The 113,389-nt window shown below is 67.8% G+C and carries 111 protein-coding genes, 1 tRNA gene and 1 pseudogene (2 of these 113 only partly in view); 74 read left to right on the top strand and 39 right to left on the bottom strand.

Going from position 1 to position 113,389, the window contains the following annotated elements:
• Positions 1-216, bottom strand: partial view of a type II 3-dehydroquinate dehydratase gene (aroQ, locus tag Q0579_RS10875; protein WP_298812056.1) — the 5' end (the start) only. It extends 246 nt beyond the left edge of the window; 216 of the gene's 462 nt are visible here — the first part of the coding sequence; it begins with the start codon at positions 214-216; its stop codon lies off the left edge, out of view.
• Positions 217-396: 180 nt separating this feature from the next.
• Between aroQ and thiS the strand changes: the two genes are divergently transcribed.
• Both thiS and Q0579_RS10865 read left to right on the top strand, forming a co-directional pair.
• Positions 397-1,404 carry a sulfur carrier protein ThiS gene (gene thiS, locus Q0579_RS10870; RefSeq protein ID WP_298812055.1) on the top strand — a complete coding sequence of 336 codons (1,008 nt, stop codon included), beginning with the start codon at positions 397-399 and terminating at the stop codon, positions 1,402-1,404.
• 84 nt (positions 1,405-1,488) lie between these two features.
• Positions 1,489-1,671 carry a CsbD family protein gene (locus Q0579_RS10865; RefSeq protein ID WP_298812053.1) on the top strand — a complete coding sequence of 61 codons (183 nt, stop codon included), beginning with the start codon at positions 1,489-1,491 and terminating at the stop codon, positions 1,669-1,671.
• 53 nt (positions 1,672-1,724) lie between these two features.
• Here the strand turns inward: Q0579_RS10865 and Q0579_RS10860 are convergent, their stop codons facing one another.
• Both Q0579_RS10860 and Q0579_RS10855 read right to left on the bottom strand, forming a co-directional pair.
• Positions 1,725-2,315: an exopolysaccharide biosynthesis protein gene (locus Q0579_RS10860; RefSeq protein WP_298812051.1), complete on the bottom strand. Its 591-nt coding sequence runs from the start codon at positions 2,313-2,315 to the stop codon at positions 1,725-1,727.
• Between the two features lie 22 nt (positions 2,316-2,337).
• Positions 2,338-3,999, bottom strand: a complete 1,662-nt coding sequence (locus tag Q0579_RS10855; RefSeq protein WP_298812049.1) for a thiamine pyrophosphate-binding protein — start codon at positions 3,997-3,999, stop codon at positions 2,338-2,340.
• Positions 4,000-4,097: 98 nt separating this feature from the next.
• Here Q0579_RS10855 and Q0579_RS10850 point away from each other — a divergent pair, with 98 nt between their 5' ends.
• The 19 genes from Q0579_RS10850 to Q0579_RS10760 all read left to right on the top strand — a co-directional run bounded on the left by Q0579_RS10850 (position 4,098) and on the right by Q0579_RS10760 (position 18,761).
• A complete protein-coding gene (locus tag Q0579_RS10850; RefSeq protein WP_298812047.1) occupies positions 4,098-5,018 on the top strand; it encodes an SMP-30/gluconolactonase/LRE family protein in 921 nt (306 codons plus the stop codon).
• A 64-nt stretch (positions 5,019-5,082) separates the two neighbouring features.
• Entirely contained in the window at positions 5,083-5,733 is a 651-nt protein-coding gene (locus Q0579_RS10845; protein ID WP_298812045.1) for an HAD-IA family hydrolase, read from the top strand.
• A 59-nt stretch (positions 5,734-5,792) separates the two neighbouring features.
• A complete protein-coding gene (locus tag Q0579_RS10840) occupies positions 5,793-6,527 on the top strand; it encodes a CoA transferase subunit A (RefSeq protein WP_298812044.1) in 735 nt (244 codons plus the stop codon).
• A gap of 4 nt (positions 6,528-6,531) precedes the next feature.
• On the top strand, positions 6,532-7,497 hold the full coding sequence (locus tag Q0579_RS10835) for an HAD family acid phosphatase (protein WP_366522283.1): 966 nt from the start codon (positions 6,532-6,534) through the stop codon (positions 7,495-7,497).
• Positions 7,497-8,159, top strand: a complete 663-nt coding sequence (locus tag Q0579_RS10830; protein WP_298812043.1) for a 3-oxoacid CoA-transferase subunit B — start codon at positions 7,497-7,499, stop codon at positions 8,157-8,159. Before Q0579_RS10835 ends, Q0579_RS10830 begins: the two co-directional genes overlap by 1 nt.
• Positions 8,160-8,175: 16 nt before the next feature.
• The gene (locus Q0579_RS10825; protein ID WP_298812041.1) at positions 8,176-9,081 is read left to right on the top strand and encodes an alpha/beta hydrolase; all 906 of its coding nucleotides are present in this window, start codon (positions 8,176-8,178) and stop codon (positions 9,079-9,081) included.
• Between the two features lie 69 nt (positions 9,082-9,150).
• On the top strand, positions 9,151-10,578 hold the full coding sequence (leuC, locus tag Q0579_RS10820) for a 3-isopropylmalate dehydratase large subunit (protein ID WP_298812040.1): 1,428 nt from the start codon (positions 9,151-9,153) through the stop codon (positions 10,576-10,578).
• Positions 10,579-10,601: 23 nt separating this feature from the next.
• Entirely contained in the window at positions 10,602-10,724 is a 123-nt protein-coding gene (locus Q0579_RS10815) for a hypothetical protein (RefSeq protein WP_298812039.1), read from the top strand.
• 4 nt (positions 10,725-10,728) lie between these two features.
• Positions 10,729-11,358 carry a 3-isopropylmalate dehydratase small subunit gene (leuD, locus tag Q0579_RS10810; RefSeq protein WP_298812462.1) on the top strand — a complete coding sequence of 210 codons (630 nt, stop codon included), beginning with the start codon at positions 10,729-10,731 and terminating at the stop codon, positions 11,356-11,358.
• Positions 11,321-12,322 (top strand): NADPH:quinone oxidoreductase family protein, encoded by a 1,002-nt coding sequence (locus tag Q0579_RS10805; protein WP_298812038.1) that lies wholly within the window; start codon positions 11,321-11,323, stop codon positions 12,320-12,322. Before leuD ends, Q0579_RS10805 begins: the two co-directional genes overlap by 38 nt.
• An 81-nt stretch (positions 12,323-12,403) precedes the next feature.
• On the top strand, positions 12,404-12,727 hold the full coding sequence (locus Q0579_RS10800; RefSeq protein ID WP_174193613.1) for a DUF1476 domain-containing protein: 324 nt from the start codon (positions 12,404-12,406) through the stop codon (positions 12,725-12,727).
• A 5-nt stretch (positions 12,728-12,732) separates the two neighbouring features.
• A complete protein-coding gene (locus Q0579_RS10795) occupies positions 12,733-12,966 on the top strand; it encodes a BolA/IbaG family iron-sulfur metabolism protein (RefSeq protein ID WP_174193615.1) in 234 nt (77 codons plus the stop codon).
• 43 nt (positions 12,967-13,009) lie between these two features.
• Positions 13,010-13,336, top strand: a complete 327-nt coding sequence (gene grxD, locus Q0579_RS10790) for a Grx4 family monothiol glutaredoxin (protein WP_298812032.1) — start codon at positions 13,010-13,012, stop codon at positions 13,334-13,336.
• Between the two features lie 348 nt (positions 13,337-13,684).
• Complete coding sequence (locus Q0579_RS10785) at positions 13,685-14,053, top strand: BlaI/MecI/CopY family transcriptional regulator (protein ID WP_093006035.1); 369 nt, start codon at positions 13,685-13,687, stop codon at positions 14,051-14,053.
• Positions 14,050-15,726, top strand: a complete 1,677-nt coding sequence (locus tag Q0579_RS10780) for a M56 family metallopeptidase (protein ID WP_298812030.1) — start codon at positions 14,050-14,052, stop codon at positions 15,724-15,726. Before Q0579_RS10785 ends, Q0579_RS10780 begins: the two co-directional genes overlap by 4 nt.
• Before the next feature lie 57 nt (positions 15,727-15,783).
• On the top strand, positions 15,784-16,653 hold the full coding sequence (locus Q0579_RS10775; RefSeq protein ID WP_298812029.1) for an MBL fold metallo-hydrolase: 870 nt from the start codon (positions 15,784-15,786) through the stop codon (positions 16,651-16,653).
• Entirely contained in the window at positions 16,650-17,345 is a 696-nt protein-coding gene (locus Q0579_RS10770) for a DUF4230 domain-containing protein (RefSeq protein ID WP_298812027.1), read from the top strand. Before Q0579_RS10775 ends, Q0579_RS10770 begins: the two co-directional genes overlap by 4 nt.
• A 37-nt stretch (positions 17,346-17,382) precedes the next feature.
• Positions 17,383-18,381 (top strand): quinolinate synthase NadA, encoded by a 999-nt coding sequence (gene nadA, locus Q0579_RS10765; RefSeq protein ID WP_298812025.1) that lies wholly within the window; start codon positions 17,383-17,385, stop codon positions 18,379-18,381.
• 74 nt (positions 18,382-18,455) lie between these two features.
• Positions 18,456-18,761 carry an excalibur calcium-binding domain-containing protein gene (locus Q0579_RS10760; protein WP_298812024.1) on the top strand — a complete coding sequence of 102 codons (306 nt, stop codon included), beginning with the start codon at positions 18,456-18,458 and terminating at the stop codon, positions 18,759-18,761.
• A 19-nt stretch (positions 18,762-18,780) separates the two neighbouring features.
• Here the strand turns inward: Q0579_RS10760 and ppk2 are convergent, their stop codons facing one another.
• Positions 18,781-19,527 carry a polyphosphate kinase 2 gene (gene ppk2 / locus Q0579_RS10755; protein ID WP_298812023.1) on the bottom strand — a complete coding sequence of 249 codons (747 nt, stop codon included), beginning with the start codon at positions 19,525-19,527 and terminating at the stop codon, positions 18,781-18,783.
• Positions 19,528-19,608: 81 nt separating this feature from the next.
• On the opposite strand from ppk2, the gene Q0579_RS10750 reads away from it, so the two are divergent.
• Genes Q0579_RS10750 through Q0579_RS10740 form a run of 3 tightly spaced genes read left to right on the top strand, consistent with a single transcriptional unit; the run spans position 19,609 to position 22,865 of the window.
• Positions 19,609-21,690, top strand: a complete 2,082-nt coding sequence (locus tag Q0579_RS10750; RefSeq protein WP_298812021.1) for a prolyl oligopeptidase family serine peptidase — start codon at positions 19,609-19,611, stop codon at positions 21,688-21,690.
• A gap of 48 nt (positions 21,691-21,738) precedes the next feature.
• The gene (locus Q0579_RS10745; RefSeq protein ID WP_298812017.1) at positions 21,739-22,515 is read left to right on the top strand and encodes a metallophosphoesterase; all 777 of its coding nucleotides are present in this window, start codon (positions 21,739-21,741) and stop codon (positions 22,513-22,515) included.
• Positions 22,512-22,865 carry a hypothetical protein gene (locus Q0579_RS10740; protein WP_298812016.1) on the top strand — a complete coding sequence of 118 codons (354 nt, stop codon included), beginning with the start codon at positions 22,512-22,514 and terminating at the stop codon, positions 22,863-22,865. The genes Q0579_RS10745 and Q0579_RS10740 overlap by 4 nt, the downstream gene beginning before the upstream one ends.
• Positions 22,866-22,868: 3 nt before the next feature.
• Here Q0579_RS10740 and Q0579_RS10735 read toward each other — a convergent pair whose 3' ends face one another.
• The 3 genes from Q0579_RS10735 to rpoB form a co-directional block, all read right to left on the bottom strand.
• Positions 22,869-25,295 carry a TonB-dependent receptor gene (locus tag Q0579_RS10735; protein ID WP_298812015.1) on the bottom strand — a complete coding sequence of 809 codons (2,427 nt, stop codon included), beginning with the start codon at positions 25,293-25,295 and terminating at the stop codon, positions 22,869-22,871.
• A gap of 352 nt (positions 25,296-25,647) precedes the next feature.
• Positions 25,648-29,931 carry a DNA-directed RNA polymerase subunit beta' gene (gene rpoC / locus Q0579_RS10730; RefSeq protein WP_298812014.1) on the bottom strand — a complete coding sequence of 1,428 codons (4,284 nt, stop codon included), beginning with the start codon at positions 29,929-29,931 and terminating at the stop codon, positions 25,648-25,650.
• 87 nt (positions 29,932-30,018) lie between these two features.
• A complete protein-coding gene (rpoB, locus tag Q0579_RS10725) occupies positions 30,019-34,197 on the bottom strand; it encodes a DNA-directed RNA polymerase subunit beta (RefSeq protein WP_298812013.1) in 4,179 nt (1,392 codons plus the stop codon).
• 350 nt (positions 34,198-34,547) lie between these two features.
• Between rpoB and Q0579_RS10720 the strand changes: the two genes are divergently transcribed.
• Positions 34,548-35,762, top strand: coding sequence for a hypothetical protein (locus tag Q0579_RS10720; RefSeq protein ID WP_298812011.1), 1,215 nt, complete (start codon positions 34,548-34,550; stop codon positions 35,760-35,762).
• Positions 35,763-36,238: 476 nt separating this feature from the next.
• Here the strand turns inward: Q0579_RS10720 and rplL are convergent, their stop codons facing one another.
• Both rplL and rplJ read right to left on the bottom strand, forming a co-directional pair.
• On the bottom strand, positions 36,239-36,616 hold the full coding sequence (gene rplL, locus Q0579_RS10715) for a 50S ribosomal protein L7/L12 (protein WP_298812009.1): 378 nt from the start codon (positions 36,614-36,616) through the stop codon (positions 36,239-36,241).
• A gap of 67 nt (positions 36,617-36,683) precedes the next feature.
• Positions 36,684-37,199 carry a 50S ribosomal protein L10 gene (gene rplJ, locus Q0579_RS10710; protein ID WP_298812008.1) on the bottom strand — a complete coding sequence of 172 codons (516 nt, stop codon included), beginning with the start codon at positions 37,197-37,199 and terminating at the stop codon, positions 36,684-36,686.
• 429 nt (positions 37,200-37,628) lie between these two features.
• Between rplJ and Q0579_RS10705 the strand changes: the two genes are divergently transcribed.
• The gene (locus Q0579_RS10705) at positions 37,629-40,157 is read left to right on the top strand and encodes an alkaline phosphatase PhoX (protein ID WP_298812007.1); all 2,529 of its coding nucleotides are present in this window, start codon (positions 37,629-37,631) and stop codon (positions 40,155-40,157) included.
• Between the two features lie 178 nt (positions 40,158-40,335).
• Complete coding sequence (locus Q0579_RS10700; RefSeq protein ID WP_298812005.1) at positions 40,336-40,470, top strand: hypothetical protein; 135 nt, start codon at positions 40,336-40,338, stop codon at positions 40,468-40,470.
• Positions 40,471-40,515: 45 nt separating this feature from the next.
• Here Q0579_RS10700 and Q0579_RS10695 read toward each other — a convergent pair whose 3' ends face one another.
• Positions 40,516-41,226, bottom strand: coding sequence for an energy transducer TonB (locus Q0579_RS10695; protein ID WP_298812004.1), 711 nt, complete (start codon positions 41,224-41,226; stop codon positions 40,516-40,518).
• 92 nt (positions 41,227-41,318) lie between these two features.
• On the opposite strand from Q0579_RS10695, the gene Q0579_RS10690 reads away from it, so the two are divergent.
• A complete protein-coding gene (locus Q0579_RS10690) occupies positions 41,319-42,173 on the top strand; it encodes an oxidoreductase (protein WP_298812002.1) in 855 nt (284 codons plus the stop codon).
• 3 nt (positions 42,174-42,176) lie between these two features.
• On the opposite strand, the gene Q0579_RS10685 is transcribed toward Q0579_RS10690, so the two are convergent.
• The 6 genes from Q0579_RS10685 to secE form a co-directional block, all read right to left on the bottom strand.
• Positions 42,177-43,346: an alpha-hydroxy-acid oxidizing protein gene (locus tag Q0579_RS10685; protein ID WP_298812000.1), complete on the bottom strand. Its 1,170-nt coding sequence runs from the start codon at positions 43,344-43,346 to the stop codon at positions 42,177-42,179.
• Positions 43,347-43,471: 125 nt separating this feature from the next.
• A complete protein-coding gene (locus tag Q0579_RS10680) occupies positions 43,472-44,773 on the bottom strand; it encodes an outer membrane protein transport protein (RefSeq protein WP_298811999.1) in 1,302 nt (433 codons plus the stop codon).
• 410 nt (positions 44,774-45,183) lie between these two features.
• The gene (rplA, locus tag Q0579_RS10675; protein ID WP_298811998.1) at positions 45,184-45,876 is read right to left on the bottom strand and encodes a 50S ribosomal protein L1; all 693 of its coding nucleotides are present in this window, start codon (positions 45,874-45,876) and stop codon (positions 45,184-45,186) included.
• 4 nt (positions 45,877-45,880) lie between these two features.
• On the bottom strand, positions 45,881-46,312 hold the full coding sequence (gene rplK / locus Q0579_RS10670) for a 50S ribosomal protein L11 (protein ID WP_093005825.1): 432 nt from the start codon (positions 46,310-46,312) through the stop codon (positions 45,881-45,883).
• 218 nt (positions 46,313-46,530) lie between these two features.
• Positions 46,531-47,067, bottom strand: coding sequence for a transcription termination/antitermination protein NusG (gene nusG, locus Q0579_RS10665; protein WP_019516099.1), 537 nt, complete (start codon positions 47,065-47,067; stop codon positions 46,531-46,533).
• A gap of 20 nt (positions 47,068-47,087) precedes the next feature.
• Positions 47,088-47,285: a preprotein translocase subunit SecE gene (gene secE, locus Q0579_RS10660; protein ID WP_219768405.1), complete on the bottom strand. Its 198-nt coding sequence runs from the start codon at positions 47,283-47,285 to the stop codon at positions 47,088-47,090.
• Between the two features lie 222 nt (positions 47,286-47,507).
• Between secE and Q0579_RS10655 the strand changes: the two genes are divergently transcribed.
• Positions 47,508-47,918, top strand: coding sequence for a thioesterase family protein (locus tag Q0579_RS10655; RefSeq protein ID WP_298811993.1), 411 nt, complete (start codon positions 47,508-47,510; stop codon positions 47,916-47,918).
• Between the two features lie 76 nt (positions 47,919-47,994).
• On the top strand, positions 47,995-48,249 hold the full coding sequence (locus Q0579_RS10650) for a hypothetical protein (protein WP_298811991.1): 255 nt from the start codon (positions 47,995-47,997) through the stop codon (positions 48,247-48,249).
• A gap of 26 nt (positions 48,250-48,275) precedes the next feature.
• On the opposite strand, the gene Q0579_RS10645 is transcribed toward Q0579_RS10650, so the two are convergent.
• The 3 genes from Q0579_RS10645 to Q0579_RS10635 all read right to left on the bottom strand — a co-directional run bounded on the left by Q0579_RS10645 (position 48,276) and on the right by Q0579_RS10635 (position 52,580).
• A tRNA-Trp gene (locus tag Q0579_RS10645) sits at positions 48,276-48,352 on the bottom strand.
• A 57-nt stretch (positions 48,353-48,409) separates the two neighbouring features.
• A complete protein-coding gene (locus Q0579_RS10640; protein ID WP_298812459.1) occupies positions 48,410-50,728 on the bottom strand; it encodes a GGDEF and EAL domain-containing protein in 2,319 nt (772 codons plus the stop codon).
• A 112-nt stretch (positions 50,729-50,840) separates the two neighbouring features.
• Entirely contained in the window at positions 50,841-52,580 is a 1,740-nt protein-coding gene (locus tag Q0579_RS10635) for a fatty acyl-AMP ligase (RefSeq protein WP_298811989.1), read from the bottom strand.
• Positions 52,581-52,840: 260 nt separating this feature from the next.
• Here Q0579_RS10635 and Q0579_RS10630 point away from each other — a divergent pair, with 260 nt between their 5' ends.
• The 4 genes and pseudogenes from Q0579_RS10630 to Q0579_RS18295 all read left to right on the top strand — a co-directional run.
• Positions 52,841-53,308 carry a regulatory protein RecX gene (locus Q0579_RS10630; protein ID WP_298812456.1) on the top strand — a complete coding sequence of 156 codons (468 nt, stop codon included), beginning with the start codon at positions 52,841-52,843 and terminating at the stop codon, positions 53,306-53,308.
• Positions 53,309-53,384: 76 nt separating this feature from the next.
• Complete coding sequence (locus tag Q0579_RS10625; protein ID WP_298811987.1) at positions 53,385-53,960, top strand: cold shock protein; 576 nt, start codon at positions 53,385-53,387, stop codon at positions 53,958-53,960.
• Between the two features lie 41 nt (positions 53,961-54,001).
• Positions 54,002-54,397 (top strand): NADH:ubiquinone oxidoreductase subunit NDUFA12, encoded by a 396-nt coding sequence (locus Q0579_RS10620; protein WP_298811986.1) that lies wholly within the window; start codon positions 54,002-54,004, stop codon positions 54,395-54,397.
• A 92-nt stretch (positions 54,398-54,489) separates the two neighbouring features.
• A pseudogene (locus tag Q0579_RS18295) lies at positions 54,490-54,855 on the top strand (DUF2155 domain-containing protein); the annotation flags it as partial.
• Between the two features lie 35 nt (positions 54,856-54,890).
• Here Q0579_RS18295 and aat read toward each other — a convergent pair.
• The 3 genes from aat to Q0579_RS10600 are packed head-to-tail and all read right to left on the bottom strand — an operon-like array spanning position 54,891 to position 56,760.
• Positions 54,891-55,610 (bottom strand): leucyl/phenylalanyl-tRNA--protein transferase, encoded by a 720-nt coding sequence (gene aat / locus Q0579_RS10610; protein WP_298811985.1) that lies wholly within the window; start codon positions 55,608-55,610, stop codon positions 54,891-54,893.
• Positions 55,610-56,317 carry a ParA family protein gene (locus Q0579_RS10605; protein ID WP_298811984.1) on the bottom strand — a complete coding sequence of 236 codons (708 nt, stop codon included), beginning with the start codon at positions 56,315-56,317 and terminating at the stop codon, positions 55,610-55,612. Before Q0579_RS10605 ends, aat begins: the two co-directional genes overlap by 1 nt.
• Before the next feature lie 56 nt (positions 56,318-56,373).
• The gene (locus Q0579_RS10600) at positions 56,374-56,760 is read right to left on the bottom strand and encodes a hypothetical protein (RefSeq protein ID WP_298811983.1); all 387 of its coding nucleotides are present in this window, start codon (positions 56,758-56,760) and stop codon (positions 56,374-56,376) included.
• Between the two features lie 180 nt (positions 56,761-56,940).
• Between Q0579_RS10600 and Q0579_RS10595 the strand changes: the two genes are divergently transcribed.
• The 20 genes from Q0579_RS10595 (at position 56,941) to Q0579_RS10500 (ending at position 81,204) form a co-directional block, all read left to right on the top strand.
• Positions 56,941-57,918, top strand: coding sequence for a cysteine synthase A (locus tag Q0579_RS10595; protein WP_298811982.1), 978 nt, complete (start codon positions 56,941-56,943; stop codon positions 57,916-57,918).
• Between the two features lie 46 nt (positions 57,919-57,964).
• Complete coding sequence (locus Q0579_RS10590) at positions 57,965-58,252, top strand: hypothetical protein (RefSeq protein ID WP_298811981.1); 288 nt, start codon at positions 57,965-57,967, stop codon at positions 58,250-58,252.
• Between the two features lie 297 nt (positions 58,253-58,549).
• Positions 58,550-59,089 (top strand): division/cell wall cluster transcriptional repressor MraZ, encoded by a 540-nt coding sequence (locus Q0579_RS10585; RefSeq protein ID WP_298811980.1) that lies wholly within the window; start codon positions 58,550-58,552, stop codon positions 59,087-59,089.
• Positions 59,086-60,021 (top strand): 16S rRNA (cytosine(1402)-N(4))-methyltransferase RsmH, encoded by a 936-nt coding sequence (gene rsmH, locus Q0579_RS10580; RefSeq protein WP_298811978.1) that lies wholly within the window; start codon positions 59,086-59,088, stop codon positions 60,019-60,021. The genes Q0579_RS10585 and rsmH overlap by 4 nt, the downstream gene beginning before the upstream one ends.
• Before the next feature lies 1 nt (position 60,022).
• On the top strand, positions 60,023-60,727 hold the full coding sequence (locus Q0579_RS10575) for a hypothetical protein (RefSeq protein ID WP_298811977.1): 705 nt from the start codon (positions 60,023-60,025) through the stop codon (positions 60,725-60,727).
• On the top strand, positions 60,724-62,439 hold the full coding sequence (locus Q0579_RS10570) for a penicillin-binding protein 2 (protein ID WP_298811975.1): 1,716 nt from the start codon (positions 60,724-60,726) through the stop codon (positions 62,437-62,439). The genes Q0579_RS10575 and Q0579_RS10570 overlap by 4 nt, the downstream gene beginning before the upstream one ends.
• A 68-nt stretch (positions 62,440-62,507) precedes the next feature.
• Positions 62,508-63,935: a UDP-N-acetylmuramoyl-L-alanyl-D-glutamate--2,6-diaminopimelate ligase gene (locus tag Q0579_RS10565; protein ID WP_298811974.1), complete on the top strand. Its 1,428-nt coding sequence runs from the start codon at positions 62,508-62,510 to the stop codon at positions 63,933-63,935.
• Positions 63,932-65,302 carry a UDP-N-acetylmuramoyl-tripeptide--D-alanyl-D-alanine ligase gene (gene murF / locus Q0579_RS10560; protein ID WP_298811973.1) on the top strand — a complete coding sequence of 457 codons (1,371 nt, stop codon included), beginning with the start codon at positions 63,932-63,934 and terminating at the stop codon, positions 65,300-65,302. Before Q0579_RS10565 ends, murF begins: the two co-directional genes overlap by 4 nt.
• Complete coding sequence (gene mraY / locus Q0579_RS10555) at positions 65,303-66,373, top strand: phospho-N-acetylmuramoyl-pentapeptide-transferase (RefSeq protein ID WP_298811972.1); 1,071 nt, start codon at positions 65,303-65,305, stop codon at positions 66,371-66,373.
• A complete protein-coding gene (gene murD / locus Q0579_RS10550) occupies positions 66,370-67,644 on the top strand; it encodes a UDP-N-acetylmuramoyl-L-alanine--D-glutamate ligase (RefSeq protein WP_298811971.1) in 1,275 nt (424 codons plus the stop codon). The genes mraY and murD overlap by 4 nt, the downstream gene beginning before the upstream one ends.
• A gap of 40 nt (positions 67,645-67,684) precedes the next feature.
• Positions 67,685-68,899, top strand: a complete 1,215-nt coding sequence (locus Q0579_RS10545) for a putative peptidoglycan glycosyltransferase FtsW (RefSeq protein WP_298811970.1) — start codon at positions 67,685-67,687, stop codon at positions 68,897-68,899.
• Positions 68,896-70,041, top strand: coding sequence for an undecaprenyldiphospho-muramoylpentapeptide beta-N-acetylglucosaminyltransferase (gene murG / locus Q0579_RS10540; protein WP_298811968.1), 1,146 nt, complete (start codon positions 68,896-68,898; stop codon positions 70,039-70,041). The genes Q0579_RS10545 and murG overlap by 4 nt, the downstream gene beginning before the upstream one ends.
• On the top strand, positions 70,038-71,441 hold the full coding sequence (gene murC / locus Q0579_RS10535) for a UDP-N-acetylmuramate--L-alanine ligase (RefSeq protein ID WP_298811967.1): 1,404 nt from the start codon (positions 70,038-70,040) through the stop codon (positions 71,439-71,441). Before murG ends, murC begins: the two co-directional genes overlap by 4 nt.
• Positions 71,442-71,509: 68 nt before the next feature.
• A complete protein-coding gene (gene murB, locus Q0579_RS10530) occupies positions 71,510-72,478 on the top strand; it encodes a UDP-N-acetylmuramate dehydrogenase (protein WP_298811966.1) in 969 nt (322 codons plus the stop codon).
• Positions 72,475-73,455 carry a D-alanine--D-alanine ligase gene (locus Q0579_RS10525; RefSeq protein WP_298811964.1) on the top strand — a complete coding sequence of 327 codons (981 nt, stop codon included), beginning with the start codon at positions 72,475-72,477 and terminating at the stop codon, positions 73,453-73,455. Before murB ends, Q0579_RS10525 begins: the two co-directional genes overlap by 4 nt.
• Complete coding sequence (locus Q0579_RS10520; protein WP_298811962.1) at positions 73,452-74,381, top strand: cell division protein FtsQ/DivIB; 930 nt, start codon at positions 73,452-73,454, stop codon at positions 74,379-74,381. The genes Q0579_RS10525 and Q0579_RS10520 overlap by 4 nt, the downstream gene beginning before the upstream one ends.
• Before the next feature lie 26 nt (positions 74,382-74,407).
• Positions 74,408-75,667, top strand: a complete 1,260-nt coding sequence (gene ftsA / locus Q0579_RS10515; protein ID WP_298811960.1) for a cell division protein FtsA — start codon at positions 74,408-74,410, stop codon at positions 75,665-75,667.
• Between the two features lie 116 nt (positions 75,668-75,783).
• A complete protein-coding gene (gene ftsZ, locus Q0579_RS10510; RefSeq protein ID WP_298811959.1) occupies positions 75,784-77,385 on the top strand; it encodes a cell division protein FtsZ in 1,602 nt (533 codons plus the stop codon).
• A 152-nt stretch (positions 77,386-77,537) separates the two neighbouring features.
• On the top strand, positions 77,538-80,012 hold the full coding sequence (locus Q0579_RS10505; protein ID WP_298811958.1) for an SPOR domain-containing protein: 2,475 nt from the start codon (positions 77,538-77,540) through the stop codon (positions 80,010-80,012).
• Between the two features lie 25 nt (positions 80,013-80,037).
• The gene (locus Q0579_RS10500) at positions 80,038-81,204 is read left to right on the top strand and encodes a deoxyguanosinetriphosphate triphosphohydrolase (protein ID WP_298811957.1); all 1,167 of its coding nucleotides are present in this window, start codon (positions 80,038-80,040) and stop codon (positions 81,202-81,204) included.
• Positions 81,205-81,266: 62 nt separating this feature from the next.
• Here Q0579_RS10500 and Q0579_RS10495 read toward each other — a convergent pair whose 3' ends face one another.
• Complete coding sequence (locus Q0579_RS10495) at positions 81,267-81,557, bottom strand: hypothetical protein (protein ID WP_298811955.1); 291 nt, start codon at positions 81,555-81,557, stop codon at positions 81,267-81,269.
• Between the two features lie 190 nt (positions 81,558-81,747).
• Here Q0579_RS10495 and argS point away from each other — a divergent pair, with 190 nt between their 5' ends.
• The 8 genes from argS (at position 81,748) to tatC (ending at position 88,271) form a co-directional block, all read left to right on the top strand.
• Positions 81,748-83,475: an arginine--tRNA ligase gene (gene argS / locus Q0579_RS10490; RefSeq protein WP_298811954.1), complete on the top strand. Its 1,728-nt coding sequence runs from the start codon at positions 81,748-81,750 to the stop codon at positions 83,473-83,475.
• Complete coding sequence (locus tag Q0579_RS10485; protein ID WP_298811953.1) at positions 83,475-84,203, top strand: SPOR domain-containing protein; 729 nt, start codon at positions 83,475-83,477, stop codon at positions 84,201-84,203. The genes argS and Q0579_RS10485 overlap by 1 nt, the downstream gene beginning before the upstream one ends.
• 216 nt (positions 84,204-84,419) lie before the next feature.
• The gene (gene nagZ, locus Q0579_RS10480) at positions 84,420-85,421 is read left to right on the top strand and encodes a beta-N-acetylhexosaminidase (RefSeq protein WP_298811952.1); all 1,002 of its coding nucleotides are present in this window, start codon (positions 84,420-84,422) and stop codon (positions 85,419-85,421) included.
• A gap of 10 nt (positions 85,422-85,431) precedes the next feature.
• The gene (locus Q0579_RS10475; RefSeq protein WP_298811951.1) at positions 85,432-86,160 is read left to right on the top strand and encodes a ScpA family protein; all 729 of its coding nucleotides are present in this window, start codon (positions 85,432-85,434) and stop codon (positions 86,158-86,160) included.
• Positions 86,157-86,744 (top strand): SMC-Scp complex subunit ScpB, encoded by a 588-nt coding sequence (gene scpB, locus Q0579_RS10470; protein WP_298811950.1) that lies wholly within the window; start codon positions 86,157-86,159, stop codon positions 86,742-86,744. The genes Q0579_RS10475 and scpB overlap by 4 nt, the downstream gene beginning before the upstream one ends.
• 26 nt (positions 86,745-86,770) lie before the next feature.
• Positions 86,771-87,010, top strand: coding sequence for a twin-arginine translocase TatA/TatE family subunit (locus Q0579_RS10465; protein ID WP_298811949.1), 240 nt, complete (start codon positions 86,771-86,773; stop codon positions 87,008-87,010).
• A 29-nt stretch (positions 87,011-87,039) separates the two neighbouring features.
• Complete coding sequence (gene tatB / locus Q0579_RS10460; RefSeq protein WP_298811947.1) at positions 87,040-87,507, top strand: Sec-independent protein translocase protein TatB; 468 nt, start codon at positions 87,040-87,042, stop codon at positions 87,505-87,507.
• The gene (gene tatC / locus Q0579_RS10455; RefSeq protein ID WP_298811945.1) at positions 87,504-88,271 is read left to right on the top strand and encodes a twin-arginine translocase subunit TatC; all 768 of its coding nucleotides are present in this window, start codon (positions 87,504-87,506) and stop codon (positions 88,269-88,271) included. The genes tatB and tatC overlap by 4 nt, the downstream gene beginning before the upstream one ends.
• Positions 88,272-88,437: 166 nt before the next feature.
• On the opposite strand, the gene Q0579_RS10450 is transcribed toward tatC, so the two are convergent.
• The 3 genes from Q0579_RS10450 to Q0579_RS10440 all read right to left on the bottom strand — a co-directional run bounded on the left by Q0579_RS10450 (position 88,438) and on the right by Q0579_RS10440 (position 90,649).
• Positions 88,438-88,572 (bottom strand): entericidin A/B family lipoprotein, encoded by a 135-nt coding sequence (locus Q0579_RS10450; protein WP_298811944.1) that lies wholly within the window; start codon positions 88,570-88,572, stop codon positions 88,438-88,440.
• A 325-nt stretch (positions 88,573-88,897) separates the two neighbouring features.
• Positions 88,898-90,466, bottom strand: a complete 1,569-nt coding sequence (locus tag Q0579_RS10445) for a sensor histidine kinase (protein WP_366522282.1) — start codon at positions 90,464-90,466, stop codon at positions 88,898-88,900.
• A gap of 24 nt (positions 90,467-90,490) precedes the next feature.
• Positions 90,491-90,649 (bottom strand): NepR family anti-sigma factor, encoded by a 159-nt coding sequence (locus Q0579_RS10440; protein WP_298811940.1) that lies wholly within the window; start codon positions 90,647-90,649, stop codon positions 90,491-90,493.
• 232 nt (positions 90,650-90,881) lie between these two features.
• Here Q0579_RS10440 and Q0579_RS10435 point away from each other — a divergent pair, with 232 nt between their 5' ends.
• The 11 genes from Q0579_RS10435 to Q0579_RS10385 all read left to right on the top strand — a co-directional run bounded on the left by Q0579_RS10435 (position 90,882) and on the right by Q0579_RS10385 (position 100,116).
• Positions 90,882-91,676, top strand: coding sequence for a response regulator (locus Q0579_RS10435; RefSeq protein ID WP_298811939.1), 795 nt, complete (start codon positions 90,882-90,884; stop codon positions 91,674-91,676).
• 73 nt (positions 91,677-91,749) lie between these two features.
• Positions 91,750-91,887 (top strand): hypothetical protein, encoded by a 138-nt coding sequence (locus Q0579_RS10430; RefSeq protein ID WP_298811938.1) that lies wholly within the window; start codon positions 91,750-91,752, stop codon positions 91,885-91,887.
• Positions 91,888-91,993: 106 nt separating this feature from the next.
• Positions 91,994-92,635 carry a sigma-70 family RNA polymerase sigma factor gene (locus Q0579_RS10425; protein ID WP_298811936.1) on the top strand — a complete coding sequence of 214 codons (642 nt, stop codon included), beginning with the start codon at positions 91,994-91,996 and terminating at the stop codon, positions 92,633-92,635.
• Between the two features lie 343 nt (positions 92,636-92,978).
• Positions 92,979-95,612, top strand: a complete 2,634-nt coding sequence (glnE, locus tag Q0579_RS10420) for a bifunctional [glutamate--ammonia ligase]-adenylyl-L-tyrosine phosphorylase/[glutamate--ammonia-ligase] adenylyltransferase (RefSeq protein ID WP_298811935.1) — start codon at positions 92,979-92,981, stop codon at positions 95,610-95,612.
• Positions 95,605-96,051 carry a peroxiredoxin gene (locus tag Q0579_RS10415; RefSeq protein ID WP_298811934.1) on the top strand — a complete coding sequence of 149 codons (447 nt, stop codon included), beginning with the start codon at positions 95,605-95,607 and terminating at the stop codon, positions 96,049-96,051. The genes glnE and Q0579_RS10415 overlap by 8 nt, the downstream gene beginning before the upstream one ends.
• Entirely contained in the window at positions 96,048-96,857 is an 810-nt protein-coding gene (locus Q0579_RS10410) for a ferritin-like domain-containing protein (RefSeq protein ID WP_298811933.1), read from the top strand. Before Q0579_RS10415 ends, Q0579_RS10410 begins: the two co-directional genes overlap by 4 nt.
• Positions 96,858-96,981: 124 nt before the next feature.
• Complete coding sequence (locus Q0579_RS10405; protein ID WP_298811932.1) at positions 96,982-97,701, top strand: M23 family metallopeptidase; 720 nt, start codon at positions 96,982-96,984, stop codon at positions 97,699-97,701.
• Between the two features lie 89 nt (positions 97,702-97,790).
• On the top strand, positions 97,791-98,129 hold the full coding sequence (locus tag Q0579_RS10400; RefSeq protein WP_298811931.1) for an iron-sulfur cluster assembly accessory protein: 339 nt from the start codon (positions 97,791-97,793) through the stop codon (positions 98,127-98,129).
• A gap of 11 nt (positions 98,130-98,140) precedes the next feature.
• Positions 98,141-98,911, top strand: a complete 771-nt coding sequence (gene xth / locus Q0579_RS10395; RefSeq protein ID WP_298811930.1) for an exodeoxyribonuclease III — start codon at positions 98,141-98,143, stop codon at positions 98,909-98,911.
• On the top strand, positions 98,908-99,726 hold the full coding sequence (locus tag Q0579_RS10390) for a transporter (protein ID WP_298811928.1): 819 nt from the start codon (positions 98,908-98,910) through the stop codon (positions 99,724-99,726). The genes xth and Q0579_RS10390 overlap by 4 nt, the downstream gene beginning before the upstream one ends.
• A 144-nt stretch (positions 99,727-99,870) precedes the next feature.
• Positions 99,871-100,116, top strand: a complete 246-nt coding sequence (locus Q0579_RS10385) for a hypothetical protein (protein WP_298811927.1) — start codon at positions 99,871-99,873, stop codon at positions 100,114-100,116.
• A gap of 46 nt (positions 100,117-100,162) precedes the next feature.
• Here Q0579_RS10385 and Q0579_RS10380 read toward each other — a convergent pair whose 3' ends face one another.
• On the bottom strand, positions 100,163-101,347 hold the full coding sequence (locus Q0579_RS10380) for an N-acetyltransferase (protein ID WP_298811925.1): 1,185 nt from the start codon (positions 101,345-101,347) through the stop codon (positions 100,163-100,165).
• Between the two features lie 87 nt (positions 101,348-101,434).
• Between Q0579_RS10380 and Q0579_RS10375 the strand changes: the two genes are divergently transcribed.
• Complete coding sequence (locus Q0579_RS10375; RefSeq protein ID WP_298811924.1) at positions 101,435-102,514, top strand: fatty acid desaturase; 1,080 nt, start codon at positions 101,435-101,437, stop codon at positions 102,512-102,514.
• 57 nt (positions 102,515-102,571) lie between these two features.
• On the opposite strand, the gene lptG is transcribed toward Q0579_RS10375, so the two are convergent.
• The 12 genes from lptG to rplU all read right to left on the bottom strand — a co-directional run.
• Positions 102,572-103,666 (bottom strand): LPS export ABC transporter permease LptG, encoded by a 1,095-nt coding sequence (gene lptG, locus Q0579_RS10370; RefSeq protein ID WP_298811923.1) that lies wholly within the window; start codon positions 103,664-103,666, stop codon positions 102,572-102,574.
• Complete coding sequence (gene lptF / locus Q0579_RS10365) at positions 103,663-104,859, bottom strand: LPS export ABC transporter permease LptF (protein WP_298811922.1); 1,197 nt, start codon at positions 104,857-104,859, stop codon at positions 103,663-103,665. Before lptF ends, lptG begins: the two co-directional genes overlap by 4 nt.
• An 85-nt stretch (positions 104,860-104,944) precedes the next feature.
• Complete coding sequence (locus Q0579_RS10360; RefSeq protein ID WP_298812453.1) at positions 104,945-106,816, bottom strand: ATP-binding protein; 1,872 nt, start codon at positions 106,814-106,816, stop codon at positions 104,945-104,947.
• A gap of 120 nt (positions 106,817-106,936) precedes the next feature.
• Entirely contained in the window at positions 106,937-108,205 is a 1,269-nt protein-coding gene (locus Q0579_RS10355) for an aminotransferase class I/II-fold pyridoxal phosphate-dependent enzyme (protein WP_298811921.1), read from the bottom strand.
• 2 nt (positions 108,206-108,207) lie between these two features.
• Entirely contained in the window at positions 108,208-108,450 is a 243-nt protein-coding gene (locus Q0579_RS10350) for an acyl carrier protein (RefSeq protein WP_298811920.1), read from the bottom strand.
• 44 nt (positions 108,451-108,494) lie between these two features.
• Complete coding sequence (locus Q0579_RS10345) at positions 108,495-109,388, bottom strand: NAD(P)H-binding protein (RefSeq protein WP_298811919.1); 894 nt, start codon at positions 109,386-109,388, stop codon at positions 108,495-108,497.
• Entirely contained in the window at positions 109,385-110,503 is a 1,119-nt protein-coding gene (gene proB, locus Q0579_RS10340) for a glutamate 5-kinase (protein WP_298811918.1), read from the bottom strand. Before proB ends, Q0579_RS10345 begins: the two co-directional genes overlap by 4 nt.
• Before the next feature lie 97 nt (positions 110,504-110,600).
• Positions 110,601-111,647 carry a GTPase ObgE gene (gene obgE, locus Q0579_RS10335; protein ID WP_298811917.1) on the bottom strand — a complete coding sequence of 349 codons (1,047 nt, stop codon included), beginning with the start codon at positions 111,645-111,647 and terminating at the stop codon, positions 110,601-110,603.
• A 54-nt stretch (positions 111,648-111,701) separates the two neighbouring features.
• Positions 111,702-112,292 carry a TetR family transcriptional regulator gene (locus Q0579_RS10330; protein WP_298811915.1) on the bottom strand — a complete coding sequence of 197 codons (591 nt, stop codon included), beginning with the start codon at positions 112,290-112,292 and terminating at the stop codon, positions 111,702-111,704.
• Between the two features lie 47 nt (positions 112,293-112,339).
• The gene (locus Q0579_RS10325; RefSeq protein ID WP_298811913.1) at positions 112,340-112,879 is read right to left on the bottom strand and encodes a GNAT family N-acetyltransferase; all 540 of its coding nucleotides are present in this window, start codon (positions 112,877-112,879) and stop codon (positions 112,340-112,342) included.
• Positions 112,880-113,047: 168 nt separating this feature from the next.
• Positions 113,048-113,317 carry a 50S ribosomal protein L27 gene (gene rpmA / locus Q0579_RS10320; RefSeq protein ID WP_298811911.1) on the bottom strand — a complete coding sequence of 90 codons (270 nt, stop codon included), beginning with the start codon at positions 113,315-113,317 and terminating at the stop codon, positions 113,048-113,050.
• 30 nt (positions 113,318-113,347) lie between these two features.
• Positions 113,348-113,389, bottom strand: partial view of a 50S ribosomal protein L21 gene (rplU, locus tag Q0579_RS10315; RefSeq protein WP_298811910.1) — the 3' end only. Its footprint extends 258 nt past the window's final position; 42 of the gene's 300 nt are visible here — the last part of the coding sequence; the start codon falls outside the window, past its right edge — the gene reads right to left on this strand; the stop codon is at positions 113,348-113,350.

Raw genomic sequence — 113,389 nt, 5'->3', positions numbered from 1 at the left:
GTGCAGCCAGTCGACCAGATGCCCCTCGTGGTTCGACTGCCGCATGTCGATGCTGAGCCCCAGGTCGCGCGCGCGGTCCTCGAGCCGCCCGGCGATGTCGTCGAGCGTGTCATGGCCGTAGATCTCGGGCTCGCGCGTGCCGAGCAGATTGAGGTTGGGACCGTTCAAGACATAGACGGTGTTCGACGGGGAGGGGGCGTTATCGGGTGCGGGCATGAGCTGCTTTCTTGAACATAGGGCAGGCGGGGCTTAGGTGCCGGTGCGTCACCGCTCTAGCCCGCTCGCCCGCCGCTTGTCGAAGGGCCGCGCTTCGTTTCGCCGGGAAGGCGGAGCACGGGGCCAGCGATCATCCAGCCCGACAACGGACGGGGGCGCACACCCTCGATGCACAAAGCCATGCCCCATTCCGACGGAACCGTCTCGATTGTCGTCAACGGCGAGCACAAGCGCGTCAAGGCGGGGCTGACGATCGCCGCGCTGGCCGAGCAGCTGGGGCTGTTGCCCGAAAAGGTGGCGGTGGAGCGCAACCTGGAGATCGTGCCGCGCTCGACGCTGGGTGACGTCTACGTTGAGGACGGCGACGAGTTGGAGATCGTGCATTTTGTCGGCGGCGGCGACCATGCGCGCCCAATCGCCGACGACAGCTGGACCGTCGCGGGCAAGACGTTCCGATCGCGCCTGATCGTCGGCACCGGCAAGTACAAGGATTTCGCGCAGAACGCCGCCGCGTTCGAGGCGTCGGGCGCGGAGATCGTCACGGTTGCGGTGCGACGCGTCAACGTGTCCGATCCGAAGGCGCCGATGCTGACCGACTTCATCGATCCCAAGCGCGTGACCTACCTGCCGAACACCGCGGGCTGCTTCACCGCCGACGAGGCGATCCGCACGCTGAGGCTCGCGCGCGAGGCGGGCGGCTGGGACTTGGTCAAGCTGGAGGTGCTGGGCGAGGCGCGAACGCTCTACCCCGACATGCGCGAGACGCTGAAGGCGACCGAGGTGCTGGTGCGCGAGGGTTTCAAGCCGATGGTCTACTGCGTCGACGATCCGATCGCGGCGAAGCAGCTGGAGGAAGCGGGCGCGGTCGCGATCATGCCGCTCGGTGCGCCGATCGGGTCGGGATTGGGCATCCAGAACCGCGTCACGATCCGGTTGATCGTCGAGGGCGCCACGGTGCCGGTATTGGTCGACGCCGGGGTTGGCTGCGCGTCGGACGCGGCGGTGGCGATGGAGCTCGGCTGCGACGGCGTGCTGATGAACACCGCGATCGCGGAAGCCAAGGACCCGATCATGATGGCGGCGGCGATGAAGGCGGCGGTTGAGGCCGGGCGGATGAGCTACCGCGCGGGTCGCATGGGGCAGCGCCGTTACGCCGACCCGTCGAGCCCGCTCGCCGGCCTGATCTGAATCAGGTCGGACGCGGAACAACCCCCGCGCATCCTCGTTTCTCCAGCACCGGGTTCAACAGCCTTTGATGAAGGAGTAATCGCGATGGGTGAACTGACCGACAAGATCAAGGGCAACGTCAACGAGCTGGTTGGCAAGGCCAAGGAAGCGATCGGCGAGCACAACAACGACGCCAGCCTGGCCGCGGAAGGTGAAGCGCAGCAGGCGCAGGGCAAGGGCGAGCAGATGAAGGGCAGCGTCAAGGGCGCGCTCGGCGACGATATCTGATCCTTGCCAGACCGTAATTGAAAGGGCCGCTCCGAACATCGGAGCGGCCTTTTTCATTTGTTGAACAGCAGGCCGGTGCCGATTGCGACCGCGGCAATGGCCAGCGCGCTCGCCGCGATCATCAGTACGCCGTCGCGCACGGTCAGCGCGAGCCCGAATGCGGCGATCGCGAGCATCGGCGCGGTGGTCGCGAGCGGCAGGAGTTCGAGCGGCGGCACGCACATCGCCATGACGATGCATCCGACCGCCGCCGTGCGCACGAACTGCCCCCTGGTCAGCGCAGACAATCGACCGTGAAACCAGCGATCGAGGAAGCGCGCGAGGCCACGGACCTTCTTCGTAGCCTCCTTCACCTTGCCCGACGAGATCGCGCGGCGCTCGACGAAAGCGGGCAGCCACAGATGCTCGCGTCCGAGTACCATCTGGCCGGCGATCAGCACGATCACGATCGCCAGCGCGGTCGGCAGGCCCGGGATGCTGCCGATCGGTGAGATGTCGATCAGCGGGATGACGACCAGGAAGGGTCCGAAGCCGCGACTGCCGAGCGCTTCGACAACATCGCCAACAGCGACTTTGCCACTCTTGTCCGCGAGATCGTTGATCGCGTCGAGGATGTCGGAAACGCTGTGCGGATCATCGGCCATCGTTCCTCAACCACGTAGCACGTCAGCGGTTGCGGATCGCCTCGAGCGTGGTCGCGGCGGTGATGACCTCCACGTCGGTCTTGAGGTGGAGCAGCCGCACGCCGCCTTGCGCCACCGCGCGGTCGAGCGCGGGGGCGAAGTCGGCGGTCGCCTCCACCGTTTCCGACCAGCAGCCAAAGGCACGCGCGAGCGCGGCGAAGTCGGGGTTGATGAGCCGCGTGGCCGACACCCGCCGCGGGAACTCGCGCTCCTGGTGCATGCGGATCGTGCCGTAGGCGCCGTTGTCGACGACGATCACGAGAAGCGATGCGCCGTGCTGCACGGCGGTCGCGAGTTCCTGTCCGTTCATCAGGAAGTCGCCGTCGCCCGCCACCGCGACGACGGTGCGATCGGGCCGGCGCAGGCTCGCTGCCACGGCTGCCGGCACGCCATAGCCCATTGCGCCGCTGGTGGGGGCGAGTTGCGTGCCCGGCCCGGCATAGCGCCAGTAGCGGTGCCACCAGCCGGAGAAATTGCCCGCGCCGTTGCAGATGATCGTGTCGGCGGGCAGCCGCTCGCGCATCGTCGCGACGCAGGGACCGAGATCGAGCGCGACGCCGTCGCGGGGGGTGGGTGTGGTCCACGCCTCATAGTCGGCGCGTGCCTCGGGTGCAGTGGGGTGCGCGGAGCCATCGACCGCCAGCAGCGCCTCGGCGAACTCGGCCATGCCGGCGCAGATCGCGAAATCGGTGCGGTAGGTCATGCCGAGCTCGTTCGCGTCCGGGTGGACGTGGACCAATCGCTGACCCGGATGGTCGGGCGTGATCAGCGAGTAGCCGTCGGTCGTCGCCTCGCCGAGCCGCGGGCCGACCACCAGCAGCAGGTCGGCCGCCTTCACCCGCGCGACGAGCCTGGGGTTGGGGCCGTAGCCGAGATTGCCGGCATAAGCGGGGCAGTCGTTCGGCACCGCGTCCTGCCGCCGGAACGCGGCGACCAGCGGTACCCCGACGCGGTCGGCCCAGGCGGCGATGTCCTCCGCCGCGCGTTCGTCCCATCCGGCACCGCCGATGATCGCGACCGGCCGTTCGGCCGTGGCGAGGAGGTCGGCGAGCTGCGCCATCGCGTTCGCGTCGGGCGCTTGCGCGGCGCGCTCGACCCGCGGGCGGTCGGTCGCCTCGACGCGGTCGAGCAACATGTCCTCGGGCAGCGCCAGTACGACCGGGCCGGGACGTCCGTTCATCGCGACCGCATAGGCGCGCGCGACATATTCGGGGATGCGCCGCGCGTCGTCGATGCGCGCGACCCATTTGGCGACGGGCGCGAACATCGCCTCGAAATTGATCTCCTGAAACGCCTCCCGGTCTCGCGTGCCGCGGTCGACGTCGCCGACGAACAGAATCATCGGCTGCGAGTCCTGCCGCGCGACGTGGACGCCGATGCTGGCGTTGGTCGCACCCGGCCCGCGCGTGACGAAGGCGATGCCGGGACGGTGCGTCAGCGCGCCGTCGGCGCAGGCCATGAACGCGACCCCGCCCTCTTGCCGGCACACCACCGTCTGTATCGCCGGCACATCGTGCAGTGCGTCGAGCACGGCGAGGAAACTCTCACCCGGCACGGTGAAGATGCGCTCGCATTCTTGCGCGACGAGTTGGTCGACGAGGATGCGGCCGCCGGTCCGGCTCTGCTGAGTTTCGATGCTCTCCATGGCTGGTGCCTAGCCCGCGCGGCGTCGTGGCAGCAAGCGCTTGCGCTTCGCCGCGTCGTGCCCGATCCTCGCCGGCAAAAGAGCAAGAGGAGAGGATGATGGCGGCATTCGAGCTGGTGGCGGACGGGTTGCGTTTTCCCGAGGGCCCCGTTGTCATGCCCGACGGCAGCGTCATCCTGGTCGAGATCGAGCCCGGCCGGATCACGCGCGTGACGCCCGACGGGCGCAAGGAGGTGGTGGCGACACCCGGCGGCGGTCCCAACGGCCTCGCGCTAGGGCCCGACGGGATGCTGTATTGCTGCAACAACGGCGGCTTCCACTATGTCGAGAATAACGGAATGCTCGCGCCCCACGGTATCGCGGCGGATTATTCGGGCGGGCGGATCGAGCGGATCGACCCCGCGACTGGTCGCGTCGAAGTGCTGTACAAGTCCGGCGACCACGGGGTCAGCTTGCGCGGACCCAACGACATCGTGTTCGACGCGCATGGCGGGTTCTGGTTCACCGATCACGGCAAGGTGGATTACGCGACGCGCTGCCACGACGTGGTCGGGATCTTCTACGCGCGTGCGGACGGCAGCTTCATCGAGGAGGTGATCTTTCCGTCGATGAACCCCAACGGCATCGGCCTGTCGCCCGACGGCGCCACGCTCTACGCCGCGGAAACCTACACCTGCCGGCTGATGAAGTTCAACGTCACCGCACCCGGCAAGGTGGCGGCGGACGCGGGGCCGGGCGGACCGGGCATCCCGCTGTATCGCCCGGCGGGGTACAAGTTCTTCGACTCGCTCGGAATGGAAGCGTGGGGCAACATCTGCGTCGCGACGATCGGCGAGTGCGGGATCAGCGTCGTCTCGCCTGCCGGAGAGTTGGTCGAATTCGTCGCGACGGACGACATCTTCACCACCAATATCGCCTTTGGCGGCGCGGACATGATGGACGCGTATATCACGCTGTCGGGCACGGGACGGCTGGTCAAGACGCGCTGGGCGCGACCTGGATTGAAGCTGCAGCATTGAGCACGTGGACAAGCGTACGCCGAGCGACGATGAGCACCCGTTAACGGACAGGGGGAGCGAGCGGGTGCGCGATACGGTGATCTTCGACTTCGGCGGCGTGATCACGTCGTCGCCCTTCGAGGCGTTCGCGCGGATGGAGCGCGAGCGTGGGCTGCCGCACGATCTGATCCGCCGCATCAACGCGACCGACCCCGACACCAACGCCTGGGCGAGGTTCGAGCGCGCCGAGATCGATGCGGCGGGGTTCGATGCCGCCTTCGCCGAGGAAGCGCGCGCGTTGGGGCATGAGGTCCGCGGCGAGGATGTGCTGGCGCTGCTCTCGGGCGACATCCGCCCGCGCATGGTTCACGCGCTCGATTGGCTGAAACGGAACGGCTATCACCTCGGCTGCATCACCAATAACGTGCCCACAGGCGAGGGTGCGGGCATGTCGCGCTCGCCTGAGAAGGCCGCACTGGTCGCCGAGGTGCTGGAGCGGTTCGATCACGTGATCGAATCGAGCAAGGTGGGGGTGCGCAAGCCCGATCCGAAAATCTACCGCATGATGCTCGACACGCTCGGGAAGGCGGCGGACCAGTGTGTCTACCTCGACGATCTGGGCATCAACTGCAAACCGGCGGCCGCACTCGGCATGACCGCGATCAAGGTGGAGAGCGAGGGGCAGGCGCTCGACGATCTGGCGCGCGCGCTGGGGGTGATGCCGGGGTCCTTCTGACGTGTTGACCGGTTCGCCCGCGCGTCGCTAAGTGACCACGCGAGAGAGAGGCGGGTGCGATGAAGAAGCTTTACCCCGATGCGGCGGCGGCGCTGGACGGTCTGTTGTTCGACGGCATGACGATCTGCGCCGGCGGCTTCGGCCTGTGCGGCGTGCCCGAGCGGTTGATCGACGCGATCCGCGACGCAGGCACGCGTGACCTGACGATCGCGAGCAACAATGCCGGGATCGACGGCGAGGGGCTCGGCAAGCTCTTGCGCACGCGCCAGGTGAAAAAGATGATCTCGAGCTACGTCGGCGAGAACAAGGAGTTTGAGCGGCAATATTTAAGCGGAGAGCTGGAGGTCGAGTTCTGCCCGCAAGGGACGCTGGCCGAACGCTGCCGTGCGGGCGGCGCAGGCATCCCCGGTTTCTACACCAAGACGGGCGTCGGCACTCTGGTGGCCGAGGGCAAGGAAGTGAAGTCGTTCGATGGAGAAGACTATATCCTCGAACGCGGCATTCGCGCCGACATCTCGATCATCAAGGGTTGGAAGGCGGACGAGAGCGGAAACCTGATCTTTCGCAAGGCCGCGCGCAACTTCAACCAGCCGATGGCGACCGCGGGGCGCGTCTGCGTCGCCGAGGTGGAGGAAGTGGTGCCGGTCGGTACGCTCGACCCCGATCACATCCACCTGCCCGGCATCTACGTGAAGCGAATGATCGTCGGCGCGCCCTACGACAAGAAGATCGAGTTCCGCCTGACGCGTCCGCGGCCCGAAGCGAGCGCGGCGGCGGCAGGCAGCGAGGTCTGACGCGGTGCGCTCCGCGCTGATCGGCGTACTGGCGGCCGCGACTACGCTGGCGGGGTGCGCGACGGCTCCTGCGCCGCGTGCTGGTCCGATCGAGCACATGCCGATCATCGACACCGGCCCGCCGCCCGGCATGGCGTATCTCTACGGCTCGGCCGAGGCGGATGCGCTGAGCGAGCAGGCGTATAACGGCATGCTCGGCTACGTCCGCGCACTGCTCGACCGCGCGCGCGACGCGCGTGGGCGGCTGCCCCACCAGCGCGCGGGCGGGACGCTGCCGCGCTGGCCGGCGACCGCGTCGGCGGTGCTGGCGGCGGGGTCGACTGCCGCGATGCCGCAGCCGGTGTCGTGCGGCGCGCTGCCGCCCGCGGTGGTGCTCGACATGGACGAGACCACCGTCCTGAACCTCGGGTACGAATATAACGACGCGCAGACCGGCCAGCCGTATGATGCCAAGCGCTGGGACGCGTGGGAGCGTGGCGGGGCGGACAAGCTCGTCGCGGTGCCGGGCGCAGTGGCCGCGTTCCGGCAGTTGCGCGCCGCCGGCGTTACGGTGGTGATCAACACCAACCGTAGCGTGGCGAACGCCGCCGATACCGCGCGCGCGCTCGCCGATGCGGGCCTCGGCACGTTCGAGCACGGCACGACCTTGTGGCTGAAGGGCGACGTTGACGGCAAGTCGGGCAAGGACGGCCGGCGGCAGGCGATCGCCGCGCATTACTGTGTGCTGGCGCAGATGGGCGACCAGCTCGGCGATTTCGCCGATTTCTTCAACCCGCCCGGACCCGCGCCCGCCTCGGGCCGCCGCCTGCTGCCGAGCACCAGCCGCCTCGTCGCGCGCTGGGGTGCGGGGTGGTTCATCCTGCCCAATCCCGTCTACGGCACCGGGCTCGGCTCGGGCTGGGACGACACCTTTCCCGCGGCGCGCCGCTGGACCACCCAATCGGCTCCCGAGCCCCAAGGAGTGAAATGATGGCTGACCCGAAGAGGGCTGATGTGGCGGGCTGGGATCGCAACGGCATGGCCGCGCGCGCGGCGAAGGAGCTGCAGGACGGCTTCTACGTCAATCTGGGCATTGGTATCCCGACGCTCGTCGCCAACAACATTCCCGACGGCATGACCGTGACGCTCCAGTCGGAGAACGGGATGCTCGGCATCGGCCCCTTCCCGTACGAGGGCGAGGAGGATGCCGACCTGATCAACGCAGGGAAACAGACGATCAGCGAGCTGCCGCAATCGGCCTATTTCGGATCGGAGCAGAGCTTCGCGATGATCCGCGGCGGGCATATCGACCTGACCGTGCTGGGCGCGATGGAGGTGGCGGAGAACGGCGACATCGCCAACTGGATGATCCCGGGCAAGATGATCAAGGGCATGGGCGGCGCGATGGACCTCGTCGCGGGCGTCAAGAAGATCATCGTCGTGATGGAGCATACCTCCAAGGACGGCAGCCCCAAGTTCATTCCGGCGTGTTCGCTGCCGCTGACGGGGCGGAACGTGGTCGACATGATCGTGACCGATCTGGCGGTGTTCCAACGCCCCGACCACCAGTCGCCGTTCCGGCTGATCGAGCTGGCGCCCGGCATCAGCGCGGACGAGGTCGCGGCCAAGACGACGGCGCATTACGTCGCCTGACCCGAGGCGCGCGGCGGTGATCTGGCGCTGGCTGGTCGGGAGCGTTGCCGCGCTGACCCTAGCGGCGGCAGCGATCTACCTGTTCGTGCCCGCGCCGCGCGTGTTGAGCTGGCTCGACGCCGCGACGGGCGGCGGGCACGGGGTCGAGCTGGTCGGCGACGCGGTGCCGTTCGGGCGTGACAGGCAGACGCTCGACGTCTGGCGCCCGGCTGCGACGGCGTCGGGCAAGCGGCCGGTGGTCGTGTTCATCTACGGCGGCGGATGGGCGAACGGGGATCGGCGCAGCTACGCCTTTGCCGCCCGCGCGTTCGCGCGTGCCGGGTTCGTCGTCGTCGTGCCCGATTACCGCAAGGTGCCCATGGTGCGTTTCCCCGCCTTTGTTCAGGACGGCGCGGCGGCGGTGCACTGGGTACGCGACCACGTGGCCGATTACGGCGGCGATCCGGCTCGGGTCGCGCTCGCGGGGCATTCGGCGGGCGCGTACAATGCGGTGATGCTGGCGCTCGATCGCCGCTGGCTACGCGCGGAGGGGGTCGACCCGGCGATCGTCAAGGCAGCCGTGGGGCTGAGCGGACCGTACGATTTTTACCCGTTCGACAAGCCGCGTTCGCGCGCGGCGATGCTGGGGGTCACTGACCCAAGGGCGACGCAGCCGATCAGCTTCGCGCGCGCCGATGCGCCGCCGCTGTTGCTCGTCACCAGCAGCCGCGACACGCAGGTGCGGCCGTACAATGCTTATCACCTGTTCGAGCGCGTGAAGGCGGCGGGCGGGCGCGCCAAGCTGGTCGAGCACGACGGGCTCAGCCATGAGAATGTCGTCATGGCGCTATCGGTGCCGTTCCGACGACTGGCGCCGGTGCTGGAGGAGAGCGTCTCCTTTATCGATGCGGCGACGGGGCGGGGTGAGCCTACCGTGAAATAAAGAAACGAATACTGCTGCTTCGGCATTCTTTCCTTTCACCTGCCGGCGATCACGGTTAAGGCGCGCGCGATGTCACACCAACCGCGCACCTTGTACGAGAAGGTTTGGGACGCCCATGTCGTGGAGCGTCGCGACGACGGCTCCTGCCTGATCTACATCGACCGTCACCTCGTCCACGAAGTCACCAGCCCGCAGGCATTTGAGGGGCTGCGCAGCGCAGGGCGCCGCGTGCGTCGGCCCGACCTGACGCTGGCAGTGCCCGACCACAATCTGCCGACCACCGCGCGCGTTGATGCCGCCGGGCGCGAGCTGCCGATCGCGGATGTCGAGAGCGCGGAGCAGCTCGGCGCGCTGCGCGGCAACGTGGCCGAGTTCGGCGTGCCGTACATCGATGCGCTCGCCGCCGAGCAGGGGATCGTCCACGTTGTAGGGCCGGAACAGGGCTTCACGCTGCCCGGCACCACTGTCGTTTGCGGCGACAGTCATACTTCCGCCCATGGTGCGCTCGGCGCGCTTGCGTTTGGGATCGGTACGAGTGAGGTCGAGCATGTGCTCGCCACGCAGACACTGATCCTGTCGCCGTCGAAGACGATGGAGGTGCGCGTCGACGGCACACTCGGCTTCGGCGTGTCGGCGAAGGACGTCGTGCTCGCGATCATCGGGCGGATCGGCGCGGCGGGTGGCACCGGCTATGTGATCGAGTTCACCGGCGAGGTGATCCGCAGCCTGTCGGTCGAGGGACGGCTGACGATCGCCAACATGAGCATCGAGGGCGGTGCGCGCGCCGGCATGATCGCGCCGGACGAGACGACCTTCGCCTATCTGAAGGGCCGCGCGATGGCGCCGAAAGGGGACGACTGGGACCGCGCCGTCGAATGGTGGCGCACGCTGCCGAGCGATGCGGGCGCGCGCTACGATTGCACGGTGACGCTGTCCGCGAGCGACATCGCGCCCGCGCTCACCTGGGGCACCAGCCCGGAGGACGTGGTGCCGATCACCGGCGTCGTGCCCGCGCCTGAGAGCTTCGCCGATCCGTCGAAGCAGGCCGCGGCGCGCAAGTCGCTCGATTATATGGGGCTCGTGCCGGGCACGCGGATGCAGGATGTCGCGGTGCAGCACGTCTTTATCGGCAGTTGCACCAACAGCCGGATCGAGGATCTGCGCGCCGCAGCGCATGTCGCCACCGGCCGCCGCGTGGCGGACGGCGTGCGCGCGATGGTCGTGCCCGGATCGGGGCTGGTCAAGCGACAGGCGGAGGCCGAGGGGCTCGACCGGATCTTTACCGAGGCCGGGTTCGAATGGCGCGAGCCGGGATGTTCGATGTGCCTGGCGATGAACCCCGACAAGGTGCCGCCGGGCGAGCGCTGCGCGTCGACGTCGAATCGAAATTTCGTCGGGCGGCAGGGTCCCGGCGCGCGCACGCATCTGCTATCGCCGGCGATGGCAGCGGCGGCGGCGGTCAGCGGTCGGTTGACCGACGTGCGCGAGCTGATCTGAGAGAACACAAACGGGGTCTTTCCATGAAGATGGTTCTTGCATTCCTCGTCGCGGGTGCGGCGGTGAGCGGCGTTGCGGCCTATGCGGCGGTGGCGAAGACGCACGCGGGGCCTGCGCTTGCACGACCCGCGAAGCCCGCGCGCTGACACGATGGAGCCGGTGACGCGCGTTTCGGGGAGCGCTTATCCCTGGGGGCAGAAGAACGTCGACACTGACGTCATCATCCCCGCGCACTGGCTCAAGACGATCAAGCGGTCGGGGCTGGGGCGCGGCGCATTCGAGACCGTACGCGCGCAACCGAGCAACATCTTCGACGATCACCGCTATGCCGGTAGCCCGATCCTGATCGCGGGCGACAATTTCGGCTGCGGCTCCAGTCGCGAGCATGCCGCCTGGGCGCTTGCCGACATGGGCGTGCGCGCGGTGATCGCGCCGAGCTTTTCCGATATCTTCTCGGGCAACGCGTTCAAGAACGGGATCGTCGCGGTCGTGCTGCCGCAGGAGGCGATCGACCGTTTGCTCGTGGTGGCCGAGGATCAGCCGGTCACGGTCGATCTGGAGACGATGACGGTCACGACGCCGTTCCAGGATCGCTTCACCTTCGCGCTCGATCCCTTTCGCCGGCGCTGCCTGATGGAAGGGCTGGACGAGGTCGGGCTGACACTGGCAAAGGATACCGCGATTTCGAAATTCGAGGAGGCGATGCAGCAGCAGCGCCCCTGGATAGAGCAAAGGAGCGGAAATGCGGGCATTGCTGTCGAGGGCGCCGGGCGGACCTGAAACTCTGGAGATCGGCGAGCTGCCCGATCCGACGCCGGGCGCGGGCGAAGTCGTGATCGCGGTCAAGGCGTGCGCGATCAACTATCCCGACGTGCTGGTGATCGAGGACAAGTACCAGTTCAAGCCGCCGCGCCCGTTCGCGCCGGGCGGCGAGGTGTCGGGCGTGGTCGAGCAGGTCGGCGAGGGCGTGACACAGCTGAAGGTCGGTGACCGCGTCATGGGCAACACCGGCATGGGCGGGCTTTCGGAGCGGTTGTTGTTCAAGGAAGCCGCGCTCTACCCGATCCCTGAAGAGCGCAGTTTCGAGGAAGCCGCCGCGCTGCTGCTGACCTACGGCACGACGATCCACGCGCTGGTCGATCGCGGGCACATCAGGGAAGGCGACAACCTGCTGGTGCTGGGTGCTGCGGGCGGGGTCGGGCTGGCTGCGGTGGAGCTCGGAAAGGCGTTCGGCGCGCGCGTGGTCGGGGCGGTGTCGAGCGAGGAAAAGGCGCAGGCGGTGCGCGACGCGGGCGCCGACGAGGTCATCATCTACGGTCGCGGGCCGTTCGGAAAGGACGAGTCGAAGGCGCTCGCCGAACAGTTCAAGGACAAGGGCGGCAAGGCCGGATACCAGCTGATCTACGACGCGGTGGGCGGCGACTATGCCGAGCCGGCGCTGCGCTCGATCGGCTGGGAAGGGCGCTACCTCGTCATCGGTTTCCCCGCGGGCATCCCGAAGCTGCCGCTCAACCTGACGCTGCTCAAGAGCTGCGACGTGTGCGGCGTGTTCTGGGGTGCGTTCGCGGCGCGCGACCCTGAGGCCAACCGCGCCAACATCCAGCGCTTGTTCGACCTGTGGAAGGACGGGCGGATTGCACCGCGCGTGACCGAGGTCTTCCCGTTCGAGCGCGGCGGGGAGGCGATCGCGAAGATGGCGGCGCGCGCCGCGATCGGCAAACTGGTCGTGCGCGTCGCCGACTGAGCGATCGGCCAGGCGGGGTAGCCCCGTTGCTTGTGCGGGCGGCGCGTTCTATTTCCGCGGACACGAGCAACGGGAGCTGCCATGACCACCTTCGACGACCGCGAGCGCGGGTTCGAGAACCAGTTTTCGCGCGACGAGGAAATGGCCTTTCGCGTCACTGCGCGGCGCAACCGCTTGGTCGGGCAATGGGCCGCGGCGCTGATGAAGCTGACGCCCGAGGAGACGGACGCTTACGCCAAGTCGGTCGTGCAGGCTGATTTCGAGGAAGCGGGCGACGAGGACGTGGTGCGCAAGCTGCTGGGCGATCTGACCGCGGCGGGGGTCGAGATCGACGAGGCGGCGGTGCGCCAGGCACTGACGCAGGAAACGATCGAGGCGCGTCGTCAGCTCCTCAAGGCGGAGTAGGCGCGATGCCGATGGAAGGTGAGGAAATCGCGGCGCTGATCCGCGCCGGCATCCCCGATGCAGAGGTCGAGATGACCGATCTGGCGGGCGACAAGGATCACTGGTCGGCGCGCGTGACCAGCGCATCGTTCGCCGGCATGCCGCGCGTGCGCCAGCATCAGGCAGTCTATGCCGCGCTCGGCGGCCGGATGGGCGGCGTGCTCCACGCCTTGCAGCTAACCACGGCCGTACCGAAGTAAGCGGGATCGGGCCGATAGCCCTTTGAACAGGATCACAGAAACCATGACCGACGACACCAACGCCCGCATCGACGCCGTGGTGAAGAACAACCCCGTCGTGTTGTTCATGAAGGGCACGCCGCTGTTCCCTCAGTGCGGCTTTTCCAGCCGCGCGATCGCGATCCTGGAGCGGCTGGGCGTCGAGTTCGAGAGCGTCGACGTGCTGCAGGATCAGGGTATCCGCCAAGGCATCAAGGCCTATTCGGACTGGCCGACGATCCCGCAACTGTACGTGAATGGCGAGTTCGTCGGCGGCTCGGACATCATGATGGAAATGTACGAGAGCGGCGAGTTGGCCGAGCTGTTCGCGGGCAAGGCTGCCGCGCAATAAGATGATTGAACGGCGGGCGCTGCTGCGACGGCGCCCGTCCACCGACGCTCGGGTGCGCGCGTGCGACTCAGGGGCAAAATCGCGGGGAAGACCGGGTTGGACGGGCGCCGCGAGATCGAGAAAGCGGCGGCCCGCCCAGCTGAAGCGTCGATGCGCTCGGTAGCGCGACATAGCTCGCACCATGCGTGCCAAACTGTCCAAGCCGCGGTTTTCCTGACCCGAAATGGTTAAGCCACGTCGGCCGGGGCGGTCAGGTGTAAAGCCGGTCGACACTTTCCCCGCTCCGTTGACAACAATTGTAGTCAGTGCAACAAGACTACATCTGTAAGCGGAACAAGGATGGCGCCGATGGCCGAGCGGATCAGTGATGCCGAACACGCGGTGATGGAGGTGTTGTGGGATGAAAGCCCGCTCACCGCGCAGGACGTGACCGAGCGCGTCGATCCCAACCGCGCGTGGAGCGCCGCCACCGTCAAGACGTTGCTCGGGCGTTTGCTCGGCAAAGGCGCGGTGCAGCACGAGGTCGACGGGCGACGCTACCTCTACTCGCCCGCGGTCGCGCGCGAGGATTATGTCGCGGGCGAATCGCGCAAGCTGATCGACCGGCTGTTCGGCGGCAAGCTGACCCCGCTCGTCGCGCATCTGGCCGAGCGTGACGAACTGTCGCGCCAGGACATCGCCGAGATCGAGGCGTTGCTCAAGGCGTTGAAACAATGATCGCGCTGGCCGTGGAGGCGCTGGTCGCCTCGACCGCGCTGATGCTGCTGGTGCTGGCGCTGCGTGGACCGGTGCGGCGCGCCTTTGGTGCCGAGATGGCGTATCTGCTGTGGCTCCTGCCGGTGCTGCGGCTCCTGCTGCCGCCGCTGCCGACCGGGTGGAGCCCGATGACCGCCGCGCCGATCAGCGACGTGAGCGAGCGCGCTGCCGTGCTGATCACCCCGGTCGTACCGGTCGACGTCGCGGCGATCGCAACGCCGACCGCGCCGACGGGTGGCGCGATGCCGTGGGTGGCGCTGCTATGGGTCGCGGGTGCCGTCGCGATCCTGGGTTTCCAACTCGTGCAATATCTGCGCTTTCGCGCACGGGTGCTGCGCAGTGCCGAGGCGGTGACGCGGGTCGGCTCGGTCGAGGTGGTGGAAAGTGCGGGTGCGAGCGGGCCGCTCGCCTTCGGGTTGATCCGCCGCGTCGTCGCGTTCCCGCGCGACTTTGCCGAGCGGTACGACGCGCAGGAACGCGAACTCGCGCTGGCGCACGAGATCGGGCATCATCGCCGCGGTGACCTGTGGGCGAATTGGGTCGCGCTCGCGCTGCTGGCGCTGCACTGGTTCAATCCGGTCGCCTGGATCGCGTTCCGCGCCTTTCGCGCCGATCAGGAAATGGCGAACGACGCCGGCGTGCTCGCCCGCGCGGGTGCCGCGCAGCGCCATGCCTACGGTTGTGCGATCGTGAAGGCGGCGCATGGTCGCGCGCTGACCCCGGCGTGTCACCTGAACACGATCAACGACCTGAAAGGGCGGCTGCGGATGCTGGCGCGCGGGCGTGTATCGGGTCGGCGGGTGGCAGCGGGCGGCGCGGCGATCACGGCGCTCGCAGGCGCAGGGTTGGTGCTGACTGCGTCGGGGATGCCGGCGGCCGCGCGCGTGCGCGCCGGGGTCGAACAGGTGACGGGCGTGCCGCTCGACTCGTTCGATCGCACCTTTGCCGAGGTGATGGCGCCGATCACGCGCGTCCGCACAACGCACCGGGTGACGATCGTCGAGAATGGTCGCGCAACCGTGCTGAGCGGCGACGAGGCCGCGGCTTATGTGGCGGCGCATCCGGTGCCGGTCACGCCAGTGCCGCCGGTCCCCCCGGTGCCGCCGGTGCCGAGCGACGGCCGCGCACCGCCTGCCACACCCGCGCCGCCGGCGATCCCGGCGGCGGTAAGTGTCAGCCGCGGCGGCTGTGACGAGGGCGCGGCGATCGTCAGCCGCTCGGGCAATGCACGCGCGGTGGTAGTCTGTGATGGCGGAAGCGAGGGTTATGCCGCGAACGAGCGCCGCGAAGCGCTGAACGAGGCACGCGAGGCGCGGCGCGAGGCGATGCAGGCCGCGTTGGAAGCACGCCGCGAGGGTCTGCGCGCCAGCATGGAAGCGCAGCGCGAGGCCATGGAGGCGCAGAAGGAGGCGCAGCGCGAGGCGATGGAGGCCAAGCGTGAAGCGATGCGCGAGCAGCAGGAAGCGCAGCGCGAAAACCAGTCGGCACTGCGCTCAGCGATGGCTGATCTCGCAAGGACGCGCGCGAGCCTGGCAGAGGACCGGGGGCTGACCGGCAACATTCGCACAAAGGCGCTGCGTGAGGTCGACAAGGCACTCGCCAAGGTGCGCGCGCAGATGGCGGCGATCGACTAAGCGCGGGTCGGGCGCGGCGCTTGCGTCGCTGCGCCCGACCCGCCATTTCGTTGTGCAATGAACGACGCGCCACCGCCGCCGACCGGGCTCGCGATCGAGCTCGAGCCGCTCGTCACCCGTGTGCTGGCGCCCAATGCGTCGCCGTACACGTTCACGGGAACGCAGACGCATCTGGTCGGGGCGACCGACCTCGCGATCATCGATCCCGGGCCCGCGGACGAGCCGCATCACGCCGCGCTGCTACGGACGATCGCGGGCCGCCCGGTGCGCGCGATCGTCATCACGCATCATCACCGCGATCACAGTCCCGGCGCGCGGCGGCTGGCGCTGGAAACCGGAGCGCCGATCATGGGCGCGGCGCCGTTCGCGCACAGCGACGATGGTCCGCGCGCCGATGCGGCGTTCGATCCCGATTACGCACCCGACCGCGTGCTGGCCGAGGGTGAGCGGGTGAGCGGGGAGGGATGGACGCTGGAGGCGATCGCGACACCCGGGCATACGAGCAACCATCTCGCCTTCGCGCTTCCCGAGACGGGCGCGCTTTTCTCGGGCGATCACGTGATGGGGTGGGCGACCAGCGTGGTCTCGCCGCCCGACGGCGACATGGGCGACTATATGGCGAGCCTGGAGAAGCTGCTCGCACGCGGTGACCGCGTCTATTATCCCGGCCACGGGCTCGAGATCGAGCGGCCGCAGCGGCTGGTGCGCGGGCTGCTCGGGCATCGCAAGCAACGCGAGGGGCAGATCCTGCGGCTGTTGGGCGAGGGGGTCGGCACCGTGCCGCAAATGGTGGAGCGGATGTATGTGGGGCTTGACCGCCGCCTGCTGCCCGCGGCCGAGCAATCGGTGCTGGCGCATCTGATCGACCTCGATCGCCGCGCGCTGGTGCGGGCAGATGGTGAGGCGTGGAGAATGGTGTCGGCGTGAACAATCTGGTGAAGACCGCACTTGGGCTCGCGCTGGCGGTGGCGATCGTCGTCGTTTCGGTCGCGGGTTATCGGCGCTATACCGACAGCTACACCGTCGCGACCGATGAGAACGGGCTGGCGGTGGCGCGTGTCGTGACGGGCAAGCTCTACGGTAGCAGCGACCTTCGCGTCAGTCGCCTATCAGGCATCGTGCAGGCGACCGCGGCGACCAGCCGTTTGTGGGGATGGCTGAAGTCGACCCGCGTGGTGAAGGCGCCGTACGAGGTCGATTACTACGTCCAGCTGCGATCGCTGTCGCCGCGCGATTTCCGCTACGACGAGGCAAACCGCCGACTGCTGGTCGAGGTGCCCGACGTGGTGGTCGGGCGTCCCAACGTCGATGAAGCGAACGTGACGATCGATCAGACGAGCGGCGCGTTCGTCTCGCGCGACGCGATGGCCGAATTGCAGCGCCGCGTGTCGGGCACGGCGACGCGCGTGGTGGCGGCCAAGGCGCGCGAGCCGCAGAACATCCTCAAAGCGCGCGAGAACGGACGCGCCGCGCTCGAACGATTGTTCGGGGGGACGCTGGCGGCGGCGGGGCTGCCGGTCAGCGTGCAGGTGCGCTTTCAGGGTGAGCCGCGTGGAGGCGATGCGACGCAGTGGGACCTGACACGCAGCCTTGAGGAAGTGCTCGGCAACGGGCGCTGACTTGATCGCACGCGCGCGCTGGGCCACATCCGCGCGCATGGAACAGCCCACCAACCTTTCCGGCCTCGACCTGCGCGCCGAGATCGACCGCCTTCGCCGCGAGCGCAACGCGGTGATCCTCGCGCATTATTATCAGAAGCCCGAGATACAGGATCTGGCCGATTTCGTCGGCGACAGCCTCGACCTCAGCCGCAAGGCGGCGGAGACCGATGCCGACGTGATCGCATTCTGCGGTGTGCGCTTCATGGCCGAAACCGCGAAAATCCTGAGCCCGCAGAAGACGGTGGTGCTGCCCGACATGGACGCAGGCTGCAGCCTGGAGGACAGTTGCCCGCCCGAGCAGTTCGCGGCGTTCCGCGCGCAGCACCCGGACGCGATCGCGCTGACCTACATCAACTGTTCGGCCGAGGTTAAGGGACTGTCCGACGTCATCGTGACGAGCAGCTCGGCGGAGAAGATCCTGAGCCAGATCCCGGCGTCGCAGCCGATCATCTTCGGGCCGGACCGCAACCTGGGCGGGTATCTCGCGCGCAAGACCGGGCGCGACCTGATCCTGTGGCCGGGGGTGTGCATCGTCCACGAGGCGTTCAGCGAGACGGAGCTCCTGAAGCTCAAGGCGCAGTACCCGGGCGCGCCGGTGGCGGCGCATCCCGAATGCCCGGCGGTGATCCTCGATCACGCCGATTACGTTGGCTCGACACGCGGGATCCTGGATTACGCGATGGCGATGCCGGGCGACACGCTGATCGTCGCGACCGAGCCGCACATCATCCACCAGATGGAGAAGGCGTTACCCGACAAGACCTTCATCGGCGCGCCGGGCGCGGACGGCAACTGCAACTGCAACATCTGCCCGTACATGGCGCTCAACACGATGGAGAAGCTCTACGTCGCGCTGCGTGACCTGACGCCTAGGATCGAGATCGAGGAAGGGCTGCGGCTCCGCGCGAAGAAGAGTCTCGATGCGATGCTGGCGATGGCGAGCGGGTCGGTCGGGCAGGGTGACCTGGGCCCGGTGCGCGTCACCGGCGACTGACGCGCCCGCGTGGCGCCTTGTTGCTGATCCAGATCAGGCACGTGGCGTTTACTCATTTGGCCTAGCCCGAAACCATGCGGGATGGATCATCGGGCGCGCTGTTTACCTTGATCGGCGCAGGTTTTGTCGGAGCCGTGGCAGGCGTCGGGTCGGTCATAACGCCGTCGCACGGGCGAGCGGGCGCGGTTGCCACCATCGAACAGGTCGCGGCCGACACTCGCCTGAGCCGCCTCAGGCCGCCGCAGCAGGGCGACGAATGGGGCGGCTGCAACGACGCGCGGGCCGCGGGCACGGCACCGATCTATCGCGGTGAGCCGGGCTATCGTGCCAACATGGACGGCGACGGCGACGGGATCGCGTGCGAGCCGATCCCGAACTGACGCGCCGCTAACCTCCACCTTAACCGGCGAGTCGCCCGTCGTTTATCGCGTCGAGCGCGAACGGGAACAGCACGTCGGGATCGGGCTGCTTGATCTCGCGCGCGATGTCGTCGTCCGTGATTTCACGGAGCAGATGGCGGATCACCGCCTTGTGCGCGGCGGGCTTGTCGTCGGCGCGCACACAGGTCCACGGCGCCCAGACGCTGTGCGTCCGCTCCAGCATCGTGTCGCGCGCGGCCGAATAGTCGGCCCATTTGTCCTGCGCGACCGCGTCGAGCGCGGAAACCTTCAAGGCCTTCAATGGATCGGTGCGGCGCTTCTCCAGTCGACGCGCCTGCTCGTCCTTGTCGATGTCGAGCCACAGCTTGACCAGCTTGATCCCGTTCTCGACCAGCATGCGCTCGAAATCGGGCACGTCGCGCAGAAATTGTGCCTGCTGCGCCGGCGTGGAGAAGCCGTTCACCACCTCGACGCCAGCGCGATTGTACCAGCTGCGATTGAAGATCACGAGTTCGCCGGCGGCGGGCAGATGCGCGACGTAGCGTTGAAAATACCACTGGGTCGCCTCGCGGTCGCTCGGCTTCGGAAGCGCGACGACGCGGGTGTTGCGGACCGACAGATGCTGGGTGATCGCCTTGATCGTGCCGTCCTTGCCCGCGGCGTCGCGGCCTTCGAGCACGACGACCGCGCGTTCGCCGCTTTTCGCCATGGCGGCCTGCATCCGGACGAGCCCGAGTTGCAGGTGATGGTGCTTGGCTTTCCCCATTGGTCCTCCGTCACTTGGTCCCCCACATGCCGGCACGACAGGCCGGTTGAGCAGGGGCGACAGGAACGCTACGCATCGGCAATGAAATCGCTCCTTCCGCTCGTGTCACTGCTGGCAATCGCCGCTGCGCCCGCCGCCGATCCTTACGCTTGGCTGGAGGATATCGAGGGCGCCCGCGCACTCGGGCAGGTGAAGGCGTGGAACGCCGAAACGGAGCAAGTGCTGACGCGCGACCCGCGCTACGAGCAGGACCGCGCACGCGCCAAGGCGATCCTCGACGACGAGGCGCAGATCGCCGAGCCCGAAACCGTGATGGGCGAGCGCGTCACCAATCTGTGGCGCGACGCGGCGCATCCGCGCGGGCTGTGGCGGGTGGCGAGCCTTTCCAGCTACACGGCGGGCAAGCCCGAGTGGCGCACGCTGATCGACGTCGATGCGCTGGGTAAGCAGGAGGGCAAGAGCTGGGTCTGGCACGGTGCGCAGTGCCTGGAGCCCGATTACACCCGCTGCATGGTCGCGCTGAGCCCCGGCGGCACCGACGCGCAGGTGGTGCGCGAGTTTGACCTGACCACGGGCGCGTTCGTGCCCGACGGGTTCGTGCTGCCCGAGGCGAAGAGCCGTTATACGTGGATCGATCGCGATCACCTGCTGGTCGCGAGCGATTGGGGTGCGGGATCGCTGACCGTGTCGGGCTACCCGCGGATCGCGAAGGTGTGGACGCGCGGCACGCCGATCACTGCGGCGAAGATGGTGCACGAGGCACCGGCGTCGATCGTCGGGTTGGAGGTACGCGCCCCCGTCGACGCGACGCAGCGCTGGCCGATGATCGCCGTCAACACGACGTTCTTCCAGAGCGATTACATCGTGCGGATGCCCAACGGCCGCTTCGCGCCGCTGCCGCTGCCGCAAGGAGCGGACGTGCGCGACGTGATCGGTGGGCGCGCGATCGTGTCGTACAGCAAGCCCGCAAACGGATTCCAGGCCGGGGTGCTGGTCGCCTATTCGCTCGCCGATGTCGCCGCGGGGCGGCGCGCGGCCCCTGAACTGGTGATGGCGCCGAGCGCGAGCCAGGCGGTCGAGGAGGTGAGCGCCACCGACCACGTGTTGTGGGTCAAGGTGCTGGACGACGTGTCGGGCAAGCTGCTGGCGCTGCGCCGCGGTTCGGATGGCCGCTGGTCGCAGGCGGCAATGCCGCTCGCCGCCAACAGCACGATCCACATCGTCGGCAGCGCGGGCGCGCGCGACAGGGCGTTCGCGACCGTCGAGGGGATGCTTACCCCGCCGACGCTCTACGCGGTCGGTGCGGACGCGAAGGTCGCCGCGGTGCAGTCGCTGCCGGCCAAGTTCGACGCGCGGCAGTACGCGGTCGCGCAGCATTTCGCGACCTCGAAGGACGGCACGCGCGTGCCGTATTTCCTGGTGACCAAGAAGGGCGCGACCAGTCCTGCGCCCGCGCTGATCCACGCCTATGGCGGGTTCCGCAACGCGCAAACGCCGACCTATTTGACCGACCAGCCATATCGTGCCGGGCCGCTGGGGCTGTTCTGGGTCGAGCAGGGCAACGCCTTCGTGCTCGCCAATCTGCGCGGCGGCGGCGAGTACGGCCCGCGCTGGCACCAGGCGGGGCTGCGCGAGAAGCGGCAGAACGTGTTCGACGATCTTCACGCGGTCGCCGAGGATCTGGTCAAGACGGGGGTCAGCGCGCCCAAGAAAATCGCGGTCTCGGGCCGGTCGAACGGCGGATTGCTGGTCGGCGTGGCGATGCAGCAGCGGCCCGACTTGTACGGCGCGGTGATCGCTGGCTCGCCGCTCGAAGACATGCAGCGCTACTCGCACTTGTCCGCGGGTGCCTCGTGGATCGACGAGTACGGCGATCCTGACAAGCCCGGCGACTGGGCGTTCATCAGCCGCTACTCGCCGTACCAGAACGTGCGCAGCGGCGTGCGTTACCCGCCGGTGCTCTTCTACGGATCGACCAAGGACGATCGCGTTCATCCGGGCCACGCGAGAAAGCTCGCCGCGCTGCTCAAGGCGAACGGCAACACCGTCTATTTTCACGAATATCTCGAGGGCGGTCACGCGGTCGGCGCCGACCACGCCGAGGATGCGCGCCGCGCCGCGCTGCTCGACGCGTTCCTGCGCCGCGAGCTGATGGGGAAATAGGCACCCGGGCGGCCGCTCGCGCGTTAGGAGCGGTCAACGGGAGAAGACATGACCAAGCTGTTCCACGTCAGCGACGTGCATTTCGGCGCCGAGGACCCGGCGGCGATCGCCTGGTTCGGCGAGCGCGTGGCGGCGGAGAAGCCCGACGCGGTGATCATGACCGGCGACCTGACGATGCGCGCCAAGCCCAAGGAGTTCCAGCAGGGCGGCGACTGGCTGCGCTCGCTTGGCGTGCCGGTGACGCTGGAGGTCGGCAACCACGATATCCCCTATTACTGGGACCCGCTGCGGCGACTGTTCTCGCCTTACTCGCGCTACGCCGCGGTCGAGAAGATGATCGAGCGCCCGCTCGACATACACGGCATCGCGGTGATCCCGCTCAAGACCACCGCGCGCGCGCAGTGGCGCTGGAACTGGTCAAAGGGGCGGGTGAGCCCGGGCTCGCTCCGCCGCGCGCTGTCGCTGATCGCGGACGTGCCGAAGGACCACCTGATCATCGTCGCGGGGCACCACCCGCTGATCGAGGGGCCGACCAAGGGGACCGCCAGGACGAAATACGGCGACCGCGCGCTCGTCGCGCTGGCGAAGGCGGGGGCGGACGCGGTCCTGTCGGGTCACGTCCACGATCCATTCGACGTGCCGTTCGCGCATGGCGGGCGGACGGTGCGGCTGATCGGCGCGGGCACGCTGTCGAAGCGGGTGCGCCACTCGCCGCCGGCGTTCAACGAGTTGCGCGTCGAGGGCGGCACGATCACGACGATCGTGCGGACGATGGAAGGGGATCGCACGCTCGCACTCGGTGAGCCGGTGCAGGAGCCGGCGTGACACGCCTCGCGCTCGTGCTGCCGATCTTGCTCGTCGCAGCAGCCCCGGTACCCGCCGACAGGCCCGGGCCGTCGCGCGCCGACAAGCGTTTGAAAGCCGACGTGCTGCGCGGGCTGCAGCGCTACTCGGTCGCGGCCTATCGCTGCGCGCGACTGGGCCAGTTGCAGGCGCAGTCGCTGCCCAAGCGCTTTCGTGCGGGCTCGCCGGTGTACCGCCGCCGCGGGCATTGGGAGGCGTGGTCGGCGCGCGTGTGCGGCCAGCGGCGCACGTTCCTGGTCGCGATGTGGCCGAGCCGGCGCGGCGGCGTCGACTTCACGATCGAGCCGCAGGGAAGCTCTGCGCGTCGGTGATGCTCAGCGTCTCAGCCTCAGTGTCGCGCCGACCGTCCGCGGGTCGCTGGGCGTGGCCAGAATGAGGCCGCTGTTACCCGCCTGTACCGTCACGTTCTGCACGTAATCGGCGTCGAACAGGTTGCGTGCGAATAGCGCCAGCTCCAGCCCATCAGCGAAGCGGTAGCCGATGTTGGCATTGGTGAGATTGTAGCCGCGGATGTAGGTGAAGCGCGACAGGCTGGGGTCGCCGCTATAGCCGCTGCGCGACGCGGTATCGACGTGGAGGAACACCGCGCCGGTTCCGACCGGCTGCTCGATGTCGGCGCCCGCGGTGGCGGCGAGCCGTGGCAGCGAGGCGAGGCGGCGACCGGTCAGGCTGCACCGTGTCGTTGCGGCGGTCTGCTGCTCCAGCGGGCAGGGGCCGGCGGGATAGTCGCTGTATTCGCCGTCAGCGTAGGCGAGGCCGGCACGCAGCGAGACGCCGGGCAGGACGAGCGCGGACGCGTCGGCCTCGATCCCCTTCACGGTGACTTCGGGAATGTTCGACAGATAGCCGCGCAACTGCGCGGTCTGCGTGACCGAATTCTCGACCACCGTCGCCTGGAAGTCGCGTACCTTGGTGTAGAAGCCGTCGATGTTGAACACGAGCCGGCGGTCGAACGCCTGCGTCTTCAGCCCGACCTCGTAGGTCTCGTTGCGTTCCGGGCGCACGACGGCGGTGGCGAGCACGGGGCGGTTGTTGCCGTCGAGCGGCAGCCCCGACATGTTGATCCCGCCTGATTTGAACCCGCGCGCGTAGCTGGCGTAGCCGAGCACGCCCGGCGCGAGATCGACCGCGACGTTACCGCGCCCCGACAGGCTGCCGTCGCGGTCACGCGCCGCATAGGATTGCGGGCGCAGGATATTCAGCCTGGCATTGGTGAGCGCGGGGACCGCGGCCGCCGGGCCGCCGGACACGGTCGTGTCGTACGAACCGTCCTTGTTCTCGTGCGTGTAGCGCAGACCCGCGGTCAGCGTGACGCGGTCGATGACGCGCCAGTTCGCCTCGCCGAACGCGGCGTAGCTGGTGCTGTGGAAGCGGGTGCGGCCGTCCTGTCCGTAGCCGTCGAGCAGGTTGGACGGAACCGCGACCGGGGTCGCGTTGGTTGCACTGGTCGGCACGCTCTGCCCGATCAGCCAGCCGGCAGCGGCGGGGCCGTAGATGCTGATCGGACCACCGGTGATCGTCTGCGAGAAGGCGTAGAGGCCGACCACATAGCCCAGCCGATGCTCGCCGTTTGAGGCGAGGCGCAGTTCCTGGCTCCACTGATCCTGCCGCGAGGGAATATGCTGGCTGAGCTGGATCGGCAGACCGATGTAATCGCGGTCGTTCTCCGCGTCCCAGTTCCAGAAGCGCCACGCGGTGACCGAGGTGATCGTGGCGGGGCCGACGTTCCAGTCGGTGATCGCCGACACACCACCCTCGTTGGTGTCGGTGCCGAGCGGACCGTCAATGTCGGTCACGCGTTCGCGGTAGTTTAGCGAAGGCAGGGTGTAGCCGAACTGGCGCGCGAGCGCGGGAAACTGGCGGTTCGCGGCGCGCAGGCTCTGACCGACCGTGTAGGGCACTTGGGTGCAGCAATATGCCTGGAAATTGGTGAAGTCGGCCGACACGCGCAGCCGGAGGCGCTCGTCGGGCTGGAACAGCAATTGTCCGCGCACGGCCTGCGTGCCGAGCGTGTTGGCGTCGCGGCCGGTGCGCACGTTGGTGATGACGCCGTCACGTCGCGTCGACACGCCCGAGAGACGATAAGCGACGGTGTCGCTGATCGGGCCAGATACCCAGCCTTTCGCCTGGACGAAGTCAAAGCTGCCATAGGACAGTTCGGCGAAACCCTCCGGCATGAAGCTCGGCGCGCGTGTGGTGATGTTGATCGCGCCCGCGGTCGTGTTCTTGCCGAACAACGTGCCCTGCGGTCCGCGCAGTTCCTCGACCTGCGCCACGTCTGCGAAGTCGAACGCCGAGGTGGCGGGGCGAGCGTGATAGACCTGATCGACGTAGAAGCCGACCCCCGACTCCAGTCCATCGTTCGCCTGACTGACCGCGACGACGCTGGAGCCCAGACCGCGGATCGTGAAGGCGGTGTTGCGCGGGTTGGCCGAGGAATAATTGAGGCTGGGGATCAGCGTGGTCAGCGCCTGCGTGTTCACCGCATATGCCTGATCCAGAAGCGTGCCACCGACGACCGACAATGACGTCGGGATGCGCTGCGCATCCTCGGCACGACGGCGCGCGGTGACGATGACGGCGGGTAGGCCGTCGGCGCCGTTGGCGGTGCTCGCTTCGCCGGCGGCGGGCGTAGAGGCGGCGTTGCTGGTTGGCGTGATGATCGTGTCGGCGGTTTGCGCTTCCGCGGGTAGCGCGAGCGTCGCGAGCGCGAGCGAGGTCAGCGATGATGTGAGCTTCATGATCGTGACCCCTGTGGCGTCCAGCCGCGGTTCTGCGCTGACCGGCTCGGGCGGTTCATGAAGCTATGTTCGTCGGAATACAACAGCGATATCCATGTGGATATGGCTCCGCGTGATTATCCGGTTATTTCCGGCGACGCTTGTCACCTCGGACTCGGTCTCGGTTCGGGGTGGGGTGGGAAGAAGCGGGATCCCGGCCCAAGGCCGGGATGACGAGAGGGGAGGAGGCAACGTCAGCTCCCCCAGTGTCGCCAAGGGGCCCCGACCCGATGCCCAATCGGCTCACAAACGGAAACCGCCGCCCGGTTGCCCGGACGGCGGTTCCTGCTTCACGTCGTGATTAGCCGAACGGTCAGTCGTTCAGATACTCGCCCGCATCGGCGTCGGTGCCGGTTCCCGAGGGCACGACCTCGGCGAGCGGATCGCTGCCGGTGCCGGTGTCGTCGCGCGGGCTGCGCGCGTCCTCGGCGGCCTTGACCTGCGTTGCCGTACCTGCCGCGATCATCGCTTCCTGCAACTTGCGCTGCTGGACGCGGAGCGCTGCGTCACGCGACGAGGCAGCGACGCGCAGGCGGTTCATGCCCGCGCCCGTGCCTGCCGGGATCAGGCGGCCGACGATCACGTTCTCCTTCAAGCCCATCAGCGTGTCCTGCTTGCCCTGGACCGCCGCCTCGGTGAGGACGCGGGTAGTCTCCTGGAACGACGCGGCCGAGATGAACGAGCGCGTCTGCAAGCTCGCCTTGGTGATACCGAGCAGCACGGGCTTGCCCTGTGCCGGCGCCTGACCCTTCTCCAGCTTGGCGTTGATCGCGTCCATTTCCTCGCGATCGACCTGCTCGCCCGCGAGCAGCGTGGTGTCGCCGCCCTCGGTGATCTCGACCTTCTGCAGCATCTGACGAACGATCGTCTCGATGTGCTTGTCGTTGATCTTCACGCCCTGCAGTCGATAGACCTCCTGGATCTCCGACACGAGATATTCCGCGAGTGGCTCGATGCCGAGCACCTCGAGAATGTCGTGCGGATCGGGCGAACCGCCGATCAGATTGTCGCCGCGCTTGACGTAGTCGCCTTCCTGAACGTCGATCACCTTCGACTTTGGGATCAGATACTCCACGACCTCGCCGCCGTCCTCGGGCTGGATCCCGATCTTGCGCTTGGCCTTGTAATCCTTGCCGAACACGACACGGCCGGAGACCTTCGCGATGATCGCGTTCTCCTTCGGCTTGCGCGCCTCGAACAGCTCGGCGACGCGCGGCAGACCGCCGGTGATGTCGCGGGTCTTGGCGGACTCGCGGGCGACACGGGCGAGCACGTCGCCCGCCTGCACCGTCGCATTGTCCTCGACCGACAGCACCGCGCCGGGCGCGAGCATGTAGCGTGCCGCTTCACCCGAACCCTCGTCGAGCAAGGTCATGCGCGGACGCAGATCCTCCTTCGACTTGGTGGTGGCGCGGTGCTCGGTCACGACGCGCTGGGCGATGCCCGTCGCTTCGTCGACCTGCTCGGTCAGCGTCTTGCCCTCGACCAGATCCTGGAACTTCACCGTGCCGCCGGTCTCGGTGATCACCGGCATGGTGAACGGATCCCACTCGGCCATGCGGTCGCCCTTGGACACGATGTGACCGTCGTCGAACATGACGTACGCACCGTAGGGGATGCGGTCGACCGACAGCTCGCGGCCATCCATGTCCTTGATCACGATCTCGCCCGAACGGCTCAGCACCACGCGGCGGCCGCGTTGGTCGACGATCACGCGCAGGTCGCGGTATTCCGCGGTGCCGTCTGCGTGCGCCTCCAGGTTGGACGTCTCGTTGAGCTGCGCCGCACCGCCGATGTGGAAGGTGCGCATGGTCAGCTGCGTGCCCGGCTCACCGATCGACTGCGCGGCGATGACGCCGACCGCCTCACCGATGTTGACCGGCGTACCGCGCGCGAGATCGCGGCCGTAGCACTTGCCGCACACGCCGATCTTGCTTTCGCAAACCAGCGGCGAGCGGATCTTCATGCCCTGCACGCCCATCGCTTCGATCTGCGCGACCATCGGCTCGTCGAGCAGCGTGCCGACCGGGATGACGACCTTGCCATCCTTGTCGACCACGTCCTCGGCCGTGGTGCGGCCGAGAATACGCTCGCCAAGCGACGCGATGGTGCTGCCGCCTTGGACGATTGCCTTCATCTCCAGCGCGCGCTCGGTGCCGCAATCCTCCTCGATGATGACGCAGTCCTGCGACACGTCGACGAGGCGGCGGGTGAGATAGCCCGAGTTTGCGGTCTTCAACGCCGTGTCCGCGAGGCCCTTGCGCGCGCCGTGGGTGGAGTTGAAGTATTCGAGGACGGTCAGACCTTCCTTGAAGTTCGAGATGATCGGCGTCTCGATGATCTCGCCCGAGGGCTTCGCCATCAGGCCGCGCATGCCCGCGAGCTGCTTGATCTGCGCCTGCGAACCACGCGCACCCGAGTGCGCCATCATGTAGATCGAGTTGATCGGCTTCTCGCGGCCGGCGTGCTCGCCGTCCTCGTAGTGGCGGACCGCCTTGATCTCGTTCATCATCGAATTCGCGACCTGATCACCGCAGCGCGACCAGGCGTCGATCACCTTGTTGTACTTCTCCTGCTGCGTGATCAGGCCGTCCTGATACTGCTGCTCGAAGTCCTTCACCTGATCGCGCGTCTCGTCGACCAGCGCGTCCTTGTCGGGCGCGATGATCATGTCGTCCTTGCCGAACGAGATGCCGGCCTTGAACGCGTGACGGAAACCGAGCGCCATGATCGCATCGGCGAACAGCACCGTCTCCTTCTGACCGGTGTGGCGATACACCTCGTCGATGACGTCGCCGACATCCTTCTTGGTCAGCAGGCGGTTGACGGTGTCGAACGGCACCTTGTGGCTCTTCGGCAGCGTCTCGCCCAGCAGCATGCGGCCCGGCGTCGTCTCGAAGCGCTTGAGGTACTGCTTGCCGTTCTCGTCGGTCTGCGGAACGCGGCTGATGACCTTGGTGTGGAGCGTCACGGCGCCCGAGTCGAGCGCCTGGTGCACTTCCGCCATGTCGGACAGCAGCATGCCTTCGCCCGGCTCCTTCTCCTTCATCATGGAGAGATAGTAGAGGCCCAGCACCATGTCCTGCGACGGCACGATGATCGGCTTGCCGTTCGCAGGCGACAGGATGTTGTTGGTCGACATCATCAGCACGCGCGCTTCCAGCTGCGCCTCAAGGCTCAGCGGCACGTGGACGGCCATCTGGTCACCGTCGAAGTCGGCGTTGAACGCCGAGCAGACCAGCGGGTGAAGCTGGATCGCCTTGCCCTCGATCAGCACCGGCTCGAACGCCTGGATGCCGAGGCGGTGGAGCGTCGGTGCGCGGTTGAGCATGACCGGGTGCTCGCGGATCACCTCGTCCAGGATGTCCCAGACTTCCTTGCGCTCCTTCTCGACCCACTTCTTCGCCTGCTTGAGCGTCATGCTCAGGCCCTTGGCGTCGAGGCGCGCGTAGATGAACGGCTTGAACAGCTCGAGCGCCATCTTCTTCGGCAAGCCGCACTGGTGCAGCTTCAGCTCCGGCCCGGTCACGATGACCGAACGGCCCGAATAGTCGACGCGCTTGCCGAGCAGGTTCTGGCGGAAGCGCCCCTGCTTGCCCTTGAGCATATCGGACAGTGACTTGAGCGGACGCTTGTTCGCACCGGTGATCGTGCGACCGCGACGGCCGTTGTCGAATAAGGCGTCGACCGCCTCCTGCAGCATGCGCTTCTCGTTGCGGACGATGATGTCCGGCGCGCGCAGCTCCATCAGGCGCTTCAGACGATTGTTGCGGTTGATCACGCGACGATACAGGTCGTTCAGGTCCGAGGTCGCGAAGCGACCGCCGTCGAGCGGCACCAGCGGGCGCAGCTCGGGCGGGATGACCGGCACGACCTCGAGGATCATCCACTCGGGACGGTTGCCCGACTCCAGGAAGCTCTCGACGACCTTCAGCCGCTTGATGATCTTCTTGGGCTTGAGCTCCGACTTGGTAGTGGCGAGCTCTTCGAGCAGCGCGACCTTCTCGCCCTCGAGATCGAGGTTCTCGAGCATGTTGCGCACGGCCTCGGCGCCGATCCCGGCGGAGAAGGCGTCCTCGCCATATTCGTCCTGCGCCTCGAGCAGCTCATCCTCGGTGAGCAGCTGATACTTCTCGAGCGGGGTCAGGCCCGGCTCGATCACGATATACGCTTCGAAATAGAGCACGCGCTCGAGCTGCTTCAACTGCATGTCGAGCAGCAGGCCGATGCGGCTCGGCAGCGACTTCAGGAACCAGATGTGCGCGACCGGGGCGGCGAGCTCGATGTGGCCCATCCGCTCGCGGCGAACCTTCGATACGGTGACTTCGACACCGCACTTCTCACACACGATGCCCTTGTACTTCATGCGCTTGTACTTGCCGCACAGGCATTCATAGTCCTTGATCGGACCAAAGATGCGCGCGCAGAACAGGCCGTCACGCTCGGGCTTGAACGTGCGATAGTTGATCGTTTCCGGCTTCTTGATCTCGCCGAACGACCACGAGCGGATGCGATCGGGCGATGCGATGCCGATCTGGATCTGGTCGAAGGTCTCCGGCTTCGCGAGCGGATTGGCGAAATTGGTCAGTTCGTTCATGATTTCGTCCCTCTAGGGGTAAGCTGTCCAGGCGGGAGCGGAGAGGACGGGCGACGGTTTGGTAAACCGTCGCCCGCACAGCCCTTTTTACTCCGCGGCCTCGGCCATGCCGTCGTCCTCGGCCTCTTCCATCGACTTGAGATCGACGTTGAGACCCAGCGAGCGCATTTCCTTGACCAGCACGTTGAAGCTCTCGGGGATGCCGGCCTCGAACGTGTCGTCGCCCTTGACGATCGCCTCGTAGACCTTGGTGCGGCCGACCACGTCGTCCGACTTCACCGTCAGCATCTCCTGCAGCGTGTAAGCGGCGCCGTAAGCCTGGAGCGCCCAGACCTCCATCTCGCCGAAACGCTGCCCGCCGAACTGCGCCTTGCCGCCCAGCGGCTGCTGGGTGACGAGGCTGTACGGCCCGATTGAACGCGCGTGGATCTTGTCGTCAACCAGGTGGTGGAGCTTGAGCATGTAGATGATGCCCACGGTCACCTTGCGGTCGAACTTGTCGCCGGTGCGCCCGTCGAACAGGTCCGACTGACCCGAGGGGTCGAGCCCCGCGAGCGCCAGCATGTCCGACACGTCCTTCTCGACCGCGCCGTCGAACACGGGCGTGCCCATCGGAACGCCGCCGCGCAGGTTCTGCGCCAGCTCGACGATCTCGTCGCCCGAGCGGGCCTGGATGTCGTCGAGATAATGCTCGCCGTAGACTTCCTCCAGCCGCGCCTTGACCGCGTCGGGCATCGCGCCCGCCGAAGCGTCAGGATTGGCCTCGCGCCACTCGTCGAGCTGCTGTGCGATCTGTTGACCCAGACCACGCGCCGCCCAGCCGAGGTGCGTCTCGAAGATCTGCCCGACGTTCATGCGCGACGGCACGCCCAGCGGGTTGAGCACGAGGTCGACCGGCGTTCCGTCGGCGAGGAACGGCATGTCCTCCGCCGGCAGGATGCGGCTGATGACGCCCTTGTTGCCGTGACGGCCGGCCATCTTGTCGCCTGGCTGCAGCTTGCGCTTCACCGCGACGAAGACCTTCACCATCTTGAGCACGCCCGGCGGCAGCTCGTCGCCGCGCTCCAGCTTCTCGCGGCGATCCTCGAACTTGTCGCGGATACGCTTGGCCGCCTCGTCGTACTGGCCCTTCACGGCTTCCAGGTTCGCCTGCACGGCATCGTCCTGCACCGCGAACTTCCACCACTCGTGGCGGTCGACCGAGTCGAGCAGGTCCATGTCGATGGTCGAGCCCTTCTTGACGCCCTTCGGCGCCGCGGTCGCGACCTGACCCAGCAGCATCTCGCGCAGACGGCTCCACGTCGCGCGATTGAGGATCGTGCGCTCGTCGTCCGAATCCTTCTTCAGGCGCTCGATCTCCTCGCGCTCGATCGCCATCGCGCGCTCGTCCTTGTCGATGCCGTGACGATTGAAGACGCGCACGTCGACGATCGTGCCGGCAACGCCCGGCGGCAGGCGCAGCGACGTGTCGCGCACGTCCGACGCCTTTTCACCGAAGATCGCGCGGAGCAGCTTCTCTTCCGGCGTCATCGGCGACTCGCCCTTGGGCGTGATCTTGCCGACCAAGATGTCGCCCGGCTCGACCTCGGCACCCACGTAGACGATGCCCGCCTCGTCGAGGTTGCGCAGTGCTTCCTCGCCGACGTTGGGGATGTCGCGCGTGATGTCCTCCGGCCCGAGCTTCGTGTCGCGGGCCATCACCTCGAACTCGTCGATGTGGATCGACGTGAACACGTCATCCTTCACGATCCGCTCGGAGATGAGGATCGAGTCCTCATAGTTGTACCCGTTCCACGGCATGAACGCGACCAGCGCGTTCCGGCCGAGCGCCAGCTCGCCGAACTCGGTCGAGGGACCATCGGCCAGCACGTCGCCCGCCTTCACCACGTCGCCCACCTTCACCAGCGGACGCTGGTTGATGCAGGTCGACTGGTTCGAGCGCTGGAACTTCATCAGCGTGTAGATGTCAACGCCGCTCTCGTTCGCATCGACCTCACCGGTCGCGCGAATGACGATGCGGGCCGCATCGACCTGATCGACGATGCCGGCGCGCTTGGCCGAGATTGCGGCGCCCGAGTCGCGCGCCACCGTCTCTTCCATGCCGGTGCCGACGAACGGTGCCTCGGCCTTGACCAGCGGCACCGCCTGGCGCTGCATGTTCGAGCCCATCAGCGCGCGGTTCGCGTCGTCGTTCTCCAGGAACGGAATGAGCGAGGCCGCGACCGACACGAGCTGCTTGGGCGACACGTCCATCAGCGTCACCGTCTCGGGCAGCGCCATCAGGAACTCGCCCGCCTGACGCGCGGACACCAGCTCCTCGGCGAACGAACCGTCCTCGTTGAGCTCGGCCGACGCCTGCGCGACGGTGTGCTTCTGCTCCTCCATCGCGGAGAGATAGACGACCTCGTTAGTCACCCGGCCATCGACGATCTTACGGTACGGCGTCTCGATGAAGCCGTACTTGTTGACGCGCGCGAAGGTCGACAGCGAGTTGATCAGACCGATGTTCGGGCCTTCCGGCGTCTCGATCGGGCAGATGCGGCCGTAGTGCGTGGGGTGAACGTCGCGAACCTCGAAGCCCGCGCGCTCACGCGTCAGACCGCCCGGCCCAAGCGCCGAGACGCGACGCTTGTGCGTCACTTCGGACAAGGGGTTGGTCTGGTCCATGAACTGCGACAGCTGCGACGAACCGAAGAACTCGCGCACCGCGGCGACCGCGGGCTTCGCGTTGATCAGGTCATTCGGCATCACGGTCGAGACGTCCACCGAGGACATGCGCTCCTTGACCGCGCGCTCCATGCGCAGCAGGCCGACGCGATACTGGTTCTCCAGCAGCTCGCCGACCGAACGCACTCGGCGGTTGCCGAGGTTGTCGATGTCGTCGATCTCGCCCTTGCCGTCCTTCAGGTCGACCAGCGTCTTGACGACCGCGAGAATATCCTCGGTGCGCAGCGTCGTCACCGTGTCCTCGGCGTAGAGGTCGAGGCGCATGTTGAGCTTCACGCGGCCGACTGCCGACAGATCGTAGCGGTCGGGGTCGAAGAACAGGCCGGCGAACAGCGACTCCGCGGTTTCCAGCGTCGGCGGCTCGCCGGGGCGCATCACGCGGTAGATGTCCGACAGCGCCTGCTCGCGCTCCTCGGCCTTGTCGGCCTTGAGCGTGTTGCGGATCCACGGACCCGTCGTGACATGGTCAATGTCGAGCAGTTCGACGCGGTCGAGCCCGGCCTTGTCGAGCTTTTCCATGCTGTCGGGACCGATTTCGTCACCGGCCTCGACGTAGATCTCGCCCGTCTGCTCGTTGATGAGGTCATAGGCCGAGTAGCGGCCGTAGATTTCCTCGGTCGGGATCAGCAGCGTCTCCAGACCGTCCTTCGCAGCCTTGTTGGCGGCGCGCGGGGTGATCTTGGTGCCGGCAGCGAAGATCACCTCGCCCGACTTCGCGTCGACGATGTCGAACGACGGCTTCACGCCGCGCCAGTTCTCGGCCGCGAACGGGATCTGCCAGCCGCCCTGACCGCGCACAAAGGTGACGCGGTTGTAGAACTGGTTGAGAATCTCTTCGGAATTGAGGCCGAGCGCGTAGAGCAGCGCCGTCACCGGCAGCTTGCGCTTGCGGTCGATGCGGACGTTGACGATGTCCTTGGCGTCGAACTCAAAATCGAGCCACGAACCGCGATACGGGATCACGCGCGCCGCGAACAGGAACTTGCCCGACGCGTGCGTCTTGCCGCGGTCATGGTCGAACAGGACGCCCGGCGAGCGGTGCATCTGGCTGACGATCACGCGCTCGGTGCCGTTGATGAAGAACGTGCCGTTCTCCGTCATCAGCGGCATGTCGCCCATGTAAACGTCCTGCTCCTTGATATCGAGCACCGAGCGGGTTTCCGTATCGGGATCCACCTCGAACACGATCAGGCGCAGCGTGACGCGCATCGGGGCGGCATAGGTGATGCCGCGCTGACGGCATTCCTCGACGTCGAACTTCGGCGGCTCGAGCTCGTAATTGACGAAATCGAGTTCGGCGGTGCCGGCGAAATCCCGGATCGGGAACACGCTGCGCAGCGTCTTTTCAAGACCCGAGACGTAGCCGATCGAGGGATCGGAGCGCAGGAACTGTTCGTAGCTCTCGCGCTGCACCTCGATCAGGTTCGGCATCTGCACCACTTCGTGGATGTTGCCGAAAACCTTGCGGATGCGGCGCTTGCGCGTCCCGCCGGTGGTGTCGCGCCGGCCGGTGCCCGCGTCGATCGCCTTGGTTGCCATGTGGACTATTGCCTCGTCAGCCGAAGAAAATCACGAAGCGCAAAGAACGGCAAAAGGCCGCACGTCTGATCCCGTGATGGGAGACGGCAGCCTCTAGCGTCCTGTTTCCCGCGCTCCTATCCGTACGAGGCACTGCGCGACGGCACCCCATGTCCCGGAACTGCGGAAGAGTGTCGGATATAGGCGCGCGTACCGGGATCGTCAATCACCGGCAGCCGCGCACAACGTTGCGCGCGGAAGAACGATCCCGGCGTGTCGCAGGCTCGGGTCGGCGCACGCGATGATAGTGCTGCTCCGCCGCCGCGCCTAAACGGTTGACCTCCACCGCGTTCCCATTAGCGCGTCGGGTCATGATCGTTTCGCGTTGTGTCCGCGCTCCACTGGCGCGTGTTCCCTTTGCCGTGCTGCTCCTGACCTGCGCACCCGCCGCGCTCGCGCAGACCAATGCGCCGGCGGCGACCCCGACACTGTCGTTGCCGCCGATCACCTTCTCGTTGCCGGCGGGTAATCCGACCCCGGCTGCCACGGCCGAGCCCACGCCAGCGCCGACGCCGCGCGCGAGCGAGACGCCACGTTCGGCGCCATCACCACGTGCGACGCCAACACCGCGCGCCACCCCCATTGCTCGCGAAACGCCGCTCGCGCGCGCGACCCCTACGCCGGCTGCATCGGCCAGCCCCGCGGCGACCGCCACGACGGCGACGGCGTCTGCCACGCCGACGCCGGTAGCTGCGCCGAGCGTGGCCGCCTCACCGACCTCGCCCGCGCCGGTTGCGCCAGCAGCCTCGATGGCGACGCGCGAGGATGATAACGGAGGCTTCAACTGGTTGTGGCTGGTCGGGGCGGCGCTGCTGGCGGGGGCGGGATGGTGGTGGTGGCAGCGGCGCAGCGCTGTCGCGCCGGTCGAGGCGATGGTCGAGCCGGCCGAGTCGCCGGCAGTCGCGCCCGAGGCTCTACCCGCCGAGGCCGCAGCGGCAGCGATCGCCACACCGGCGCCGCGTATGCTGTCACGACGTCCGGCGGTGGCGGCGCCGGAGCCGGTCGCCGTGGCGCAGCCGCGCGCGTGGATCGAACTGGAACTGCGCGCGCGGCGTGCCGGCGTCAATCTCGTCACCGCTACCGCCGATGTCGAAGTGCTGGTGCGTAATCGCGGCGACGCGGAGGCGCGCAGCGTCCGTCTCGACGTGCGGCTCACCAGTGCGCGCGGCGACCAGGATGCGGAACTCGGGCAGATTTTCGCGGAGGTCGCGGCGCGCGGGGCCGTGCCGCCGTTCACGCTTGCACCCGGTGTGGAGCGAAGCGTTCGCGCGCTGGTGACGCTGCCGCGCGGCGACATCAACGTCCTGACCGCGGCCGAGCGGCCGATGTTCGTGCCGGTGGTGACACTCAATGCCCGCTATGCGCGCGGTGTTGAAGGCGCAGGGGAAGGGCAGACGGCGCAGGCGTTTGCGCTCGGGATCGAGCGCCCGGGCGCGATCAAGCTGGCGCCATTCTGGCTGGACGGACCCGCGCGGATGTTCGAGACGGTCGCGGCACGACCGCATGCGCTGGCGATCTCGAGCTGACGGACTCGTGAGGGCGTAGCGCCCGCGTCAGCGTTCCTGCGGGCTGCTGATATCCAAAAGACCCGCTGAAAAAACGCCGTTTCAGAAGAACGCGCGCGCGGCCTCGATGATCGCGGCCCATAGCATCAGCGACGTCACCACCATGGCGAGCAGTGACCAGGCCCGCCGGGCCTCGACGTGGTTCGACGCGTGATACAGCATCCGACCTCTCCCAATTTTGTGTCACGATAATGCATGTCGTAACATCGAAAAAGCCATAAACTTTGATCAACGCGATCGTCGCATTCGCTGAGTGGAAGGTCGATTACCCCTTGGGGTGAGCAGGCGTCTGCCGAGGCGGCCGTGCAGTTGCGCAACGAAAAGGGCGGCGCCGCCGAAGCGAAGCCGCCCTTTTCTGATTCTGGCCGTCGCGGGAACAGGTCACGCGACAGCCGGCCTCGCGGGGTATCGACCTGCTGGCCGATACCCGCTGCGGCTTACTTGAGCTCGACGGTCGCGCCAGCTTCTTCCAGCTGCTTCTTGACCTTCTCGGCCTCGTCCTTCGACACGCCTTCCTTGACGGCCTTCGGCGCGCCCTCGACGAGTGCCTTCGCCTCAGTAAGGCCGAGACCGGTGATCGCGCGGACTTCCTTGATGACGTTGATCTTCTTGCCACCGTCGCCGGTCAGGATCACGTCGAACTCGGTCTTCTCTTCAGCGGCGGGCGCACCAGCGCCACCGCCGGCTGCCGGCGCTGCTGCAACCGCTGCTGCGGCCGAGACGCCCCACTTCTCTTCGAGCATCTTCGAGAGTTCAGCGGCCTCGAGGACGGTCAGTTCGCTCAGCTGGTCAACCAGCGCGTTCAGGTCTGCCATGTTACTTTTCCCAGTTTATCGGGGACCCAGGGTCCCGTTCGTCAACAAAATGAACTCGCCCGAAAACTCAGGCGGCTTCCTTCTCGGCATAGGCCGACAGGACGCGCGCGATCTGAGCCGCGGGTGCCTGCGCGATCGTCGCCAGCTTCGTGGCGGGTGCCACGACGAGGCCGATGATCTTGGCGCGCAGCTCGTCGAGCGAGGGCAGCGTCGCCAGTGCCTGTACGCCGGCCAGGTCGAGCGCGGTTGCGCCCATTGCGCCGCCGACGATCTCGAACTTGTCGGTCGTCTTGGCGAAATCGACCGCGACCTTCGCCGCCGCGACCGGATCGATCGAGGTGGCCAAGCCGACCGGGCCGGTCAGCATGTCGCCGATCGAGCCATAGTCGGTGCCGTCGAGCGCGATCCTGGCAAGCTTGTTCTTCGAGACCTTGTATACCGCGCCGGCATCCCGCATCCGGTTGCGCAAGTCGGTTGACTGCGCGACCGTCATGCCGAGGTTGCGGGTGACAACCACCACGCCGACCTCGGAGAAGGTGCTGTTCAGCTCGGCAACGGCTGCGCTTTTCTGCGCACGATCCATGCCATTCTCCACGTTCATGAGCGTACCGCCGAAGCCGCACGCCCGGTTGCTTGTCCCGCCCGCGCCGAACGGCGCAAACGGTGTGTCCGACGATGGGGAAGGGGATGCCCGCTGGGAGCGGCATCACGGGCGGCGCGTGGGCCGATCCGGATGCGTTCAAATCCTGTTTCCCCGTCTCGGCGGGAGATTAAGCCGCGGCAGATCCGCGGCACCCACTGTCTTGGACGGATGAGCCGGACAGGGCGAGCCCACGCCGGTTCGAGCGCGCCTTTAGCAGAAATCGTCCCGCGCACAAGAGGCTTGCCGCATGTCGCGCAACTGCAACACGCCCGTCACCGATCCATCACCGAACTGCCACCGCCCTGTCGCGCGAAGCCGCCAAAGCGGCCGGGTAGCGCCGTGGGAGTGGCGCGATCCGGGGGAATGCACATGACCGAGCTCAGCCTCACCGCCATCGGCTACGACGATGGCGATATCGATACCAACGCCAGCCGCAACCCGCACCTGAACGAGATCGTCCACCAGCGCTACTCGCGGCGCCAGACGCTGCTCGGCGGCCTGTCGGCGATGACCACCGCGGCGTTCGGCTCGGTGCTGCTGTCGGCGTGCGGCGGCGACGAGCTCGACGATCCGGGCGTGGTGGTGAGCGCGGGCGGGTCGATCACCACCTCGGCGGGCAAGACGGTGACGCTGAACGGCACCGCGGGCAATAACGCGACCTCGTCGGGCTTCACGCAGGTCAGCGGGCCGGCGGTGACGCTCAGCACCGCGGGCGGCGTCACGACCTTTGTCGCGCCGGCCGTGTCGGCCGCCACCACGCTGGTGTTCCGCTTCTCGGCGACCGGCAAGAACGGCCAGACGAGCAGCAGCGACACGACCGTCACCGTCAACCCGGCGTCCCTCGCCTTTACCGCGGTGTCGAAGAACCTGAACGACGTGGTGACGGTGCCCGAGGGTTATTCGGTCGCGGTCCTCTACCGCCTGGGTGATCCGATTGCGTCCGGCGTCGGCGTCTTCGCCAATGACGGGCAGGACACCAATTTCGCACAGCGCGCGGGCGACCACCATGACGGAATGAGCTTCTTCGGGCTGGGCGCCACCGCCAGCACGCCCGATGCCGCCAACAACACGCGCGGCATGCTGGTGCTCAATCACGAGAACATCACGCAAGCCTATCTCCATCCCGCCGGCCCGACGACGGTCGGCGGCCGCCGCCCCGAGGCGGAAGCGATCAAGGAGATCGAGGCGCACGGCGTGTCCGCGATCGAGGTGACGCGCGCGAGCGGTGGCGCGTGGAGCTACGTCCAGGCGTCCGCGCTCAACCGCCGCGTGACGCCCAACACGCCGACCGTCATCAACGGGCCGGTGCGCGGCAACGCGCAGCTGCGCACGCTCTACTCGGCGGACGCGACCGCGGGACGCGGCACGATCAACAATTGCGCCAACGGCCAGATGCCGTGGAACACCTACCTGACCAACGAGGAGAATTGGGCGGGTTACTTCCGCCGTACCGCGGGCGATGCGGCCGTCCGCACCGCCGCGGGACTCGCCAAGCAGAACGTCTCGCTCGCGCGCTACGGCGTGCGCGAGGGGGCGACCGGCAATTACGGCTGGTCGACCGTGCAACCCGCGACCGCGGGCGACACGCGCTTCGCCAAGTGGAACGCGACCGCGACGGCGGGCCTGGCGGCGGACGGCAGCGCCGATTTCCGCAATGAGCCGTTCCAATACGGCTGGGTGGTCGAGATCGACCCGTTCAACCCCGCCGCGCCCCCGCGCAAGCGCACCGCGCTCGGCCGCATGAACCACGAAGGCTGCTGGCCGGGCCGCACGGTCGCGGGCACGCGTCCAGCCTTCTACATGGGTGACGACGCGCAGAACGAATATATCTACAAGTTCGTGTCCAACACCGCCTGGGCCGAGGCGGACGCGAGCAACGCCGACCGGCTGGCGATCGGCGACAAGTATCTCGACACCGGCACGCTCTACGTCGCGCGCTTCAACGCGGATGGCTCGGGCCAGTGGCTGCCGCTCGTGTTCGGGCAGAACGGGCTGACCGCGGCGAACACCACCTATCCGTTCGCCGACCAGGCCGACGTGCTGATCAACACCCGCCTCGCCGCCGACGTGCTGGGCGCGACCAAGATGGACCGGCCCGAGTGGACCGCGGTCAACCCGGTCAACGGCGAGATGTATTGCACGCTGACCAACAACTCGTCGCGCACGCCCGTGACCACCGACGCGCCCAACCCACGCGCCTATACCGACCCCAAGCTGCCGCAGGGCGACACCGTCAACGCCGATCCGCCCACCTCGTCGCAGGCAACGCGCGGCAACGCCAACGGCCACGTCATCCGCGTGCGCGAGAACGGCGACACGACGGAGGCGACCGCCTTCACCTGGGACGTCTACGCCTTCGGCTCGGGCGCGGACCTCGACCGCACCAACATCAACCTGTCGGGGCTCGACGCGTCGAACGACTTCTCGTCGCCCGACGGCCTGTGGTTCGGGCGCAACACCAACGTGACCGGCCAGGTCGCGCCGGTGCTGTGGATCCAGACCGACGACGGCGCCTATACCGACGTCACCAACTGCATGATGCTCGCCGCGCTGCCCGGTCGGGTCGGCGATGGCGGCACGCGCACGGTCAACAACACGCTGACGACCGCCGCGGGCGTGACCACCACCAGCATGACGACGACGCGGATCGGTGCCGCGCCGGGCGCGAACCTCAAGCGCTTTCTAGTCGGGCCCAAGGAGTGCGAGATTACGGGCATAACCTCGACGCCCGACGGACGCTCGCTGTTCGTCAACATCCAGCACCCTGGCGAGAACGGCAGCGCGAGCAACATCACGTCGAGCTGGCCCGCGTCGCAATCGGGCCAAGCGGGCACCAGCCGTCCGCGCTCGGCGACGATCGTCATCACCAAGAACGACGGCGGGATCGTCGGTATCTGATCGCGTTATGGGAGGGCGTCTTTGCAGCGTCCTCCCACCCTTGTTTGTGGCAAATCCATGACGAGAACGGCCGGGTCGGTCGTGCTCTGGACTCGGCCGTTCATGTGGCGTACAACATCGCCACGGACCGGGAGACCCCGGACAGGTGGCTCCGGCTCCGTTTTGGAGAGGACGCCACATGACTACCATCAAGCAAGTCGGACATACGGGTGGCATCGCCGCTGCCGCACTCGGCCTGTCCGCCGCCGCCATCATCTTCGCGCAGGCAACCGCCTCCGCGATGGTGTCGCTGGGTGAATTGCTGATCCGATGAAGCAGGCCGGCCGGGGTACGCGTCGCCGCGTCCACCCGGCCCACCTCAGTTCTGCTCGATCCACCAGCGCTGCTGCCAGCCACGCCGTTCGCTGATCGCGGTACCGTTCGGGTCGCGCGCGGGTGCGTAGCGGAAGCGCGCCTCGATCAGGCGGCAGGTGGTGGCGTCTAGGGCCGCGTTCCCGCTCGATCGTGCCACGAAGCAGCCGTGCACGCTACCATCCGCGTCTACGACGAAACTGGCCGTTACGCTGCCGCTGATGCCTGCCTTTCGCTCTTCCTTCGGATAGTCGCGCGGGCTGATCGCGCCCGACACGAGCCGCGCCCGCGTACCGCCGCCGCCACCGCTACCGTTTCCGCGCGACCCCCTACCTGAGCCCGTGCCGGTCGAACCGGCTCCCGTACCGGCGCCGAGCGCCGCGGTTCCGCCAGCGAGCGCCGCGCCGTCGTCGGCGATCAGCGGAGCGACCGTGACGGGCAGCGGCGGCGCGATGACCGGCAGCGGTGCGACCACGGCGCTGCGCGTCGCGGTCACACCCGCCCGCCCGCTGGCGGCCGCCGGACGTGGGTCGCGCTGCTTGGGCGGGGACGGGAGCGGTGCTGGCGAGGGTGGCACGACGTCAAACGTGGTCAGCGACGCGCTCGGCACGGGAAGCGCGCACGGAGGGCGCGCGTGCAGCACCAGCAACAGGATCGCGGCATGAAGCGCGATCACGCCGCCGGCACTGATCGCTCGTTCACGCCCGCTCGCCGCCATGACGCTCCATAACGCAGGCGGACGCCGGAACGTAGCCGGCCGCGTGCCGTTGGCGCTCGCATCTCCACGTTTGCCGAACCCGAGGATTTCCCATGCCGCTCCCCGCCGACCCCGTCTGGCTGATCACCGGCTGCTCCACCGGCTTCGGGCGCGCGCTGGCCAAACGCGTGCTCGCGCGCGGCTGGCGCGTCATAGCCACGGCACGCGGCAAGGATCGGATCGCTGACCTGATCGCGCTCGCACCCGAGCGTGCGCTCGCGATCGATCTCGACGTGACCGACGCGGCGCAGGTGCGCGCGGCCGTGGCCTCCGCGACCGAACGGTTCGCGCGCGTCGACGTGCTCGTCAACAATGCGGGCTACGGTTACCAGTCGAGCGTCGAGGAGGGCGATGAGGCAGAGATCCGCGCGCAGTTCGACGCCAACGTGTTCGGCCTGTTCGCGATGACGCGCGCGATGCTGCCGGGCATGCGCGCGCGGCGCAGCGGCGCGATCGTCAACGTCACCTCGGTGGCGGGGCTCGTCGGCTTCCCGGCATCCGGCTATTATGCCGCGTCGAAGCATGCGGTGGAGGGTTTTTCCGACGCGCTCGCCGCCGAAGTCGCGCCGCTCGGCATCTCGGTCACCTGCATCGAGCCGGGGCCGTTCCGCACCGACTGGGCGGGGCGCTCGCTCAAGCAGACCGCGAGCCGGATCGCCGATTACGGCGACACGGCTGCCGCACGGATGGCGCAGACCAGCGGTTATTCGGGGCAGCAGCCCGGTGACCCGGTCCGCGCCGCCGAGGCGATGATCGACGCGGTCGCGCGCGACCACCCGCCGCGCCACTTCGTGCTCGGCAAGTTCGGCATCGACGCGGTCACCGGTCGGCTGCGCGCGCGGCTGGACGAGATCGAGGCGCAGCGCGCGGCGAGCCTCGCGACCGACTTCCCCGCAGGCGAGGGCTGAGCCCTAACGATCGGTCCGCGTCGCCCCGGCGGCGCGAACCGCCTCGATCGACGGCCACCCGTTGACCGCCATAAGCAGGTCTGCTTCCGCCAGGATCGACCGCAGCACGTGCGCGCAACCGTCCGCACCGCCCAGCGCGAGGCCATAGCTGTACGGCCGCCCGACACCGACCAGATCGGCGCCGAGCGCGACCGCCTTGATCACGTCGGTGCCCGAACGGATGCCGCTGTCGAACAGCACGGGTACGCGCCCTGCCACCGCCTCCGCGACCGGCGCGAGCATGTCGATCGCCGCGATCCCGCCGTTCGCCTGCCGCCCGCCGTGATTCGACACGTAGATGCCCTCCGCGCCCATATCGATCGCGCGGCGCGCGTCGTCGGGGTGGCAGATGCCCTTCAGCACGATCGGCAGCGCGGTGAGCGACTTCAGCCACGCCATGTCGTCCCACGTCAGCACCTTGCCGAAGGTCGCACCCCAAGTCCCGATCGCGGTGCGCAGGTCCTCCTCAGGCGGTTTGGCGAGCAGGCGGCGGAAGGCGGGATCGCTGAAGTAATTCTGCAGCACATGGCCGCGCAGTTGCGGGAAGTTCGACACGTTCAGGTCGCGCGGGCGCCAGCCGGTCACCCAGGTATCGAGCGTGACGACGATCGCCTTGTACCCCGCGGCCTCCGCGCGTGAGACGAGGCTGGCGGCCACGTCCTTGTCGCGCGGGGTGTAGAGCTGGAACATCGCCGGCGTCTGGCCGCACGCGGCGTTGACGTCCTCCAGCGTGTCGTTCGACAGCGTGGAGGCGGTCAGCGGCACGCCGGTCGCCGCACTCGCGTGGCCCGCGGCGAGGTCGCCGTGCCCGTCCTGCGTGCAGATGCCGGTCACCCCGATCGGCGCCATGAACACGGGCGAGGCGAGCCGCATCCCGAACGCCTCCACCGACAGGTCGCGCTGCGTGCAGTCGACCATCATGCGCGGCACCATGCCCCAGTGGCGGAACGCGCGCGCATTCTCGTCCTGCGTCCACTCGTCGCCGCAGCCGCCCTGCACGTAGTTGAGGACGGACGGCGGCATCGCCGCCTCCGCGCGCGCCTTCAGCGTCGCATAATCGACCGGCCAGGTCGGCTGCACGCCCGACAGGCCGGCATAGTAGATCGCGTTCTGGAAATCGCCGAAATGCGCCATGCGCGCCTCTCCCATCATGTCGGGCGAGCATGACGGGCGCGGGATGGCTTGTCGAGGCGCCAGGGCAGGGCGCCGATCGGGCGAGCAGGAGGCAGGCATTGGCGCCCGCCTCCCGCCCGATTGCGTCAGAAGGTGAAACGCCCGCCGAGCGACAGGACGACCGCGTGCGCGTCCTCCAGGCGGCCGTTGGTCACGATCGGCGTCTGCGCCGCGGTGCCGGCATAAGCGGCGGTGACGCGGTCGATCGTCTCGTCCTTGAAGTCGACGTAATTGGCCGCGGCGTCGATGCCGAAGCGGGGGGATAGCTGGAAGGACAGGCCGCCGCCGTAGTTCCAGCGGTTCGCGTCGGGCACCCGCGGGTCGCGCTCGCCGTCGCGCGTCGGCGTGATCGCACGCTGGACGCCCGCGCGCAGCGTCAGCTTGGGCGACACGGCATAGTCGAGGCCACCGGCGTAGCTCCAGCTGTTGCGGTAGTTCTCGGGGATGGCGGTGTTGAGCGGAGCGCCCAGCCGAATCGCGTCGAACTTGTTCCAGGTGTAGCGCACCACCTGCGCGTTGAGCGTCAGCGCCGATCCGGCACGCTGGCGCAGGCCCAGGATGATCTGCGCCGGCGTGTAGAAGCGCGCCTTGACCCCCGAGAGATCGGCATTCGCGCCCGCGAGCGGCCCGACCAGCCCGCTGATCGTCAGGTTGCCCTTCAACGTATGCTTGATCGCCGACTTGTAGCTGAAGCCGACCGTGGTGTGCTCGTTATGCATCTGGAACCCGGCGCTCCAGCCGAGGTCCCAGCCATCGCCTTCCAGCTTCTGGCTGCCGTCGGGCAGCGAGGCGAGCACGTTGGGCAGCGCGTTGCTGAGGCTCGCGTCGGTATATTCGACGTTGGCCGCGCCGCCGATGCGCAGCCAGTCGGTCACCGCGACCGCGATGCCGGGCTGGATGTCGATCGTCAGCAGGTGGGTGCGGTCGGCGCCGTAACGTGCCCAGCTCTCCGTCTCGTAATTGGTGGTGAAGCTGTACGGCGAGGTGACCGCGAGGCCGAGCGCGACGCGGTCGTTCAGCGGCAAGGCGAACGCACCCGAGGGTAGTACGCCGTTGTTGATCGGATCGCGCGACACCGCGTTGCCGCCGACGGGCGCGAACGGCTGGCCGGGACGGCGGATCACGGTGCCGTTGTCGACCACCTTGCCCTTGGGCAGGATCGCCGCCGCGCTGACCGCTGCCTCCGCGTCCGTGCTGCCGGCGATCGCCGCCGGGTTCCACCACAAGGAGGCGGCGTCGGTATCGGCGACCTCACCGGAGAAAGCACGCCCGGCGCCGCGCGCCGACTGCTCCTGAAGATAGAAGGCCTGCGCGTGCGCGGCACTTGCGAAGCCGGCGGACAGGGCGAGCGCCGTTACGGCGGCGGAAACACGATAACGCGAGAACATGCGCGCTGACACTCCAAGGATGTGCGGCGCGACCGCGTCGCTGCCGGGGCGCGTCGGCTAGCGAAGAAAGGTCAGTGTTACAAACCCTTTCCGCGTGCGAGCGTGGCGCTTGAGGTCTGTCGTCGTACGATCGTCGGCGCATTGTGGCGCGCGGACCACAGGGGGGGGCTTTCGATGTGTATTGTCGTCACCCCTGACTTGATCCGGGGTCCCGCTTCTTCGCGTGCGCGGAAAGCTAGCGGGATCCCGGCTCAAGGCCGGGGTGACGGGGAGTGGAGGAAGGCCGCGTGAGGGGTGAGCCGCCGCTGCTATAGTCAGTCCGAGCGCCGTGCCGGCATACACACCTACGAAAAAGGGGCCGGAAGCATGTGCCTCCGACCCCTCGGTCCGTTCAGCGATGCCACCGGCGCTTACGCGCCCGCGATCTCCGCCACGTCGACCTTGATCCCCGGACCCATCGACGAGCTCACGGCGACCTTCTTGACGTACTTGCCCTTTGCGCCCGACGGCTTCGCGCGCACGACCGCCTCGACCAGCGCGTCGAAGTTGCGGCGCAGGTCTTCCTGCGCGAACGACGCCTTGCCGATACCCGAGTGGATGATGCCGGCCTTTTCGACGCGGTACTCGACCTGACCGCCCTTGGCTGCCTTGACGGCTTCCGCGACGTTCATGGTGACGGTGCCCAGCTTCGGGTTCGGCATCAGACCCTTGGGACCCAGCACCTTACCCAGGCGACCGACGATGCCCATCATGTCGGGAGTCGCGATGCAGCGATCGAACTCGATCTTGCCGCCCTGGATCTCTTCCATCAGGTCCTCGGCACCGACGACATCCGCACCAGCGGCGCGTGCCTCGTCGGCCTTGGGACCGCGCGCGAACACGCCGACGCGCACCGTCTTGCCGGTGCCGGCGGGCAGGGTCACGACGCCGCGAACCATCTGATCGGCGTGACGCGGGTCGACGCCGAGGTTCAGCGCGACCTCGATCGTCTCGTCAAACTTCGAGGTGGCGTTGGTCTTCGCCAGACCGATCGCCTCATCAACGCCGTGCAGCTTCTCCGCGTCGATCGTCCAGGTCTTCTGCTTCTTGGTCAGCTTGCTCACGTGCTCAGCCCTCCACCACTTCGAGGCCCATCGCGCGGGCCGAGCCTTCGATGATCTTCGTCGCCGCCTCGATGTCGTTGGCGTTCAGATCCTTCATCTTGGTCTGCGCGACCTCGACCAGCGCCGAGCGCTTGATCTTTCCGGCCGACACCTTGCCCGGCTCCTTCGAGCCCGACTTGAGGTTCGCCGCCTTCTTGATCAGGAAGGTCGCTGGCGGCGTCTTCGTGACGAACGAGAACGAGCGGTCGGCGTAGACGGTGATGACGGTGGGGAGGGGCGAGCCCTTCTCCATGTCGCCGGTCTGCGCGTTGAACGCCTTGCAGAATTCCATGATATTAACGCCGCGCTGACCCAGCGCCGGACCGATCGGCGGCGACGGGTTCGCGGAGCCCGCGGGCACCTGCAGCTTGATATAACCTGTGATCTTTTTCGCCATGTCACTCTCTTCAGTTTAGCGGTGCTAGCGGCGCCTGAAAGGTGCCTCCCGCGGCTTGTCACTGGCCGGCTGGGCCGACCGGGTGATTTCTTTTTGGCCTCCCAGATGTGGGAAGCCGACACGGGAGTAAATCCCGTGTCGTCAGTCCTCGGCGGCGCCGAGGCTGGCCGGCGCTGGTCGTCTCGCGATTAGCTGCGCTACTCGCGTGCGACCGACGCTTACTTGCTGCGCTCGACCTGATCGAACTCCAGCTCGACCGGCGTGGATCGACCAAAGATCGACACCGACACCTTGACGCGGCTGCGGTCGAAATCGAGTTCCTCGACCGTGCCGTTGAAGCTCGCGAACGGGCCTTCCAGCACCTTGACCGCGTCGCCGATCTCGTAGTCGACCTTGACCTTCTGCTTCGGCGCGGCGGCTGCTTCCTCCTTGGAGTTGAGCATGCGCGCGGCCTCTGCCTCGGAAATCGCCTGCGGCTTGCCCGACGAACCCAGGAAACCGGTCACCTTGGGCGTGTTGCGCACCAGGTGGTAGACGTCGTCGGTCATCGCCAGCTTGGCGAGCACGTAGCCCGGCATGAACTTGCGCTCCACCGCGATCTTCTTGCCGCGGCGCGCCTCGGTCACGGTCTCGGTCGGGACCTCGATCTGCTCGACGAGTTGCTCCAGGCCGAGGCGCTGCGCCTCCGCCATGATCGAATCGCGTACCTTGCCCTCGAAACCCGAGTAAGCGTGGATGATGTACCAGCGTGACATCGTGTTGTGTGTTCCGCCCTTTACTTGGCCAGGCTCAGCAGCGCTTTGACGATCGCGTTGAACACTGAATCGACCGCGAGGAAGAACAGCGCCAGCACCGTTGTCATGATGACGACCATCACGCCGGTCATCACCGTCTCGCGACCAGTCGGCCACACCACCTTCGCGGTTTCGGCGCGAACCTGGTTGATGAATTCGATCGGGGTCGTCTTCGCCACGCGTGTTGAACCTTCGATATCGCCCGGCATGAGCTTTCCACCGCTGCCTTGCTGGAAGGTAGCGGTGGAGGCCGTCCGTGCTGTCGGATGTGTGCGGGACTTAGCGAGAAGGCAGGGCAAACACAAGGGTGAGCATCATGGCGCGTCGCCCAAGAAAGCCTGTGGCGTGCGCAACCGGGTTTGCGTTGGCCATCGCCTGCGGCGCGGCGTATACCGGTTCCCGTGACCAGCGCGGCCCTTCATCGCTTCCCCATCGGCGTCGATCCTACCGACATCGACTTCATGGGCCACGTCAACAATGCCAGCTACCTGAAATGGGTGCAGGACGCGGTGATCGACCATTGGCGCGCGCTCGCGCCGGCCGAGGCGGTGGCGCAGCACCTGTGGGTCGCGCTGAAACACGAGATCACCTATCGCAAGCCGACCTTCCTCGGCGACGACGTGGTCGCGACCGTGCTGCTGGAAAAGGTGCAGGGCGCGCGCGCCTTCTACGAGACGGTGATCCGCCGCGGTGAGGACGTGCTCGCCGAAGTGAAGTCGAGCTGGTGCTGCCTCGACGCCGAAACGCTGCGCCCCGCGCGGCTGGCGCGCGAGATCGTCCAGCACTTCTTCCCCTCCGACACCAAGGGCTGAGCTGCGGGGATCGGGCACGTTCGCGCGCGACGAACGTTTCGGCCGCAGATCGATCACGATCCGCAGGAGCCCGCTTATGCACATCATCCGCTTGCCCGCCGGCGAACTCGCGCCGCGTGAGGCCGATTGCATCACGATCGAGCAACGTGACGACGGCCGGTTCGTCCTGAACGGGACCGCGCTGATGGCGTGCGGCGATACCGAGGAAGCGGAGTCGATCTCGATGATCGGCAGCGAACCCTATGCCAGCTACGACGATGCCGAGGCCGCCGGGCTCGCCTGGGCGTCCGATCACTGCGCGGGCGAGGTCTACGTCAGCTCGCTTGGCTGACCGGCGCGCATGAATGTCGTGAAGGATGGCAGGGGAGCTCGGACTCGAACCGAGGGCCTTCGGTTTTGGAGACCGACGCTCTAACCAACTGAGCTACACCCCTGTGCGGCTGCGGCTATTGTCGCAACCGGCGGGTTGCGTCAACCACCTTGTCGCGTGATCAGGCGGCGCGCGCGTTGCCCAGCACGCGGGCGATCAAGGCGCGTGTTTCCTCGACCGGCAGCGGTCGTCCGAAGTAATAACCTTGGATGTTGGTACAGCCGAGTTCGCGCACCAGCGCCAGTTCCGTCTCGGTTTCGACGCCTTCCGCCGTTGTCATCATCCCCAGGCTGCGCGCGAGCGCGACCACCGCGCGGATGATCGCGAGCGGTTCGGGCACGCCTTGCGCCGCGGACACCACAAAGCCGCGGTCGATCTTGATCGACGAGAAACGCGTGCGGCTGAGATAGCCGAGCGACGAATAGCCCGTGCCGAAATCATCGAGGCTCAGGCGGACGCCGAGGTCGAGCACCTGTTCGAGCACGCGGGTCGCGCCCGTCCCCTCGCGCATGAAGACGCCTTCGGTTACCTCCAGCTCCAGCCGCTGCGCGGGCAGACGGCTCTGCGCCAGGGCGGAGGCGATCACCGTAACAAAATTGGGATTGGTCAATTGCTCGGGCGAGACGTTGACCGCGACGCGCAGGTCACCGGGCCAGCGCGCCGCCTCCTCACACGCGGTTCGCGCGACCCACTCGCCGATCGGCGCGATCAGCCGCGTTTCCCCGGCGATTCCGACGAACTTGTTCGGTCCGATCGGCCCCAAGCGTGGATGGTTCCAGCGCAGCAGGGCCTCGAACCCGCGCAGGTTGCCGCTGCTCGCATCAACCACGGGCTGATAATGGAGCGCCAATTGCCCGCTCTCCAGCGCCTGGCGCAGCTCCAGCTCAAGCACGCGCCGCTCCTCCGCGTCGGCGTGGAGCTGCGGCTCGTAAGCGTGGAAGACGCCGCCGCCGCGGTCCTTGGATCGGTAAAGGGCGAGATCGGCCGAGCGGATCAGCGTCTCCGCGGTACGCCCGTCGCGCGGACTGGTCGCCACGCCGACCGAAGCGCCGATCAGCAGCGTGTGCTGGTCGACCTCGTAGGGGCGCGACAGGGTATCGATGATCGTGCGCGCCAGCCGCTCGACGCGCTGCGGGTCGGACGCGTCACGCACCACCACCGCGAATTCGTCGCCGCCCAACCGCCCGATCAGTTCGTTGTCGCTCATCAACTGGCTCAGCCGCTCCGATACGCGGCCGAGCAGCCGGTCGCCGATCGGGTGGCCGAGCGTGTCGTTGACCGCCTTGAAGCGATCCAGGTCGATCATCATGAACGCGCAGCGCGAGCGCCAGCGTTCCGCGTCGGTCAGAGCGCGTGACAAGGCTTCATTGACGTGCAGCCGGTTAGGCAGCCCGGTCAACGTGTCGAACCGCGCCATGCGGTTGATCTTGTCGGCGGAGGCCCGCTGCTCCGTCACGTCGGAGGCGACGCCGCGAAAACCGATGAACGCGCCGTTCGCGTCGAAGCGCGGGCGTGCCGCGATTTCCCACCAGCGCTCCTCGCCGCCCAGTATGATGGGCAAGGCGAGATCACGAAAACTCTCGCGCTGCTTGAGCTTCTCGGCGAGCTGGCGCAGTCCCGCGGAGAAATTGCCCGCTTCCCACGTCGGTCCGGCCAGGACCTGGAGGAACGGCAGCCCGGTCATCGCCGCCGCGTCGAGGCGGCAGGCATCGGCGAACCGCTCGCTCGCACGGACGATCCGGCGCGCGGCGTCAATCTCCCACAGCCAGTCGGCGCCGGTCTCACCGAACTCACGCAGCAACAGGCTGACGGTTTCGTCGCGCTCGTCGAGCGCCGCGTCGGTGAGGTGACGCGCAACCAGCGCGCGCGCGAGCACGAACGTCAGCCAGCAGAGCAGCCCGCCCAGAATCGATGCGGAGAACGCGGCGACATGGACCTGCGCGGCGACAAGCGCGGCGACGATCGCCGCCACGACCACCACGACGAAGACGAGGGCCGCCAGCAGCACGGGCGCGAGCGTCAATGCCGTCGCCAGCAACAGCGCCGACAGCGTGATCCACAGCCCCGGCGAGGGCGGGGGCATGTGCTCGACCGCGAAAAGAACGAGCGGTGCGGACCAGGCGAGCGCCAAGCCGAGGCTGTCCCACGTCGCATTCAGGATTTGGCGGCGAGTCGCTCCGACGCTCGACGGATCCACGACGCGCAGCCTGCGGATGGTCGCGGTCACTGCCGCCACGACGACCGCGCCAGTCCAGAGGTCGATCTGCCAGCGTCCCGCGGTCGAGACGAGCGACGGTAACGCGAGTGCCACCGCGATGAGCTGCGCCGCCAGAAGGAGCAAGGCACGCTGCCGCACCACGATGAGCTGCGCGGCGCGGATCTGCGCCCATGTCTGATGATCGCCGTCGTCCCTGGTCCCGAGCAGGGCGCCGAGCGAAATCGACGGCAGAGGGGAGGGCAGGCGGGGCGTCACCCCGTCGGGTTACGCGGTTCGGGTTGATTAAAGGTTTAGGGGCCGCGCCTTTGTCACGCCGCGTCCCCTTCGGCTCGGGTCAGGCGGCGATGTCGTAGGGCTTGATCTCGCCGGCGAGATACAGGTTGCGCGCCTTGGCACGGCTGAGCTTGCCCGAGCTGGTACGCGGCAGCGTACGCGGCGGGATCAGCTCGACGACGCAGTTCATGCCGGTCACCGAACGCACGCGGTCGCGGATCTCGTCGCGGAGCCGCGTCCGCTCGCTGTCGTCCGAGCTGCGGCATTGCACCAGCACCGCGGGCGTTTCCTCGCCACCCGGCGTGGTGATCGCAAAGGCGGCGATGTCGCCGGCCTTGAACCCGGGCAGCTGTTCCACCGCCCATTCAATGTCTTGCGGCCAATGGTTGCGACCATTGATGATGATCATGTCCTTGGCGCGGCCGACGATGTAGATGTAGCCGTCCGACATGTACGCCATGTCGCCGGTGTCGAGCCAACCGTCCACCAGGCAGGCATCGGTCGCCGGCTGATCGCGGAAATAGCCGACCATCACCGATGGGCCGCGGCACCACAATTTGCCGATCGCGCCATCGGGCAGCGGTGTTCCGTCCTCCTCGCGGACCGCGACCTCCATGTCGCGCACCGGCTTGCCGCAATTGACGATCGCGCGGTAGCGTTGCGGCCGGTCCTCGCCGTGGCTCATGCCCGACAGCTCGGTTTCCTCGACCAGCTCGACGCGAATGCCCTCGCCCGGCGGCATCAGCGACACCGCCAGCGTCGCCTCGGCCAGACCGTAGCTCGGCAAAAAGGCACTAGCCTTGAACCCGGCGCTGGCGAACGCGTCGACGAACGCCTGCATCACGTCGGGGCGAATCATGTCGGCGCCGTTGCCCGCGACCCGCCAGCGCGACAGATCGAAGCGATCTGACGCCTTGGTCTGGCTCGAGATGCGGCGCGCGCAGATGTCGTAGCCGAACGTCGGCGAATAAGACAGCGTCGTACCCTCGTTGCGGCTGATCAGGTCGAGCCACGACAGCGGCCGACGCGCGAAATCCTCGGTCTTCAGGTAATCGGTCGACACCTGGTTGGCGATCGGCGACAGGAAACAGCCGACCAGTCCCATGTCGTGATACCACGGCAGCCACGACACGCAGCGATCGGTGTCGCCGATCTCCATCCCGTGCGCGTGCGCGGCCAGATTGCTCAGCAGCGCGCGGTGCGTGATCGCGACGCCGTGCGGGAACCGCGTCGAGCCGCTCGAATATTGCAGGTAGCAGATATCGTCCGCCTGCGCGGTCGGCAGTGCGACCGCGTCGGCGGGACGCGCGAGCAGCTCGCTCCAGTCGACGCCCACCACACCCTCGGCTTCCGCCGCCGCGCCCGCCATCTGGTCGAGCTCGCCCGGGTAGATCAGCATGCGTGGATCGCAGCTCGATAGCTGGTTGCGCAATTGGTCGATGTACGAGTCGCGGCCGCCGAACGAGGTCGGCAGCGGCAGCGGCACCGGCCACGCGCCCGCGAGCACCGCACCGAAGAACAATTGCGCGAACTCCGCGCTGGTCTCGGCGACCATCGCGACGCGGTCGCCCGGTACGATGCCGGCGGCGATCAACCGGTGGGCCGCCGCCTGCGCGTCGTCGCGCAATTGCGCATAAGGATAGACCCGCACCAAGCTGGCGCGCGCGTCGTGGAAGTTCAGCCCGCGCGTGCCTTGCGCCGCATAATCGAGCGCTTCGCCCAGCGTACCGAAATCGGAGAACCGGCGCGGCAACGCGTCAACGGTCGAAGTCGGCTGAAGCGGGGCGGAGTCACTGGTCATTCACGTCGGTCCTGTCGCGGCGCGGTGCGCACGTGCATGGATCATGGGCGGCATCAAACGGGCGGCAAAACCCGAACGTTCAAAATCCACCTGCACTGTGGCACAATCAAGGCGTGACCGGTTCATGGAAGCCACGATCGCCCAAGGGGGCAAGCTCCGGCCGCGCCGACGCGGGCGAGGGGCGAGCCCGCTCGACGGAGCGGCGCGAGCGGCGCGAGCGGCGCGCGCCGCCGCCGCTCGATGCCGGATCGCTCGAGGCACTGGCGCTCCGCTACGTCGAACGGTTCGCGACCACGCGCGGGAAACTGTCGGATTATCTCAACCGCAAGATCCGCGAGCGCGGCTGGACGGGCGAACCGGCCGACATCGCGGCGCTGGCGGAGCGGTTCGCCGAGCGCGGCTACGTCGATGATCGCGGCTATGCCGAGATGAAGACCAACGCGCTCGCCCGGCGCGGCTACGGCGAGCGGCGGATCGCCGCCGCGTTGCATGCCGCGCGCGTCAGCGACGCGGATGCGCAGAGTGCGGTCGAGCAGGTGCGCGACGGCGCGTTCGAGCAGGCGATGGCGTTTGCACGGCGCAAGCGGATCGGCCCGTTCGCCCGCGCGCCGGTCGACGACGATCAGCGTCGAAAGCATCTCGCGGCGATGCTGCGCGCGGGCCATGCTTTCGCGATGGCGGCGAAAATTGTACGCATGCAGGAGGTGTGCGACGGTAACGACGATTGACGTGCGCGTTAATTGGCCAAAAGATTGTGCGGCGCATGATGGTTGCTGCGCGTGCGAACGGGAGCTTGGATCAACGGTGCCGGAAGACGCGGCCTTGGCCGACGGCAGGGATGAGCACGCACGCGTTCTCGGCGAGGTGGTCGAGGCGGTGACGGTGTCCGGCACGTTGAAATGGTTCGATGCGACCCGCGGCTTCGGCTTCCTGATCGCCGATCGCGACGGCGTGGGCGACGTGTTGATCCATTTCTCCGTGTTGCAGGAACACGGACGCCGCACGCTGCCCGAGGGTACGCGGATGGAGGTGTCCGCGGTGCGTCGTGCGCGCGGTTACCAGGCGATCGCGGTTCACACGATCGACATCGCGGCCGCCGGCACGATCGTGCGTGACCGCGACCGCGACCGGATCGACCCCGATGCGATGGCGGAGGACGCGGGCGACTGGCAGGACGTGGCGGTCAAATGGTTCAATCGCCTGAAAGGCTACGGCTTCCTCGTCCGCCGCGACGCGCCGGGCGACATCTTCGTCCACATGGAGACGTTGCGGCGCGCGGGTGTGGCGGAGGTCGAACCCGAGCAGCCGCTGCGTGCGCGCATCGTTGACGGGCGCAAGGGTCCGCTCGCCGTCGCAGTTGCCGCGCCCGAGCGCGATTAGCCGGTTTACCCCAAGGGTAGGCGGCGGTAAGCGGGACGGCGATGGGCATCAATCTCAATCCGTTCACCTGGTGGAATGGCGCAACGATCGGCACCATGATCTACGGCCTGCGCGGCAAGCGGCAGGTCGGCGAGGATGGTCTGGGCAACACCTACTGGGAAGGCGGCACCACGCCGCAGGGCACCACGCGCCGCTGGGTGATCTACAAGGGTGCGAATGATACCAGCCGTGTGCCGCCCGACTGGTTCAGCTGGCTGCATCACCAGATCGCCGACGTGCCCGATCAGTCGCTGCCCGCCCCGCGTCAGTGGCAGAAGCCCGCGGTGCCTAACATGACCGGCACGGCGCTCGCTTATCGTCCGTCGGGTGCGCTGGAGAAGGGCGGCAACCGCGCCTCCGCGACCGGCGACTATGAGGCGTGGAGCCCGGACGCGTGAAGCGTGCGGCCGCGATCGGCGGCCTGGTGGTGCTCGCGGCTGGCGCAGGGGCGACCTGGTACGTCGTTGATCGTGCCGGATCGGGCGAGGCGATGCCGCAGCAGGCGCGGGTCAGCCGCGCGGTACCGGCCTCGGCGTCGCGCACGGCCGAGGAGAACGCCGGCGGTGCAACGAACGTGATCGAGGCCGATGCCGCCGCCCCGGTCGATGCGGGCACGACCCCGATGGCGCAGCGCGTCGCGGTGATCGGGCTGCTCAACAAACGCAATGGCGTCAGCCGCGACCTGACGCTCAGGCCTGGGCAGGCGGTACGCGTCGGTGACGTCGTGGTGCGGCTGTCGGCGTGCGAGCAGACCGCGCCATGGGAGCAGCAGACACTGACCGGTGCGTTCGTGCAATTGGACGTGCAGAACATTGACCGGCGGTGGCAGCGCGTCTTCTCGGGCTGGCTCTACAAGGAGCGTCCGCAGCTGAATGTCGTGCTGCACCCGATCTACGATGTCTGGACCAAGAGCTGCGCGATGAGCTTTCCGGGCACCGCCCCCGCTGCACCGGCCGCGTCACCGTCGCCCGCCAGGCGGTCGAGCGCGGCGAAATCGCCGTCCGCGGACACCTCGGACGACGAACCCGCCGATGAACCGATCGCGGCGGCCAGCAACGCCATATAGTCGCGCCGGCTGATCTCGGTCGCGCCGAGTGACGCAAGATGCCTCGTCATGAACTGGCAATCGAGCAGGGTGTAGCCGCCCACGCGCAGTCGCGCGACGAGCGTCGCGATCGCGACCTTCGACGCGTTGGCGACGCGACTGACCATGCTTTCACCGAAAAAGGCCCGGCCGATCGCCAGTCCGTAGAGGCCGCCAACCAGTCGGTCTTCCGCCCAGCACTCGACCGAGTGCGCGTGGCCCATGTCGTGCAGCCGCTGGAAGCATTGTTCGATCGAGCGGTTGATCCATGTCTCGGGGCGGTCGTCGGCACTCTGCGCGCACAGCCTCACGACCTCGCCGAACGCCTGGTCGGCGGTGACGCGGAAGCGGTCGGCGACCACCACCTTCCGCAGCGAGCGGGAGAGATGAAAGCGGTCGAGCGGCATGATCGCGCGGCGGCGCGGCTCGACCCAATAGACGGTCGCCGCATCGCGGCTGTCCGCCATCGGGAACACTCCGACCGAATAGGCGCCGAGCACCAATGCGGGGTCCAGCGGCTCGAACATCAAGCGAGACGTTTCTCGATCCTCTTCCATAAATCGGCAAAGGCGAGTGCCGCGGGCGAGCGCGGCGCGATCTCGCCCAGGCAGCGGCGGTTGGTGGCTGCGCTTTCCACCGCGCTCGCCATCGGGATAACTGGCCAATCGGGATGCCGCGCCAGCGCGTCGCCGTGCAGCGCGCGGCGGCGATCGACCATGACGTGGACCGGCAGCGTCGCGGTGCGTCCGCCCAGGTGCCGGTCGACCTCGCCCCAGGCGCGCTCCGACAGCGCGGAGGGCACGACGGGCACGACGATCAGGTCGGCCGCGCGCGCGACCTGATCGGCAGTTTCGGTCAAGCCCGGCGGACAATCGAGCACCACCCGGTCATGCTCGCCCAGGTCGCCGAGCAAGCGTGCGAGCCGCCGTTTCTTCGCCAGCACGCGGAACAGATGGTTGAGGTCGCGCAGCGACGCGTCCGCGGGCAGCAGGTCCAGCCGGTCGACCGCGGTGACGCGGATCAGTCGCGATGGCGGAACGTGGCGTGAAAAGACAGCGTGCGCGCGCTCGCCGCCGCCGTTCTCGCCCAGCATCCAACTCGACGCCGCCTGCGGATCAAGGTCCCACAACAAGGTGCGCCGCGACGAGAGAGTCGCGGCGCACCAGGCGAGGTTGACGGCAAGCGTCGACTTACCGACGCCGCCTTTAAGGCTGTAGATCGCGATCGTCGCCATCGATGCAAGAGGCTAAGCCCGGCACCGCGCGATGGCAAGCAATCGCCGAGACGCCGTCAGGCGTGGCAGGACAGGGCCGACTTGCCCGGCTGGGTCAACGTCACTTCGGTGGTGTCGCCCGTCATCGACCAGCCGCCGTCCGCAGTCAGCGGCTTGCCCGCTTCGGCGGTCTTCAGCGTCGTCGGCTGACCGTCCTTCTTGGTGCGGACCACCGCCTGCTTGTCGCCCTGGAAGAAGGTGACGTAAACCAGGCTGCCGTCCTTGCAGCGCATCGTCTTGTCCGCCTTGATCGCGGGCGGCAGCTCGACCGGCGCTGCCTTGGCGAGGTTGGCGGCCATCGGATCGGGGTTGGAGTCGACCACTTCGGGGGTTGACTGCGAATTGCATGCCGCAAGCGCGAACAGCGAAGCGACGGCGGCGAGGGGGAGGAAGCGGGTTTTCATAGCGCGGCGGCGCTTCGCGCATGCGGCAAAATAGGTCAAGCTTCGTGCCGCGCCGCGACATAATAAGTCGCACGTTGCGGCTCGTGCGCACGCGATCGCTGCCCGGCGCGAGACGGTGCTTGGACCGCGGCAAGTCACGCTTGCTTGCAGGCGAGGTAACGCAGCACCTATGTGGTTGCGATGGAAACGACCCGCGACACGCTCGCCCTGATCGGCAACACTCCGCTCGTCCGCCTCGCCGGGCCGAGTGAGGCGACCGGCTGCGACATCTTCGGCAAGTGCGAGTTCACCAATCCCGGCGCCAGCGTCAAGGATCGCGCCGCGCTGTCGATCGTCGAGGATGCGGAAGAGCGCGGTCTGCTCGCGCCCGGCGGCACGATCGTTGAAGGAACGGCGGGCAACACCGGCATCGGGCTCGCGCTGGTCGCGAACGCCAAGGGCTACCGCACGATCATCGTCATGCCCGACACGCAGTCTAAGGAGAAGATGGACACGCTGCGTGCGCTCGGCGCCGAGCTGGTCACGGTCCCCGCCGCACCTTACTCATCACCCTGTCATTTCGTACATACTTCGCGTCGGATCGCCGAGGAGACGCCGGGCGCCGTCTGGGCCAACCAGTTCGACAACATCGCCAACCGCCGCGCGCACATCACCGGCACCGCGGAGGAAATCTGGGCGCAAATGGACGGGCGCGTCGATGGCTTCACCTGTGCGGCGGGCACCGGCGGCACGATCGCGGGCGTCGGTCTGGGGCTGAAGGCCAAGGACGAGCGCGTGTGCATCGCGCTCAGCGATCCGCATGGCGCCGCGCTGTACGAATATTACGCCCACGGCGAGCTGCGGTCGGAGGGTTCGTCAGTGGCGGAAGGGATCGGGCAGGGGCGGATCACCGCCAATCTGGAAGGCGCGCCGATCGACACGCAGTTCCGCATCTCGGATCAGGAGGGACTCGACTGGGTCGACCGGCTGCTGCGCGAGGAGGGGTTGTGCCTCGGGCTGTCGTCGGGGATCAACGTTGCAGGCGCAGTCCGGCTGGCGCGTCACCTGGGCCCGGGCAAGCGGATCGCCACGATCCTGTGCGACACCGGATTCCGTTATCTTTCCACGCTCTACGACCCGGCCTGGCTTGCGGCAAAGGGGTTGCGCCGCGCAGCGTGACACGGTTCGACACCTGCGCGATGATCCGTTATCATCGCGCGGTCGCATGAAGCAGCAATCCAATCCCCGTTACGTCGCGGAGCAGGCGCGGCAACGCGTCAAGGTCGGCATGATCGGGCTTGCCGCAGTGGTGCTGCTGATCGGGCTTGCCAGTGCGATATTCTCGACGGTCACGCGCGATCGTCCGGCCTCGCCTGCATCGGTGGCACGGGGTGAAATGGTGGCGCGTGCGGGCGCGGCCGGCGCATCGACGACCGCGGGGAACGAGCCGCTCGCCGAACTCGGCGTGGCGCCCAGTATCGCCAACAATGCGGCACCCGCCGACGACCGTTAGGTTAGGCGCGCCCGCCGGTGGGTAAACGCTGTCCGACCGCGTGAAATGGGTGTGATTTCTGACCTAAATAACCAGCAAACAACGTAAGTTAGCGGCCGTAATTCGGAACAAAAAAGGAACTGTAAAGAAGCTGTTGCACGACGATCACATTAAACCAATCGGTTACGCGATTTCCCCGGAATTCCCCGGAAATCCCTTCCGCTCCCAGAAGCTTTGCGCTACATCAGCTTCGACATTGGGGGCAGCACCAACGTTGTAAACAGGCAGGCTTGAGCGTGGGGCGACGATGGTCGTTCGATGGGCAGCGCGGTCTTGTACCCCGAGTGCGAGGTGGGCGTGGCCGAACGGGTGGACTATCAGGGAAAGGGGCTCGGTCTTGTCGATGACAAGGGCCGTGTTGCTATTCCCAACACCCTGCGCGCCGCCTTGGCGAAGAACAGCCCGCGCGACGATGGCAAGGACGGCGGCACCGTGATCATCGCCGCGCATCCGCACTACCGCTGCCTGATCGCCTATGATCCCGGTTTCGTGCCGATTCACAAGGCAAAGCTCGAGGCGCGCGAGGCCGCGGACGAGTTAAAGGAAGGTCGCACCGACTGGAACATCCTTGATCGCGCCGGCGCGGCCGAGCCGCTGCCGTTCGACGGCTCGGGCCGCTTCATCATGCCCGCGTTCGAACGCCGCTACGCGCGGATCGCCGGCGCGGCGGTGTTCCTGGGTTCGTTCAACTGGATCACGATCTGGTCGCCCGCGCTGCTGCTCGACACGTCGGACGTCGACCCGTTCATCCGCGAGTTCGTGGAATTCACCTGCGAGGAAAAGGGGATCGCGCTGTGAGCCAATCCCCGCATATCCCCGTACTGCTCGACGAGGTGATCGCCGCGCTCGCGCCCGCGCCCGGCGAGCGTCATGTCGACGCGACCTTTGGCGCCGGCGGTTACACGCGCGCGCTGCTCGCAGCGGGGGCGGAAGTGATCGCGTTTGACCGCGACCCCGACGCGATTGCGGCCGGCCGCGCGCTCGAGGCGGCGGAGCCGCGACTGACATTGGTCGCCGGCGACTTCTCGACGATGGAGCAGGCGCTGGCGGACCGCGGCAAGCTGCCAGTCGACGGCGTGACGATGGACATCGGTGTTTCCTCCATGCAGCTCGACCAGGCCGAGCGTGGCTTCTCGTTCCAGGCTGACGGTCCGCTCGACATGCGGATGAGCCAGGACGGGCCGAGCGCGGCCGATTTCCTCAACACCGCCGATGAGCAAGAGATCGCCGACGTGCTCTACCGTTACGGCGACGAGCCCAAATCGCGGCGTGTCGCGCGTTTCGTGGTCGCGGCGCGTCCGCTGACGACCACGGCGCAATTCGCGAGCGTCGTACGCCGCGCGCTGGGGCATCGCCCGCACGAGAAGAAGGATCCCGCGACGCGCGCGTTTCAGGCGGTGCGAATCCACGTCAACCGCGAGCTCGACGAACTGGCGGACGGGCTCGCCGCGGCCGAGCGCGTGCTGGCACCGGGCGGGCGCTTGGCGGTGGTCACCTTCCACAGTCTGGAGGATCGCATGGTGAAGCGTTTCCTGCGCGAGCGCGGCGGCGCCGCGCCTTCGGGATCGCGCCACCTGCCCGTGGCCGCGGCGGCAGCGCCGGCGGCGTTCGAGAATCTGTCCCGCGCGATCCGCGCGGGTGAGGCGGAGCTGGCGGCGAACCCGCGCGCGCGCTCCGCGACCCTTCGTGCCGCACGGCGTAGCGCGGCATCTGTTCCTGTGGAGGCGTAACGTGGTGGCATTGTACCGATTGAAAGGGCTCGGCTGGCTGTCGAGCTGCGCGCTGGTCGCGATCGGTTTCTATCTCGTCTCCTCGCAGGTCGCTGCCGAGCGAAAGCGGTTGCAGATGGTCGACGTCAAAATCGCGAGCGCCGAGCGCGACATACGCGCGCTCGAGACCGAGTTCGACGTTCGCTCCAACCTCGCGCAGCTCGAACGCTGGAACGGTAACACGCTGGCGTTGACCGTTCCCACGACCCAGCAGTTCGTGCGCGACGAGACCGCGCTCGCCGGGCTTTCGCCGCGCGACATGGTCCCGCTCCAGCCTGGGGGCGAGGGCGCGGTGCAGACCGCCTCGCTGATCGTGCCGTCCTCGCCGATGACCGTCGCGCCGCCTGCCACCACGCCCGCCGCGGCACCGGTGATCGTCAAGGCGGTCGTGACCAAGCCGGTGACGGCACCGCGCTACGACGCGGTTCGCGTCGCGCATGTCGTCGCAGCGACGCCGGCGCCGGCGGCGCGGCCCGCGTCGTTGCCTGCGCCCGCGGTCGCGACGGCGCGCGTGCTGATCCGCCAGGCGATCGCGCATGCGAGTGATCGTCCCCACGCCGACCGCAACGTCCGCTCGGTCGCGATGATCGACAATTCGCTGCTCAGCGCCGGCACGCTCGGCGATCTGGCAAGCGGCGCGCGCGCGGAACGGAGCCGCCTGCGGTGACCACGCTGGTCGCGCGTCCTATTCGCCAGACCCGGAACGTCGATCAGCGCCACGCCTTGGTTGCGACGCAGCACATGCGTCTGATGGTGCTGATGCTGCTGTTCGCGGCGGGTGTGTTGGCGATCATCGCGCGGCTCGCGCTGCTCGGAATATTGTCGGGCGGCGAGGAGGCCCTGTCCAACCGTCTGACCGCGCCGCGCGGCGACATCGTCGATCGCAACGGGCAACCGCTCGCACGCACGATCGACGCGTGGACGATAGCGGTGCACCCGCGCAAGTTGATCGGCGACCCGACCGAGATTGCGCAGCGGCTAGCCGACCTGATGCCCGATCGCGGCAATCAGGCATGGTTCTACCAGCAGATCACCAAGTCATCGAGCTTCGTCTACCTGAACCGTCGCGCCAGCCCCGCGCTGGTCGAGGCGGTGAATGCGATCGGTGAACCCGGCATCGTGTTCGAGCGCGAGACGCAGCGACTGTACCCGCAGAGCTCGCTCGCGGCGCACGTGCTGGGCTTCATCAGCAACGGCACCGGCATGAGCGGGATCGAGCGCGCGCTGAACGACCGGCTGACCAATCCGGCGACCGAAGCGAAGCCTGTGCAATTGTCGATCGACAGCCGCGCGCAGGCGGCGATGGAGAGCGAGCTCGGCCGCGCGATGACGACCTTCTCGGCGCGCGGCGGCGGCGGCATCGTGCTCGACGTCGCGACCGGCGAGGTGATCGCGATGGTGTCGCTGCCGACGTTCAACCCCAACCGCGTCGGCCGCGCGGGGCTCGACGAGTTGCGCAACGTGACGACGCAGAGCGTGTTCGAGCTCGGCTCCACCTTCAAGCCGATCACCATGGCGACCGCGATCGACAACGGCGTCGTCACTTCGATGCAGCGCCGCTTCGATGCGACCCACCCGCTGCAGGTCGGCCGGTTCACGATCCACGACGAGCGTGGCGATCCGAAGCGCTGGCTCAACATGGCGGAAACGCTGATCTATTCCTCGAATGTCGCGACCGCGCGCGTCGCGGACGAGGTCGGACCGGCGCGCATGCAGGCGATGTTCAAGAAGCTCGGCTTCGACACCCCGCCCGACATCGAATTGCGCGAGAAGGGCCGCCCGCTGCTGCCGAGCTACTGGGCACGCACCACGACGATGACAACCGCCTACGGCCACGGCATTGCGGTGACCCCGCTCCATCTCGCCAGCGCCTATGCGGCACTCGTCAACGGCGGTACGTGGCGGCCGGCGACGCTGTTGAAGGTCGCGCCGGGGCATCAGGTCGCGGGGCGCCGCGTGATCAGCGAACAGACCAGCGCGCGGATGCGACAGATGCTGCGCCTCGTCGTGCTGCGTGGCACCGGGCGCAAGGGTGACGCACCCGGCTACCGCGTCGGCGGCAAGACGGGTACCGCCGAGGCCGCGGTCGCGGGCGGCTACGACCGGTCGCGCAACGTCGCGACGTTCGCCGCCGCCTTCCCGATGGACGCGCCGCGCTACGTCGTCGTCGCGATGCTCGACTCGCCGCTCGGCACCAAGGACACCTACGGCTGGAAGACCGCGGCGTGGAACGCGGCGCCCGTTGTCGGACGCACGATCGCGCGGATCGGCGCGATGCTGGGCGTGACGCCCGACGATCGCCGCGACGTTGACGTGTCTGACATTCTGCCGACATTGTGGCAGGACCCCTCGCGCGCGCCGACCAGCGGCGGGCAGTGAGCAGGAAAGTCTCGGGAGGACGGGAGCCTCGCCTTGAACGGAGTTGAACGAGTGAAAGGGCAGGGCGAATGAGGTTGTCGGCCCTGACCGATACCAGCGGCGGCGCAGACGAGGCGATCGTCACCGGCTTCGCGATTGATCACCGCAAGGTTGCGCCGGGAACGATCTTCGGCGCGTTCGAGGGCGCGCGCGTCAACGGCGAGGACTTCATCCCCGCCGCGATTGAGGCTGGCGCGGTCGCGGTGGTGGCGCGTCCCGAGGCGCGGGTCGAGGGCGCCCTCCACATCGCCGACTATTCCCCGCGCGAGCGTTTCGCCAAGCTCGCGGCGCGCTTCTTCGCGCCGTTCCCCGCCAAGACGGTCGCGGTCACGGGCACCAACGGCAAGACTTCGACCGTCGAGATGACGCGCCAATTGTGGCGGATGGCAGGGCATCACGCCGCCTCGATCGGCACGCTGGGGGTCACCACCGCCGACGAGCGCGTCGTGACCGGCCTGACCACGCCCGACGTCGTCACCTTTCTGTCGAACGTCGCGGGGCTGGCGCGCGAGGGCGTGACGCATCTGGCGTTCGAGGCGTCCAGCCACGGGCTCAGCCAATACCGCACTGAGGGGCTGCGCGTGGCGGCGGCGGCGTTCACCAATCTCAGCCGCGACCACCTCGACTATCACGGTGACATGGCGGCCTATTTCACCGCCAAGCTGCGGCTGTTCTCCGAAGTCCTCGCCGACGATGGCACGGCGGTCGTCTGGGCCGACGATCCGCAATCCGAACGCGTCATCGATCTCGCGCGCGAGCGTGGCAATCGGGTGCTGACGGTGGGCGAACACGGCGACGACCTGCGGCTCGTCTCGCGCGCGCCGACCTTGCTTGGGCAGGGGTTGGTGGTCGCCACGTCGGACGGGACCGAGCACCGCGTCAACCTGCCGCTGATCGGCGGTTATCAGGCGGCGAACGCGCTGCTGTCGGCCGCGCTTGTCATTGCGACGGGAGGCGAGTCCGGCGCGACACTCGCCGGGCTCGCGCGGTTGCAGCCGGTGCGCGGGCGGCTGGAGCGCGCGGCGATCGCCACGTCGGGCGCGCCGATCTACGTCGATTACGCGCATACCCCCGACGCGCTGGAGGCGGCGGTCGCCGCACTGCGTCCCCACGTCGCCGGACGACTGATTCTCGTCTTCGGTGCGGGCGGTGACCGTGACCAGGGTAAGCGCGCGCCGATGGGGAAGGTGGCAGCCAATCAGGCAGACGTCGTGATCGTCACCGACGACAATCCGCGCGGCGAGGATGCGGCGGCGATCCGGCGCGACGTGCTGGAGGGCGCGCCGGGCGCGACCGAGATCGGCGACCGTCGCGCCGCGATCGCGCACGCGGTCGAGATCGCGCGCGCCGACGACATCGTGCTCGTCGCGGGTAAGGGGCATGAACAGGGACAGATCGTCGGCGACATGGTGCTCCCGTTCGACGATGTCGCGGTTGCGCGCGAGGTGGCGGCATGAGCCTTTGGACCGCCGCCGAGATCGCCGCCGCGACGCAGGGACGCACGAGCGCCGACTTCGCGGTCGAGGGCGTCGCATTCGACTCGCGCGAGGTGGGGCCGGGCGACCTGTTCGTCGCGTTGACCGGTGAGACGACCGACGGTCACCGCTTTCTCGATCAGGCATTCACGCAGGGCGCGGCCGGCGCGCTCGTCTCGCGCGTGATCAACCACCCCACGGTAGAAGTCGCCGACACGTTCGCGGCGCTGGAAGACCTCGGTCGCGCCGCGCGCGCGCGGGTTAAAGGCAAGGTGATCGGCGTCACGGGGTCGGTCGGCAAGACATCGACCAAGGAGGCCCTGTTCGCCGCGCTCGATCGCTCGCCGTCGGTCAGCGCGCATCGATCGGTGAAGAGCTACAACAATCACACCGGCGTGCCCTTGAGCCTCGCGCGCATGCCGCAGGGCAGCGATTTTGCGGTGCTCGAAATGGGAATGAACCATCCCGGCGAGCTCGCGCACCTGACCACGCTGGTGCGCCCGCACGTCGCGCTGATCACCGCGATCGCGCCCGCGCACACCGAATTTTTCCCGCACGAGGCCGCGATTGCCGACGCGAAGGGTGAGATTTTCCGCGGGCTGGAGCCGGGCGGGGTTGCGATCGTGCCGCACGACAGCCCGCACCGCGACCGCCTGATCGCCGCGGCCGAGCCTTATGCGGCCCGCATCGTCACCTTCGGGCTCGACCGCGCGGCGGACGTGCACGCGATCGAGATGGCGCGCGCGAGCCACGGCGGCACCTTCGTCACCGCGCGCGTCGGCGAGCACGAACTAAGCCTGACCGTCGCACAAGCCGGCGCGCACTGGGTGTCGAACGCGCTGGCGGTGCTCGCGGCGGTCGACGCGGTCGGGGGCGATCTGGCGCTCGCCGGGCTCGCGCTGGCCGAACTCGGCGGGCTCGCCGGGCGCGGCGCGCGCAGCGAGATCGCGGTGGGTGACGGACACGCGCTGCTGATCGACGAGAGCTACAACGCCAACCCCGCCTCGGTCGCGGCGACGCTCGCGGTTCTCGCCGAACAGCCGGGGCGCCACGTCGCCGTGCTGGGCGAAATGCGCGAGCTCGGTGACAAAAGCGCCGACTATCACGCCGGTCTCGCGCCAGCCGTCATCGCCGCACGCGTCGAGCTGGCCGTGCTCGTCGGTGAAGCGATGGGCGCGCTCGCGCAAGCGCTTGAGGGGCGGGTCGATTTCGTTCATGTGCCCGACGCCGCCGCCGCGCTGGACCACGTGACACGTGTGATCGCGCCGGGCGATGCGGTGCTCGTAAAGGGGTCGAACGGGGTGGGGCTGGCGCGGGTCGTCGCTGGCCTGCCGGGCGGGAACAGGTAAGTGCTTTATTGGATCGCGCAGCATCTCGGCTTCCCGAGCGTGCTCAATCTCATCCGTTACCAGTCGTTCCGCACCGGCGCGGCGGTCGCGACCGCGCTGCTAATCGGGCTGATCATCGGACCACGTTTTATCGGCTGGCTGCGTGTACGCCAGGGCAAGGGTCAGCCGATCCGCGCCGACGGTCCGCAGACGCATCTCGCCAAACGCGGCACGCCGACGATGGGCGGGTTGATGATCCTGACCAGCGTGTCGCTGGCGATGTTGTTGTGGATGGATCTGCGCAACCCCTTCGTCTGGGCGTGCGCGTTCGTGACGCTCGGCTTCGGCGCGATCGGCTTCCTCGACGATTACGACAAGGTGCGAAAGGCGAGCACCGCGGGCGTGCCGGGTCGGGTGCGCCTGTTGCTCGAATTCGCCATCGCCGGGATCGCGGCGTGGATCATCATGCAGGAAAACGGCTCCGGGCTCTTCCTGCCGTTCACCAACCGCTATTACATCGATCTGGGCTATTTTTACCCGATCTTCGCCGCGTTCGTGATCGTCTCGTTCGGCAATGCGGTGAACCTGACCGACGGCCTAGACGGGCTGGCGACCATGCCGGTGATTATCGCCTCGGTCGCATTCATGGTGATCGTGTATCTGGCGGGCAACGTGAAGTTCGCCGACTATCTCGGTATCCCGCACGTGCCCCGCGCGGGTGAACTCGCCATCTTCTGCGGCGCGGTGGTGGGCGCAGGGCTCGCCTTCCTGTGGTACAATGCGCCGCCCGCTGCCGTCTTCATGGGCGACACCGGCAGCCTCGCGCTCGGCGGCGCGCTCGGCACGATGGCGGTGGTCGCGCACCACGAGATCGTGCTCGGTATCATCGGCGGGCTGTTCGTGGTCGAGGCGCTCTCCGTCATCATTCAGGTGTTCGTGTACAAGCGGACGGGCAAGCGCGTGTTCCGCATGGCGCCGATCCACCACCACTTCGAGCAGCTCGGCTGGAGCGAGCCGACGGTGGTGATCCGTTTCTGGATCATCAGCCTCGTGCTGGCGCTCGCCGGTCTTTCGACGCTGAAGCTCAGATGATTGTCGCGCGCGCCTGGGCGGGGAAGCGCTACGCGGTGTTGGGGCTCGCGCGCTCGGGCGCGGCGACGGTCGCTGCGCTGGTGGCGGCGGGCGCCGAGGTGGTGGCGTGGGACAGCGATCCGGCGCGGCGGGACGGCGTGACGGGTGCGCAGATTGCCGACCTCGACACGCTCGACCTCGCGAGCTTCGACGCGCTGGTCGTCTCGCCCGGCGTGCCGCTCAACACGCACCCGCTCGCCGCCCGCGCGCGTGCGGCTGGCGTGCCGATCATCGGCGACATCGAATTATTCGCGCAAGCCCGGGCCGAGCTGCCGCCGCACAAGGTCGTCGGCATCACCGGCACCAACGGCAAGTCGACCACCACCGCGCTCACCCGTCACATCTGCGCGGTAGCAGAGCTGCCGGTGTTGATGGGCGGCAACATCGGGCTGCCGATCCTGGGCCAGGAGCCGTTGGCCGAAGGCGGTGTCTACGTGCTCGAATTGTCGAGCTACCAGATCGACCTGACGCAGACGCTCGACTGCGACGTGGCGGTGCTGCTCAACATCACGCCCGACCACCTCGACCGCTATGACGGGTTCGATGCCTATGCCGCGTCAAAGGCGCGGCTGTTCGCGATGCAGTCGGCAGCGCATGACGCGATCATCGGGACGGGTGACGCGGCCTCTGCACGCGTCGCGGCCGAGGTCGGTGATCGCGCCACTCGCCTCGCCGAGGGGCCGGATTTCGATCAGGCGCGCTGGCCAGCCCTACAGGGACCGCACAACGCGCAGAATGCCGCCGCCGCGATTGCCGTCGCGCGCGCGCTCGGCATCGCCGACGATGTGATTGAGCAGGCGCTCGCGAGCTTCACCGGCCTGCCGCACCGGATGGAGCGTGTCGCGACGCTCGGCGGGGTCACCTGGTACGACGACAGCAAGGCGACCAACCCGGAAAGCACCGCGCCCGCGCTCGCGGCCTTTCCGCGCGTCCACTGGATCGTCGGCGGGCGCGCCAAGGGTGACGACCTCGACGCCTGTCTGCCGCATCTGGGCCACGTCGCGCGTGCATACACGATCGGCGAGGCGGGGCCCCGTTTCGCCGAGGTGCTGCGCCCGCACGTTCCCGTGGCCGAGGTCGAGACGCTGGAGCGTGCGGTGAAGCTCGCCGCGCAGGAGGCCGCGCGCGGCGAGGTGGTGCTGCTGTCACCCGCCGCCGCTTCGTTCGACCAGTTCCGCGACTACGAACATCGCGGGCGCGCTTTCCGCGAGGCGGTCGAGGCGCTGGCATGACGGCGCGCGGCGAGACTGTGTACGGCGTAGGGGTACAGCCATGAACGACATGCAGGCGATCCGTCGCGGGCGGTTGCAGGGACGCGGCGGGCGCGGCGATCCGTCGCCGCTCGGCACGTGGTTCTGGGACATTGACCGCGTGCTGCTGCTGCTCGCCTTGTTCCTGATCGCGATCGGGCTGATCGCGGTGGCGGCCGGCTCTCCGGCGACCGCGGTGCGCTACTCGGGCGAGCACGTGAAGTTCACGCCGCTGCATTATTTCTGGCGACAGGTGATGTGGGTCGCGGTCGCGCTGCCCGTGCTGTTCGGTGTCTCGATGCTGCCGGTCACGCTTGCCCGGCGCATGTCGCTGGTCGGGGCAGGGGTGTGCGTCGCGTTGCTGGCAATCACGCCGGTCCTTGGCGTCACCGTCAACGGCGCGCGGCGCTGGATCGGGTTCGGCTTCGCGCAATTCCAGCCGTCGGAGTTCCTCAAACCCTTCTTCGTCGTCACCGTCGCCTATTTGCTTTCGTTGAAGGCGCGCGACGAGGAATTGCCCGCGACCGTCATCACCGCGGCGATGACCGCGATGGTCGCGGTCCTGCTGATGCTCCAACCCGATTTCGGTCAGACGATCATCTTCTGCTCGATCTGGCTCGCGCTGATCGTGATCGCGGGCACGCCGACGCGCACGATCTTGGGGTTGCTCGCGATGGTGCCGGTCGGACTGGTCGCAGCCTATGTGTTCTACGGCACTGCGCGTGCGCGCATCGACGCGTTCTTGTTCCCCGGCATAGAGGGGGAGGGCGCGAGCGACCATTTCCAGACCAACGCCGCACATAACACGCTGACCGCGGGCGGCTGGTTCGGCACCGGTCCCGGTGGCGGCAGCGCGAAGTTCGGCCTGCCCGAGGCGCATACCGATTATATCTTCTCGGTGATCGGTGAGGAATTCGGGCTGATCGCGTGCATGATCGTCGCGCTGGTCTTTCTGGCGATCGTCGTGCGTGTGTTCGTCAAGCTGCTCGACGAGCAGGACAGCTTCAAGCTGCTCGCGGCATCCGGGCTGGCGGTGCAGTTCGGCGCGCAAGCGCTCGTCTCGATGGCGGTCAACACCGGGCTCGCCCCGTCGAAGGGCATGACGCTGCCGTTCATCAGCTACGGCGGATCGTCGATGGTGGCGTTGTCGATCGGGATGGGGTTGCTCCTGGCGTTCACCCGGCGCAACCCGTTCCTGATGCGTAGTCCTTATATCAACCGCTGGAACGCTGCATGACGCGTGCGCGCTCGTTCGTCCTCGCTGCCGGGGGTACCGGCGGTCACATGGTTCCCGCCGCGGCGCTCGGCGCCGAGCTGATGCGGCGCGGGCACCGCGTCGCGCTGGTCAGCGACGCGCGCGGTGTGCGCTTCCCCGGGTTGTTCGACGGCGTCGAGACGCACGTCATTCCCGCCGGACGCTTCGCCGGCGGGCCGCTCGGCTGGGCAAAGGCCGCGCGGCAGATGGTCGAGGGTCGCCGCGTCGCGCGCGAGCTCTACCGCTCGCTCAAGCCCGCCGCCGTGATCGGCTTCGGCGGTTATCCGGCGTTCCCGGCACTCTCCGCCGCTTTCGCAGCCGGCATTCCGACCGCGGTGCACGAGCAGAACGCCGTGCTCGGCCGCGTCAACCGCCTGGTCGCGCGCCGCGTCGACGCGATCGCGACCAGCTATCCCAACACCGAGCGATTGAAGCCGGCCTACGCGAACAAGGTCCACCTCGTCGGCAATCCGGTGCGCGAGGCGGTGCTGAACTTGCGCAGTCGCCCTTATCCGTTGCTGGAGGAGGACGGCATCTTTCGCGTGCTCGTCACCGGCGGTAGCCAGGGTGCGAGTGTGCTTAGCCAGGTCGTGCCCGACGGTCTCGCGATGCTGCCGGTCGCGTTTCGCCGCCGGTTGCAGGTGACGCACCAGGCGCGCATCGAGGACATCGACGCCGCGCGCGAGAAATATGCGAGCCTGGAGATCGCCGCCGACCTCGCCACCTATCTGCCCGACATTCCCGAGCAGCTGGCCTGGGCGCACCTCGTCATCGCGCGCGCGGGCGCGTCGACGATCGCCGAACTGACCGCCGCCGGGCGCCCCGCGATCCTCGTGCCGCTGCCCGGCGCGACCGACGACCACCAGACCGCGAATGCGCGCGCGATCACCGCTGCGGGCGGCGCGCGCACGATCCCGCAGCCGCAATTTACCCCGACCGAGCTCGCCAAGCAGATGCAGAAGCTCGGGCTCGATCCTGCCGCGCTGGAGAATGCCGCCGGCCGCGCGCGCGCCTGCGGGATGCCCGACGCGGTCAGCGACCTCGCCGATCTGGTCGAGAGCCTCGACGCGCCGCGCGCGCCGGTCCACGTCGCGCGGGTGCAGCAGAAGGAAGCATTTGCGTGAAGGGCGTCGCGACCGACATCGGCACGATCCACTTCGTCGGGATTGGCGGCATCGGCATGTCTGGCATCGCCGAGGTCATGCATAACCTCGGCTATTCGGTGCAGGGCAGCGACGTGGCGGAAGGATACGTGGTCGAGGGACTGCGCGCGCGCGGGATCCCGGTGACGATCGGCCACTCGGCGGCGAATGTCGCGGACGCGGCGGTGGTCGTCACCTCGACCGCGGTGAAGCGCGGCAACCCGGAAGTGGAGGCCGCGCTCGACCGCCGCGTGCCCGTGGTGCGCCGCGCGGAAATGCTCGCCGAGCTGATGCGGCTCAAATCCACCGTTGCGGTCGCGGGCACGCACGGCAAGACGACGACGACCTCGATGGTCGCCGCGCTGCTCGACGCGGGCGGGGTTGACCCGACCGTGATCAACGGCGGGATCATCAACAGCTACGGCTCGAACGCGCGGCTGGGCGCGTCGGACTGGATGGTGGTCGAGGCGGACGAGAGCGACGGTAGCTTCCTGCGGCTGGACGGCACGATCGCGGTCGTCACCAACATCGATCCCGAGCACCTCGACCATTACGGCAGCTTCGAGCGCGCCAAGGACGCGTACGTCGAGTTCGTCGAGAACGTGCCCTTCTACGGCGCGGCGCTGCTCTGCCTAGATCATCCGGAGGTGCAGGCGCTGATCCCGCGCGTGCGCGATCGCCGCATCGTCACCTACGGTTTCGCGGCCTCGGCCGACGTGCGCGGCGTCAACGTGTCGCCTTATCCCGGCGGCAATCGCTTCGAGGCGCTGATCCGCTCACGCGACGGCGCGACCCGCTCGATCGAGGGGATCGACCTGCCGATGCCCGGCCGCCACAACGTCCAGAACGCGCTCGCCGCGATCGGCGTCGCGCTCGAACTCGGCATCGACGACGCGACGATTGGGCGCGGGTTCGAGAAGTTCGGCGGGGTCAAGCGGCGCTTCACCAAGGTTGGCGAAGTCGCCGGCGCCACTATTATCGACGATTACGGCCACCACCCGGTCGAGATCCGCGCCGTGCTCGCGGCCGCGCGCGAATCGGCACAGGGACGCGTCATCGCGGTGGTGCAACCGCACCGCTACTCGCGGCTCGGCAATCTGATGGACGACTTCCAGGGCGCGTTCAACGACGCCGACGCGGTGTACGTGACGCCGGTCTATGCCGCGGGCGAGGTACCGGTCGAGGGCGTCGACGCCGAGGCGCTGGTCGCCGGACTGCGCCGACGCGGGCACCGCGACGTGCACACGGTCAGGGACGCCGATGCGCTGGCGGACGCGCTGGCGAGCGAGGTGCGCGGCGGCGATCAGGTGATCTGCCTGGGCGCGGGCGACATCACGAAGTGGGCCGCGGGACTCGCGCCGGCGATCGAGGCACGCCGGTGATGGCAGCCGACGATATCCTTCCCGGCGTAGGGAGGGGGACCAGCGAAGCTGATGGAGGGGGATCGCCTGTGGGGGCATCGCCCGCGGCAGTCCCCCTCCACCACCAGCCTGCGGCTGGCGGTCCCCCTCCCCAAAATGGGGAGGATAGCGAAGTCCGCGGTCGCCTGACCCCGAACGCCCCGCTCGCGCCGCTCGTCTGGTTCAAGGCCGGCGGCGCGGCGGAGTGGTTGTTCGAACCCGCCGACGCCGACGACCTCGCCGCGTTCCTGCGCGACCTCGACCCCGCGGTGCCGGTGATGGCGCTCGGGCTCGGCAGCAACCTGATCGTGCGCGACGGCGGGGTGCCCGGCGTCGTCATCCGGCTCGGCAAGCCGTTCGCTCGCGTCGAGGCGGTGGACGCGACGACGCTTCGCTGCGGCGGCGGGGCGAGCGGCATTCTCGTGTCCTCGACCGCGCGCGACGCGGGAATCGCGGGCGTCGAGTTCCTGCGCTCGATCCCCGGCACCGTCGGCGGCTTCGTGCGGATGAACGGCGGCGCCTATGGGCGCGAGGTCAAGGACGTGCTGGTCGAGGCCGAGGTGGTGCTGCGCTCGGGTGAGCGGCGGACGCTGTCGCTGGATGAGCTCGGTTACACCTACCGGCATTCCGAATTGCCCGACGGAGCGGTGGTGATCGCCGCGACCTTCCGCGGCACGCGCGGCGAGCCGGCCGCGATCCAAGCGGAGATGGACCGCATCGCCGCCGCGCGCGAGGCATCGCAGCCGCTGCGTTCGAAGACCGGCGGCTCTACCTTCAAGAACCCCGATGGGCACAAGGCCTGGGCGCTGGTCGATCAGGCCGGCTGTCGCGGCAAGCGCCTGGGCGATGCGCAGGTCAGCGACAAGCATACCAACTTCCTCCTCAACGTCGGGCAGGCGACCAGCGCCGATATCGAGGCGCTGGGCGAGGAGGTGCGCGCGGCGGTGAAGGCGACGAGCGGCGTGACGCTCGAATGGGAGATACAGAGAGTGGGCGTGGGAGTGGGCGTGCAGGCATGAACGGGGCGTTGCACATCGCGGTGCTGATGGGCGGCTGGTCGGCGGAGCGCGAGGTGTCGCTATCGTCGGGGGCGGGCGTCGCGGAGGCGCTCGAATCGCTCGGCCACCGTGTCACCCGCATCGACATGGGGCGCGACATCGCGGCGCGGCTGGCGGAGGCGAATGCCGATCTCGTCTTCAACGCGCTCCACGGCACCCCCGGCGAGGACGGCAGCGTCCAGGGGCTGATGGACTTGATGGGCCTGACCTACACGCATAGCGGCATGGCCACCTCGGTGATCGCGATCGACAAGGTGCTGACGAAGCAGGCGCTCGTGCCGCACGGCATCCCGATGCCGGGTGGGCGGATCGTCAAGTCGGCCGACGTGTTCGAGGCCGATCCGCTCGCGCGGCCCTATGTGCTCAAACCCGTCAATGAAGGCTCGTCGGTCGGCGTCGCGATCGTCACCGATCAGGGAAATTACGGCAACCCGATCGCGCGCGATGCCAAGGGTCCGTGGGCCGAGTTCGAGGAGCTGCTCGCCGAACCGTACGTGCGCGGGCGCGAGCTGACGACGGCGGTGCTGGGCGGCGCGGATGGCCCGCGCGCGCTGGGCGTCACCGAGCTGCGCCCGAAGTCGGGCTGGTACGATTACGACGCCAAATACACCGACGGCATGACCGAGCACCTGTTCCCCGCGCCGATCCCCGACGAGATCACGCAGGCCTGCATGGCGTTGGCGGTCGACGCGCACCGCCTGCTCGGTTGCCGCGGGGCGAGCCGGTCCGATTTCCGCTGGGATGACGAGCGCGGCGTCGATGGGCTGTTCCTGCTCGAGGTTAACACCCAGCCCGGCATGACGCCCTTGAGCCTCGTGCCCGAACAGGCGCGCCACACCGGCATGAGCTACCCCGAACTCGTCCAGGCGATCGTCGACGAGGCGCTGCGCGATGCCGCCGAGCGAGTGGCCGGGCGATCGGGCAAGCGCGCGCCATGACGCGCACGATCCGTCGCGAGCCCGCCAGCGCGCCGCGCCGCACCGTTAATCGCCGCAAACCCGCGCCGAAGAAGACGTTTGGGCAACGCGTCATGGCGAAATTGCCGATCAGTGAGGCATTCGTGCGTCGCGCGGTCACCTGGTCGCTGCTCGGCGCGGGCGGGGCGGCGGCAATCGCGGTCGCGACGTGGATCGGTATCCCCTCCGCGATCGGCATCGGCATCGCCGAGACCGCGGCGAACGCGGGGCTGCGCGTCGAGCAGGTCGATATTACCGGATTGAAGCGGATGGACCGAGAGACGGTCTACGCGGTGGCGCTCGAACAGCCCTCGCGCGCGATGCTGCGACTCGATCTGAAGGCGGTACGCCAGCGGCTGCTCGCTTATGGCTGGATCGAGGATGCGTACGTCTCGCGCCGGCTGCCCGACCGACTGCTCATCCACGTCACCGAGCGCGAGCCCGCCGCGGTGTGGCAGGATAACGGGCAATTGACGCTGATCGATGCCGGGGGACGCCTGCTCGCGCCGGTCGACCGTGCCAACATGCCCAATCTGCCGCTGGTGATCGGCCCCGGCGCCGACCGGCAGGAGCCCGCCTATCAGGCGCTGCTCGCCGCGACGCCGGGCTTGCGCCGCCGGATCAAGGCCGCCGCCTGGGTTGGCAATCGCCGCTGGGACCTGACCTTCGATACCGGCGAGACGCTGGCGCTGCCGCAGGACGGCGCGCGCGAGGCGCTGGTCAAGTTCGCGTCGATGGAACGCGCCAGCCCGCTGCTCGGTAAGGGCTGGCTGCGGTTCGACATGCGCGATCCGGCGAAGCTCGTCGCGCGCAAGCCGGGGCAGGAGGCGCAGGGGAGCGCGCCGAGCGACACGCCCGAGACGTCCGAAGCACGCGCGGTACGCCCGCTCGGCGCCGGCGACGTCTGAGGCGGGGGCAACAGGGGGCAGGGCAGATGGCGAAACCGGCACCGGAAGGATTGATCACCGCGCTCGACATCGGGTCGTCGAAGGTGTCCGCAATGATCGCGCAGAAGGGAGATGGCGGCGAACTGGTCGTGCTCGGCACCGGCCAGCGCGAGAGTCGGGGTGTCAAACGCGGCTATATTGCGGACATGCAGGCGACCGAAGTGGCGGTGCGCGAGGCGGTTGAGCAGGCGGAGCGGATCGCGGGGGTCGCGATCGAGAACGTTTGGGCGGGTTTCTCGGCCGGCGGCCTCGTCAGCGACGAAGCGTTCATCGAGGCCGAACTCGGCGGCACGCGGATCGAGCAGGCCGATATCGACGCCTTGTTGCAGGAGGGCCGCCAGGCGATCGACCCGCAAGGGCGCATGGTGCTCCACGCGCAGCCCGCGCTCTACACGCTCGATGGGTTGAACGGCGTCAAGAAGCCGCTCGGGCTCCACGCCGATCGGCTGGGCGTCCACATCCACGTCATCGCCGCCGACGGTTCGCCGGTCCGCAACCTCGATTTGTGCGTCCGCTCGGCGCATCTGGAGGTCAAGTCGATCATCGCCGCGCCGGTCGCGACCGGCCTTGCCTGTCTGACACAAGAGGAGCGCGATTTGGGCGTCGCGCTGGTCGAGATCGGGGCGGGCATCACCAACGTGTCGCTGTTCGCGGGCGAGATGCTGGTGGGGTTGAAATCGATCGCGATCGGCGGCGCGGACATTACCGACGACATCGCCTCCGCCTTCGGTACCACGCGGTTGCAGGCCGAGCGGATCAAATGCTTCCACGGCTCCGCCAATGCGTCCCCGCGCGACAATCACGAAATGGTGACGATTCGCGAGCGCAGCGAGGTCGAGGACAATGATTCGCTTCAGATCACCAAGGCAGCGCTGATCGCGGTCATCCGCCAGCGGCTCGAGGTGCTGATGGGCGAGGTGCAGGCTGCGCTCAAGGAACTGCGTTTCGAGGGTCCGGTCGGGCGGCAGGTCGTCATCACCGGCGGTGGGGCGGAGTTGAAGGGTATTGCCGATTACGCGCAGCAACTCCTCGGCCGCTCGGTCCGCGTTGGGCGTCCGCGCGGGCTCACCAACCTGCCCGAGGCGCATTCGGGGCCGGGATTTGCGACGCTTGCCGGGCTCGCTTATTTCGCGGCCGCCGATCCGATCGACCTGCGCGGGGTCGCGCCGAAACAGCAGACGGTTCACCGCAGCAAGGGCTGGCGGGGATTGCGCCGGCTGATCCAGGCCGCGAAAGCGAATTATTGACAAGTTTGCCGAATCGGGTGGGTTTTCGCTGGTGCGTTGACCATCCATGTGAAAAATAAGCCAACGCCCCGTTCACAATCAAAAAAGCGGGGGCTTGTGACCGGAGTAAACAGGCGATGAGCATCGAATTCATTGCGCCCGACGTCGACGATCTGACGCCGCGCATCACCGTCGTCGGCGTGGGCGGCGCGGGCGGCAACGCGATCGCGAACATGATGCGCGCGGACGTGCAGGGCGTGAACTTTCTCGTCGCCAACACCGACGCGCAGGCGCTGCGCTCGTCGGAGGCGGAGCAGAAGATCCAGCTTGGCACCAAGATCACCGGCGGCCTGGGCGCAGGCGCGCGGCCCGAGATCGGGCGCGCCGCGGCCGAGGAGTCGATCGATGAACTGTCGCGGCTGCTCGAGGGCAGCCACATGTGCTTCATCGCGGCCGGCATGGGCGGCGGCACCGGCACCGGTGCAGCGCCCGTCATCGCCAAGGCGGCGCGCGACATGGGTATCCTGACCGTCGGCGTCGTCACCAAGCCGTTCAGCTTCGAGGGCAACCGCCGTGGCAAGTCGGCCGAGGCGGGTATCGAGGAACTGCAGAAGTTCGTCGACACGCTGATCGTCATCCCCAACCAGAACCTGTTCCTGGTCGCCAACGCCAACACGACGTTCAAGCAAGCGTTCGAGATGGCGGACGAAGTGCTGCAGCAGGGCGTGCGCGGCATCACCGACCTGATGGTCATGCCCGGCCTCATCAACCTCGACTTCGCCGACGTCCGCTCGGTGATGCAGGAGATGGGCAAGGCGATGATGGGCACGGGCGAAGCCGATGGCGACGACCGCGCGATCATCGCGGCGCAGAAGGCGATCGCCAACCCGCTGCTCGACGGCGTGTCGATGCAGGGCGCGAAGGGCGTCATCGTCTCCATCACCGGCGGCGAGGACATGCGCCTGCTCGAGGTCGACGAGGCGGCGAACCACATCCGCGAGCTGGTCGATCCCGACGCCAACATCATCTGGGGCTCGGCGTTCAACCCCGACCTGGAAGGCAAGATCCGCGTCTCGGTGGTCGCGACCGGCATCGAGAGCGCGGGCGCGTCCGACAAGCCGGGCAGCGCCGCCGCTGCACCGAGCCAGAGCGAGCCCGCGCGCCCGTTCAGCTTCTCCGCGCCGCGCCGCGCCGAGCCGGCCGCCGCCCCCGCGCCCACGCCGGCTCCGGCTCCGGTCGCGCCGCAGCAGAGCTACGCCCCCGCTCCGCAGCCGAACTATCAGGCAGCGCCGCAGCCGGCACCGACCCCTGCAGCACCGCAGGGCCAAGCACCGCGCGGCTACGCCGGTTACGAGCAGGCCCAGCCCGCGCCGCAGAGCGACGCGTTGGCGCAGGGTGTCGTTCCGCAAGCCCAGGTCGACACCGCGACGAACGCAAGCGACGACGAACTGCTGCTCGGCTCCGAGGCGATCCTGCCCGAGCAGAATGGCACGCCCCATTCGGCACCGGCGCAGTCGACACCCGCGCAGGACGGCGGTGATCAGGGTGCGCCGCGCCGTCGGTTCCTCGCGCCCGAGGGCAATGAGGAAACGCCGCCGCAGCCGCGCGTGAAGCTCGGCGGCACGCTGTTCGAGCGGATGCAGAATGCCACCCGCGGCGCGCCGCGCGCGGGCGATGCGCCGGCCGACACGCCCGGCACCGACCTGCCGCGCTTCCTGCACCGGCAGAACAACCAGTAACGCGCCGCACACGGCCGCGTCGCCCACCGACGCGGCCGTTCGGTTCTTCCTCATCGATGCGCGATATTCGTCGCCGGCGTGGCTCGCTTCGCCGCACGGCTCGACGCGTGTCATTGCCGTGGTGGGCTCCAGCGGCTTTAGCATTTCACGACATGCGTTTACCGATGCTTTACTCCGCGTCGCTGCTGCTCGCCGGCGTCGCGCTCCCGCTTCCGCTCGCCGCGCAGGCGGTGGTGCAGCCGCTGCCGGGCACGACTGATGCCGACAAGCTCGCCGATCTCGTGCGCCAGATCGGGCGCAATCCGCGCGACGTCGGCGCGCTGGTCGATGCGGGCGACCTGTCGGCAAAGCTCGGCGACACCACCGCCGCGGCGTCGCTCTACAAGCGCGCGTCGCAGGTCGATCCGAACAACGCGCGCGTTCAGGCGGGTATCGCGCGCATTCTCGTCAACGGCGAGCATCCGGGTGAGGCGCTGCGCTATTTCAACCAGGCGGAGCGTGCCGGGCTGTCGGCGGCGATGTTCGCCGATGACCGTGGCCTCGCCTACGACCTGATCGGCGAGCAGGAGCGGGCGCAGCGCGATTACCGTCTGGCACTGGCGCAGCAGGGACAGGATAATGAGGACGAGGTGCGCCGCCGCTACGCGCTGTCGCTCGGCATCTCGGGACGCAAGGACGAGGCGTTGCAGCAGATTGACGCGCTGCTGCGCAAGAGTGACCGCGGCGCATGGCGCGCGCGCGCGTTCATCCTGGCGATGAACGGCGACGCGAGCGGGGCGAATCACATCGCCTCCACGATGATGCCCGCGGGCATGGCGACCGGGCTCGCTGCCTTTTTCACCCGCCTGCCGACGCTGTCGCCCGCCGATCGCGCGTTCGCGGTGCATTTCGGCGAAGTCGCCCCGACGCCTGAACGGATCGCCGACGCGCGGCTCGTGCCACTGCTACCCGCACTCGCGCCCGATCCCTATGCGCGTCCGGCCGGCGCTCAGCTCGCGGCTCGGACCGTCGCTGCGCCGACGGTATCCACCCGTGGGAGCAGTCGCGGTCGCGAGGCGCGCCAGGTCGCCGCCGCATCGCGTGGCCGCTCGAGCGTGCCCGCGCAGGTCGCAACCGCGGTGCCATCGGCAACGCTGCCGCAATCGACGTCGCAGGTGACGCAGGCGTCCGCCCCGTCGCGCTCGGCTTATGCTCCGCAGGTGACGATGACGCAGCCTTCGGCGTCGACGCAGGTCGCGGCAACGACTGCACCGGCGTTTGGCGGCGCGGCGTCTCTGCCTGCACCCGCCGCTTCGTCACCGACGCAGGTGGCGCAGACGCTGCTGCCCGCGCGTCCGATCTACTCGCCGTCGCCGGGGCCGGTTGCCGTCGCCGCGCAGCCGGCGCCCGCGCCGACCCGAACGGCGAACGCGCTCAATGCCCCGCAGCCCAGCTACGCCGCTCAGCCTGCCGGGCAGCCAGTTAACCTCGCGGCAGCGGCCGAGGCGCGCACCATTGTGCCGTCGTCCACCGCGGTCGTCGCCGCGGCCGGATCGCCGGCGAGTTCCGCCGCGCAGGCCAACAACGCCGTCCGTAGCCAGAGCCCCGCAGCGCTCGTCGCGGCCCGCCCGACGGCGTCCGCCGCACCCGCGCCCGTGTCCGGCATCGGGCAGGCGAACACGCCGGTCGCACTCGCCGCTACCGCGGCATCGTCGACCTCTATTTCCAACCGTCCCCCGGCGAGCGGCGTCGCCACGCCGGCACCGGTGCAACTCGCCGCCGCGACCACGGCTGCGCCTTCGCTGCCGCCGCGCCCGACCACACCGGCGCGGCTTGAGAACGAGGACACGATCCTCGCGCGTATCGTCGCCAACATCTCCATACCTGCCTCCGAACTCGGCGTCGCCCCGATGCCGGGTGCGACGCCGGCGCCGGGCTCCACCGCAACGATCGACGATGCGGCAGTCGCGGCAGAGCGTAATGCTGCCGCGGTGGAACGCCGCCGCGATCGTGCGGTCGCCACGGCACCCGCCCCGACGCCGCGCGCGCGCCACACCGCGCCGGTCGAAACCGCGGCCGTGAAGGAGGAAACCGAGGCGACCAGCTCTGTCTCGCGCAAGCGCGCTGCAGCGACCCCGTCGCGCGACGGGCGCCGCACGACCGCGAGCAAGGAGGAGGTGGCGCAGGTCGACACCGACGACGCTCCCACCGGCAAGCGTCGCGGTAGCGCCAAGAACAATGACGCGGTCGAGCCCAAACTGACCCCCAGGCAGGCAGCGGCCAAGGCGAAAGCGGACGCGAAGGCACTCGCCAATGCAAAGGCGGCAGCCGCCGAGAAGAAGGCAGCAGCGGCGGAGAAGAAAGCCGCGCGCGCGGAGCCGGAGCGTTACTGGGTTCAGGTCGCGGGCGGCGCGACGCAGGGCGATCTGCACAAGGCGTGGAAAAACGTGCGGACCAGATCGTCGCTGCTCGCCAGCCGCACGGGCTATACGACACCGCTGCGCGCGACCAACCGCGTCGTGACCGGCCCGTTCAAGACGCAGGACGAGGCGCAGGCAATGGTCAACAAGCTGTCGAAGGACGGCGTTTCCGCCTTTACCTTCACCAGCGAGGCCGGGCAGAAGATGACCAAGCTGGGCGAGAAGTGATCCGCCCGCCCGAGACACGCGCCGCGTGACCGCGCTCGCACCCTGGGCCTCGCGACCCGACCGGAGCCGCGGCCGCCTGCACGACGAACCCGGCGCGGCCGAACGCGGCCCCCGCGACGCGTTCCAGCGCGACCGTGACCGCGTGATCCACTCGATCAGCTTCCGTCGCCTGCGTCACAAGACGCAGGTGTTCATGGCACCCGATGGCGACCATTTCCGCGTCCGTCTGACGCACAGTATCGAGGTGGCGCAGATCGGCCGCACGATCGCGCGCGCGCTCGGCCTCAACGAGGATCTGACGGAGGCGCTCTGCCTCGCGCACGACATCGGCCACCCGCCGTTCGGCCACGCCGGCGAGGAGGCGCTGGAGCGCGCGCTGGCGGGGAAGGGCGGGTTCGATCACAACGGCCAAACACTGCGCACGCTGATGATGCTGGAGCGGCCGTATCCGCGTCACGCCGGGCTCAACCTGACGTGGGAAACGCTCGAAGGCCTCGCCAAGCACAACGGCCCGATCTTTGCGCCCAATTGGGCGCTGGCCGAGGCGGACGCGGAGGCGCGGCTCGATCTGACCAGCTACGCGTCGCTCGAGGCGCAGGTCGCCGCGCTTGCCGACGACATCGCCTACGACAATCACGACATCGACGACGGGCTGCGCGCGGGGCTGCTGTCGATCGACCAACTCTGCGCGGTGCCGCTGGTCGCGCGCGGCTGGGACGCGGCGCGCAGAGGCTTCGCCGATCTCGCCGACGACCGGCTGCACGGCGAGGTGATCCGCAGTCAGATCGGCGCGATGGTCAACGATCTGATCGCCGAGACCACCCGGCGCATCGCGGCGTCCGGGGTGACGAGCGTCGACGACGTGCGCGCCGCGGGCTGCGCGCTGGTCGGCTTCTCCGATGCGATGGCGGCGGACGAGCGGCAGTTAAAGGCGTTCATGTACGCCAATCTGTACCACCATCCACGCCAACTCGACGCCGCCGCCGCGGCGGATCACGTCATCGACGGCCTCTTTGCCGCTTACCATGCCGACCCGTCGCTCTTGCCGGAGGAATGGCGCGTGCGCCTGCCAAGCGATGAGCCGCAGCTCAGCCGCCACATCGCCGATTTCATCGCGGGCATGACCGATCGCTACGCCGTGTCACGCTATCGGGAGGTCGTCGGGCCGATCGATCTGCCCGAGGGCTTCTGACGCATATGACAACGGCGCCCGCTCGGGAGAGCGGACGCCGTTCGATCGTCCCGGTGGGCGGCTCAGTTCGCCGCGGCAGCGCTCGCCACGACGTTGCCCTTGGCGCGGAACGACACCGGGTAACCGTTGGTCGTGCCACGCACGCGGTCGCCATCGACCAGCAGGCGGAACTTCTCGCGGCTGCCGACCTCGTGGCCCTCGATCAGCGTCTTGCCATTGTCGCGCACCGTCTGCGTGTAGACATAGGTGCGGCCCTCGTGCGTGAAGCTCTGCTGCGCCGGCTCGGCGGCGATGCCGACGGTCGAGATGAGCGCGGCGGCAGCGGCGGCGGCGATGAAACTGATTGTGCGCATGGAAAGGCTCCCGGTGGTTTGCCCGTTCTCGGACTGTGCAGTGCAACATATTTGGTGCAGCGCAGCATGGGCAAATGACTTGTGTGCGTCTATGATTGCAGTGAGTGCAATCGCGGCCGGGTTGGCCCTTCCCAAGCAGAAGCAGCCGGCTTTTGCGTGCGGGTCCGCCTTCGTCTAAGGCCGCGCCGCTATGACATTGTACACCCGTTTCGCCGCCCATGTGGGTGACGCCCTCGACGCGCTCGTTGCCGAAGGCGCGCTGCCCGCCGATCTCGACCGCCGCAACGTGACGGTCGAGCCGCCGCGCGACGCCAGCCACGGCGACCTCGCCACCAACGCCGCGATGGTGCTTGCCAAACCCGCCAAGACCAACCCGCGTCAGCTCGCCGAGAAGATCGCCGCGCATCTGTCCGCGCTGCCCAGCGTCACCGCCGCCGAGGTCGCCGGGCCGGGCTTCATCAACCTGCGCCTGTCCGACGACACCTGGCGCGATGAATTGCGCGCGGTTGCGGCGGCAGGCGCCGATTATGGACGGTCGCGCGTGGGCGAGGGCGTCAGCGTCAACGTCGAATATGTCTCGGCCAACCCGACGGGCCCGATGCACATGGGCCATTGCCGCGGCGCGGTGGTGGGCGATTCGCTCGCCAACCTGCTTGCCTTCGCCGGGCACCGTGTCATCCGCGAATATGTCATCAACGATGCCGGCAGCCAGGTCGACGTGCTCGCGCGCTCGGCGCACATCCGCTACCGCGAGGCATTGGGTGAGGAGGTCGGCGCGATCCCGGAGGGGCTCTACCCCGGCGATTATCTCGTTCCGGTCGGCCAGGCGCTCGCCGCCGAGTTCGGCGACCGCTACGTGTCGGCGCCCGAGGGCGATTGGCTGATCCCGTTCCGCACCCGTGCGGTCGACGCGATGATGGCGCTCATCAAGGCCGATCTCGCGCTGCTCGGCATCCACCACGACGTGTTCGCCTCCGAGGCGGCGCTGCAAGCTGCGGGCAAGCCGGAAGAGGCCGAGGCATGGCTGCGCGCGCGCGACCTCGTCTACGACGGCGTGCTCGAGGCACCGAAGGGCGAGACGCCCGAGGATTGGGAGCCGGTCGAGCTGCCGCTGTTCCGCTCGACCCGCTTCGGCGACGACCAGGACCGCCCGATCAAGAAGTCGAACGGTAGCTGGACCTATTTCGGCGCCGACATGGCCTATCATTTCCAGAAGGCGCAATCGGCCGATCAATTGATCGACATCTGGGGCGCGGACCATGCCGGCACGGTGAAGCGCATCCAGGCCGCGGTCGCCGCGCTGACCGAGGGCAAGACGCGTTTCGACGTCAAGCTCGTCCAGATGGTCCGCCTGCTGCGCGCCGGAGAGCCGGTCAAGATGAGCAAGCGCGCGGGCAATTTCGTCACGCTCGCCGACGTGGTGCGCGAGGTCGGCAAGGATGTGGTGCGTTTTACCATGCTCACGCGCCGCGCCGACGCGCAGATGGATTTCGACTTCGCGAAGGTGGTCGAGGCGTCGAAGGACAACCCGGTCTTCTACGTTCAATATGCCCATGCCCGCGTTGCCTCGCTCCACCGCCGCGCGGCCGAGGCCGGGATCAGCGCACAGGGTGCCGACCTGTCCCGGCTTGACACGGAGGAACTCGCGCTCGTGAAGCTCGCGGCGCAATTCCCGCGCATTGTCGAAACCGCTGCCGCGGCGCGCGAGCCGCACCGGATCGCCTTTTATCTCTACGACTTGTCCGCGGAATTTCATGCCGCGTGGAACGTCGGCAACGACCGGCCCGATCGCCGCTACCTGATCGCGGATGACCATGCGGTGACGGCCGCACGCCTGTCCTTGGCGGCGGGCATCGGACAGATTATTCGCAATGGCCTCTCCATCATGGGCGTGGAGGCGGTTTCGGAGATGCACTGATGGCGACCTCGGATCAGTTCGAGCGCGACGAGGACCGGCTGCCGTGGCTGGAGACGGTCGAACCGGACGAGCCGCGGCGTTCGGGCGGGGGTCGCATCGTGCTGCTGGTCCTACTCGGCCTGCTGGTGCTCGGCGGGGTGATCGCGGGCTTGTACCGGTTGCAGGCCGGTCGCGGCGCGGATGGCTCGGGCGCGCTGATCGCGGCGCAGGAAGGCGATTACAAGATCAAGCCCGACGATCCCGGCGGGCTAAAGGTCGAGGGCGAAGGCGACACCGCGATCGCGACCAGTGCGGGCGCCAATCCGAACGGCTCGATCGACCTGAAGGCAGTACCCGAAGCACCGATCAGCGGCACGCGGCGTGCGACCGCGCAGCCCGGCGCACGCGCGGGAAGCACCTCCGCCAGCGTCGCGGTGCCGGCGGCAACCGCGCCGCTGCGGGCGCAGCGCCCGATGACCGCGCCGGTCGCGCCCGTACCAGGCGCGGGTTCGGGCGGCAGCCTGGTGCAGCTCGGCGCGTTCCCGACCGAATCGGCGGCGAACAGCGCCTGGAGCGCGGTCGCCAAGCGGTTCAGCTACGTCGCGCCGCTCGGCAAGGACGTGCAGAAGGCGGACGTCAACGGCCGCACCGTCTATCGCCTGCGCGTCAACGCCGGCAGCGCCAACGCCGCGGCCGACATCTGCGGCCGATTGAAGGTCGCGGGCGAGAGCTGCTTCGTCACCAGCTGATCTGGCTCGGTCGGCCAGAAGGCCGATCGTCCCTTACCGACCGTCATCCCGGACTTGATCCGGGATCCCTTTTCCATTCGTGGTCAGGTGGAGCCGCTAGCGGTCATCAGAATGGGATTAGCACGGCCGAGGCCTTGGAGCAGTCGTGATGGGAGCTGGCGGACCAGACAGGCTCGCGACTTTCCCGATCCGTCGCTTTGACGTAACCACGCCGCCATGAAGCCCGTCATCTTCGGCCTGTCGGGGCCGGTCCTTACCGCGGACGAGCGCGCCTTTTTCGCCGACGCGCGCCCGGCCGGCTACATCCTGTTCAAGCGCAACGTCGAGACGCGCGTGCAACTCCGTGCCTTGACCGACAGCCTGCGCGCGCTCGAAGGCCGCGACGACGTCGCGATCCTGGTCGATCAGGAGGGCGGGCGGGTTGCGCGGCTCGGACCGCCCGAATGGCCCGCCTTCCCCGCGGGCCCTGCCTTCGATGCCTTGTACGAGCGCGCGCCGATGTCGGGGATCGAGGCCGCGCGCGCCAACGCGCACGCGCTCGGCCTGATGCTGTCTGAGGTCGGCATCACGGTGAACTGCCTGCCGCTGCTCGACGTGGCCAGGCGGGAGACGACCGAGGCGATCGCCACCCGCGCTTATGGTCGCGAGCCGATGCGCGTTGCGGCGATGGGGCGTGCGACGCTGGAGGGGCTGCGCGCGGGCGGGGTCGTCGGCGTCGTCAAGCACATGCCCGGCCACGGACGCGCGCTCGCCGACTCGCATTATCACCTGCCGACGGTCACTGCCTCGGTGGCGGAACTGGAGGACGATCTGGCCCCGTTCCGCGCGCTCGCGGGTGCGCCGATGGGGATGACCAGCCACATCGTCTATCGGGCATGGGACGACGAACGTCCCGCCACGCTGTCACCGATCGTGATCGAGGAGGTGATACGCGGTCGCATCGGCTTCGACGGGCTGCTGATGACCGACGACATCGATATGAAGGCATTGTCGGGCACCCCGGCCGACAAGGCGGCGGGCGCAATCGCCGCCGGGTGCGACGTGGTGCTCGATTGCTGGGCGCGGATGGACGAGATGCAGGCGATCGCCGCCGCGCTGCCCGACATCACCAGTCGAGGGCGCGAGCGGCTCGACGCCGCCATGACGAGCGTGACGGCGACGGCCGGCGATGTGGCTGCGCTAACGGCCAAGCGCGACGCGTTGCTGGCGCTCGCCTGAGCATTGCTGCGTGGCCGCGCCCGAGCAGTTGCTGCTCGATCTCGATGGCTGGGAAGGGCCGCTCGACGTGCTGCTGTCGCTCGCGCGCGCGCAGAAGGTCGATCTAAAGCAGATATCGATCCTCGCGCTGGTCGAGCAATATCTCGCGTACATCGACCGCGCGCGGCGCACGAAGCTCGAACTCGCCGCCGATTACCTCGTCATGGCAGCGTGGCTCGCGTATCTGAAAAGTGCGCTGCTGCTGCCGCGCGATCCCGCGATCGAGCCCGATCCCGAAGAACTGGCGCTACGCCTTCAACTCCGTCTCGAACGGCTCGACGCGATGCGCGACGCCGGCGCGCGATTGATGGCGCGCGACCGGATCGGGCGCGACGTGTTCACGCGCGGTGCACCCGAGGGGCTGCGCAGCGTCCGCCACCACCGTTGGACGGTCGATCTCTATCAGTTGATCGCCGCCTACGGCCAGGTCAGCGCCCGCACCCGCCCGGTCATGCACGTCGTGCCCGACCGCGAGGTGATGACGCTCGACACCGCACTCGCACGGGTCACCGCCATGGTCGGCTCGGCGGTCGAGTGGCAGGCGATCGAGCGCTTCCTGCCCGAGGTGGCATCGGAGCAGTTGCGGCGATCCGCGCTCGCGTCCTCCTTTCTCGCGGCGCTCGAACTCGCGCGACAAGGGCGCGTCGAGCTTCGCCAGCGCGAGGCGTTCGCGCCGCTCTACCTGCGGGCGCTCGCGTGACCCCGCCCGGCGACACCGTGCGCGCGGTCGAAGCGGTGCTGTTCGCCGCGACCGAACCCTTGTCGACGGACGTCATTCGCGCGCACGTCGGACCCGTTGACGTCGCCGCAGCGCTCCAGCAGCTCGCCGCCGATTACGCCGGCCGCGGTGTCGAGCTGGTCGAGCGCGGCGGGCGCTGGCAGTTCCAGACCGCGCCCGATCTGGCGCATCTGCTCCGCCGCGAACGCGCGGAGCAGCGGCGGCTGAGCCGCGCCGCCATCGAGACGCTGGCGATCATCGCCTACCACGAACCCGTCAGCCGCCCCGAAATCGAGGCGATCCGCGGCGTGCAGATATCGCGCGGGACGCTTGATGTGCTCATGGAGGCAGGCTGGGTGCGCCCGGCGGGCCGCCGCGAAGTGCCCGGCCGGCCGCTCACCTACGCGACGACGCCCGAGTTCCTGGTGCATTTCGGCCTATCCACGCGCCGCGACCTGCCGGGGATCGCCGATCTGCGCGCTGCCGGGCTGCTCGATCCGGTCGACCTCGCCGCGGAACAGGTCGTCGGGCAGGTGGAGGTAGCAAAGCGCGCCGAGGACGATTAGATGGGCTGCGAATAGGAGACCACGTCATGGGCAGCTTCAGCCTTCCGCATATCCTCGTCCTCGCGGTGATCGCGATCCTGCTGCTCGGCGGGGGGCGATTCTCCGCCATGATGGGCGACGTCGCCAAGGGCGTGAAAAGCTTCAAGAAGGGTATGGCCGAGGAGGACGACGATGTTGTCGCGCGTCCCAAGCCGCGCATCGAGGCACAATCGGCCGCGCAGCCGGCCTATGACCGCGATGCCGACCGCGTGCGCGAGGATCGCTGACGCTATCTGATCCGGCTCGGTCGCGCTGAATGTTCGATATCGCTCCGTCCGAATTCCTGCTGGTCGCGTTCATCGCGCTGGTGGTGATCGGTCCCAAGGACTTGCCCAAGGCGATGCGCGTCATCGGCTATTGGGTTGGGCGCGCCCGCGCCGTCGGGCGGCAGTTCCGCTCCGGGTTCGACGAGATGGTCCGCGAGGCCGAGCTCGCCGAGATGGAGAAGAAGTGGAAGGCGGAGAATGAGCGGATCATGCGCGAACATGCCGCGCCCGCGGTCGGGTCGTCTGATGAGCCGGCGCTTCCCGCACCGGCGCATGACGATCCGCCGCCGGTAATGACCGCGCAGCCGCAGATGATCGAGCACCCGCACGTGGTCGCGCGCGACGCGGGTGCGGTCGTGGCGACCGGCGAAGCGGAGGAGCGTGATCGCCGGTCGGGTGCGCCCGACGCGGCTACCGGTGTTCATCACCCGATGGTCAGCGACAAGGCAGCATCGTGAGCGAGGATCTGGACGAATCGCGCGCGCCGCTGCTCGATCATCTGCTCGAGCTGCGTCGACGGCTGCTTTACTGCATCGCAGCGATCGCGATCGCTTTCTTCGTCTGTTGGTATTTCGCTGAGAATATCTTCGCCTTCCTCGTGCAGCCGTTGCTGCACGCCGGGCAGAAGACGGTGATCTACACGCAGATCTTCGAAGCCTTTTTCGTTCAGGTGAAGGTCGCCTTTTTCTCGGCGATGATGTTGTCCTTTCCTGTCATCGCCAATCAATTGTGGCAATTCGTCGCGCCGGGTCTCTACCGGAAAGAAAAGCGCGCGCTCCTGCCGTTCCTGCTCGCCACGCCGGTCTTGTTCATCCTGGGCGCAGCGATGGCTTATTACGTCGCCGTCCCGATGGCGCTGCATTTCCTGCTCGGGTACACCGGGATGATCGGCGGCGTGCAGCAGCAGGCGTTGCCGGCGGTTGGCAATTATTTATCGTTCATCATGCAATTCCTGTTCGGCTTCGGCGCGGCGTTCCTGCTGCCGGTGTTGTTGATGTTGCTGGAGCGGGCCGGCGTGGTGACGCGCACGCAGTTGATCGCGGCACGTCGGTACGCCATCGTCGGTGCCTTCGCGATTGCGGCGGTGCTGACCCCCCCAGACGTCGGATCGCAGCTGCTGCTCGCGATCCCGCTCGTCATTCTCTACGAACTGGCCATCCTGGGTATCTGGTTCACCGAACGGCGACGTGCCCGAGAGGTCGAAGCGGAGGCGGCAGAGTAGCCGCTTGGGACGATCGTCACGATGATGGGCGGTCGTGCCGTCGCATCTACCAGCATCGTTCGTTCAGCCCACAAGCGTCCCCCACTTGGGCTGGGCCGCATCGATCATGAAAAAGGCGGCCGGTACGCGCCGACCGCCTTTTCGACCCAAGCGTCGAGGAACGCGCTTACTTGGCGTCGTTCGCGGTCTTGGCAACGGTGTTGCCGGCCGACGACACGTCCTTGCCCGCACCCTCGATGGTGTTGCACGCGCTGAGGATAAGCGCACTGGCGAGGGTTGCGGCTGCCACGATCTTACGCATTCAAACATCTCCTGCTCAGGCTGGATGCCTGGGCGTTCAATGTTCACGCTCCGGCTTCGTTCCGCCTGCGTGTCGAACGGTGATGCAAGAAATAAGGCCCGAAAGCGTCACCGGGGGGGGGGGGTTGACGCTTCCGGGCCTATGTCGTGGACCGCGAGAGCGGGGGGGCGTTTAGTCGCGGTCCGGGATGTAGAACGTCACCTTTCGGGACGGGTTCCCACGTCGACGAGCATTTTGTTCGAAGCCGAAGTTAAAGATCAGTGCCGAGCATTGATCGGTCCGATGCGTCCGAGTGGTGTCGCTATGTCCGCCCCGACAGAACGCGTCAGTCGCTGTTGATCGTGGTGATCTTGACCTCGTACGCGCCGGTCAGCGGATCATGCTGCAAGCTGGAGCGCAACTGGCGAGTCAGCCCCTCGATCACCCGGCCGAACCGGTTGGTGAGCCCGTCGCGGAGGCAGTCGCTGTCGACCAGCGCGCGCGAGGAGATCCGCAACACCGCCCGGTCTGGCTCGGGCCCGGCGCGCAGCGTGATCCTGAGTTGCGCCGAGGCATCGCAGGTCATTGCCAACTCCACCAACTCGGTGAGAAGGAATGCGACCGGCACTGCCACATCCTGCGTCACGTACAGCGGATCGATCTCTAGCCCGATCCCGATATGCGTGTGCTCGGGCGCGGTTGCGCGCAGGTTGGATGCGAGTTCGCCGCACACCGATCGCATGCTGACGCCGCGATTCTCTTCCATCTCCGCGAAATGGTAACGGTGGACGACGGCGAGCGCATCGACGCGCCGCTGGATCGAATTATACGCCTGCGACGCTTCGGGCGACTTGGCACCGCGCGCGTGGAAATTGATCAGGCTCGAGATCACCTGCAGGTTGTTCTTGACGCGGTGGTGGACCTCGCGCGTCAACTTGGTCTGACGCACCAGTCCTTCGGCGAGGCCCGCCTCATGAATCGCCACCGTGCGGCTGAGCGCGCGAAACGTTTCGCCCAGATCGCGCAGTTCTTGCGCGGGCAGTGCGCGGTAAAGCGCGGCGTCGGGCTGATCGCCCGGTGCATAGGCCGCGATGCTGGTCCTGAGCGTGCGCAGCGGGTTGATGAGCAGCCGGTCAACCACGAACCATGCGATGGCCGCCGCCGCCGCCCACATCAGCAACGGCAGCGCGAGCGCGAGGATCAGGGGAGAACCGATCGGGGCACTGCGGACCTGCATCTCGAGCACCAGGTCGGCGATGCCCAAATCCTCGCGGATCGCCTCGCGCCGCTCAAGCGCGCGCTCCCGCTTGAGCGCGATCAATTCGAGATGCTGATCCTCGATCGTGATCGTCGCGCCATATTCCGACGAGAAGCCATTGGGTCGCCCGATCTTTGCGAGAAAATTGCGTGGGAAAAACGCCGCGGCCGTGGCGCCACTTCCTCCATCACCCAGGCGCAGCACCAGCCCCTGCTGGTCGATCACTGACGCGGAAAGCGTCGTGGCTACCGGTTCCGTTCGCGGTCGACGTGCGCCAGGAAAACCACGACCGCACACCAGGCGGCCGGCACGATCGAAGATCGCGAAGGCAGCACCCGCGACCGCTTGCTGCGCGAACACGCCCTGGACGCGCGCGCAACTGGGCGCATCACGCGAGTCGAGCGTCAGCGCGTCGGTGGCGACCCTCAGCGCGGTCATGTCGCCGACGAGTTCGATCGAGATTGATCGACTGCTCTCCGCGGCCGCGACCCGGAGATGAGAGCGTAGTTCGGTGTCGGCGATTTGCGTCACGCGCAGCGTTGCGAATGCCGCGATCAGCGCGAGCGGCAACAATGCGAGGCTGAGGATGAGGAACAGCTTGGCGCCAGTCGGCCAGCGCGCCAGATAGTCTTGCCGCGCGTCGTGCGGGACGCTCACGGCAGCATCATCGGTCATTGCACGTCAGTCGAGCTTGCCGAGGAGTGCCAGCAGGTCGTCGGGAACCGTCTCGTCGACGGTTTTCTGGTAAACGGAGCGCAGCGCCGACCCCATGTCGCGAACCTTCGATTGCGCCGCCGTACCCTTTCTCGGCTTATCCGGCAGCTTCTTCTCGGACGTCAACGCAGGCCCCCCAAAAGCCTCAACGACGGAGGCAGGACAGATGAACAACCATGACCCTTTTCGCGTGTGTTTGCCCACGCTGGAGCGATGAAACCAAACAGCATCTCGATGGTTCCCGCTCCGAGTGACGAAAAACTCGAACCGGGGGGCCAGCGTCTCGGCCGATTAAGTCGCGTGATTGAAACGGGCAAGCGTCCTTCGGCGCTGTCGCCCAAGGGAGGGTTTTCTACACATGTCGTTGGGTCAACAACTCGCTCCGCACCTGCCGTTCCTGCGACGCTACGGACGCGCGCTCACCGGCAGCCAGGTGCAGGGCGACCGCTACGTTCGCGCCACGCTGGAGGCGATCGTCGCGGCACCCGAGGAATTTCCGCGCGACGTCGATCCTCGCCTGGGACTCTACCGCACATTTCAGGCGATCTGGAATTCCGCCCACATCGAAGACCAGCCCGATGCCGGCAGCGTCGAGGATTCCGAGGCGATCGCGCGCGCTCGTCTGGCGCGCATGAGCCCGCTGTCGCGCCAGGCGCTGCTCCTCACCGCGATGGAGGGCTTCACGCCCGAGGACGCCGCATATCTGATCGACACCGACACGCAGCGCGTCGAGGAACTCGTCAACGAGGCGCTGGCGGAGATCGAGAAGCAGACCCGCGCGCGCGTGATGATCATCGAGGACGAGCCGATCATCGCGATGGATATCGAGAGCATCGTGCGTGACCTCGGCCACGACCTGACCGGTGTCGCGGTGACGCGCGACGAGGCGGTCGCGCTGGCGATGGAGGATCGCCCCGGACTGGTGCTCGCCGACATCCAGCTTGCCGACGACAGTTCCGGGATCGACGCGGTCAAGGACATCCTGGCCGAATTCCAGGTGCCCGTGATTTTCATCACCGCCTTCCCCGAGCGTCTGCTGACGGGTGAACGGCCCGAGCCGACCTTCTTAATCACCAAGCCGTTCCAGCGGTCGACCGTCAAGGCGGCGATCAGCCAGGCCTTGTTCTTCGACCAGAGCACCATCCCGGCGTAACGCCGGCACGCAACATCGTCATGGTTCGTTCGTTCGGTACGGACCCAAAACGGTTCAGGGGGGTTGAGCGACCATGACGAACGACAATCAACGCGTGCACGTGGAAACGGATCAAGCGCGCGCCGCATCGACCCCCGGCGTCGGGCGCTATGTCCTCGGTGCCTCCTTGGTGCTGATCATCGTGATCTTCGCCGCATTGCTTCTGTTCTGAACGGACGCAATCGGTGCTGGTAGGGGTGGCAAAGCCGGTCGGCGGTAACTATCTTGGCGACGACAACGTGCCCGGTGGCGGGGCGAAGCCTATGCAACGGAGCGGCATGACCCAGTCCTCAGTGAGTGCGCAGAGCACGGACGGCGGGGTGCCGGTCGAGCACGTGTCGCTCTCCGATCCAGAGTTCAAGGCGCAACTGGCGCAGGTCATTCCACACCTGCGCGCGTTCGGTCGTTCGCTCTCGGGCAACCGTGATCTGGCCGACGATCTGGTTCAGGAAACGCTGTTGAAGGCGTGGGCCGCGCGCAAGCGGTTCCAGGCCGGCACCAACATGCGTGCATGGACCTTCATCATCCTGCGCAACCTGTTCCTCTCGCAAATGCGCCGCGCGCGCTTCAAGGGCGAGTGGGACGATCTCGTTGCCGACCGCGTGCTCGCGGCGCCGGCTAGTCAGGACAAGCACGTGGAACTCGCCGACATGCAGCGTGCGCTGATGCATCTGCCGCAGCCGCAGCGTGAGGCGTTGATCCTGGTCGGGGCAGGCGGTTTCGCCTACGAAGAAGCGGCGGAAATCTGCAACGTCGCGGTGGGCACGATCAAGAGCCGCGTCGCGCGTGGTCGTGTCGCGCTCGAGGCGCTGCTCAGCGACGGTACGCTCAAGTCGCGTCGTGATCATGAGAGCGACAATGGTCGCTCGACGCTCGACTCGATCATGGGTGAGGTGGACGAACTCGCGCGCGAGCGCTGAGCGAGTCCGTCGCTGGTCGGCGCTTTACTGCCTTCGATGATGCAATCGCTCATGTGCGGCTTCGCCGTTGGTTTGCGACGTCCCGACCTGCGATAAATACCTGCCGCTCGCAGCTCGTTATAGCCTGCGCGCCACGATCGCGACCGCGGCTGGCACAGAATGGGCAGCGAGCGATCACGAGCGCGCCTGTCTGCTCATCGGCGCTGAGGGGGCTCGGCATACGGACCGCACCGAAGTCTGGGCCGGCTCTGACCAGTGGAAGGTGCTGAGTAATCCAGCACGCAGAGCTGCGACCGCACATAAATAGGCGCGTCACCCCAAGGCGACCGGCTATGCAGAACCCATGATCGTTGCCGCTCAAGATGTACGTGCCCGCGCGACCGCCAACGCGCCCTTCCTCGCCGGCCTGATCGCGCGCGAGTTCGCGGATGAGGCCTTGCTCGCCGACGGTGGCGCGCTGCCGGTCGCTCGTCGGCTCCGGATCGAGCGTCGCCATGTCGCGCGCGAGGTCGCGCTCGGCGACCTGTCGGGCGCGCTCGACCTGACCGCCGTAACCCAGCGCCTAACCCGCTTCGCCGATGCGAGCCTCGACACCGCGATCCGTACCGCCATTGCCGAACGAACGCCCGGCGCTGCGGCAATCGGCTTCGCCGCCTTGGCACTCGGCAAGCAGGGCAGCTTCGAGCTCAATTATTCGTCCGATATCGATCCGATCTTGATCTACGATCCCGCCACCCTGCCGTGTCGCGCGCGCGAGGAGCCGGGCGACGCCGCGGTGCGGATCGCGCGCCGCGTGCTCGAGCTGCTCCAGACGCGCGATGCCGACGGCTATGTCCTGCGTGTCGACCTGCGGCTGCGTCCGTCGCCTGAGATCACTCCGCTCGCGGTTCCGGTCGATGCCGCAATCGCCTATTACGAGTCGCAAGCACTGCCGTGGGAGCGGGCCGCCTTTATCCGCGCGCGCGCCGCAGCGGGCGATCTGGCACTCGGGCAGCGGTTTCTCGACACGATCCGCCCCTTTATCTGGCGCCGCAGCCTCGACTTCGGCGCGGTGGGCGAGATCCTCGACATCACGCGTCGCATCCGCGACCATCACGCGCAGGGGCAAGCGTTCGGTCCCGGTTTCGACCTGAAGCGCGGTCGCGGCGGTATCCGCGAGGTCGAGTTCTTCGCCCAGATCCATCAGCTGATCCACGGCGGACGCGACGCCACCCTACGCGCCCCCGCCACCCGCGACGCACTCGCCGCGCTCGCGGCCGCCGGGCGGATCAGCCGCGCCGACGCCGATCACCTGACCAAGGCCTACAAGCTGCTGCGCACGATCGAGCACCGCGTGCAGATGATCGACGACCGCCAGACCCATATGCTCCCGGCGGGTGAGGCGCTCGACCGGGTCGCGCGGCTGCATGGCATGGCGGACGGCGCGGCATTGCTCGACCTGCTGGGCCCGCATGTCGCGCGCGTCGCCGCGATCTTCGACCGGCTCGCACCCGCGCCGCGTGGCGAGTTGCCGCACGACGCGCACGCGCTCGCCGATCGGTTGGGAGAAGCCGGCTTCACCGATGCGGCGGGTGTGGCCGCACGGATCAAGGCGTGGCGTGACCGGCGCTACCCCGCGCTCAGGAGCCAGGCGGCGCAGTCGGCGCTGGAAGCCGTGCTGCCCGATCTCGTCACTGCCTTTGCGGCGGCGCCTGTGCCCGCTGCAGCGGTCGAGCGGCTCGATCGCGTGATCGAGCGGCTGCCCAGCGCGATCAACTTCTTCCGCCTGCTCGAAGCGCAGCCCGCACTCACCACTCTTGTCGCGCGGATACTCAGCCACGCGCCGACGCTGGCGGAGGAACTGGCGCGACGAACCGATCTGCTCGACGGTCTGCTGGACGCCAGCGCGCTCGAACCTGTCGGTTCGATCGCCGATGTGATGCGCGCGATGCGGCGGATCGAGGTGGGGGGCGATTACCAGGCGCTGCTCGATCACGTCCGCCGCGTCGTCGGGGAACAGCGCTTCGCGCTCGGCGTACAGCTGGTCGCGGCCGCGGCCGATCCGTTGCAGATCGCGCGCGATTATTCCTGCGTTGCGGAGGCTGCCTTGTGCGTGCTCACCGAGGCGACCGTCGCCGAGTTCGCGCGCGTCCACGGTCGTGTGCCGGGCAGCGAGTTGCTGATCCTCGCGCTCGGCCGGTTCGGCGGCGCGGCGCTGACGCATGCGTCGGACCTCGACCTGATCTTTGTCTTCACCGGCGATTTCCTCGCCGAGTCGGATGGCGCCAAGCCGCTCGGTGCGACGCTCTACTACAACCGCCTGGCTCAGCGCGTCGCGGCGGCGCTCTCCGTCCCCACGGCCGCCGGGCCGCTCTACAAGGTCGATACCCGACTGCGACCATCGGGGACGCACGGCCCGCTCGCAGTGACACTCGAGTCGTTCGCGCGCTACCAGCGCGAGTCGGCATGGACGTGGGAGCACATGGCGCTGACGCGCGCGCGTGCGGTGTTCGGCTCCGCGGACGCTCGCGCCGCGCTCGATGGCGTGATCGCGACAGTCCTGAAAGGCGACCGCATGGCCCGTGACATCGTCGCCGATGCGCGTGCGATGCGGGGGGAGATGGCGGCGCACAAGCCGCCACAAGGGCCGCTCGATGCCAAGCTGCTCCCGGGCGGCCTGGTCGATCTGGAGTTCGCCACCCACGTCATTCAACTGCTGACCCGAGCTGGGTTCACGCCTGATCTGGGCGAAGCGATCGATCGCCTGATCGCTGCCGGGCGCATGCCGCCGCGCTTGCGCGGCGCGCACGATCTGCTGACGCGGCTGCTCGTCACCGCGCGACTGGTTGCGCCCGACGCGGCCGAGCCGCCCGCTGCCGCCAGCCGCGCATTGATCGCGGAGGCGGTTCAATTGGCCGATTGGGATGCGGTGCTTGCCAGCTTCAACGCGGTACGCGAGGAGGTCGCGCGTTTCTGGCGGGAGTTGGTTGATGAATGAATTACCCGACGTGACGGCGACTGGTGCCGATGGTCAGCCGCTGCGCCTCCGTGACCTGCCGCGCCCGCTGGTGGTCTATTTCTATCCGAAGGACGACACGCCGGGCTGCACGCGCGAAGCGCAGGATTTTTCCGCGCTCGCCGACGATTTCGCCGCCGCGGGCGTGCATGTCCTCGGTGTCTCGCGTGATACGGTGGCCAAGCACGCGAAGTTCACCGCCAAACACGATCTGCGCGTGGCGCTCGCCAGCGATCTCGACGGACAGGTGACCGAAACCTTCGGCGTCTGGGGCGAGCGGCAGATGTATGGCCGGACCTATATGGGAATCGAGCGCGCGACGTTCCTGTTCGACCGCGACGGGCGGTTGGCGCGTGAATGGCGCAAGGTGAAGGTGCCCGATCACGCCGCCGAGGTGCTGGAGGCGGCGCGCGCGCTTTGACGCATCCGTCCTCGACCAGCATCGCTGAGGCATGTCGCGAGGTGCTGACCACGCCAGCGCCGGTGGCCAAGTTGAAGGCGGCACGCCGTGTCGCGCGCGCGTGGCGACAAGGTGCGCTGCGCCACGACTTCGACCAGCCGATGCCGGCGAAGCCCGCTTGGCCGCCGCGACCCGACCTGCTGCCACCCGGCAAGATGCCGAAGCGCGGCAAGGCGGGGTCCGAGCGCGGCCGGATCGCGTTGCTCCACGCGCTGGCCCATATCGAGTTCGTCGCCGTCGATCTCGCATTCGACATGGCGGGCCGGTTCGGCGCGGCATTTCCGCGCGGCTTCGTCGACGATTGGATCTCGGTCGGGGCGGACGAGGCGATGCATTTCGCGCTGCTCGACCGGCGACTGCGTGCGCTCGGCTCGTCCTATGGCGCGCTGCCCGCGCATGCCGGGTTGTGGGAAACGGCCGCGCGCACCGCCCATGACCCGCTCGCCCGCCTCGCGGTGGTGCCGATGGTGCTCGAAGCACGCGGGCTCGACGTGACGCCGACGACGATCACGCGCTTTCGCCAGAGCGGCGACGAAGCGGGCGCGCGCATCCTCCAGCGCATCTACACCGACGAAATCCGCCATGTTCGATTCGGCACGAATTGGTTCGAGTGGGCGTGCGCCGAGCAGGGTCTGAACCCGCCGACGCACTGGCGCGCGCTGATCGAGCGGCACTTTCGCGGGCTCGTTCGGCCGCCGTTCAACGACTCGGCGCGCACCTTGGCCGGTTTGACGCGCGAATATTGGGGTGGGCTTGCCTCGGAATGACACATTGCGCCACAAAGCTGCCATCAGGACGGGCGGGGGTCCCTACCGATCCAGGTTCATTTCACGCGGGCGGGCGCTGACCCTTCGGGCGGGCGCGCGGCTGGTCGATCGACGATGGGGTTTGATGATTAAGCTCGCTTTGACGTCCGCCGCGACGATGATGGCCGCGGCCGGTGTGATGATTTCGGGTGGTGCCAGCGCGGAAGCGCCCGAGACGACCCAGGTGTCCACGACCACGCATCACGTGCCCGCGGGCGGCCCGCTGATCAGTGCCACCAGCTCGGAGGCGCGCGGCGACATCGCCGCCGACGCACAATTCCGGTCGCTGTTCATGAGCTGGAAGAAGCTCGACGGCGGCAACACCGGGGCGATCGCGATCCCCTCGGTCCAGCCGGTCTCCAACCTGAAGTTTACCAGCAATTTCGGTATTCGCTCCGATCCGTTCCGCGGCACCGCCGCGATGCACGCGGGCGTCGATATCCCGGGTCCGATCGGCACGCCGATCTACGCCACCGCCGATGGCATCGTCAGCCACGCCGGCCGCCAGGGTGGTTACGGCAACCTGGTCGAGATTAACCACGGCAAGGGCATCGCGACGCGCTACGGCCACCTGTCGCGCATCATCGTCGCCGACAATGCGCGCGTGAAGCGCGGGCAGCTGATCGCCATGATGGGCTCAACCGGGCGTTCCACCGGCTCGCACCTCCATTACGAGGTCCGCATCGACGGCCACGCGGTCAATCCGGTGCCGTTCCTGACCACCGCCGACTATCTGCTGGCCGCGCAGGATCGCGCTGTCGGCGTGATCCCGGTCTCGACCGGCGGCCCCGCACCGCAGGATTGAGCGAACCTCAACTTTCTCAACTTCGCCTCCGGAACGAGGCTGTGACGGGGTCGGTTGCGGGTGCAGCCGGCCCCGCTTACATGATGCGCATGGCTACGCTCGCACCCGACATCGCGCTGACGCCCGCCGCGGCGGCACGCGTTTCCAGCATCGCCGCCAAGCAGGGCCGGCCCGCGATCCTGCGTTTGTCGGTTGAAGGCGGCGGCTGCTCGGGGTTTCAATACAAGTTCGGTTTCGCCGACGCTGCCGACCCGAGTGACGCGGTGGCGGAAACGGATGGCGTGCGCTTGGTCGTCGACGACGTGAGCCTCGACCTCGTGCGCGGCTGCGCGGTCGATTACGTCGAGTCGCTCGGTGGCGCATCGTTTCAGGTAAGCAATCCGAATGCCGCATCAGGCTGTGGTTGCGGGACCAGCTTCGCGGTGTAAGGCTGCGTGACGTGAAGATCGTCACCTACAACGTCAACGGGATCAAGGCGCGGCTCGAGCGGCTGGTCGAATATCTCGCCGAGCAGCAGCCCGACGTGGTGTGCCTGCAGGAACTGAAATCGTCGGACGAAACCTTTCCCGAGGCCGCGATCCGCGACGCCGGCTACGGCGCGGTGTGGCACGGGCAGAAAGGCTTCAACGGCGTCGCCGTGCTCGCGCGCGGGCGCGACCCGGTCGAGCGCCAGCGCGGGCTGGAGGGTGAGCCCGAGGACGATCACAGCCGCTATCTCGAATGCGAGGTCGACAGTCTGGTGGTCGCCTCGATCTACCTGCCCAACGGCAATCCCCAGCCTGGGCCGAAGTTCGACTACAAGCTGCGCTGGATCGATCGGCTCCGCGCGCGCGCGCAGGTGCTGCTCGACGCCGAGGTGCCGGCGGTGATCGCGGGTGACTACAACGTCATCCCCAATGATGACGACACCTTCTCCGTGTCGGCGATGGCGAGCGACGCGTTGATGCAACCGGAGAGCCGGCAGGGCTACCGCGCGCTCGTCGCGCAAGGCTGGACCGACGCGCTACGCAGCCGCCATCCGCGCGGCGGCGTGTGGACGTTCTGGGACTATCAGGCCGGTGCGTGGCAGCGCGACGCGGGCTTCCGCATCGACCATCTGCTGCTCAGTCCGGCGGTCGCCGACCGCTTGCAGGACGCGAACGTCGACAAGGCCTATCGTGGGCGCGAAAAGGCGAGCGACCACGCGCCGACCTGGGTGCGGCTGTCGTGAAGCGGCATCGCGCGCTGCTGTTTGCCGCGTGCGTGGGTGCGGCCGCGCTGGTGTCACCAGCCGCGGCGCAACAGCGCGACGATGAGCGGTTCTGCCCCAATCGCCCCAGCCTGGGCTCGAGCGGATGCACGACCTTGCCGGGTCAGGTGCAGGTCGAAATGTCCGGCGTCGACTGGCAGGTCGACGATAACGCCGACGAGCGCGTCGACGCGATACGCTTCGTCGACACGCTCGCGCGGATCGGCGTGGGGCCGAAAACGGAGTTCCAGATCGGCTGGAGCCCGCAGGTGGTGCAGCGCACGCGCGATAAGGCAAGTGGTGCGGTGTCGCGCGTGTCGGGGATCAGCGACGTCATGCTCGCGGTGCGACAGAACATCACCCATTCTGACGGACACGGGCTTTCGACCGCGGTGCAGCCGTTCGTGACGCTGCCGACTGGACGCGGAGAGATCAGCGACGGCACTTGGTCGGCCGGCGCAGTGGTCCCGGTCGTTTACGAGGTCAACGACACGTGGAGCCTCGGCTTCACGGGGCAGGCGGCGGCGCAGGCGGACGAGGATCGCCACGGCCGCCACTTCGACGCGAGCGGGATCGTTGAAGTCGGCTATACGATCTCTAGCAGCGTGACCGCCTTCGGTGACTTCCTGCTCGAGCGTGACAATGATCCCGCGCAGCACGTCACCATGGCCCAGCTCGCGGGCTCGCTGGCGTGGCAACCGACCAAGCGGACGCAATTCGACGTGCTTGCCGTCGCCGGGCTCAACCGCAACACGCCCGACCTGCGCCTCGCGCTCGGCGGTGCGTTCGTGTTCTGACGCCAACTGCCGGCGCAATCTGCCAAACACTGGTGTATTGTTGTGACGCTACACCTGGTAAGTTGTTGATAATCCAGTAAGCGAAGACTGGCACGACCAGTGCAAAGCCTTTCGCAACGGCACGGAGCCGTTGGGAGAGCTACCATGAAATCGACTGCTGTCATCGCCGTGCTGTTCGCCTCGATCGCCGGCACCGCCGCCAATGCCGAGCCGAAGGCCCCACCGCCGCCTGCTACCGAACTCACCGCCCCTGTGCAGGCTGTTACGCCTGGTCCGCGCTATTGCCTGAAGATGGAGGTTCCGGGATCGATGATCCTTCGGCACGAGTGCCGAACCGCCGAGCAGTGGAAGGCCCGTGACGTCGACGTGCTCGCGCTAGCGAAGCGGTGACGATGGCCGCGCCGACGTAGCGGTTGATGCTGCGTCGGCATGGCCGTTACAGCGTGCGCTCGTACACCTGATAGATCTTGTTGACCTTGCTCTCGATCGCGGTGGCGATCGAGTTCATGCCCTGATTGTCGTCGAGCACCCAACCGATCTCGCCGCGGCTGGCACCATAATGCTCGACCGAAGCCTTTCGGATCGCCTCGATCATCATGAAGGCGAGCTGGCTGGCGAGGCGCGAGGATTGCAGTTCCTTGCGCACCCCCATCAAGGGCACCCGCATCGTGCGAACCTTCGGCTTACGCAACCACAGCAGCAGCTTGGCCCAGCCGAACGGCAGCAGCGAGCCATTCAGCGGCTTGATCGCTTCGTTCAGGTCGGGAAGCGTGATCATGAACGCAACGGGCTTGCCGTCGAGCTCGGCGATGCGGATCAGATCGTTGAACACGATCGGCTTCAACTTGACCCCGACATCCTTGATCTCGGGCGGGGTGAGGGGGACGAAGCCCCAATTATCCGACCACGCATCGTTCAGGATGTCGAGGATGATCGCGGCCTCTTCCTCGAAGCGACGCTTGTCGACCTCGCGTACGACGATGCTAGGGTTCGACTCGCCCGACTTGATGATCCGCTTGACGAGCTTTGGGAACTCCTGCGTGATGTCGAGGTCGTAGGTGATGAGCTGCTTGACCGGCCGGTAGCCCGCGCGTTCGATCCAGCCGCGGTATTCGGCCTTCGCGTGCCCCATCATGATCGTCGGCGGGTGATCGTAGCCCTGGACCAACAAGCCGGGTTCCTCCCAGATCGACTGCGAGATCGGGCCGAGCGCGCGCGTCATGCCCTTGCTGCGCAGCCAGTCCTCGGCCGCGGCGAGCAGCGTTTGGAACACGCCCTCGTCCTCGGCCTCCATCAGCCCCCATTGCCCGACGCCGGGTCCGAAGCCCTGCGCCGCGGGCATGGTGAGGGCCAGCGTATCGATATGCGCGGACATGCGCCCGACGACCTGTTCGCCGCGGTAGGCGAGAAATAGTTGCACCTCGGCGTGGCTGTACCAGCCGTTCTTCTCCGGCGTGATCAACCCCAGCGCCTCGCCCTTCAACGGCGGCACCCAATTCGGATCGTCGCGGTATAACCGGAACGGCAGGTCGACGAAGGTCTTGCGGTCGCGCTTGCTCGTGACCGGGGTGATGCGGATGGCCTCAGACATGATCGGGAAATAGACGGCATAATCGATCATGGCGAGTGAGCATTTGCGGCGCATCGTGGCGGTGGTCGCCTGTTCGCGTCACCGTGTCGCCACTATATTCAGGTAATGGACCAAGCCATGACCAGCATGACCCTCGACCGCGTGCCTGCCGAGGCAGCGAGCGTCCGCACGCGCATTCCCGACGACAAGGCGATGCTGCGCACGGCCGCCGAGTTGACGCGCGATCTCGTCCAGCCGCGGGCCGGCATCTACTGGGCCGACCTGATCGCATCGTCGGTCGTCGGCTATGCCGCACTCGCGCTCGCTGTTCTCACCGCGTCGACCGCAGTGATGATCGCGGCTGGTCTGGTGTCGATGCTCGCGCTGTACCGCGGCATGAGCATGATCCATGAGCTGACGCACATGAAGCACGCCAACATGCGCGGTTTCCGCACCGGTTGGAACGCACTGATCGGCGTGCCGATGATGATTCCGTCGTTCATGTACGAGGGCGTGCATAACCTGCACCACGCCAAGACGCGTTACGGAACGTCGGAGGATCCCGAGTATCTGCCGCTTGCGCTGATGAAGCCGTGGACGTTGCCGGTGTTCGTGATCGTGTCGCTGCTCGCGCCGGTCGGCCTACTGATCCGCTACGCGATTCTCGCGCCGTTGTCTGCCGTGTCGCCGCGGCTGCGCACCGCCGTGGTGTCGCGTTATTCGGCGCTGTCGATCAACCCCTCGTTCCGCCGCCGCATGCCCGAAGGCGAGGAGCGCGCGCGCTGGGTCCGGCTTGAGGCAGCGACGGCCGTGTGGGCGCTCGCGTTGATCGTGCTGACGGCGACTGGCGTGATCCCGTTCAAGGCGTTCGCGGTCTTCATGGTGGTGGGGGCGGGTGTCGCGCTGATCAATCAGGTCCGCACACTTGTTGCGCATCTGTGGGAGAATGAGGGCGAGGCGATGAGCGTCACCGCGCAGTATCTCGACACCGTCAACGTGCCGCCGCCCGCGCTGCTGCCGGTGCTGTGGGCGCCGGTGGGGCTGCGCTACCACGCGCTCCACCATTTGCTGCCGGGTCTGCCCTACCACTCGCTGGCAGAGGCGCACCGCCGTTTGTCAAAGGTGCTGGAGCCCGCATCGCCCTATCACAAGGCGAGCTACAAGGGACTGCCCGGCCTTGTCGGTAAGTTGGCAGTGGCGACGATCCGGCCGCGCTGACGAAGTAAGCAGAGGACCAGAAGGGACGGCGTTTCGATCAAGACGCCGCCCTTTTTTCTATTCTTCGGTCCGCAGCAGCACCGCCTCGCCGATCAGCAGGAACAGCAGGAACGGCGCCCAGGCAGCGAGGAAGGGCGGATAGGCGCCGAGATTGCCCATCGCGAGCGCGAAATTGTCGGCGACGAAATAAGCGAAGCCCAACGCCATCCCGATCACCGCGCGGACGAACAACTGTCCCGAGCGCGCGATACCGAACGCGGCGACTGCTCCGAGCAACGGCATCAGCACCGACGAAAGCGGCGCCGACAGCTTGTGCCACAGCGATCCCTCCAGCGCTTTCACCGGGCGTCCGGCTTCTTCCAGATCGTTGATCGCACTGCGTAGCGCGCCGAACGACAGGCTGTCGGCATCGACGGTCGCGAGCGTGAACTGATCGGTCCGTACCCCGCGGCCGATGATCTGTTCGCCGACCATCTGGACACGCCCGCTCGCCACTTCGAATCGCTTGGTCGGCCAGATGCGCCAGCCATCCCCCGAGCGGCGCCCGTTGGGCGCGGTCAGCAACCCGCGCAAACCGCCGGTCGGCGAGCGAAGGTAGACGGTGACGCCGCCCAGTTGCGCCTGATCGCCGCGGCCTTTGATCTGATCGACCTGGATCAGATCCTCGCCTGACAACACCCACACGTTGGAGCGTTCGCCGCGGTCGACGGGCAGGGGGCCGTAATTGACCTTCTGCCACTGCGACAGGGTCGCGGTCGATCGGCTGACGACGCGATCGGTGAAGACAAAGGTGACGGCGGCGACGCCCAGGCTGGCGAGGATCAATGGCGCGAGCAGTTGGTGGGCGGACAACCCCGCCGCCTTGAGTGCGATGACCTCGCTGTTCGCGTTCATGGTGATCAGCGTCAGGATCGTGCCGAGCAACACGGAGAAGGGCAGAAAGGTCGAGACGATCTGCGGCAGCCGCAGTCCGACGTAGCGCCACACTTCGGCATCGCCGTTGCCCGCGACCGACAGGATCTTGCCCGATTCGCTCAGCAGATCGAGTGCCTGGAGCACCAGCACCAGCCCCGCGAGAATGCCGAAGGTGCGCGTAAGGAACAGCCGCGCCATGTAGAGCGCAACGGTGCGCGAGGGAAAAAAACCCTTCATGCCGCCGCTCCGGTACGATTGCGGCCCGGCAGGTAGCGCACGATCAGCTTCCAGGTCTTGGCGAAGAAGCGCTCCAGCGCACCGATCGGCTGGCCGCCGGGGACGTAGGCGATGGTGTAGTACATCCAGAAGATCAGCCCGGCGAAAACGAGGAACGGCACCCACAAGGCGATCAGCGGATCGATCGCGCCGCGCTCCCCGACGCTTGCGGCATATTGGTTCACCTTGTGATAGGTCACGACCATCACGATCGACAGGAAGACGCCCAGCGCGGAGCTGGATCGTTTGGGTGGGACACCCAGCGCCACCGCGAGTAGCGGCAGCAGGAACATCGACACGACCTCGGCCAGGCGGAAGTGGAATTCCGACCGGCTACTGTCGCGCTGCTCCTCGGTACCGCCTGCGTGACCCAGTTTGGCGAGCTGCGGCAGCGTATATTCCAGGTTCTTGCCGCCGCGGCTGCGGAAGCTCTCGAACTTGGGCAGGTCGATCGGCAGGTCGTGCGACGAGAAGGACAAGGTGCGCGGCGTCGGGAAGTCGGCGCGGTTGTGGATGAGGGTACCGTTGGTCAGTCGGAAGATGATGACGTTCGGATCGTCGGTGGCGAGGAACTGTCCGCCCTCCGCGGTCACCCCGACCCAGTCGCCCTTGGGCGTCTGCGCATGGACGAAGATGCCCGAAAGCTTGCGTCCCTTGTCGCGGCTGCCCTCTATCCGCATCGTCATGCGGTCGCCCAGATGGGTGAATTCTCCCACCTTGACCGAGGCGCCGAGCGCGCCGGTGCGCAGTTCGAAGCGCAGTTTCTCGTAATTGTAGCGCGCGATCGGCTGGACGTAGCCGACGATCGCGATGTTCGCCGCCGCCAGCACGATCGCGTACATGTACGGCACGCGCAGCAGGCGCGCGTAGCTCATACCGACGCCGCGCATCACGTCGAGCTCGCTCGACGTCGCGATGCGGCGAAAGGCGAGCAGGACCCCCAGCATCAGGCCGATCGGAATGCCGAGCCCGAGATATTCGGGCAGCAGGTTGGCAAGCATCTTCCACACCACGCTCACCGGTCCGCCCTGCGTTGCGACGAAGTCGAACAAGCGCCGAATGCGATCCAGGATCAGCAGCATCGCGGCGATGAACAGGGTAGAGAACAATGGCAGCGCGATCAGCCGGGCCATGTAGCGGTCGATCGATTTCATGTGCGCGCGACGCGGCCTCGCAAGAACGACGGAAAGGCTTCGGCTATAGGCAGGGCTGCGTCACGCGTCACCTGTTCTCGGATCGTCATTCCGCTGCGATGGCGTGCGCGCGCTCGCGCCGCGCCGCGGCGGCGACCGCCTGTTCGAGCGCCGCAAGCGTGAAGGGCTTGCGCAGCACCGGACGATTGCCGAGGTCGACGGTCGCCGCATCCCCGGCGAACCCGGTCACGAACAGCACGGGGATGCCACGATGACGTGCGTCCAGCCCGGCGATCATCTCCGGCCCGGTCAGCCCCGGCATCAGCACGTCGGACAGGATCAGGTCGGGCGCGGGCATCTGCGCCAACGTCTGCGCGGTGCGGGTAGGATCATCGCAGGCGGTGACGCGGTGACCGAGTTCCTCCAACGCCCCCACCGTCGCGGCGAGCACGCGGGGATCATCCTCGACGACCAGGATGGCCAGCGCGGCGTCGTTTTCCTCGTCCGACGTGACCTGCTCTGCCGGCGAAGGCGTGGGAACAGTCGACGCTTCGTCTGCCTCGCGCGGCAGGAACAGGGTCACGGTGGTGCCGCGGCCGGGTTCGGAAACGATCGTCACGTCGCCACTGACTTGCTTGGCGAACGAGAAAATCTGGCTGAGTCCCAGACCGGTGCCCTTGCCGACCGGCTTGGTGGTGAAGAACGGCTCGAACGCGCGTTCCAGCACCTCCGCCGACATGCCATGACCCGTATCGGTCACGGCGAGCGCGAGATAGTCGCCGGCGGCACAGCCGTGCGTGCTTGGCTGGTCGAGCGTCTGCGTTGCGGCGGTGATCGTCAGCGTGCCACGTCCGTCCATCGCGTCGCGTGCGTTGACTGCGAGGTTGACCAGCGTGTTCTCGAGCTGGACGCGGTCGACGCGTGCGCACCAGCCGTCGCTGCGGTCATCGATCACGATCGTCACCCCATCGCCGAGCGTGCGGTCGAGCAGGTCCTTCAACCCCGAAAAAAGGCTCGCCGCGTCGATACATTCGGGATTGATCGCGGTTTCGCGTGCGAAGGCGAGCAGGCGGCGGGTGAGCGCGGCGGCACGCGTCGCGCCTTCGCTCGCGCTCTCGACATGCCGCAGCACGTCCCGACTACCCGCAGCGATGCCGCGGCGGGCGAGTTCCAGTCCGCCGATCACGACCGCGAGCATGTTGTTGAAGTCGTGCGCGATTCCGCCGGTCAACTGGCCGACCGCTTCCATCTTTTGCACCTGGCGCAGCCGCGCTTCCTGCACGCGCAGCTCGTCGGTGGCGGTCGCAACCGCGCTGGCGAGTTCGTCGGCGCGCTCGCGCTGCGATGCCGCCTCGGCCTGCGCGACCGCGCGATCGGCGAGCGCACGCATCGTCAGCCAGGCGAGCGCAATCATGCCGAGCAGCAGCAGCACGCCGAACACCGACAAGATTTTGGCCGCGCCGGTTGATCGGCGCACCGATGCCATCGCCAGCGAGGTTCGGCGATCGAGCAGCGCGCGCTCGTCCGCGATCAGGCCGTCGAGCGCGCGATTGATCGCCTGGAGCGAGGGCGAGGTGCTCGCACGATAGAAGCGCGCCAATGCCTGGCTGTTCTTGCCATAATTGGTGGCGAGCGCGGTCGCGGCGAGTTCGTCACCGCGGGCGCGGAACGCGCGACGCACCGCGGCGAGTCGGCGCTGTTGTCCGGCGTTGTCGTAGGTCAGCCGTTGAAGCTGGGCGACATTCTCCCCCGCGCGGCGCCAATCGTCGAAATAGGATTGCCCGAGCGGTTGATCGCCCGAAATAACGTAGCGACCGAGCGAAGCTTCCGATTTCGCCATCGTACCCTGCAACGCGCGCGCGAGATTCATCACGTCGTAGCTGTGGCTCTGCGCGGCAAGTGCGCGATCGCGCTGCCTGTTTGCCTCGCCCAGCGTCAGGACGATGGCGGTGAGCACGACGACGCCCGCGACTGCCATCGCCACCAGCGCGATGGTACGCCAAGCCGAAACCAGCCCTCGCGGGATGTCCACGTCGTCGCCGCTCACGGCCGTGACTTGTACCCAAGCGCCGCCGGGGTGCAAACCCGGCGGGTGCGCTCAGCCGATCTCGCCGGTGGCGCGGCCTGCGTCGGCGAACATCGTCGTGATGCGGTCGATCTGCGCGTCGCTATGGTCGGCCGAAAGCGAGCAGCGCAGCAGGAAGGTGCCCGATGGTGTCGCGGGCGGGCGCGCGACGTTCACGTATAAACCCTGGTCGAGCAGCGATTGCCACATGCCGACGGCGCGCTCCTGATCCTCCAGCATCACCGCGATGATCGCCGAGTCGGCGGCTTGCGTGCCAAGCGTGAAGCCTAGCTCACGCAGGTTCGCGTGGAGACGGCGGGCGTTGCGCCACAGTTGCGCACGCTTTGCATCGGCGTGCATCAGCTTGCGGATCGAGGTCGCCGCGGTCGCGACCACCGACGGCGGCAGGCTCGCGGTGAAGATGTAGGGACGGCAGGCAAGGCGCATCGCCTCGAATTTCGGGTGATTGGAGACGCAGAAACCGCCAACGGTGCCGACCGATTTGGAAAAGGTGCCGATAACGAAGTCGACATCCTCGCCAAGGACCAGACCCTGATCCTCGTACACGCCGCGACCGTGCGTACCGAAGAAGCCCATCGAGTGCGCCTCGTCGACCAGCACCATCGCGCCGTGCTTCTTCGCGACCGCGACCATTTCCTTGAGCGGAGCGATGTCGCCGAGCATCGAATAGACGCCTTCGAGCACGACGAGCTTGCCCGGCTCCTTCGGCAGTCGGCCGAGCCTTTTGTCGAGGTCCTCGACCGAATTGTGGCGGAAACGCACGACTTCCGCGTCGCCCATCTTGCAGCCATCGTAGATCGAGGCGTGGCTGTCGGCGTCGAGGATGACATACTCGCCCCTGGCGGCGATGGTCGAGATCGTGCCGAGATTCGCCTGATAGCCGGTGGAGAACACCATCGCGTGATCGGCGCCGTAGAATTCGCGCAGCGCATCCTCGGCATCGACATGGTCGCGGAAGGTGCCGTTCAGCATCCGGCTGCCGTTGGTGCCGCTGCCAAATCGGTCGAGCGCCTGCTTGCCCGCCGCAATCACATCGGCATCGAACGTCATGCCCATGTAATTGTAGGTGCCGAGCAGGATGGTGTCGCGGCCCTTGATCACTGCCTCGGTCGGCGAGCGCACCTCCTCCATCACGATTCCGAACGGATCGCGGACGCCGGTGTCAAGGAGCGCCTGCCGCTCCGCGATCAGCGCATCGAACTTCGAGAACAGGTCGCGCTCCGGCGCGACCGGCGCGGGGTCAAGGGGCGATGCCTCGGGCTGCAGGCCGGTTTCGGTCATGGTCAGGCCTTCAACCGCGCAACGGCGTCAACCAACTGGCCGACATTCTCGATCTCGGCCTGCATGTTCATCGTGATGATGATGTCGAACTCGTCCTCGATCGCGGCGACGAAATCCATCACGGTCAGCGAATCCCATTCCAGATCACCCTGGAACGTCGTCGAATCGGTGACGGCCACGCCCTTTTTGTTGAACGGCTCGATCTGTGCCTGGACGATGTCGAAGATGTGGTCGCGGTCGCTCATGGTCGCTTTCGGTGCGTGATGATTAAGGCCGGGGTGCGGCGATGCTATAGCAAGTCGTGGGCGCGATACCACTCGGCGGTGCGCGCCAGCGCGGCAGCGGTGTCGTGCTCGGCGCGCCACAAGGCAGGAGAGGGCAGCGCGTGCGCGATCCAGTCGGGATGGCGGAAATAGCCAACGCGGTCGGGTGTCAGCTTGGCGCGTTGTCCGCGGAACATGCGATCAAGCCGCGCGGCTCCTGACAGAACGGCACCGGGCAGCGACACGGGCAATGCGCGGCGCCCGACGGCCTTGGCGAGCGCGCGCGCGAAATCGCGGTGATCCCAGCCGCCGGGGCGTCCGTCGTCGGGTTCGAGCATCATGTGGCGTGCGCCATCGCCGGTCGCGAGCGTGAGCAGCAGCCGGGCAAGATCCTCCGCTGCGATCACCGACAGCCGGTTGCCGCGCGGCGGCAGCGGCACGATCCCGCGTGACGCGAAGCGAAATAACTCCAGCATTTCGTGGTCGCGCGGGCCGAACACCGCGGGCGGCCGGACGATCGTCCAGTCGAGCCCGCTCAACTGCACGAGCCGCTCCGACTGCGATTTGGACCAGCCATAATCGGACAGATGCGGCTCGCGCGCAGCGAGCGATGAGACGTGGACGAAGCGCTGCACGCCCGCGGCGCCCGCAGCCGAGATCATGCTGCGCGTGCCGTCGATGTTGCCGCTGACGAAACCGGCGCGGTCGGCGGCATTGACGATGCCCGCGACGTGAATCACCGCGTCCGCACCCTCGACCAGCGTGCCGGGTCCGGCGAGATTGCCCGCGACCCAGGTGACGCCGTCGCGTGCTGGTTGCTCGCGCCGCGTCAGCGCACGCACCTGATGCCCGGCGGCGAGTGCCTGATCGACGAGATGGCTGCCGACGAAGCCGGTGGCGCCGGTGATGGCGAGGATCATCGCGCTGGTGCTCCGAGATAGGCCATGTGGTTGCGGTGGACGAGCGCGGCGCGCGGTGCGTAGCCCAGCAACGCGGCATGCTCGTCCCTGCGGCGACCGACGAGGCGCGCAGCGTCGGTGGCGTCATATTCGCTCAAGCCGCGCGCGATCGTGCCGTGCTCGTCGTCGATCGTGACCAGATCGCCGCGCGCGAAACGCCCCTCGATCCGCGTCACGCCCGCGGCAAGCAGGCTCGCCCCGTCCGCCAGCGCGCGTGCCGCACCGGCGTCGACGTGGATTGTGCCCGCGGCGGTCAACCCTCCTGCGAGCCACGCCTTGCGCGCAGGGGCGCCGGTGGGTGCGACGAAGAGCGTGTGGCGGGCGGGGGTAGAGAGCGGAGAGTCGATCCGGCCGCTCGCGATCGCGAGGTGCGCGCCCGCAGCGCTGGCGATCCGCGCTGCCGCGATCTTGCTGATCATCCCGCCCGATCCCATGCCCGACGACGAGCCGGTATCCGCCATTGCTTCAATCACGGCATCGATCTGCTCGACCCTCGCGATGTGGCGGGCGCCGGGAAGGGCAGGGTTGCGGTCGTACAAACCGTCGACGTCGGACAGCAGGATCACCGCATTCGCACCCGCCGCCTGCGCCACGCGCGCGGCAAGGCGATCATTGTCGCCGAAGCGTATCTCCTCGGTCGCGACCGAGTCGTTCTCGTTGATGACGGGTATGACGCCGAGGGTCAGCAGCCGGTCGAGCGTGGCGGCAGCGTTCAGATAGCGGCGCCGCTCCTCCAGATCGCCGAGCGTAACCAGCATCTGCGCCGCGGTCAGCCCGACCGCGCCCAGCAGTTCCGACCACACGCCCGCAAGTGCGATCTGTCCGGTCGCGGCGGCGGCCTGCGCATCTTCCAGGCTCGCGCGGCCACCTTTCGCCAACCCGAGTCGCCGCGCACCTAGCGCGATCGCCCCCGAGGACACGATCGCCACCTGCTGCCCTGCTGCATGCCGCGCCGCGACGTCGGCGGCGACGCTCGCCAGCCACTCGCGCCGGACGCTGCCGTCGGGCGCGACGAGCAGCGCCGACCCGATCTTCACGATCAGGCGAGCACAGGAGGAGGCGGGAAAGAGCATCATTCGGCCCAATCGTTAGCGCACGCGTAGGCTCAGGCAAGCACGTGCGTTAGGTCCGGCATCCCGATCCGGGGCCACCGGAAGCTCGTCATGCCGCCGCTCAGAGCGGTGACCAGACAACCGCGTCTTCGTCGCCATCGTCGTCGACCGGGCTATCGGTCGACGGGATCGCCTCCAGCAGCTTGTCGAGGATCCAATCGACGCCGGTGCCGCTAACACCCGAGATCGGGATCACCTCAGCCCCGCTCGCGTCTTCGAGTTCGGCAGACAGCGCTTCGATCAACTCGTCGTCGAGCGTGTCGATCTTGTTGAGTGCGACCACGACCGGCTTCTCGTCTAGTCCGCCGCCGTACGCCGACAGCTCCTCGCGCACGATCCGGTAACTCTCGCCGACATCCTCGTCGTTGGCATCGATCAGGTGGAGCAGTACGCGGCAGCGCTCGATGTGGCCGAGGAACCGGTCGCCGATCCCGGCACCCTCGGCCGCCCCCTCGATCAGGCCGGGGATGTCGGCGAGCACGAACTCGCGGTTCTTGTGCCGCACGACGCCCAATTGCGGACGCGTCGTGGTGAAGGCGTACTCGCCGACCTTCGCCTGCGCGTTGGTCACCTGGTTGATGAAGGTCGATTTGCCCGCATTGGGCAGCCCAACGAGCCCTGCGTCGGCCAGCAGCTTGAGGCGTAGCCATACCCAGGCTTCCTCGCTCGGCCAGCCGGTGCCGTGCTGGCGCGGTGCGCGGTTGGTCGAGGTCTTGTAGCTCGCATTGCCGCGCCCGCCGTCGCCGCCGCGCAGGAACACGACGCGCTCACCGACTCGTGTCAGATCGGCGAGCAGCGTGCGCTCGTCGTCATCGGCGAGTATTTGGGTCCCGACCGGCACCTTGATGACGAGGTCGTCGCCGCCACCGCCGGTGCGGTTGCTGCCCGATCCACCCTGGCCGCGCGGCGCGCGGAAATGCTGCGTGTAGCGAAAGTCGATCAGCGTGTTGAGTCCGGCAACGGCCTCGAACACGATGTCGCCGCCCTTGCCGCCGTTGCCCCCGTCGGGACCGCCATATTCGATGAACTTTTCACGCCGGAAACTGACGGCGCCGGGACCACCGGCGCCCGAACGGACGAAGATCTTTGCCTGGTCGAGGAAATGCATGGCGCGCTGCCTAGCGCGTCCGTGCTGTTAAAGCGACCCGGTGCGAGTCGCGGCTCAGGCGACCGGCAGCTTGCCGCGGTCGGCCAGCAGCATCGCGCGGGCGAGCTCGCGCGCTTTGTCGCGCGGCAGCCCGAGCGCGCGCGCCATCGGCGCACCGAGTAGCGCGTCGCCGAGTGCCATCAGAACGAGTTGCAACGTTTCTTCATGGATCGGCGCACCCGGATCATTGTCCTGCGCCAGCTCCTCGACCAGATCGTGGATCGCCGTCAGTATCGGGTCGAGCGCATCTTCGTTCCCCGACAGGATCATCCAACTCGCAAGTGCGCCGGCACCATTGTTGCCGAACGCGTCAAAGGTCAGGTCGACCACCTCGGCCGGATCCTCGCGTTCGCGCGCACGCAGAACGGCCGACTTGATCGTGCCGACGATACGACCCGCCATGCGCTCGATCAGCGCCTTCTGCAGCCCATCTGCCGAGCCGAAGTGATGCAGCAGGTTCGCGTGCGTGCGACCGATCCGCCCCGCGACCGCCTTCAGCGTCACCGCCTGTGGCCCGACCTCGACCAGCAGCGCGCGCGCGGCCTCGAGCGCCGCCTCGCGCGATTCTTCCGGGCTTAGGCGACGGCGTAGCGGCGTGACGGTCATCGCGCCATGATCCGCGATCACGCGCGTGAAGGCAATGTCACGGTGCGCTACGCCGCAATCGGCAGCGGTTCCGAGCACGGCTCGACCAGATCGAGCGCCAGGTCGACGCAATCGACCTCGGCGCCCCGCGCGAGCGAGAACAAGCGGCTCGACCCCGTTTCAACGAAGCCGAGCTTGCGCAGCACGCGCCCGGATGCAGGGTTGTCGACCATATGCCGCCCGATCAGACGTTCGCTGCCGAGCGTGTGGCGCGCCATCTCGATCACCGCGCGGCCCGCCTCGGTCGCGTAGCCCTTGCCCCAGCTATCCGGGGTCAGCCAATAGCCGAGTTCGTGCACCCGACCGCCCAGTGCGATCAACTCGGTGCCGCCGATCAGACGGTTCTCGCCTCGCGTCATGATCTGGAAGCGCGGCTGATGCGGCGCGCGCGGAAGCGATAGGAAACTCTCCGCATCACCGAGTGTGTAGGGCCATGGCGCGCGCGACAGGTTGCGAACCACCGCCTCGTGCCCGATCGCGAGCGACAGAGCAGGGGCGTCCTCGGGCCAGCCGGGCCGTAGCGTCAATCTTCTCGTCAGCGCGAACACGGTCTCGCTCTCCTCGTGCAACGCCCCAAGCACGTGCTGATGACGCGCCTGCGACAGGATTGGAGGGAGCACGAAAAAAGGGAGCCGGGGTGACCCGCCTCCCTTGTTGGTTCGGTGCCGCGTGGCACTCGGGTCGCCCTGGTGGGCAACCCGTCAGGTTACCCGATGTTACTCGGCCGCCATCGGCATCGAGTCGACCGAACAGAATTTGCGGCCGAGCTTGCCGTCGTGAAACACCACGCGGCCGTCGATGAGCGCGAACAGGGTATGGTCCTTGCCGATGCCGACGTTACGGCCCGGGTAGAACTTCGTCCCGCGCTGACGCACGAGAATGTTGCCCGCGATCGCTTCCTGACCGCCGAACTTCTTCACGCCAAGGCGACGACCGGCCGAATCACGACCGTTGCGCGACGAACCGCCTGCTTTCTTATGTGCCATTTCGAATAACCTCCTGCGAGCCGCTGTTCGTTACGCGCCGATCGACACGATCTTGAGGATCGTGTGCTGCTG

Origin of the sequence: uncultured Sphingomonas sp., from assembly GCF_936927845.1 — a bacterium.
In the GTDB taxonomy this organism is placed as follows: Bacteria; Pseudomonadota; Alphaproteobacteria; order Sphingomonadales; family Sphingomonadaceae; genus Sphingomonas.
This window is presented reverse-complemented; position numbering and strand designations above follow the sequence as displayed.

Coding starts and splice junctions, on each gene's coding strand:
- thiS (WP_298812055.1), top strand. CDS start 397: ATGCCCCATTCCGACGGAACCGTCTCGATTGTCGTCAACGGCGAGCAC.
- Q0579_RS10865 (WP_298812053.1), top strand. CDS start 1,489: ATGGGTGAACTGACCGACAAGATCAAGGGCAACGTCAACGAGCTGGTT.
- Q0579_RS10860 (WP_298812051.1), bottom strand. CDS start 2,315: ATGGCCGATGATCCGCACAGCGTTTCCGACATCCTCGACGCGATCAAC.
- Q0579_RS10855 (WP_298812049.1), bottom strand. CDS start 3,999: ATGGAGAGCATCGAAACTCAGCAGAGCCGGACCGGCGGCCGCATCCTC.
- Q0579_RS10850 (WP_298812047.1), top strand. CDS start 4,098: ATGGCGGCATTCGAGCTGGTGGCGGACGGGTTGCGTTTTCCCGAGGGC.
- Q0579_RS10840 (WP_298812044.1), top strand. CDS start 5,793: ATGAAGAAGCTTTACCCCGATGCGGCGGCGGCGCTGGACGGTCTGTTG.
- Q0579_RS10830 (WP_298812043.1), top strand. CDS start 7,497: ATGGCTGACCCGAAGAGGGCTGATGTGGCGGGCTGGGATCGCAACGGC.
- leuC (WP_298812040.1), top strand. CDS start 9,151: ATGTCACACCAACCGCGCACCTTGTACGAGAAGGTTTGGGACGCCCAT.
- Q0579_RS10815 (WP_298812039.1), top strand. CDS start 10,602: ATGAAGATGGTTCTTGCATTCCTCGTCGCGGGTGCGGCGGTGAGCGGC.
- leuD (WP_298812462.1), top strand. CDS start 10,729: ATGGAGCCGGTGACGCGCGTTTCGGGGAGCGCTTATCCCTGGGGGCAG.
- Q0579_RS10805 (WP_298812038.1), top strand. CDS start 11,321: ATGCGGGCATTGCTGTCGAGGGCGCCGGGCGGACCTGAAACTCTGGAG.
- Q0579_RS10800 (WP_174193613.1), top strand. CDS start 12,404: ATGACCACCTTCGACGACCGCGAGCGCGGGTTCGAGAACCAGTTTTCG.
- Q0579_RS10795 (WP_174193615.1), top strand. CDS start 12,733: ATGCCGATGGAAGGTGAGGAAATCGCGGCGCTGATCCGCGCCGGCATC.
- grxD (WP_298812032.1), top strand. CDS start 13,010: ATGACCGACGACACCAACGCCCGCATCGACGCCGTGGTGAAGAACAAC.
- Q0579_RS10785 (WP_093006035.1), top strand. CDS start 13,685: ATGGCCGAGCGGATCAGTGATGCCGAACACGCGGTGATGGAGGTGTTG.
- Q0579_RS10780 (WP_298812030.1), top strand. CDS start 14,050: ATGATCGCGCTGGCCGTGGAGGCGCTGGTCGCCTCGACCGCGCTGATG.
- Q0579_RS10775 (WP_298812029.1), top strand. CDS start 15,784: ATGAACGACGCGCCACCGCCGCCGACCGGGCTCGCGATCGAGCTCGAG.
- nadA (WP_298812025.1), top strand. CDS start 17,383: ATGGAACAGCCCACCAACCTTTCCGGCCTCGACCTGCGCGCCGAGATC.
- Q0579_RS10760 (WP_298812024.1), top strand. CDS start 18,456: ATGCGGGATGGATCATCGGGCGCGCTGTTTACCTTGATCGGCGCAGGT.
- ppk2 (WP_298812023.1), bottom strand. CDS start 19,527: ATGGGGAAAGCCAAGCACCATCACCTGCAACTCGGGCTCGTCCGGATG.
- Q0579_RS10750 (WP_298812021.1), top strand. CDS start 19,609: ATGAAATCGCTCCTTCCGCTCGTGTCACTGCTGGCAATCGCCGCTGCG.
- Q0579_RS10745 (WP_298812017.1), top strand. CDS start 21,739: ATGACCAAGCTGTTCCACGTCAGCGACGTGCATTTCGGCGCCGAGGAC.
- Q0579_RS10735 (WP_298812015.1), bottom strand. CDS start 25,295: ATGAAGCTCACATCATCGCTGACCTCGCTCGCGCTCGCGACGCTCGCG.
- rpoC (WP_298812014.1), bottom strand. CDS start 29,931: ATGAACGAACTGACCAATTTCGCCAATCCGCTCGCGAAGCCGGAGACC.
- rpoB (WP_298812013.1), bottom strand. CDS start 34,197: ATGGCAACCAAGGCGATCGACGCGGGCACCGGCCGGCGCGACACCACC.
- Q0579_RS10720 (WP_298812011.1), top strand. CDS start 34,548: ATGATCGTTTCGCGTTGTGTCCGCGCTCCACTGGCGCGTGTTCCCTTT.
- rplL (WP_298812009.1), bottom strand. CDS start 36,616: ATGGCAGACCTGAACGCGCTGGTTGACCAGCTGAGCGAACTGACCGTC.
- rplJ (WP_298812008.1), bottom strand. CDS start 37,199: ATGGATCGTGCGCAGAAAAGCGCAGCCGTTGCCGAGCTGAACAGCACC.
- Q0579_RS10705 (WP_298812007.1), top strand. CDS start 37,629: ATGACCGAGCTCAGCCTCACCGCCATCGGCTACGACGATGGCGATATC.
- Q0579_RS10700 (WP_298812005.1), top strand. CDS start 40,336: ATGACTACCATCAAGCAAGTCGGACATACGGGTGGCATCGCCGCTGCC.
- Q0579_RS10695 (WP_298812004.1), bottom strand. CDS start 41,226: ATGGCGGCGAGCGGGCGTGAACGAGCGATCAGTGCCGGCGGCGTGATC.
- Q0579_RS10690 (WP_298812002.1), top strand. CDS start 41,319: ATGCCGCTCCCCGCCGACCCCGTCTGGCTGATCACCGGCTGCTCCACC.
- Q0579_RS10685 (WP_298812000.1), bottom strand. CDS start 43,346: ATGGCGCATTTCGGCGATTTCCAGAACGCGATCTACTATGCCGGCCTG.
- Q0579_RS10680 (WP_298811999.1), bottom strand. CDS start 44,773: ATGTTCTCGCGTTATCGTGTTTCCGCCGCCGTAACGGCGCTCGCCCTG.
- rplK (WP_093005825.1), bottom strand. CDS start 46,312: ATGGCGAAAAAGATCACAGGTTATATCAAGCTGCAGGTGCCCGCGGGC.
- nusG (WP_019516099.1), bottom strand. CDS start 47,067: ATGTCACGCTGGTACATCATCCACGCTTACTCGGGTTTCGAGGGCAAG.
- Q0579_RS10650 (WP_298811991.1), top strand. CDS start 47,995: ATGCACATCATCCGCTTGCCCGCCGGCGAACTCGCGCCGCGTGAGGCC.
- Q0579_RS10635 (WP_298811989.1), bottom strand. CDS start 52,580: ATGACCAGTGACTCCGCCCCGCTTCAGCCGACTTCGACCGTTGACGCG.
- Q0579_RS10620 (WP_298811986.1), top strand. CDS start 54,002: ATGGGCATCAATCTCAATCCGTTCACCTGGTGGAATGGCGCAACGATC.
- aat (WP_298811985.1), bottom strand. CDS start 55,610: ATGTTCGAGCCGCTGGACCCCGCATTGGTGCTCGGCGCCTATTCGGTC.
- Q0579_RS10605 (WP_298811984.1), bottom strand. CDS start 56,317: ATGGCGACGATCGCGATCTACAGCCTTAAAGGCGGCGTCGGTAAGTCG.
- Q0579_RS10600 (WP_298811983.1), bottom strand. CDS start 56,760: ATGAAAACCCGCTTCCTCCCCCTCGCCGCCGTCGCTTCGCTGTTCGCG.
- Q0579_RS10595 (WP_298811982.1), top strand. CDS start 56,941: ATGGAAACGACCCGCGACACGCTCGCCCTGATCGGCAACACTCCGCTC.
- Q0579_RS10590 (WP_298811981.1), top strand. CDS start 57,965: ATGAAGCAGCAATCCAATCCCCGTTACGTCGCGGAGCAGGCGCGGCAA.
- Q0579_RS10585 (WP_298811980.1), top strand. CDS start 58,550: ATGGGCAGCGCGGTCTTGTACCCCGAGTGCGAGGTGGGCGTGGCCGAA.
- Q0579_RS10565 (WP_298811974.1), top strand. CDS start 62,508: ATGAGGTTGTCGGCCCTGACCGATACCAGCGGCGGCGCAGACGAGGCG.
- murF (WP_298811973.1), top strand. CDS start 63,932: ATGAGCCTTTGGACCGCCGCCGAGATCGCCGCCGCGACGCAGGGACGC.
- murD (WP_298811971.1), top strand. CDS start 66,370: ATGATTGTCGCGCGCGCCTGGGCGGGGAAGCGCTACGCGGTGTTGGGG.
- Q0579_RS10545 (WP_298811970.1), top strand. CDS start 67,685: ATGAACGACATGCAGGCGATCCGTCGCGGGCGGTTGCAGGGACGCGGC.
- murG (WP_298811968.1), top strand. CDS start 68,896: ATGACGCGTGCGCGCTCGTTCGTCCTCGCTGCCGGGGGTACCGGCGGT.
- Q0579_RS10525 (WP_298811964.1), top strand. CDS start 72,475: ATGAACGGGGCGTTGCACATCGCGGTGCTGATGGGCGGCTGGTCGGCG.
- Q0579_RS10520 (WP_298811962.1), top strand. CDS start 73,452: ATGACGCGCACGATCCGTCGCGAGCCCGCCAGCGCGCCGCGCCGCACC.
- ftsA (WP_298811960.1), top strand. CDS start 74,408: ATGGCGAAACCGGCACCGGAAGGATTGATCACCGCGCTCGACATCGGG.
- ftsZ (WP_298811959.1), top strand. CDS start 75,784: ATGAGCATCGAATTCATTGCGCCCGACGTCGACGATCTGACGCCGCGC.
- Q0579_RS10505 (WP_298811958.1), top strand. CDS start 77,538: ATGCGTTTACCGATGCTTTACTCCGCGTCGCTGCTGCTCGCCGGCGTC.
- Q0579_RS10495 (WP_298811955.1), bottom strand. CDS start 81,557: ATGCGCACAATCAGTTTCATCGCCGCCGCCGCTGCCGCCGCGCTCATC.
- argS (WP_298811954.1), top strand. CDS start 81,748: ATGACATTGTACACCCGTTTCGCCGCCCATGTGGGTGACGCCCTCGAC.
- Q0579_RS10485 (WP_298811953.1), top strand. CDS start 83,475: ATGGCGACCTCGGATCAGTTCGAGCGCGACGAGGACCGGCTGCCGTGG.
- nagZ (WP_298811952.1), top strand. CDS start 84,420: ATGAAGCCCGTCATCTTCGGCCTGTCGGGGCCGGTCCTTACCGCGGAC.
- Q0579_RS10465 (WP_298811949.1), top strand. CDS start 86,771: ATGGGCAGCTTCAGCCTTCCGCATATCCTCGTCCTCGCGGTGATCGCG.
- tatB (WP_298811947.1), top strand. CDS start 87,040: ATGTTCGATATCGCTCCGTCCGAATTCCTGCTGGTCGCGTTCATCGCG.
- Q0579_RS10450 (WP_298811944.1), bottom strand. CDS start 88,572: ATGCGTAAGATCGTGGCAGCCGCAACCCTCGCCAGTGCGCTTATCCTC.
- Q0579_RS10435 (WP_298811939.1), top strand. CDS start 90,882: ATGTCGTTGGGTCAACAACTCGCTCCGCACCTGCCGTTCCTGCGACGC.
- Q0579_RS10430 (WP_298811938.1), top strand. CDS start 91,750: ATGACGAACGACAATCAACGCGTGCACGTGGAAACGGATCAAGCGCGC.
- Q0579_RS10425 (WP_298811936.1), top strand. CDS start 91,994: ATGACCCAGTCCTCAGTGAGTGCGCAGAGCACGGACGGCGGGGTGCCG.
- glnE (WP_298811935.1), top strand. CDS start 92,979: ATGATCGTTGCCGCTCAAGATGTACGTGCCCGCGCGACCGCCAACGCG.
- Q0579_RS10415 (WP_298811934.1), top strand. CDS start 95,605: ATGAATGAATTACCCGACGTGACGGCGACTGGTGCCGATGGTCAGCCG.
- Q0579_RS10405 (WP_298811932.1), top strand. CDS start 96,982: ATGATTAAGCTCGCTTTGACGTCCGCCGCGACGATGATGGCCGCGGCC.
- Q0579_RS10400 (WP_298811931.1), top strand. CDS start 97,791: ATGGCTACGCTCGCACCCGACATCGCGCTGACGCCCGCCGCGGCGGCA.
- Q0579_RS10385 (WP_298811927.1), top strand. CDS start 99,871: ATGAAATCGACTGCTGTCATCGCCGTGCTGTTCGCCTCGATCGCCGGC.
- Q0579_RS10380 (WP_298811925.1), bottom strand. CDS start 101,347: ATGATCGATTATGCCGTCTATTTCCCGATCATGTCTGAGGCCATCCGC.
- Q0579_RS10375 (WP_298811924.1), top strand. CDS start 101,435: ATGACCAGCATGACCCTCGACCGCGTGCCTGCCGAGGCAGCGAGCGTC.
- lptG (WP_298811923.1), bottom strand. CDS start 103,666: ATGAAGGGTTTTTTTCCCTCGCGCACCGTTGCGCTCTACATGGCGCGG.
- lptF (WP_298811922.1), bottom strand. CDS start 104,859: ATGAAATCGATCGACCGCTACATGGCCCGGCTGATCGCGCTGCCATTG.
- Q0579_RS10360 (WP_298812453.1), bottom strand. CDS start 106,816: ATGGCAGTCGCGGGCGTCGTCGTGCTCACCGCCATCGTCCTGACGCTG.
- Q0579_RS10355 (WP_298811921.1), bottom strand. CDS start 108,205: ATGACCGAAACCGGCCTGCAGCCCGAGGCATCGCCCCTTGACCCCGCG.
- Q0579_RS10350 (WP_298811920.1), bottom strand. CDS start 108,450: ATGAGCGACCGCGACCACATCTTCGACATCGTCCAGGCACAGATCGAG.
- Q0579_RS10345 (WP_298811919.1), bottom strand. CDS start 109,388: ATGATCCTCGCCATCACCGGCGCCACCGGCTTCGTCGGCAGCCATCTC.
- proB (WP_298811918.1), bottom strand. CDS start 110,503: ATGATGCTCTTTCCCGCCTCCTCCTGTGCTCGCCTGATCGTGAAGATC.
- obgE (WP_298811917.1), bottom strand. CDS start 111,647: ATGCATTTCCTCGACCAGGCAAAGATCTTCGTCCGTTCGGGCGCCGGT.
- Q0579_RS10330 (WP_298811915.1), bottom strand. CDS start 112,292: ATGACCGTCACGCCGCTACGCCGTCGCCTAAGCCCGGAAGAATCGCGC.
- rpmA (WP_298811911.1), bottom strand. CDS start 113,317: ATGGCACATAAGAAAGCAGGCGGTTCGTCGCGCAACGGTCGTGATTCG.